Source organism: Streptomyces sp. NPDC085932, from assembly GCF_044540525.1.
Lineage (GTDB): Bacteria > Actinomycetota > Actinomycetes > Streptomycetales > Streptomycetaceae > Streptomyces > Streptomyces levis.
On sequence record NZ_JBITSJ010000001.1, the window covers coordinates 2003700 to 2115440 of the forward strand.

Below are 111741 nucleotides of genomic sequence, written 5' to 3' on the forward strand. Positions count from 1 at the left end.
GCGGAGTGGGTCACCGGCACCGTCCGAGAGTGTCGTCCACGAACACCGACTCGATCGGCGGCCGGTCCTCATAACCGATCAGCCCTGCCGGGACGCCCCTCTGCCGTAGATCGCTGCCGATCTCGCCGGATGCCTCTGCCGAGCAGCCGATGCGCACGATGGCTGCCTGCGCAGGCAGCCCACCGCCGGGATACTCGCTGAGCAGTGCGGAGCTCGCTCCGACAGAGTCCGCGCGCGTCGCCGGATCGTCCGACACTCAGGTGCCGACGTGACCGCCGAGGGCTTCGGCCAGGCCGCCCGATCCCTCCGCGCGCGCCCACAGGGTTCGGAAAAACCGACCCCCAGACTCGGGTGCCCGCCCCATCGCCTAGCTGACCAGCGGGTTCGTACGGTCGATGGCATGGAAGCCATCCTCGAACTCGACCGGGTCAGCCGAACCTACGGCCGCGGACCCGGGGCCGTGCACGCGCTGCGCGACCTCGACGCGCGGCTGTACGCGCGCTCCCTCACCGCCGTCATGGGCCCCTCCGGGTCCGGGAAGTCGACCTTCCTGCAGTGCGCGGCCGGGCTCGACAAGCCGACGTCGGGGAGCGTGCGCCTTGCGGGGCAGGAGATCTCTGCGATGGGTGAGCGGCAGCTGACCCGGCTGCGCCGTGCCCGCATCGGGTTCGTGTTCCAGTCCTTCAACCTGCTGCCGACACTGAGCGCGGAGGAGAACGTACTGCTGCCGCTGCGCCTCGACGGCAAGCGCAGGGACCCCGCAAGGGCGCGGCGGATGCTCGCCCGCGTCGGTCTCGACGGCCGCGCGGACGCGAAGCCCGGCGAGCTGTCCGGCGGCCAGCAGCAGCGCGTCGCCATCGCCCGCGCACTGGTCACCGAGCCGGACGTGGTCTTCGCCGACGAGCCGACCGGCTCCCTCGACACCCGCACCGCGGCCGAGGTGCTCGCGCTGCTGCGGGAGGCGGTGAACTCGTACGGGGCGACCGTCGTGGTCGTCACACACGACCCGGCGGTCGTCGAGCACGCCGACCGAGTGCTGCGGCTCGCCGAGGGACGCCTGGTGACGGACACCGTGGGAGCACCGGCATGAGTGTTCTCGTTACCAACGGCCTGGCCACCGCCTCCGTCAGGGCCCGGCCCTCCGCCTTCGCGGGGACCTTCGCCGCACTGGTTTTCTGCGCCACCGTCGTCACCGCGAGCGTGGCCGTCGCGATGTCCGCCTCCCGGGTGCCGTCCTCTCCCGAGCAGTACGCGGTCTACGAGATGGGCTTGGTCTTCAGCCAGGTCACCGTCTACATGTCGATCTTCGTCATCGGTCAGGTGATGGCCCTGGCCGTGAGCCAGCGGGGACGGGAGAGCGCGCTGCTGCGGGCCATCGGTGCCGGGCCCTGGCAGATCCGGCGGATGGTGGCGACCGAGGCGCTGTGCACGGCGCTGCTCGCGCTGCCGGCCGGATACGGGCTCGGGGCCGTCGTCGCGTGGGCGTGGTTCGGGGCGCTCGAGGGCAGCGGGATGCTCCCGGCCGGGATGACGCTGCACATCGGTCTCGGGCCGCTGTTCGCCGCGCTCGGCACGCTGGTGGTCTGCTCGCAGCTCGGCGGATTCATCGCGGCGCGGCGCAGCTCCCGTACCCGCCCGTCGGCGGCGCTCGCGGCGGCGCAGGTGCCCGGCGGAGAACGGTCGGGCGGGGTGCGGGGCCTGATCTCGCTGGTGTTCCTCGCGGGCGCCGTGACGCTCACCGTGGTGGCCGCGGTGGGGTCGGCCGAGAACGCGGGGGACGTGATCCCGCTGGTGCTGCTCGCCTACCTGGTGGCCACCGGCGTCGGCGGACCCTGGCTCGGCCGGCTCGCGACCCGGGCGGCGGCACCCGTGCTGCGCTCGGTGGGAGGCGTGGCAGGTGAACTCGCTGTAGCGGGGTGCCGGGCGAGGGCGGGCCGCCTGTCCGCGGCGATCACGCCGATCGCGATGGTGACTGCCTTCGCGCTCGCCCAGTTCGTCTCCCTGGCCGCGAGCGACGACATCGACGCGACGGCGCTCTTCGGCACCCTGCTCTACGCCGCCTTCGCGGGTCTGATCGCCGCCAACACGCTGGTGATGCTGACCCTGGAGCGGCTGCGGGAGTTCTCGCTGCTGCGCACGATCGGCGCCGAGAAGCGGCAGGTGCGCGCAGTGGTACTCGCCGAGTCGGCGATCACGGCGCTGGCCGGAGTCGGCGCGGGCGCGGTGATCGGCTGCGCGGTGATGGCCCCGCTCGGCGGCAGGACGGGCACGCCGATGTCCGCCCTTCCGGTGTGGGCGTGGGCGGCGACCCTCAGCACGGGGGCTCTCCTGGTGTGGGCGGCCTCCGCTGTCCCGCTGGGGCGGATGTTCCGGGTGCGTCCGATCGACGGGGTCACTCGCAGGAGCGCGTGACAGATGGAAGTCTCAAAGCCGTGGGCACCCGGCCCGTCCTCCCGACAGGCGGCGCCGGAGCCCCGGCACGAAGCGCCGACCCGCCCCGGAGCAAGACGATCACGCCCGTCATGCCCGGCACGGGGACGCGCGGTACGGGCACAGCCCGACCTCAGCCACGCCCGCCCGAGAGGCACCGAGGACCCGATGCCCCACCTCCGCAAGCTGCCCCGCTCACTCCGCCGGGCCGCGAAGCTCATGCCCGACTCGCCCCGTCAGACCGCGAACGTTCTGTTCGGCTCCCCTGGCGAGGCAGCCTACGTCCTGCTCGCCCCGGCCCTCGGGCTGCTCTGCGGCCTCGTGCTGCTGGCGCTGCTCGCCACGGCGATCGTCACCGCGATCGTCCAGATCGGTCTGGTCCTGCTCATCGGCACGCTCGCCGCTGCCCGCGCCACCGGCGCCCTGCACCGCGCCCTGCTGCGCGGCCTGCTCGGTGAGGACATCCCCGCGCCACCCGAGCGGCAGCGCCCGCGGGGCCTGCGCTCCGCCCTGACCGACGGTGACGGCTGGCGCGCCGCTGCCTTCACCCTCGCGTACACGCCCGTCGGCCTCGTCCTGTTCGCGGTGTGGGTCATGGGCAGGTACCTCGGCCTGGCCGCGCTCACCTACCCCTTGTGGTGGCGGGCCATCGAGGAGGACGGCCAGTACGGTATCGGCTTCGGCTTCGGCATCGAACCCCACACCTGGCCGCAGGCCCTGGTCACCGCCGTGGTCGGCGCCGGCGTTCTCGCCTTCACCACCTGGTCGACGCGCGGACTGCTCGACCGGGTCGTCCGCCCCATGGCCCACGCCCTGGTCGGGCCCGGACGGCTCGAAACCCGGGTGCAGGAACTCCAGGAGACCCGCGCGCTGGCCGTCGAGTACTCGGCCACCACGCTGCGCCGCATCGAACGCGACCTGCACGACGGCGCCCAGGCCAGGCTCGTCGCGGTCGCGATGGCCCTCGCAGGCGCGAAGGACCAGCTGGCCCGCGTTCCCGGCGACGCCCCCGAACTGGCACGCGGCCGCGAGCTGGTGCAGTCCGCCCTCGACGGCTCCCGCACCGCGATCAAGGAACTCCGTGAACTGGTCCGGGGCATTCACCCACCGGCCCTCGACGACGGTCTGGACGTCGCCCTTGAGACTCTGGTCTCGGGATACGACACACCACAGGTGACGCTGGACGTGAACCTGCCCGAACGACCTCCCGAGGCGATCGAGACCATCGCGTACTTCTGCGCGGCCGAGCTGATCGCCAACGCCGCGAAGCACGCGCGCGCGACCCGCGCCGACGTGGCGGCGCACACGAAGGGCGGGATGCTTCACCTGACGGTGGCCGACGACGGGCACGGCGGCGCACGGCCGCGCGCGGGCGGCGGCACCGGTCTGGCGGGTCTGGCGGAGCGGGTCAGTACGGTGGACGGCCGGCTGCTCATCGACAGCCCCGACGGCGGCCCGACCACCGTCACCGTCGAACTGCCGCTGACCTCCAGGACGTAGGACCTAGGATCCGCCGCATGCGCATCGTGATCGCTGAAGACGCCGCCGTCGTACGCGAGGGCCTGGTCCAGCTGCTGTGCGACCGGGGTCTGCAGGTCGTCGCCGCGGTGGGCGACGCCGAGGCGCTGCTCACGGCGGTCGAGGAGCACCGCCCCGACGTGGTCGTCGCGGACATCCGCATGCCGCCCACCTACCGCGACGAAGGGCTGCGCGCCGCGCTGACGCTGCGCGAACGCCATCCGGAGACCGGGGTGCTGCTCTTCTCCCAGTACGTCGAGACCCGCTACGCCAACCGACTCGCCGCCACCGGCATGTCCGGCTTCGGCTATCTGCTCAAAGAACGCGTCCTGGACGTCGGCGACTTCGTCGACGCACTGCACCGGGTGGCCGCGGGCGGCACCGCGCTCGACCCGGAAGTGGTCTCGAAGCTACTGGCCGCCCAGCACACGGCACACGGCCTCGCGGAGCTGACCGCGCGCGAGCACGAGGTCCTCGCGTCGATGGCACAGGGCCGCACGAACGCGTCCATCGCGGAGGAGCTCGGCATCTCCCAGCGCGCGGTGGAGAAGCACACCGCGAGCATCTTCACCAAGCTGGACCTGCCGCGCACAGAGACCGGCCACCGGAGAGTCCTTGCCGTGCTGCGGTATCTGCAAGGCGGGGGTTGAGGATCAGTGCGGTGACCGCGAAGGTTCACCGGGTTCGCCGGTCGCTGCGACCGCTGGACTGGTTGGATTACGGCCGACAATGAGGTGTTCGGTCCGGGACGTGCAAGGTCCCGGCGATCCTGCGCAGGGAGGGCACATGCGGTGCGGCGAGGTCTGGTTGGCGGACTTTGACGAGCGGCGGCCGGTAGTACTGCTGTCAGGAGACGAAGCGTCCAGGTTCCGAGCGATGCAGATCGTCGCTCCCGCGGGGATCGAGATCAGCGGGGTGGCCGTGGAGGTGGCAGTGGGGGCACTCGAGGGACTGCCTCTCGAGGGCGTCCTTCGAGTGGCGCTGCCACGTCCCGGTCTCGTCCCGTGCACTTGGCTGGTCACGGTGGCCAAGGAAGATCTGACCGAGCAGGTGGGAGTCTTGTCGTCGGCGAAGCTCGGCGAGATCGAGGATGCCCTCCGTGCCGGTGGACTCGAGCAGGTGGCGCACCCGGCTGCTTGATCAGGCAACGCTTGGGGTCGGCATCCCCACGGATGACGCGAGTTGGCCAGAGGTGAACTGCCGCAGGTGAAGCTCAGTTCGACGTTGCTCTTTGCCCGCCCACCTGCGGATGGGCGGGGTGGTGAGGCGGCGCGGTCGCATCTTTCGCAGAGAAGGCACAACCGTTCCACGGTCCCGCATGTCACACCATGCAGGAGTGACCAACTCCTATGACTACAAGGGGGAAACATGAGCTTCACCCGTTCCGTCCTGAGTGCCGCTGCATTAACCGCTGCGGCCTTGGGGACCACGACCGCGCTGGCGGCGCCCGCCTCCGCCGCGCCCAACACCACGCCCCAGAAGGTCTGCGGCAGTGCCTACAAGACCGTGAACTCGGCCGCCGTCGGCTCACTGGGTACCGTCTACCTGACGTACAACGCCTCGAACGGCAAGAACTGCGTCGTGACCATCCGCAACAGTCCGGGTACGGCCGTGGACATGGCCCTGTGGATCGAAGTCCCCGACACCTCGGAGCGGGGCGAGGACTACGGCCGGTACACGTCGTACGCGGGACCGGCCTACGTGTACGGCAAGGGCCACTGCGTCGACTGGGGCGGCGGGATCAGCAACGTGCACGTGCAGGTGTACAACTCCAACTGTGACGCGCGTAAGGAGCACCGGGTCACCGAAGTCCGCTGAGCCGACTTCCTTCTGACCCGGCGGTCTGTGCCGTCGTGCGGTCGTCGGGGGCAGTACGTACGCCTCGACGACCGCATCAGGGCCGCAGTGGTCCTGCTTGCCCCGGCAGACTCCAGGAGTGTCGTCACTGCCGGGCCGCGGCTGCGAATCCCTGACCCCGCACAGGCCTGGCGTCCAGACGGTTGCGTCGTGCCCAGGAGAGGCGGACACTCTCACCGCCCCTCTACCGGGCCACATGGGAGACAGACCCCGCTGGTCGAATCCGCTGAGCGGCTACGGGGCTGTGGTCGTCGGACACAGCAGCGCTCATGGTGCCAACAGCTGTCGAGCGATGAGAACGGACTCGGGGTGCAGCCCTGAGCCGCTGGTAGAGCTCGGTCGTGGTGTCGGTGCCGGATAGCTGGAGCAGGTCGAAGGGGACGACGTGGGCGGGCGCCTCGGAAGAGGCGGGACTGCGGCTGCGTCGTGCCGTCGGGCTCGAAGGTGAGCCGTCCGTCCACACTCTGCACGCCGTGGCGGAAGCGGATTCAACTGCGGGTCATGTCACGGAGCTTGCTGCTGATATCCAATTGAAACGAGGTCTGCATGTCTTCGTAGGGGGTGGTCGAAGACCAGTAACCCTTCACAAAAAGCGGCTCGCCGGATGCCGTGAGCCGGCAGGGGACGTCGCCCTTCTCCAGGTCGGCGAGGAAGACGTCCGCCTTCACGAGGGCCGACTCGTCCCCTGGCCCTGAGGGCTCGCGGTAGGTCGTAACCCGGAACAGGGCGGCGTAGCGCTTGTGCATTCCGACATCGAGGATTTTCCTGAGTCGCATGGCGGGGTCCTTTTCGGCGCCCTTGTAGGGTTCGTAGCCGTACCGGTCGGTCACCTCAAAGTGGTTGGTCCCAAGCGGGCCGTGCGGACCCGTGATCCACAAGCTGCGGATCAGCCATCCCGGCGCCACGGCGAACCTGCCCAGCTTCAAGCCGGGGTCGTCTGTGATCCGCTCAGGAGTATCGGCCTCGCTCGCCGCCACGATGTCGACGTTGCCTCCCTGGTCGGGATTGTTGTAGCTGTCCAGGACGAGGCTCTTGGGATTGAAGTGCTGGAACTTCGGCCTGGGGTTCAGCTCCCTGTCACAGGAGTCCTTGCCCGGGCTGTCCTGCGGCAGATGCGAAGCGGCGGTCACGAGAGCCTCACGCCGCTGCTCGAAGCGGACTTCGTACTCCTTGAGGATCCCCTTCAGGGCCCTGTCTGTGCGCTCTTCCTTGCTGTCCCCGCCCCCGTCTCCGGCGCAGCCGGACAGCAGAGTCGCGATCAGGACCGCAGCCAAGCCCAAGGCGGCAGCTCCACCTCTCCTCGGGTGCATCAGACCTCTTTCCATGCTTCGCCGCAGCCCCGCAAGCATGCCCGATACCGGCGGCTCCGACACCGAGAGGAGGAGGACCGACGCAGTTTCCGCTTTGACGACAGTGGGGAAGCACGGTTCCAAGGCGGTGGGTCGAACGCTTGGACGGCCCTGTTCTCCTGTGGCGACGACGGACGGAAGACAGACGCACCTGAAGTCCTGCGGCCGGTTCCGACTGATTCGGACAGCAGCCTTTCAGCCCGAACCCGACCGCCACGGTCATGCCCGGCCCCCCGCAGCACGATGGGAAGACCTCTCGGGGTGAGCTGGACTGGTCGCTGCGCGATCGATTCGGTCAGCATCCGTGCACTAAGGACTGGAATCAGAATGAGGTCCCTGAGCCTCGGGAATGACGGCGCATCAGTTCTCGTTGCTACGGCCCGGAGGGGGTGGTCGCGACCAAGACGCATGGTGGGCGTAAGCCATGGGAGGTTGACAATGCGCTGTGGGAGCGCATCGAGCCGCTGTTGCCGGTGATTGAGCGGCGTTTCCGGTACCCGGGGCGTCGTCGGCTCGATGACCGGCGAGTCCTGTGCGGCATCCTGTTCATGCTCTACACCGGCATCCCCTGGCGCTACCTCCCGCAGGAACTCGGCTTCGGCTCCGGGATGACCTGCTGGAGGCGACTGCGGGAGTGGAACGAGGCTGGGGTCTGGCAGCGCCTGCACGAGATGCTGCTGGCCGAACTACGGGCGGCCGGCGTACTGGATCTGTCCCGGGCGTCGGTCGACTCGAGCCATCTGCGGACGATGAAAGGTGGTGCGGCCACCGGCCCGTCCCCGGTGGACCGGGGTACGACTGGCAGCAAGCACCACATGATCGTCGAGGCCCACGGCATTCCGCTGGCCGTCACGCTGACTGGCGGCAACCTCAACGACGTGACCCAGCTGATCCCACTGCTCCGAGCTGTCCCGCCCATCCGAGGCAAACGCGGCCGACCGCTGCGCCGTGCGAAGCACCTCTACGCCGACCGCGGATACGACCACGAGAGCTACCGAGACCAGGTCCGACAGTTCGAAATCACCCCGCACATCGCCCGACGCGGCACCGAACACGGCTCCGGACTCGGCGTCCACCGCTGGGTCGTGGAAGGCGCCATCGCACTACTGCACTGGTTCCGCCGCCCACGCATCCGGTGGGAGATCCGCGACGACATCCACCGTGCGTTCATCACACTCGGTTGTGCCGTCATCTGCTGGCGACGGCTGAGGACCCTGCTCTGACTCCGGCCAACGTAAGGTGGCATCCCATGTCGCGGACTCGGCCAAGCACAAGGAGGCGGAATGCTGGCTAGCTCGTCGGTGCTGGCGGCCGGACGGCGTCATTCGGTCGGGCGGCGCCGGGATGGAACCGTTCTCGCCGTGGGCAATACCGCAGCCGCTGAATGTCGTGTCGAGCAATGGGAAGACGTCGTCGCGGTGGCAGCCGGCAACGTTCATACCGCGACGAACACGGGCAGGTCTCATACGGTGGGACTCCGGTCGGACGGCACGGTGCTGGCAACGGGGTGGAATGGCGATGGGCAATGTGATGTCGCCGGATGGCGAGGCGTCACGGCCGTGGCCGCGGGCTGGCGCCGCACGCTCGGGCTACTCGCGGATGGCCGCGTGCTGGCAGTTGGCCGGAGTTCAGAAGGACAGTGTGACGTGCAGTCCTGGCGCGAGATGGTTGTCCTGTCGTGTGGTGACTGGCACTCGGTCGGCGTTCGGGCGGACGGGTCTGCACTGGCCGCGGGGAACAACCGACGAGGGCAGTGTGCCGTTGAGGGTTGGTGTGACCTGGCCTCCATTTCGGCCGGGTATCTCCATACCGTCGGCCTCAGAGTCGACGGGCGGGCAGTAGCGACCGGAGAGCGGGCAACCGGGGCGTGCGCGGTCGGCGAGTGGGAAAACGTCGTGGCACTCGACGCCGGCAGCTACCACACCGTCGGAGTCACAGCGTCCGGGCGGGTTCTCGCAGTGGGAGACAACAGCTACGGACAGTGCGAAGTCGGCGACTGGCGCGACGTTGTCGCCGTGGCGGCCGGTTCAACGCACACCCTTGGCCTGCGTGCCAACGGCACAGTCGTGACCGCTGGGAACAATGCCGACGGGCAGTGCGAAGTCGATGCCTGGTCAGGAGTCCAGCTTCCATAGGCCCCGGGCCGCGCCAACGCGAACTGACATACCGTCGCCCCGGACTCCAGAGACCTCATTCTGATTCCAGTCCTGAAACCGACTGGAACGGACTGCCGCTGTCGCTGGGTATCTCCGGAGCCGACATGCACGACAGCCAGGCCCTAAACCGCTTGCGCGCGGCATCCCGCCCATTCGCTCCCGCCGCGGATTCCCGGCCGAACTGCATGCGGGCAAAGGCTACGACTACAAGCACCTGCGACGATGGCTCCACAGCCGCGGCATACCCCACGGCATCGCCCGCAAGGGCATCGAGCCCTCGCAGCGGCTCGGCCGTCATCGGTGAGTCGTCGAACGTGCGTGGCTTGGCCGATGCCGTCGCCTACACCGCCGCCATGAACGCAAGCCCGAGCACTTTCTTGCAGGTGGTGGGAGTGGACGATCAGTTGATCGACGAGCTGGTGTGCCGGGCTCGCGGGCCTTCACCTGACCGGCGAGGGCGGGCTGCTCCAGCAAACGACCAAACGGCTTCTGGAGTCGTCCTGGAGGGCAAGCTCGCCCACGGCACGGGCTTCGGCTCCGCGGCGCAACCCCGGGTGGGGCTTGTGCGCCGCCCCTCACAGACAGCCCTCGGTCGCATTCCCTCATGCGGCCGAGGGCTTCCTTGTGCGCAGGTCCGCTAGAAGGTGTAGCGGGTGTGGCTGAAGACCTGACCGTCGTGCCCGAAGCTGTACGCCGTGCCGGGTGCCACCGCGAACAGCAGGTCGTGGCCCTTGCGGATGCTGTCGCCGAAGCCGTAGAAGGTCCCCTCCGGCGAGGTGATGTGGTCCCCGTACTGCGCCTCGAACGCGGCGATGACCTCGCCCTGCCGCGCCGGGTCCGTCACGCGCTCGGCCGTGCCCTCGATCACGATGTCGAGGCCTTCGGAGAGTGAGTTGTGCCCTGTGGTGAGTGCGCAGTGGGCATTGCCCGCCAGGTTCTTTGCCTTCTGCTCGCCCGGCCCGGTGCTGAAGTGCAGCGCCCCGTCGTGCCAGGCGGCGATCAGCGGCGTGACGTGCAGCCGGCCGTCCGGCCGGATGGTGGTGATCCAGAAGATCTCGGCGGCCCGCAGTTGGCGCTGAGCCTCGGCCCAGTCGGTGGCGGTGACGTCCTTCGCGCCCGGGCGAGGGTTGAGCGCGGAGCTGTAGCGGGCGTCGAGCTCGGTCCTGGGCTGCTTCGGCGTCATGCGAAACTCCCTTCCCTCTGCGTAACGAAGGCTACGCAGCCTGGTCCGGCGGCGCAGGCCCGGCCTTTGGCGGAGATCGATGAGCAAAAGGAACATCACAAGCAGCACTTTCGCTCGCGGAATACCGCACCACCAGCAAGGAACCATGCCGTCCGGCCCCGCCGCCCTCGATCTCATCGAGTTCTTCCCGAGTGTCCACGGATGCCTCACCGCCGCACCATCCGCTCTGCCCGTCTGGACCAGCGACCAGAAAGCCGGCCCCGCGAACTACTGCTGGGTCACCGTCCCGAGCAAGGCCTTGTCTGCAGCTGGCCGACAGCCCAGCTCGCATCCCGCCAACCCGAAGAGCTCACAGCGGCCCTGCAGTGGGATCCTCGGATGCGCCGATGTCCGTTTCGCGTTTTCGGGAGGGACAAGCGGGCTGTCCGCAACTGACAGCCGCCCGCAGGGGACAGCACTCACGAAGCCTTCCGCAGAACTGGCGCTCGGGCCTGAAATCCACGCGCCGTTCGAATCTTTCGATGGGCTTTGCCGCCTCCCGAAGTGGTGAACATCTGCTGTCCGTTCTCATGAACAAGACCGCCCTGGTGGAGCAGGTCGAAGACGACGTAGTGCGCGGGCCACTGGCCCGTGGCCTTGCTCGCGCCCTTGCCGCGGCGGGCCAGGCGCTGCTGCAGCCGCTCGAACGCCAGCCGGCCGGACTCCCACACCACCAGCTCGCCATCGAGGCCGGTGTCGGCGGGCAGCTGCGCGAGGGCGGCGGCCCGGATCTCGGGGAACGAGCCGGTGAGGAAGGAGTCGGTCATGTCCGTGCCTTGCCGGGAGCGCAGCAGCACCCGCCCGCCCGTGTGCACGGCGAACTGCGCGCGGTAGCCGTTCCACTTCGGCTCCGCCGCCCACCCGGCGAGCAGCGCGGGGCTTCCACGGGCGCGGTCAGCATCGGCTCAGGCAAGGTCCACGTCATGCCGAGATGCCTTCCACGCGGGCCACTGGGAGACCGGCCACCAGAGGGGTGGTCACTCTGGTCGCAATCACCGTGATGACCTACTCCGGCCTCCGATCCGCCCAGCCATGCAGGAACAGCGGACTGAGGCGGCGGCCTGAGGCGTCAGAGCAGGCGGCCGGTGACGTCGCCGCCGGGGTCGTCGGCCAGCACCACTGCCGCCTTGATCCGCTTGCCCACCGGCTCGCGGTGCACCTCGATGCTGCGGCAGACGGCCATCACGATTTCCAGCCCGTGCTGGCCCACCCGGTCCGGGTCTGCGGCCTTGGCGATCGGCAGGACAGGTTCGCTGTCCCACACCGTCACCTCCACAGCACCACCGTTGACCTCCAGCGTCAGCAGGCAGGGGCCTGGCGCGTATTTGCGGGCGTTGGTGACCAGCTCGCTCACCACGAGCTGGACCATGCCCATCGCCCGGTCCGATACCGGAAGCCCATGGACCGCTTGTACATCGGTCAGGAACGAACGGGCCAGGTCTCGGGCCTCGGCGATCTCCGCACTGTCCTCGAACGCGGCCGACACCGATATCGGCCCACTGACCAGGGACTGCTGTCCCTCGCTTGCTTCTGCCTGCATCATGCGGCCCGCCTTGCATCCGGCCTTGACCCGACCCACACCATCTGCCCTCGGAACCCAGATTCAGGCAAGGCAAACATGTGATCCGCAAGGCATTACTCAGGGTCGCCCCTCATGGACGCGGTTCAGGATCCCGCGGCCAGCTGGAGATCACGCGCTCGCCGCCTTCTGCGCGCTCGGCGAGGACGATCCGGGCGTCGTCGATGCTGCCCCACGAGCCGATCCAGGAGCGGTACTGGTGCTTGGCCCGTGGACTGCTTGCCCCACCAGCCCTGCATCACCAGCTGGCCGGCCGAACTCAGGGTGAGGTGGAACCGCTCGCTGTCCACGTCACTCACTGTCCCACCCGCTCTCGTCGGTGTAGGTGCGCAGCGGTAGCTGCGCATCGGCCGCAGCCTGGCGCAGTTCTTCGAGGATCCGCCCCGGCGGCATCCGCAATGTCGGAGGTGTCGCGAGGAAGCACTCCCGGCAGCGATCGAACCAGCGGGCCCCATGGTCGGGGTCGTGGATCACGCCGCTGGTGCGCGACGGCCGACCGCAGGCAGAGCAAGGCGGCTCTCGCTGCATCCGCTCCCAGACCGCGGCAAAACGAGCCGCGGGCGGGGCAGGAGTGAGCGAGGCCGGACGCCCGCCGGCCCCGAGTGGCTGTTAGAGCGCGGCCTGGACCGCGACAACATCGTCGCTCTGCAGACCGGTCAGTGCTGGGACCCGGGCAAGCGGACGAAACCGGTGACCAGGGAACAGGCCATCGAGGCGCTACGGCAGCAGGTGCCGGCCTGTGCGAAGTGCAGGCCGGACACGGCGCTCGGCATCGCGGACTGATGCAAGGGGTCACACATCTGCGAACCCGCGCCCGAGGAGGAGCTCAGCCGTACCGCAGGGATGGAGCCACTAGAGGCCAGAACGGCGGGGCTGACGGCGATGTGCGGGGGAAAAGAGCCGGCTCAGGGGGGCGATGATCTACCAGTGCCACTCCGAGGCAGGCGGAGGGGCTTGCAGGGTGGGCCGGACATTCAGGCGGAGGCGAGGAGTTCTCCGAGTTCGGCCAGCTTGGCCTCCGCGGGTGAGCCTGTGGGGGCGCTGTGGACGTTCATCTTCTGGACCGCGTCGCCGGGCACGGGTCCACGAGGCGTCGGATCGTCGGCCGCACTCGTTCACCACGAGACGACGAAGTGCCGACGCGGGACGCGGCGGCGGAGGGGTGACGCGGGCGTCCGGGGCTGCGCCCCGGCCCGACTCCCACTCGCCTGGGTGGTTGCACGGGGCGAGGACATTGTGCCGCTGGTCGGCGCTCGCACCCGCGAGCGGCTGGCGGTCGTCTCCCCCTGACCGGTGACAGAGGGCGTCATGCCTGGGCGGTGGGGCGCACGTTGATCTCGCCGATCTCGACGTCGCCGGGCTGCTCGATGGCGAAGGCCACCGCGCGGGCGACCGCCGCCGGGGGGATGCCCACCGTGTCCATGCTCTTGCGTGTCAGCTCGCGGAGGTGCGGGTCTGTCATGGAGTCGGCGAGATCGGTGCGGATGTATCCCGGCGAGATGGCTGTCGTGCGCACCACCCCGTCGGTGGACTCCGTGCGCAGCCCCTCGTGGACGGTGCGCACCGCGTTCTTGGTCGCGGCGTAGACAGCCATCGTGGCGGACGCGCCGTTCAGGCCGGCCACCGAGACGATGCTCACCAGGTGGCCCGACCCTTGCTCGCGGAAGACGGGCAGCGCGGCGGCGATGCCGTTGAGCACGCCGCGCAGGTTGACATCGATCATGGCCGACCAGCCTTCGGTGTCGCAGTCGGCCAGCGGGCTGATCGGGGCGATGCCGGCGTTGTTCACCAGTACATCGATACGACCGTACTGGTCGGTGGCGGTGGCGACCAGGCGCTTCAGGTCCTCGGCCTTGGTGACGTCGACGACGCACGCGACGGCACGGCCCCCCTCCTCCCGGATGTCCTGGGCTATGGCCTCGACGCGCTCGCTGCGGCGCGCTGAGAGGACGACCGCGGCGCCGCGCTGGGCGAGCAGACGGGCCGTGGCTTCGCCGATGCCGCCACTCGCTCCGGTGATGGCGACGACCTTGCCGTGAAGTGAGAGCACTGTTGCCTCCGAGTAAAGTGGACACGTGTCCGCCGGATGCCCCACTCTAGCGGACACGTGTCCAGTTGTGGAGGCGACGAATCAGGAGAGGCCTATGAGCGCCCCAGCACGCCGTCCGGACGCGGCGCAGAACCGGACCCGCATCGTGGAGGCGGCCCGCGCGGCCCTCGCCGAGTCCCACCACGTCCACCTCAACGAGATCGCCAAGCGCGCCGGAGTGGGACAGGGAACGCTCTACCGGAACTTTCCCAACCGCGAGGCGCTCCTCGCCGAGGTCTACCGGCGCGACGTCGAAGAACTCGTGACCGCCGCCTCCGCTCTGCTGGCGGAACACGAGCCCGTGGAAGCCCTGCGTCACTGGCTCGACCGAGTGATCGACTACGCCGGGATCAAGCGCGGCGTCCTCGCAGCCCTCGAGCCGGCGGCGTGGCAGGACCTCGTCGCCCACAGCCACAACCCCATCGAAGGCGCGCTCGGTCACCTGCTGGACGCAGGGAAAGCGGCCGGTTCCCTCCGCGCGGACGTGGACGCCCACGGTGTCCTCCTGCTCATCGCCTACCTCGGCCGACTGGACCGGGATGAGTGGGAATCAACGGCACGGCCTCTGATGAGCGTCATCCTCGACGGCCTTCGCCGACAGGACACGGACCGGTGAGGGCAGCAGACCACCGAGAACATCCGGAACAGCAACTTCGGCACCACCGAACAGCAGAGGAGAGACACCGACTCCGCCACCGAGCGGTGTCTTCGTGGCGCATGATCGGGGTTGCCTCCAGCGCCGGCAATCCCGTAGCCGTCTTCTGATCACCGCGCCGGAAATCCCACGTCGCCTTCATCTGAAAGGGCCTTCGCTGCGTCCACTACGGCAGTTCTCGTCATCTATGTGCCGAACGGGTTCCTGCACCCGGAAGGGTCCCTCACCCGGGCCGGGATGGACCTGCCGGACGCCGAGCCCGCCATGTGCACGACCCAGGCCCTGCTCGCCTCAGCTCGAGCGTCCGGCTTACCCGTCCTCTACACCCGGCACGTCATCAGCGAGGGCGGACCGGAGACGTCCCCCAGGTGGCGCGAGGCTGCGGCACCGGCCTTCGCCGTCGAACCAGAGGCTGGCACTGGCCTTCGACATCCTGCCGGCGACGCAGTGACACCCCGCAGCAACTGGCTACGTCCATATGCCAGTTGGATGCCCTGCGCCTGCGCCGCCTGCCCCAGAACGCCTGCCGGGATCGTTGGCCAGCCTCTTCCAGCGAGCCCGCCGGTCCGCCCCGCCCATTCGGTAGGAGATGTGATGCGCAGAGCTGTACTCAGTGTGTTCGTGGCGTTGGCGGCTGTGCTTGTGGCAGCGCCGCTCGCCGGCGCCGATCAGTCCGAGACGGGCGCCTGCTGCGGCCCGCTCCCGCCCGGCTGACCGTGAAGGGCGATCGGCCACCGGCAGCAAAGACGCTTCACCTGGGGGCGCCCTGTGCGCTGGGTCGTTCTCTTCCGTCTTCTCGCCGACGACCGTCGTGTCGCCCGCGGGGGCGGTCACAGGTGGTCCGCGTCGACCACGGCCTGGGCGAAGGCGGTCGGTGCTTCCTGCGGCAGGTTGTGACCGATGTCCGCGATCGTCCGGTGCAGGTAGGGGCCGGTGAAGTGGCTGCGGTAGGAGACGCCGTCGCCCGGCGCGGTGAACGGGTCCAGGGCCGCGTCGAGGGTGACGGTGGGGACCCCGATGGGGGGCTGTGCTGCCAGCCTCCGCTCGTAGCGGTCGTAGCGACGGTCGCCCTCGATCAGGCTGATGCGCCAGCGGTAGTTGTACAGGACGACGGCCGCGTAGTCGGGGTTCTTGAAGGCCTCCGCCGTGCGCGCGAAGGTGGCGTCGGAGAAGTTCCAGTTCGGGGAGACGAGCGTCCACGTGTAGCGACAGAGCGCGATGCGCTCCTCGACGTGCTCCATGGCCTTCGCGCCACGGTCGGTGGCGAAGTACCACTGGTACCACCAGTTGTGCTCGACGGCCGCAGGACCGGGCTCCAGCTGCGCCTTGCGGTTGGTGATGAGGTAACCACCGGTCGACACCAGCGACTTGACGCGCTCGGGCCAGAGCGCGGCGATGATGTCGGCCGTCCGCGAACCCCAGTCGAAGCCGGCGAGGACGGCTTTGTCGATCTTCAGGGCGTCCATGAACGCGATGATGTCCAGCGCGATCGCGGACTGTTCGGCGGTGCGAGGGGTGCGGCGTGACAGGAAACCGGTGCTGCCGTGGCCGCGCAGGTAGGGCACGAGGACGCGGTAGCCGAGGTCCGCGAGGAGCGGGGCCACGTCGACGAAGCTGTGGATGTCGTACGGCCAGCCGTGCAGGAGGACGACGACCGGGCCGTGCGCGGGACCGGCCTCGGCGTAACCGATGTCCAGAACTCCCGCCCTGACCTGCTTGAGCGTGGCGAACTCGGTGTGGGCGCCGGAGGTGACGGTCGGCACCGTGGGCGCGGGGGCGCCGCTGCGCTGCTGTGCGGCGGACGCGTTGGCCTGCAGGCCGGACAGTGAGACCGCGGCCGCGCCGGCGCCCAGGCCGACTGCCTTGCTGAAGCTGCGCCTGTTCATCACTCGGAGCCTTTCGTCCGTGCGTATCGGTGACCGTCCCGTGCGGGGAGCCCGGGCACATCGACCCTTGCACAGGAGTAGTCACCAGTCAAACCGGTGACGCGAAGTCGGGCCCGGTCGAGTGGTCGAGGTTCCCAACGCTTTCCGCCCGATTTCACGTCACCTGCTTGACGGGTAGTGCATTGACTGCCACGATCACATCACCGCTTCAACCGGTGACGCGAGGAGCATCCGCCGGCGCGGCCGAGATAACGCTCACCCACGGCGACGACGGCGAGTTCTCGCTCTCCGCGGTCCTCAGCCCCGTGCTCGGCGGCGTCGACCAGAGAACCGCCGAGTCGCTCCGGACAACCAAGCAGCCGAAATGAGGACACAGACATGGACATGAGACTCGAAGTCGTCATCCTGCCCGTCGCCGACGTGGACGAGGCCAAGGGCTTCTACGTGGAGCAGCTCGGCTGGCGTCTCGACGCCGACTTCCCGATCAACGACGGATACCGGATCGTGCAGGTGACCCCGCCCGGCTCCGAGTGTTCGATCATCTTCGGGGAAGGCCTCACCCAGCAGGAGCCGGGCACGCTTCACGGCCTACAGCTGACCGTCACGGACATCCTCAAGGCCCAGGAGGAACTGACCTCCCGCGGCGTGCGGGTTTCCGGCCCGTTCCGCGACGAGACCGGTGCGTTCCACCACGCCGGTGACGCCCACCGGGTTCCCGGCGTCCACCCCGAGCGCGCGAGCTACGGCACCTTCGCGGCCTTCAAGGACCCCGACGGCAACGAGTGGTTCCTGCAAGAGGTCACCGAGCGCGCCCCCGGCCGCTGACTTCCGCACAGCACACGCGGTAGGGGAGGGAAGGGGGAGCCGGCCTCTCACCGCGGTGCCCGCCGGCCGCTGCCCCCTCCCCTCCTCCCACTCAGCCGCGCACCGTCACCGGGGACGTGTTGTACCCCTCGGCCCGCAGTCTCGGCCGTCCCGACGACAGGGCGGAGGCGGGCCACGACAGGCTCACCGTGCGCGTCTCACCGGGCAGCAGCCACAGGTAGTTGTCGTCGTAGAGCGTCGGAAGGACGCGGTCGCCGTCCTCGTCCAGCAGGGAGAGCCGGACCATCGCGGCGACCACGGAACCGCGGTTGCGGACGGTGGCGGTCGCCGTACGCCGGTCTCCGTCGCGTGCCACCCGTGTGAGGGAGGCGGACAGCCTGGCCTGCCGGACCTCGTTCAGTGTCCGCAACGCCTCGGGGGAGCGGTAGCGCCAGTAGGTGTTGCGGGACCGTACCCGCCCCCGTTCGTCCGTGAGCGTCAGGCGCAGCAGATGCAGGTCCGGCAGATCGGCCGGGAAAGCGGCCGTGAACGCCGCCGCCGAAGTCGCGGGGTCCACGTCCACCCGCGCCCGTCGGACCTGCCCGAACCGGCGTCCGGACAGGTCGTACGTCTCCGCTGCCACCGTCGCGTGCCTGAGCGGCTCGCGCGTGTGGTTGACCGCGATGACCTGCCACTTCACCGGGTCGGCCTGCACATGCAGGGGCTCGCAGGCGCTCCGGCACCCGAAGTAGGCGCCGTTGACGTCGAAGTCGTAGTCGTACGTCTGCCAGACCGTGCTGTGCCAGGCGGGATGGGACATCCACAGCATCAAACCGCTGGCGTTGTCCCACAGGTTGGCGTTCCAGGCCTCGAACATGGCCCGGAAGTTCTCGTAGTTGACGAACTGCGCCTTGCGCGAGAAGTCGTCCAGGTCGCGGGCCGTGCCGAGGCGGGACTCCACGGCGGCCTTGTAGTTCTGCGGAGCCTGGTTGCCGCGCTCGCTCCAGTCGTGGTGGTACCAGGCACCGCCGATCGGCCATTCCGGGCCGTCCTCGCCCACCATGGCGCGGGTACTGGCGGCGGTGGAGACGACGGGCATGCCGATCTCGGTGTGGAAACCGAAGTCCTTGCTGCCGTACGTCGACGGATCGAAGTAGCGCTCCGGTTCGACCCAGCCGTAGGGGCCTCCGCCGGTGACGATGCCACCTGCCGAGTTGTTCTGGTAGAGGACGCCGGGCACCTGACTCTCGACCGCTGAGCGCATGCCCGCGTCGACGGCCGCGGGCGGGTTGCCCTCGTTGGCGCCGCACCACACCGCCACGCACGGGTGGATACGGTAACGCCGCACGGTGTCGCGGGCCGTGGACAGGAACGCCTCGTGATCCGGCGGGTCCATGCCCCAGGCGTTGGGAAAGTCGTTCCACACCAGGATGCCGTGGGCGTCGCAGGCGGCGTAGAACTCCTCGCGATTGCTGCTGCCGACCCAGTTGCGGATCATCGTGAAGTTCATGGCCCGGTGCATCCGCACCGCCGCGTCCATCCGCTCGGCGGGCATCCGGCGCAACAACTCGTCCCAGCCCCAGTTGCCACCGCGCACCAGCACCCGCACGCCGTTGACACTGATCTTCAGCGGGTCGGGGGTGTTGGTGATGGTCGTGACGTCGGTCCAGGTGTCGCCGTCGTCGGACGTCTGAATCGTGTACGTCTTCGGGTACGCCTGCTCCCACAGCACCGCCACCCGGTCGAAACGCCGGGCGGAGCCGAGGTCGACCTGGATCCACTGGTGGTCCTCGTAGGCGGAGGACCAGCGGGTGCCGGCATCACCGTCGGTGGCATGGGCGGCGACATGGCCGTCCGCTTCGCTGGAGGCGGTCACGTGCCGGTGCAGGGCGAGGTCGGTGCCCGGTTCGGTGCTGTCGATGACGGCCAGGGACCACAGGGAGTTGCCCCAACTGGTGTTGCGTACACCGCAGGACAGCCGGACGTGACGGGCCGTCCGGGCCTCGAAGTCGGTCACCCGGAGGCTGGCGTCACCACTGTTGAAGGGCAGCGGCACGGCCGTGTTGTCCACGGACGCGGCGTCCGTCCACTGCTCTCCGTCCTCGGAGACCTGCACGACGAAGGTCCGCGCATAGGCCTGCTCCCAGACCAGGTCGACCCGGTCGAAGGACTGCACGGAGCCCAGGTCGACACGGATCCACTGGTCGTCCTCGTAGGCGGAGGACCAGCGGGTGTCGGGGTCGCCGTCGGTGACGTTGGCCGCCGCGTGGGCGTCCTCGTCGGTGGTGGAGGCGTTCGCCGGGGCGTGCAGGGCGAGGTCGGTGCCGGGCCGGGCGCTGTCGAAGACGGACAGGGCCCACAGTGAACTGCCCCAGCTGGTGGCCCGGGTGAGGCAGCGGACCCGGACGTGGCGGGCCCTGCGGTCACCCAGCGGGACGGTCTGGGTGCAGGCGTCGGAGGAGGGGGTGAACTTCAGCGGGGTGTCGTACTCGTAGCCGAACTGGCGTATGCCGAAGCGGGTGGTACGCCGGTCGCTCTCGGTGCCGCCGGCGCGGGCGACCAGGGTGAGGTCGTGCAGGGCGGGCTCACCCAGGCCGTTCGGCCACCACAGCTCGGGGTCCTTCACCCGCAGGGCGCCGAACGCGTCCGGGGCGAAGACGACATCGATGTCATCGCCCGGAGGAACGGTGACGGTGCGAGCGACACGGACATCACCGAACACGGCGGAGACGGTGGTCTCATGGGCGACCGTGTCGGCGTTGCGCACCGGGACGGTCAGGGTCAGCTCGGCGACCGACAGATCCGGAAGCCCGGGGAGCACGGTGTCCACACGCGGGTCGCCGAGCACGACATGGCCGGTCGACCTCAGCCGCACGTGGTTCCAGATGCCGGCCGCGCGGTCCCGGACCGCAGGCATCCAGTCCCAGCCCGAAGAGGCCAAGTACGTAGGCGAGTTGAGGTTCATCGTGTTGGCGCCTGCGTCCACCCAGGCCTCGCCCGCCGGCCCCTTGTCCCCGGGGCTGCCGGGCACCGGCATGGGGGAGATCCGCACGGCGAGCGCGTTCTTGCCCTCGACGGTCAGCCGGTCGGTGATGTCGTGGGCGGAGCGGGCGAAGGGGAACGTCACCTCGCCCACCGCGTGTCCGTTGAGCCAGACCTCGGCCTTGTGGTTGACCCCGTCGAACTCGAGCCAGATGTGGCGCCCCCGGCCCGTGCGCAGGCCTCGTGGCAGTTCGAAGTCCCGTCTGTACCACCACGAGTGCCGGGACAGGGCCTCCGGGATGCGCAGGTTGTTCAGCCCCGCCACGGGGTCGGGCAGCTTGCCCTGCTCCACGAGGGAGCCGAGGACGGTCCCCGGCACGGTCGCGGGCAGCCAGCGACTCGTGTCCACACCGGCCTTCGACAGGGCCGGGCCGTCACCGTCCGCCCAGTCGTCCAGGGTGAGCGTCCAGCCGGATTCCAACGGCACCGTGCCGTCCGCGGCGACCGCGAGCCGCGGGGCGACGCCCCGATGGGTCCCCCAGTCGGTCCAGCCGGTGCCCTTCGGGCGGTGTCCCGGGGCGGCGCCGTACACCTCGAAGCCGTTGAGACCGAGGGGGTTGGGGCTGGAGCGCCGGTGGGCAGTCATCCGTACCCAGCGTGCGGTGACGGGCTTGGCCAGCGCGATGTCCACCACCCCGCCGGTCCCCGCAGTGGTGCGGTACGCGCTGGCCCAGGACTCGCGATCGCGGGAGGTCTCGACGACGAACTCCCTGGCGTAGCTGGAGAGGATCTCCTTGCCGGTGGTGCCCTGACGCGGGTTGCCGTCGGCCGGCGGAGTGAACACCGGGTCCGCGGCGTCGGCTTCGAAGGTGAGCCGGATGCGGTCGACGCGGCAGTCCGCCTGGAGGTCGACCTCGATCCACTGCGGGTCGCCCGCCTCGGCACGCCATCCCGTGCCCCGGACTCCCTGCGCCGGCAGGGCGTCCACCGTGAACTCGGCGGGGGTGGGGGCGTAGGACTGGGAGGAGACCCGGACCGGCCGGTAGGCGGCGAGCTCGCCCGGCGTGGTGGTGGGAGCGGCGCCGGGAGCGGCCGCGGTGTGGTCGGCGGCCTCGGCGGCAGGGGCGAAGACGGTGCCGCCGAGGCCGAGCCCGGCCAGCAGCGTCGAGCCGGTCGCGACGAAGGTGCGCCGGGAGGGATGCCGCGAGGGACGCGACTGTTCGGCCATGTGCAGTGATCCAATCACAGCGGGAAGAGCGGGGTGGGGCGTGGACCGATGCCGGGCATCCCGCGATCTGACAACGTTGCCATAGGCTGTTGTGGAAGGCGCTCCGCTGTCAAGGCCCGTGACGATGTGCGTGGTTCTCGCCCCGCCTGCGAGGGAAAGGGGCACGTTCGAACGGCGAAGCCGGATTGCGACGACGGCGGGGCCGTCGGAATCAGCACGCAATCGCCGAAGCCCTTGGTTGCCAGGAACCCCGTGATCGCCAGGAGCCCCCTGATCACCCGGAGTTCCGTGATCGCTCGGAGCGCCGTACTTGCCGGAACCTCTGCGCTCGCTGGAGGAGAGGTGAGCGGGAGGGAGAGGTCAGCGGGAGGACGCTGCGGGCGCGGTCTTCTTGCGTGCGCGGTAGGCCGCCGCCTTGATCTTGTTGCCGCAGGATTCCATGCCGCACCACTGCCGCCGCGTGCCGCGGGACCGGTCGATGTAGACCCGCGTGCACTCGGGGTTGCCGCATTCCTTCATCAGGGGCACGTCGGGGCCGCTGAGCAGCTCGACCGCTTGGCGGGCGACGGTGGCCAGGGCCTGTGCGGGGGTGGCGTCGGTGTGCCGGCCCGCCAGGGTGAGCTGCGGTGTCACGGGAGTCTCGCGGGCGGCGGCGTTGAGGACGGCGAGTGCCTGCCGGTCGAACTCCTCGCCGAGGCGGCGGTCGGTGACGAGCCGGTAGACGGCCTCGCGCACGGTGATCGCCGTGCGGACGTCGTCCTCGGTGGCGGGTGTGATCGTGTCCACGAGTCCGGACTCCAGGTACCAGGCGTTGAGCCGGTCCGGCGTCACGAACATCTCGAACCGCGTCGAGCGCCGGGCCCGGAGCGTGGCCGCGAAGTCGAGCGCCGGGTTCCCGCAGACGAAGACATGGTCAAGATTCACATCACCATCCTGACAGGTGACTCCGGTTCTACGCAAGTGGCGTCGCCGTGCCGGGTGGTTCCGTCAGGGCTTTGTCTGGCCCGTGGTTGCTGGGATGGATGTGACGGTGATGGCCGGCAGGTCGACGGCGACTGCCCGGGCTCTCCCCGCGTTGTTGACAGCCCTCGGACCCCGATGGCAGCATCATCACCTGTTGAACCGGTGACGACGCCGCGTGAGTCCGGCAAGGTCACAAGTGCCGGAAGGAGCGCACACCATGGCGGAGAAGCCGAAACCCGGGGCGCCGGGCGCGCCGGTCGGGCGGCGGGCGATGCTGGGGATGCTCGGCGCGGGCGCGGCCGGACTGGTCGCCGCGCCGTACCTCCAGCGCGGCTGGGAGGGGTTCCTCGCGGCCGCCTCCGAAGTCGACGCCACCGGCCTGACCGGACTCCTGCCCGACCCGGGCGGGTTCCGGTACTACAGCGTCGTCGGCTCGGTGCCGCACAAAGACGAGACCACCTACCGACTGCGCGTCGACGGGCTGGTCGAACGGCCGAGGTCCTACACGCTCGGCGAGCTGCGCGCGATGCAGCAGACCCGGGTGGTCCACGACGTCCTGTGCACCGATGGATGGCGCGTGGACGACACGCCCTTCGAGGGGGTACGGCTGGCGGACCTCCTGGACGCGGCCGGCGTGCGCGCACCTGGTACGGCGATCCGGTTCAGCTGCTTCGACGGCGCCTACACCGAGAGTCTCACCCTGGAACAGGCCCGCCGATCGGACGTCCTGGTGGCGCTGAACATGCAGGACAAGCCCCTCACCCACGCGCACGGCGGCCCCGTCCGCCTCTACGTGGCGCCCATGTACTTCTACAAGTCGGCCAAGTGGCTGTCCGGGATCACGGTCACCGACAAGGTCGTTCCCGGCTATTGGGAGGAGCGCGGTTATGCGGTCGACGGCTGGCTCGACGGGGCCGACCGGCACAGGGCCTGAACTCGAAGGCCGGGTACGTCGTTTCAGCACCGCCGAGCGCATGGTTCACCGGGCCACCGGCTGTCTGATGCTGCTGTGCGTGCTCTCGGCCGCCTGCCTCTACCTCGGGCCGCTGGCCCAGTGGGTCGGCCGACGCCACCTGATGGTCACGGTCCACGAGTGGTCCGGCATCGCACTGCCGCTGCCCCTGTTGCTGGGCCTCGCCGCCCCCTCGTTCCGCGCGGACCTGCGCAGGCTGAACCGTTTCGCGGTGTACGACAGGCAGTGGCTGCGGGCCGTCCGCAGGCGTCGCGTCTCACCCGCGGAGCGTCCGGCCGGCAAGTTCAACGCGGGCCAGAAGCTCTTCGCGGGCTGGATCGCCGGTGCCGTGCTCGTGATGATGTGCACCGGTCTGCTGATGTGGTTCATGCGGCTGCTGCCGTGGATCTCCCGTACCAGCGCGATCTTCGTGCACGACCTCCTGGCCTGGGCGATCGGCTTCGTCCTGGTCGCACATGCGCGCAAGGCGTTCGCGGATCCCGAGGCGCGGCTCGGAATGCGCACCGGACATGTCAGCCTCGCGTGGGCCCAGCGGCACCATGCCCGGTGGCTGACCGAGGAACACGCCCGCGAGGGCGACGCGGGGGAGCGGCGCACCCTCGAATGACATGACCTGCCCCTGTCTCGTCACCGTTTCACCTGGCCTCGACGACCGGGCCGGACTTCGGCCGGCCCGCATGTGTCGTGCACCTGTGTCGCTCTGGCCCGGCACATACCTGCTTCTCGGATGGGAAACTCATGAGACGACCATTTCTGACTGTTCTCGCGGCCGGCGTGCCGCTGGCCGCAGCGGTGTATCTGCCGACCGCCCGGGCGGAACCCCCGGCCGCCTCCGGCCCCGCCCCGTTCACCTGCTCGGCGCCTTCCGTCAAGGCCCCGCAGGGCACCACCGTGGAGTCCGTGACCGCGGCTCGCCGAGACGGCGGCACCGTCAACGGCACGGGCGTCCTGGGCGGTTCGGTCTCCGGAGTCCCGGCCTTCTGCGAGGTGACGGTCACGCTGACCCACCCCGGCTCCGACGACCACGCCAAGGTGCGCACCTGGTTGCCCGCCGAGGGCTGGAGCGGCCGTTTCCAGGGCCTCGGCGGCGCCGCCTACCTCGCCGGTGACAACGGTGTCGGCCTGGGAACCGCGGTCAAGAAGGGCTACGCCGCCGTCTCCACCGACGCCGGTGTCGGCGACGCCCTGGACACCGGCTGGGCGCTGGACAGCCAAGGCCGCGTCAACACCGCTCTGCTGAAGAACTTCGCCTCCCGGTCGCAGCACGAGGCAGCGGTCGTCGGCAAGCGAGTCGTGGACGCCGTCTACGGCAAGCCCCCGGCCTACTCCTACTTCACCGGCTGCTCCACCGGTGGACGCCAGGGGTACATGGAGGCCCAGCGCCACCCCGACGACTACGACGGCATCCTCGCCGACGCCCCCGCTGTCCACTGGGACGAGTTCGAGATCGCCACCCTGTGGCCGCAGGTGGTGATGAACAACGAGAAGACGTACCCGTCCACTTGCGAGTTCGACGCCTTCACCAAGGCCGCAGTCAAAGCCTGTGACTCCCTGGACGGCCTCCAGGACGGCCTGGTGAACGACCCCACCCGGTGCGATTTCGACCCCCGCCGGCTGATCGGGACCAAGGTCGTGTGCGAGGGCAGGGAACTGACCATCACGGCGCCCGACGCCACCGTCGTTCGCAAGATCTGGGACGGCCCACGCACCCTCACGGGCAAGGAGCTGTGGTACGGCGTCCCGGTCGGAGCGGACATCTCGGCTCTGGCAGGGCACACCGATCCGGACCCCGACGGAAACGTCACCGGTACGCCCTTCCCGGTGCCCGCAGCCTGGGCCAGGCTCTGGGTGGCCGAGGACCCCTCACTCGACCTGTCGAAGATCACCTACGCCGGATTCACGCAGCTGTTCAAGCGGTCCCAGGCCGAGTACGACAAGGTCATCGGCACGGACGACCCCGACCTGTCGGCCTTCGCCGCGTCCGGCGGCAAGCTGCTGACCTGGCACGGCGAGGCCGACCAGTACATCCCCGCCCAGGGCACCGTGCGCTATCGCCAGCAGGTCGAGCGTGCGCTGGGCGGCGGCAAGAAGGTCGACGACTTCTACCGTCTCTTCCTCGCCCCCGGCACCGACCACTGTGGTCTGGACGGGGCTGACGGCTCGGCCGACGGCCTTGCGGCACTGACCGCCTGGGTCGAGCACGGCAAGGCACCCAAGACGCTGCCCGCCATCCTGACCGACGCCGACGGGCAGAACGTCACGCGCGACCTGTGCGGCTATCCGCGGATCTCCCGCTACAAGGGCCACGGCGACCCGTCCGCCGTCGCGAGCTTCACCTGCGTCTCCCCGCCCCGCCTCTGACCGGGTCGGAGGCGTCACAGGGGCGCCCTGGCGGCAGGTAGGCCGGCAGACGAGCCCCCCGCGCGCGAGCAGAGGTGAAGAAGGTCGCGCGAGGCACGCTCTTGCCCGGTGCCCGGTGCCCGGTGCCCGGTGCCCGGTGCCCGGTGCCCGGTGCCCGGTGCCCGGTCCGTCGTATCCTGCGGGTGTGGAGCTGCGTTTCGGGACACGCCGGTCGGACTCACCGTGGGTCGACAGCGTATGGACCTGCACCAGCGACCAGGTCACGACGATGACGTCCGTGGCGGGCGTGCGGTGGGGCCTGGTGTTCTGGGAGCAGGACGGCCGGTCCTACGCGGCCGTCAGCGGCCCGGAGACCCGGGCGAGCACGGCGCCCGTCCCGGAAGGAGCCGCCTTCACCGGCATCGAGTTCGCCGTGGGCACCTCGCTGCGCGTCCTGCCCGTACCGGAGCTGGTCGACGGCGGCGTGGAGCTCCCCGACACCACGCGCCGGACGTTCCGGCTGGACGGCGCCCGCTGGCAGACCCCGGGGGCCGATGACGCCGAAGCTCTGGTGGAGCGGCTGGTCAAGGCCGGGATCGTGGTGCGCGACCCGCTCGTCGCCGAGGTGCTGCGAGGTCATGAACCGGCGGTGTCGGGACGGACCGTGGAGCGCCGCTTCCGGGCCGCCACCGGTCTGACGCGGGGGGCGGTACGGCAGATCGAGCGGGCCCGTACGGCGGCGGAACTGCTGGCAGCCGGTGACACGGCCGCCGACGTCGTCGCCAAGCTCGACTACTTCGACGAGCCGCACCTCGCCCGGGCGCTGCGCACCTACGTGGGGCGCACCGCCGGAGAACTGCGCGACGGCAGGGGCGGTGCGATCGCGCTCGACCTGGGGCAGCGCTGGACGTCGTAGATCAGCCTCTGCCCGGGAAGTGCTGGACGTCGTAGATCAGCCTCTGCCCGGGTCAGTGCTTGACGTCGTAGATCAGCTTCAGGATCCCGTTGGAGTAGCTCTCCGACTCGCGCAGCGACAGCATCTGCTTGTCCTGGTCGGCCCGGTGGAACAGGCTCTTGCCGGCGCCGAGCAGGACGGGGAAGACGAGCAGGTTGTACTGGTCGATCAGGCCGGCCTCCGACAGCCGCCGCGCCAGTTCCGCGCTTCCGTGGATGTAGATGGAGCCGCCCTCGCTCTCCTTGAGCCGGGCGACGTCCTCCGTCGTGCGCAGGATCGTCGACGGCCCCCAGTCGCCGACGAGGGCGTCGTCCGGCAGCGTGCTCGACACGACGTACTTGGGCAGCTCCTTGTAGGCGGCGTGGTCCTCCGAGCCGGGCCAGACCGCCGCGAAGGCCTCGTAACTGCGGCGTCCGAACATCAGCGCCGTCGTGTCGGCGAGCTCCTCGGCCTTCAACGACCAGGCCTCCGGGACGAACTCCAGATCCTTCACCACCCAGCCACCGCTGCGGTGCCCCTCCTCGGGCCCACCGGGCGAGTCCAGAACGCCGTCGAGCGACATGAATCCGGTGTAGACCAACTTACGCATCTGTGTCTCCTCATCACGGGCCGAGCTCCTGGGATCAACCTAGGCCGTGGCCGGGACGGGTGTCTTGGACGGAAACGACATCGACTGGGTGCCGCTGCCGGAAAACAGGCGTGCGGGGGCGACAGCGCCGGGAAGAATGGCCGCCATGAGTTACGAAGGCTCCGCCATCGACCCGACCAGGCCCAGCATCGCCCGTGTCTACGACTACCTGCTCGGCGGCAAGGACAACTACGCCGTGGACCGGGAGATCGGCGACGTGTTCAAGCGGGATCTGCCCGGTTCGGTGGCCATCGCCTTCGCGAACCGCGCGGCCCTGACCCGGGCGGTCGCACAGATCGCCAAGACCACCGGCATCCGGCAGTTCATCGACTTGGGCAGTGGCCTGCCGACCGCGGACAACGTCCACCAGGTCGCGCAACGGCACGCTCCCGAGTCCCGGGTCGTCTACGTCGACATCGACGACCAGGTGCTGGTCCACGGCCGCGCACTGCTGGAGGAGAACGACCGGACCCGCGTGGTGGCGGTCGACGTGCGCGACCCGGAAGCCATCCGCTCCCACCCGGCCACGGTCGAGATCATCGACTTCGCTCGTCCCGTCGCCGTCATCTTCAGTGCCATCCTCCACCACGTCAACGACGACGAGGACCCGGCCGGCATCGTCCGCTACTGGCGTGACCAAGTCCCGTCCGGGAGCCACTTCTTCATCAGCCACTTCCGCTCCGGCGACAACCCGGAGACCAGGGAGGCCGAGAAGGTCCTCCAGCAGACGTTCGGCCGCGGCCGCTGGCGCACGGACGCGGAGATCGCCTCCCTGCTGGACGGCTTGGAGATCCTCGACCCTGGGATAGTCCCCGCACCCCTGTGGCGTCCCGACGAGTCCGACCACCGGTGGAACAGCGGCGAACAGCGCGAACTCACGGTCTGGGAACACCTCATCGCCGCCGGCCTGGCTCGGAAACCGTAGGCTGTGCCGGGCGGACGCAGACGCGCGGAGGCCGACTCCCCGCACCACAACCAGCCGTGCCACTTCGCCCTCGCCCGGGTGCGGGAGAAGCAGGCAGGGCAGGGAAGAGTGATGGTCATGCGATCCTCCACGGCCGAACCCGCACCCGACCACGGTGACCACGCAGCCGACCCGCCCTTCGCGCCGCTGCGGCTCGGCAGCTGGCCCACCCCACTGGAACCCGCTCCCCGGCTCGCCGAGGCCCTCGGGCTGCGCGGTGACGACCTGTGGATCAAGCGCGACGACCTCACCGGGCTCGCCGGGGGCGGCAACAAGATCCGCAAGCTGGAGTGGACCATGGCCGGAGCGCTGGCCGAGCACGCGGACACCCTGGTCACCACCGGCGCCGCCCAGAGCAACCACGCCCGCTTGACCGCTGCGGCGGGAGCCCGCCTCGGCCTGGACGTGGTCCTGGTCCTCGCGGGCGAAGCGCCGGCCGCGACCTCCGGCAACCTGCTGCTCGACCGTCTTCTGGGCGCCCGCCTGGTCTGGGCCGGGAACGCGGACGCCGAGAGTCTGGACGCGAGGGCACGCGAAACCGCTGCGGAACTGCGCCGGGCCGGGGCGAGCCCCGCCGTGATCCCCTTCGGCGGATCCAGCGTCCTGGGCGCGCGAGGCTACCTCGAAGCAGGCAGGGAGATCCTCCGGCAGTGTCCCGGCGTCCAGCACATCGTCGTGGCGCTCGGCTCGGGCGGCACGATGGGCGGACTGGTCGCCGCCGCCGGTGCCCGACGCGTCCTCGGGGTGGACACCGGCGCGCGGCCGGGAGTGCGCACGGTCGTCCGCACCTATGCGGCGGCACTGTCCCAGGACCCCCTCGTGGCCGAGGATCTGCGGGTGCGCGCCGACCAGGTCGGGGCGGGCTACGCCGCCCTGACCTCCGAGACGGCCGAGGCCCTGTCGCTGGCCGCGCGGTGCGAAGGCGTCGTCCTCGACCCCGTCTACACGGGCCGGGCCCTCGCGGGACTGCGCGCCGCCGTCCGCGACGGGGACATCCGCCCCGGAGAGACGACGGTACTGGTGCACACCGGCGGACTCCCAGGCCTCTTCGGCCACCCGGAGGTCCCGGCCGTCTTCGGCTGAGCCCCCTCGCACGTGGCGGGCACGGGCGCCCGTCGTCGGTCAGCCGAGGTCGGGCAGTGGGCGGCGGGCGACCTCGTGGGCCTCGTCCGGTGGGACTCCCAGCATGCGCAGGACCATCTCGGCCAGGTCCGTCGCGGCGTCGTCGCCGTTCACATCGGGGCGGGCGAACCTCAGTTCCACCAAGGACAGGAGGGTTCCGCCCAGCGCGGTGAGAGCGATCGTCGCGTCCGGCGTGGTGAAACGGCCGGAGGTCATTCCCGCCTGGAGGTCGCGCAGGGCCCGGACGGCCAGACCGTTGTCCGAGTACAGGTGCCCGAGGCCGCGGCGGCGCAGCACCTGCATCAGCTCCGGGTGCGACTCGGCCATGCGGGCGCTGAGCCGGAAGCCGGCCGCCACCAGCTCCGCGGGGTCGTCGATCCCGGTCAGGTGCGCGTCGAAGGTCTGGCCGAACTCCTCCAGCGCGTCCCGCACCGCGGCCTCGAACAGCTCGGTCTTCGACTCGAAGTGGTTGTAGAAGGAGCCGAAGCCGACGTCGGCACGCTCGGCGATCGCCTGGATGCTGGCGCTCGTGTCCCCGCTCTCGGCGAGTATCTGCCGCGCCCCTCGCACGAGAGCCCTGCGGGTCTCCGCACGGCGCCGTTCGAACCGGTTGCCGGCCGGGGCTGACGTAGACATGCGCAGAGTCTAACCGTCCGGGCGATGCCGATCGCAGTTCTGATGGTTTCATCATTATCCGCCCGCGGTGTCTTGACGATGGTTCCGTCAGACTTGATGATTTCCTCATCAAGGCAGTCTCGCCCGGAGGGCACCATGTCTGAAACCCGCGTCAACGGGGCCGGCGTCGGCACGGCTCACCAGGGCCTTCACAGCGAGCAGGGCGCCGTACGCGGTGAACACCCCGGCCGCTCCCGGAATCCGGTGATCAAGGTCGCCGACCTGGCCTGGCTGGAGTTCCAGAAGCCCGACCTGGACCGCGCCGAGGTCTTCGCCCGTGACTTCGGGTTCGGCATCGCCGCCCGTACCGAGCGCGAGCTGTGGCTGCGCGGCACCTTCGCCGGCTCACCCTGCATGGTGATCCGCAAGGGGCGCACGTCCCGCTTCATCGGCCCGGCCTTCCGGGCCGCCGAGCGGGCCGACCTGGACCGGCTGGCCCGCGGCACGGGCACGTCGGTACAGGACGCGGACGTGCCCGGCGGCGGCAGGGCAGTCGACCTCCTCGACCCCTCCGGCTTCCCGGTCCGGGTCGTGCACTGCGGGGAGGACCTGCCGGCGCTGCCCGAGCAGCAGCCGCTGCCGCTCAACTCCGGCACCGAACACCGCCGCACGAACGCCCCCCAGCGCCCCCCGCGTGAACCCTCCCGCATCCAGCGACTGGGTCATGTGGTGCTGGAGACAAGGGTGTTCGGGCGGGCCCTGGACTGGTACCTGGACACGCTCGGGATGATCGTCTCCGACTTCCTGTTCCTGGACGGCCAGCGCGACCGTGGCCCGACGATGGCGTTCATCCGCTGCGACCTGGGCAGCGTCCCGGCCGATCACCACACCCTGGCCATGCACCTGGGGCCGGGCACGGGCTATGTCCACTCCGCCTACCAGGTCACCGACCTCGACTCCCTCGCCGCCGGCGGCGAGTACCTCAAGGAGCGCGGCTACCGGCGCAGCTGGGGCATCGGCCGGCACATCCAGGGCAGCCAGCTCTTCGACTACTGGCGCGACCCCGACCGCTTCATGCTGGAGCACTTCGCCGACGGCGACCTGTTCTGCTGCGACGTCGAGCCGGGGTGGGCCCCCATGTCGACCAGCGGGCTGGCCCAGTGGGGCCCGCCGGCCACCCGCGACTTCCTCGGCGCGAGCCCCTCACCGCAGCGGGTCCGCGATGTCGTCGAGGCACTGCGAGGCGACAACGAGATGGACCCGGCACGCCTGCTGGGCCTGCTCAAGGCCGCCAGGTCCTGAACCCCCGACCCCCTCACGAAGGTACTGACATGAGCACCAACGTCCTGCGCACCGCCGACGGCTGGTGGGTTCTCCGCGGCGACCGTGCCGTCCCCGTCGCCACCGAGGCCGGCACGACCGCCGAGCTGATCGCCGACCGGGCCGCCGTCCGGCAGGCGACGCTGTCGTCCGACGCGGGCACCCCCGTCGCGGACCTGGTCCCCCTCCCGCCGGTCACCACTCCCTGCCGCGTGGTGGCCCAGATGGTCAACTACCGCAGCCACGCCCGGGATTCGGGCTTCACCGGAGACATCCCGCCCGCCTTCTTCCGTAAGGCGTCCGGCTCGGTGAGCGGACCGCACGACAGCATCGTCCGCCCCGCCCACGTGCAGTTCCTCGACTACGAGATCGAACTCGGGCTCGTCATGGGCGCGCCCCTGCCCATCGGCACCGTCGTCGACGAGCGGCACCTGCCGTCGTACGTCGCCGGTCTGGTGATCACCAACGACGTCAGCGCCCGCGATGTCCAGCTGACCAGGACGCAGTTCTACGAGAGCAAGTCGTACCCGACCTTCACCCCGACCGGGCCGTACCTGGCGCTGCTGGAGCCGGAGGACTTCGCTCATCTCCTCGACCTGCGCCTGAGGCTGTCCGTCAACGGCGAGCTGCGCCAGGACCGCACCCTCGTCGACATGATCGTCCGCCCGGCGCAGGCCCTCACCCTGCTGGCCCGCTTCCAGACCCTCGACCCTGGCGACCTGCTGCTCACCGGCACCCCCGGCGGCACGGCCCTCAAGGCTCCGCCGAAGCCGGTCGAGAAGATCGGTGCGCTGCTGCCGCCCGCCGTGAAGTGGAAGGCGTTCTTCACGTCCCAGGCGAAGAACCCGCGCTATCTGCACCGCGGTGACGTGATCACAGCGACGATCGCGACCCCGGACGGCCGGATCGACCTCGGCGAGCAGCGCACGCCGGTCGCGGACGCGAACCGGCACCCGAGGTGAGCCGCACATGACCGCCGACGCAGCCGCACATGTGCCCGTCGTGATCATCGGCGCCGGGCCGGTCGGTGTGACCGCGGCCCTCCTCCTGGCCCGGCGCGGAGTGCGCACCCTGATCCTGGAACGCCACCGGGACGTCTACCCTCTCCCGCGCGCCGTCGCGACAGACGACGAGGTCCGCAGGATCCTCCAGGCCGCGGGTGTCGGCGAGGAGTTCGCCGCGATCGCCCGCCCGGCCAACGGGCTGCGGCTGCTGGACGCCCGGCACCGGGTGATGGCCGAGTTCCGCCGCACCGAGCACGGCCACCACGGCTACCCGCAGACCAGCATGTTCGACCAACCCGCACTGGAGCGGCTGCTGCGCGCCGCCCTCGCCCGGCACCCGGAGTGCGAACTGCGCACAGGCGTCGAGGTCGTCGGCATCGAGCAGGACGGAGACGGCCCGGTCCGGGTGACCTACCGCGACGACGAAGGCGTTCATCCCCTGTGGGCCGACGCGGTCCTCGGCTGCGACGGCGCCGGCAGCCTCACCCGCGACACCATCGGTGCCGCATGGGAGGACCTGCACTTCGAGGAACGCTGGACGGTCATCGACGTCCGCACCACGGCCGGCGTCCGCTCCTGGGAGGGCGTCGACCAGGTCTGCGACCCGGACCGGCCGGCGACCTTCATGCGCATCGGCGAGGACCGCTACCGCTGGGAGTTCCGCCTCGGAGACGCCGAGACGCCGGTGCGCGACCTCATCGCCCCGTGGCTGCCGCCCTCCTGCGAGGGCGACGTCGAGATCGTCCGCGAAGCGCAGTACACCTTCCGGGCCCGGGTCGCCGACCGCTGGCGCAGCGGACGGATCTTCCTGCTCGGCGACGCCGCCCACCTCACCCCTCCTTTCGTCGGACAGGGGTTGTGCTCGGGCCTGCGGGACGCGTACAACCTCACCTGGAAGCTCACCCGCGTCCTCCGACAAGGCTGTGACGAGCGGCTCCTGGACACCTACGAGAGCGAACGCAAGCCGCACGCCCGGCACGTGATCCGGCTCGCGGTCGCCATGGGCTGGGCCATGACCGGTGGTCAGGACGACGCCGCCGCGCTGCGTCGCGGGCTCCTGGCCGCGGCCTGCCGCATACCCGGCCTGGCCGCGGTGGCCGGCCGCGACCTCAGTCCGCCCCTGGCCGCCGGCCCCCTCGTCCGGCGCCGCCTGCGCGCAGGCCTGGTGGGGACCCACTGCCCACAACCGTGGATCACCGCCGGGGCACGGCGTACCCGCCTCGACGAACTGCTCGGCGACTCCTTCATCCTCCTGACCGGCACCGAACCCCCACCCTCGCTCACCGCCCTCGCCCGCGGACTCGGTGCCCGGGTCATCCCCGTGACCGGCCTCGGCGACGACGGCACACTCGCCGCCTGGCTGCGCGCCGGCCGCGCCGACGCCGTCCTGCTGCGCCCCGACCGCGTCGTCGCGGACGTCGTCCCGGCCGGGGGACACGAGTTCACCGGCACCGCGGCCTGGGCACCCCTGCTGCACACCACACGCACCCCCTGCCCAGCCCTACCGGCCCCACGATCGAAGACGGCCCGGTGAGGAGCGCCTCAGGACGACCGAGCCCGAGCCCTTCACGACGTCCGACGCGCAGACCGTCGCGGACTCGGAGTCGCCGTGCGGGAATGCACACGGCGGCGGCGATCCCACCGATGCCCGCCCCGATGCCGGCGGCGAGCCGGAAGGACGGTGCGGTCGTGGTACTGCTGGGCCCTCAGCAGCCTCATGACGAGTGCGGCCGGTACGGAATGACCCGGAGGGTCAGGCTCCACACGGCCACCGTCCAGGCGCACAGCGCGGGCCGCCAGGCCTGCCCACCCGCCCGGCACGGGCGCTCGTGACGTACGAGTTGTAAGCGACGCGATGGGGTGGCAGTTGCGGGGCTCACACCAATGAGCCCGTTCAGCGAGTCGTGGTGGCGGGTCCGACTGTGTCACGGTGGAGGGACAACGAGACCGGCCGGCACCCGCAGGTGCCGGTCTTTCGGGAGAACCGGGCGTTGCCCCCATCCCGGGCACCCGGCCCCGCCATCGTCGTACACCCCAGAGGGGTGTCTCGCCTTTGGGCTCACCAACCCCCGGAAGGGGGACGCGCCCCCCATGAACATCGTCACGACCCTCGACGGGCCCACCGCACGCATCTCCCCGTGCGGAGAGGTCGACTTCGACACCCTGCCCCCGCTGCGCGCTGCCGCCGACGCGCTGCCGCCGCAGGTGACCGACCTGCAGTGGGACCTCTCCCGCACGGCCTTCATGGACATCGCCGGCCTCCACCTCCTCTTCGGCCCCGGCTCCGGCCCCCGGCGCCGGACGACCGTGACGGGCCTGCGCGATCAGCCGCTGTGGCTGCTGCTCACCGCGGCCGACGCGAATCCCGACGTCTTCGACCTGGCCCGCCTGCTGCCCGACATACCCCCGGCCCGTTTCCGGCCCGCGGCCGTCTGAAGCGGCACAGGCGTCCGAGCACCGACGGAGCCCTGCAGGCGGTCAGAGCAACCGGAGTAGCAGGCCTGCCAGTTGCGCGGGCGTGGTGATCATGCAGTCGTGGCCGGTCGCCAGCTCCCACACCTGCGCCGGGGCGCCGTTGGGCTGGAGCTCGGGTACGGGACGCCGGACGAACCCCTCCGGCAGGACGGTGCAGTGGATGTGCGTCCGGGGGATGCTCCGTGCGGCCGGTTCGTTCAGCCGCACCGGTTGCCGCAGGCAGTTCACCGGCTGGTCCGACAGCATCGTGCGCAACCAGGCGACATCGTCCGGGTCGCTCACGCCGAACAGGCCATCGGGCGGCGGCATCTCGGGCGGAGGCGGCACCCGCCAGCCGCTCTCCGACCGCAGGGCCACGTCGATCAGATGCTGGGTGACGGGTATGACGTCGACCGCTGTCTCGCCGTGCTCGGGAACCATCGCGTCGAGGTAGACCAGCTGCGCGATCCGGTCCGGGACGTCGTTGGCCACGGACGAGATGACCAGTCCGGCGTAGCTGTGCCCGACGAGGACCACCTCGGTGAGGTCCTCCTCGGTGATCAGCTTGACGATGTCGTCGACGTGCGTGTCGAGTCCCACGTCGGGACCGGCCAGGTGGCGCTTCTCGCCGAGTCCGGTGAGCGAGGGTGTGATCACCTGATGGCCCGCTGCCGTCAGCGGCGGGACCACCCGTTCCCAGCACCTGCCGCTGTGCCAGGCGCCGTGGACCAAGAGGAACGTCGACTTGGTTGTTGTGCTCCTTGCTGTGCAGGTCGGCCCGCTACGGGGCCGCCGGGGGGGGAGAGGCATCACCGGGAAGGTGCGGACCGGGTGAGCCGACGGCAACGGTGCCGTGGGGATGCCGGGGGAACCAGGGCCGTCGCGATCCTGGGGGTGACAGGGCCACCCGAGGGCCCGTCCGTGCTTCGACGTCCTGGCCGCCAACCCGTTGGCGACGGCTCTGTCACCGCGCTTCACGCCGGGGGCCAACCGGCTGCGCAGCCTCTTCCTCGATCCCGCCGAGCAGGCCCTCTACCCGGGGTGGGAGCAGGCCGCCGCGGGCATGGTCGCGGGCTTCCGCCAGTCCATCGGTGCCGACACGGACGACCCTCGGTGCATCGAGCTGGTCGGCGAACTCTCCCTGGCCAGCCCACTCTTCAGTCGGCTCTGGGCCCGGCATGACGTCGTGGCGTGCGCAGGAGCGCCCAAGTACGTCGACCACCCCCAGGTCGGCGGACTGTGGCTGAACCGGGAGCGGCTGAGCGTCGACGGCACGATCGGCCAGACGCTCGTCGTCTACCACCCCGCTCCCGGCAGGACCGACGCCGACAGCCTGACGCTGCTCGCCGCGACGACTTCGGGAGCTCATCAGCGGGCGCGTGCCCCTCAAGGGTGACGTCCATGCGGCCTGCCCTGGCGCATCGCGGACGCAGTGCCGCCACCCTTGACAGCCCCGTCCACATCGCGGGCGTGGTCGGCATGTGGTCCGTGCGGTGTATCGACCCCGGCGCCTCGGGTACTCCGCATGGCATTCAGCAATGTCGAGTCGCCGGCGAAGGAGAGTTGTGGTGCAGGGGATGGAAGGCGAGAGGGGCAACCGGTTCTGTAAGGCGTGCGGTGTGCCGGCCGAGGACGGGCGGTTGTGCAATCGCTGCGGGGCGGTGCTGGACTTTCCCGACGAGGGCGGGCTGGTCGAGGACCAGGGCGCTGCGGTGCGCCGGGACTTCGAAGGGCGTGCGCCTGGGCGGGAGGTCTGAGTCCGGCCCGCCCGCGCTGTCAGGAGTGCTCGGGCGGGTCGCCGAGAGCTTCGCCGTAGAGCCGGAAGAGGCGTAGGCCCTCCGGTCCGTCGGTGGGGGATCGGCGCAGACGTTGCCAGCAGTCGGCGGTGAGACGGCGCGCCCGGGTGCCCGGCCATGGCTGCGGCAGCAACTCGGGAGGAAGCAGCGGGTCGGGTTCCATGGCCCTGGTGAACTCGGCCGCGAGTCGGACGGCCAGGGCCAGCCGCCCGGAAGCCGCCTGCTCGGAGTTGTCGGCCTGTTTCAGCGCCCCCAGTTCGCCCAGGCAGTGTCGCGCGAAGGCGCTGAGCCGTTCGTAGCGAGCGGCGATGTATTTGAGGGGCCACAACTCGGCGGCGAGGTCCACCGGATCGGTGAGGGTCCCGATGCGCAGGTCGGTGCTGGTGAGGAAGGTCAGAGAGTCCAGGACGTCCAGGTGGCGGGCGTGGGCCTCGACGATGTCGGTGACCGGGTTGGCGGTGACGTAGAGGCCGCCCTGGAGGGGTGCCGCGCCGAGGTGGAGGAGGGCGTCGCGCAGGGCGTCGCGGGCGGTGCGACGGGACTCGGGGATCGCGAAGGCGAACAGGTGCCAGACGCTGTCCCAGGGGGCGTCCCCGGCGTCCTGCCGATAGGCGTGGCGTACGTACTCCGCGTCCGGCGCGAGGGCACCGGTCGGGTCGGCGACGGCCCGGAGCACCGCCTTGCGCCCACGGCCGTCCTGAGTGAACCGGCCATCGGCCACCAGGCGTTTGACGCACAGCCGCACCTGCTGGTCGGTCATGCCCAGCAGTCCCGCGACGCTGTACAGCTCACCGGCGTCGACGGTGCCGTCCTCCCGCACGAGCGCGTGTACGAGCAGCCGGGTGGGCACCTCCGGATCGGGCACGCGCTCCCTGCCGACAGTGGAAGCGGGAGGGTCGGAGGCCGTCACCGCGTGCCCCCGCCCGCCCGGTCCGCCTCCGTCACGGGGCGGTACATGGTGGTCACTGCGCCGAAGCCCATCAGCCGGCGCAGGTAAGGCGTCCGTTCGGTGTGGCGTGCGACGAAGCCGTGCCGTTCGTACAGGGCGCGGGCACGGGGGTTGGTGTCGATCACGTCCAGACGGACACGACGGCAGCCGTTCTCCGCGGCGATGGCGGCGACCTGCCCGAGCAGCAGGCCGCCGATCCCGCCACCTCGATGGCGCGTGTCCACGGCGATGCCGTCCATGACGAGCTCCCCCGCCCGCGGCGTGCGTTCGAACAGGGCGAGGACCGCGAGCCGGGGCAGCCCGCGGAGGAAGCCGTAGGTGGACAGGACGTCCTGCACGTCACCGCCGGTGAGCGCGCGCCCGTCCAGCTGGTAGCCCGCCACGCCGACCACCGTCCCGTCGACGAGCGCGGTCACGCCTCGGTCGTGGTTCACGTGCGCGGCGATGAAGGCCCGCCCGGTGTCAGGGGGGTTGAGAGCGGGGCCGAGCTTTCGACCGAAGGCCTCCCAGTAGAGCGCGGCCACCTCCTGCTCGCTTCCCTCGGGAACACCGCGCCGGCACTCCACGGCTCGGATCCCCCGCTCGTCCTCCGGTCGGTCCTGCTTCGGGCGGCCTCTTGGGTTCGTGGGTTCCATGGTGGCTGCTTCCTCTTGGTCGTCCCCATCCCCTTGCACTATCGATCATAGTACGTTCATTCTCGATACGAGCGTTTCGAAGTCGATAGATTGGAGTCGTCCGGTGTTGAGACGACGGAGGACGGCCCGCGCGGGACGCGGGCGGCGGCGCTTGCTGTGGGCGCTGGTGGGCGTCCTGATCGTGGCGGGCGGTCTCGGCGGGATCGCGGTGTGGCAGAACACGTACGACCTGCGGGAGGAACGCGTCGTCATGCGGCACGACGGTCATCGTCTGGAAGGGGTACTGGCCCGCCCGCCGGCGGGGGACGGACCGTTCGGGCTGGTGGTCTTCGTGCACGGGGACGGGCCCGTCGACGCGACCCACGACACCTTCTACCGGCCCCTGTGGGAGTCGTTCGCGCGGTCGGGATACGCCTCACTGTCCTTCAGCAAGCCGGGTGTCGCGGGGTCGGAGGGGAACTGGCTCGACCAGAGCATGGACGACCGCGCCGCAGAGACCCTCGCCGCAGTCGCCTGGGCCCGCGGCCGTCCCGACATCGACGGCCGGCGCATCGGACTGTGGGGAGCGAGCCAGGCGGGCTGGGTGCTGCCGAAGGCGGCCGCGAAGGACCGGCGACTCCAGTTCGTCATCGCCGTTTCTCCGGCCGTCAACTGGCTCCGGCAGGGCCGCTACAACCTCCTCGCCGAACTCCGCCGGGACGGCGCCGACCGGCAGCGCATCGACAAGGCGGTACGCCGCCGCGAAACGACTCTGCGCCTGCTGCGGCAAGGCGCGTCCTACGAGGAGTACCGCGCGACCGTCGGTGTCACCGATGACGCCGGTGACGCTGACGACGTCACGCCCGGCCGGTGGCGATTCATCGCGAAGAACCACACCGCAGACGCCGTCGCCGACCTGCGCGCCATGAGGAACACTCCCGTCCTGCTGGTACTGGCCGGACACGACGTGAACGTCGACGTGACGGAGACTGAGGCGATGTACCGCAGGATCCTTCCCGCGTCGACACTGACGGTCCAGCACCACCCCGACGCCACGCACTCCCTGCTGGACCACGACACCGAGCGCTCACCCCTGCGCCTGACCGCGACCGCCGTCTTCGCGCCCCGGAAGCTGTACGCGGCGGGATTCCTCGACAGTCAGGCCCGTTTCCTACGGCGGGCCGGCGCGGGGAAGCTGCTCTCACAACACCCAACTGCCTGACTGTTCACCGTCTTTGTCAGCCGATGAGGGCCTGGGTGATCTGCCGGGACGTCTGCGCGGCGACCCGGGGGTCGACGGCGGCATACGTGGTGTACGCCTTCAGACCGGTGGCCAGGGCCCAGCCGCGGCCTCGCAGCCAGGTCGCGTCGTCCACGCCGAGCGCATCGCGGAAGGCGGCTCGGCTGGTCGGCGACATCAAGGTGAAGGCGATCATCAGGTCGCGGGCCGGGTCGCCCGTACCGAGCTCTCCGAAGTCGATGACGGCGCTGAGGCGGCCGTCGGAGGTCAGCAGGTTGCCGGTGTGGAAGTCGCCGTGAAACCACACCGGAGAGCGGTCCCATCCGGGCGCGCTCAGCGCCTCGTCCCACAGGTCGGTCATGGCTGTCGCGTCGAACGCGCCGTTCACCTCGGCGATGGCGATCCGTGTCGCGCGGTCACGGTCGGACAGTGGCCGACCGGCGAGGCGGCCCCCGGTGTTCCCCGCGGGCGTGTTCTCACGGGTGAATCGCTGCAAGGCGACCAGGAACCCTGCGAGTTCGATCGCCGCCTCGTAGGAGTCGCCCAGTGCGTCGACGGTCGCCACCTCGCCCTTCAGCCAGCGGGACACCGCCCACGGCCACGGGTAGCCGAAATCGGGCTCACCCACTGCCATCGGTACCGGGACGGCGAGAGGAAGGTGCGGAGCGAGTCGGGGCAGCCACTCGTACTCCTTTCTGGCCTGCCCGATGGCTCCGGCATGGCACGGCAACCGGGCGGCCGGCTGCTCGCCCAGACGGTAGATCACATGATCGGAGCCGGTCGGTTCGACCGGCTCCAGAACCAGTTCTGCCCACTGCGGGAACTGAGTGTCGGCCAGGTGCCTGACCAGCACCTCGTCGATCCGAGGGCGGATGTCCGCCGTTCGCCCGGCGACCAGGAGCAGCTCCCGTCATCGGCCCGCTCCGTGCGTCGGGCAGCCGTCGCCATCACAGTGGGTTCGGGCTGCGCCTGTCGACCGACTATTGTGCTCGTCGGTCGCCGGGGTTCAGCGGAAACTAGCAGAACCGCGTGTCCGGCAGCACGTTGTCCGGGTAGTCGATGTAGTAACTGGCCATCCAGCCGTCGAAGTTGGGCGTGATGATGTAGACCCAGTACGGATTGCCGCCCACGGTCTGACTGCCGATCTTCTGGCACCAGACCTCGAACGAGTCACCCCGGTTGACCTGCCCCCGGATGTTGGGGCAGTTGGTCGTGGACGGCGACATGCCACAGGTGGTGAGGCTGGCATCGTTGTGGCGCACGTTCACGTTCGTCGCCCAGGTACCGAAGTTGCGCTTGATGGAGACATCACCTTCGTTCCCACGCGCGCTCCCGGCCTGGGGACCGGACGTCACGGTGGTGGCAGAAGCGGTCTCCAGCTGCCCGGCGCCGGCAGACGGTGCCATGGCGAACAGCGCCGCGGACGCCATCAAGCCCGCGAGAATGGTTCTACGCATCGCAACTCCTCTGTTCGAAGGACCTGAACCCCGGCCCTGCCGCTCGTCACGAGCGTCCTTACGGCGGCACGGTTCCATGGCGCGTCTTGCGCCGGACGACAGGGTGTCGTGCGGCGCAAGACTAGGAGAGCGTGTGCGGGAAAGGTCCCTGACAGCTGTCAGGGACCACTGGTCGGCAGCCGTTGGTCAGGGGCCGCTGGTCAGGGGTGGTGCACTTGGTCAGGCACGGATCACCGGTGCCTGGAGCTCCGTGACCCAGTCGTCGCGGTCCGCGGGACACTCCAGATTGATCTCGCGGGGGTATCCGGTCGACCGGTAGCCGTTGGCGTCGATCCAGCGGGCCAGGGTCTGGGCGGTCGGGAGCACGGTGTCCATCGAGCCGCGGTGCACGATGGTCGCCGCCTGGTCGAGGGACGGCAGGTCGAGGACCCGGAAGGTGCCGTCCCGGAGGGGAGCGGAGACCTGGACGGCGGCGTGGACGCGGATCCTGCCGCCGCCCTCCGGGGCGTCCTCGTAGGAGGCGATGCCGGGGCCCGTGGGGGTGATCCCCGCCGCCTCGAGGCGCCGGAACAGCTCGTCGTAGAGCGGGCTGATCACCGGGCCGATGTCCTCCGGTCCGAAACTCGCGGCCGTCGCGGTCAGTTCAGCCACCCGCACGGCAGGGACGCTCTTGATGACGACGTCGTTCGTGGGCATGTGCCCCTCACTCTCGATCGCTCGGAGCCTTGCCTCGACCTGGACCAGCCGCGCTCCCGCGACGGCCAGGGCGGTCTCCAGCTCGGCCCGCCGCAACCGCAGCATGCCGCGCAGTTCGTCGGCTCCGACTTTCTCCTCCACGATGTCCCCCACCTGCTGGAGGGTGAAGCCGAGGTCCTTGAGCGCGATGATCCGGTTGAGACGGGCGAGTTGGGCTGCGGTGTAGTAGCGGTAGCCGCTGGCCGGGTCGACGTGGGCCGGGCGCAGCAGACCGGTCGCGTCGTAGTGACGCAGCATCCGGACCGATACGCGGCCGTGCCGGGCGAAGTCTCCGATGGTGAACATGATGGCTCCGAGCTCACCGCCTGACACGGTGTGAGGGTCAAGTGGTCGCCTCAGCGCGGCCGCAGGCCCGACATCAGCGTCTCCACGCAGCCGGTGACGAGGTTGTCGAGCGGAAGGTCGCCGTTCATGCCCGTGGCGACGAGCACGGTCAGACCCTGGAGGAGCGCCAGGAGGGTCAGGTCGACCCTGCCGCTGGTGTCCGGGTCGATGTCGCCGCGGTCGCGGGCCTCTTGCAGCAGTCGCAACGGCGCGGCGAAGGCCCGGTCGTTGGCAGCCGAAAGAGCGTCGTCACGCGCCTCGCTCTTCGGGCGGTGCATCAGGGGCAGCAGCGCGCGGTGCTCCCTGCCGAACTCGACGTAGGTGCGGGCGAAGACGACGAGCCGAGCGGTGACGTCGCCCTCGGCCTTCTTCAGGGCCGCGTCGAGTCTGCGCCCGAGCCGCTCGTAGCCCTCTTCGGCGAGGGCGTCCAGCAGGGCCGTCTTGTCGGCGAAGTGGCGGCGGGGCGCGCTGTTGCTCACTCCCACCGCCCGTGCCAGTTCGCGCAGGGACAGACCCTCGATGCCGCGTTCGCCGAGGACGTTCTCCGCCTCTCGCAGCAGGGCGCTGCGCAGGTTGCCGTGGTGGTAGGGCCGTACTGCGGTCATGGGGCCACCCTAATCCAATGTGTTCATTGACTACAATGTATTCGTTGAATACATTGACGTCATGACCAGCTCACTCACCTCCACCCCCTGGACGGCCGGTCAACTGCCGCCTCAGGACGGGCGCACCGTGATCATCACCGGCGCGAACAGCGGTATCGGCCTCGAAACGACCCGCGCGTTCGCTCGGGCCGGAGCCCGCGTGATCATGGCCGTGCGCGACGTCGAACGCGCCCGTGCGACCGCCGCGCCGCTGCCCGACGCGGCCGAACTGCGGCCGCTCGACCTCGCCGACCTCGCATCCGTGCGCGCCTTCGCGGCCTCCGTCGACCACCCCTGCGACATCCTGATCAACAACGCCGGAGTGGCGAACGTGCCGCTCAGTCGGACGGCGGACGGGTTCGAGACCCATTTCGGCACCAACCACCTGGGCCACTTCGCGCTCACCAACCTGCTGCTGCCGAGGATCACCGACCGGGTGGTCACCCTTGCCTCCAACGCTCACAAGAGCGCCTCCCTGGACCTGGCCGACCCCAACTGGGAGCGCCGGAGCTACCGTTCCTCGGCCGCGTACGGCCAGTCCAAGCTCGCCAACCTTCTGTTCACCCTGGAACTGCAGAACAGACTGACAGCGGCGGGCTCCACGGTGCGGGCCCTGGCCGCCCACCCCGGGGCGGCGACGACCGGCCTGAACCGGCATCTCGGCCCGGCCATGAAGGCGGTCGCGGCGCTCGCCGGCCGCTTCGTCATGCAGAGCGGGACCGACGGCGCCCAACCGACGCTCTTCGCGGCCGTCCGCGACCTGCCCGGGGCGAGCTACGTCGGCCCCGACGGCCGGGGCGGGCAGCGCGGCCGACCCACCCTGGTCTCCCGCAGCACCACCGCCCAGAACACCGACCTGGCGGCCCGGCTGTGGGAGCTGTCCGAACACCTCACGGCCACGTCCTTCCCTCTCGGGTGACACCAGGCCCGCAGGCCGGGACGTCACGGGCGCCGGAGGGTCGTCCGTGCCGATCGACGCCGTCGCCGCCAGGACGATTCCGGTCCGGAGGCGGAGTGCAGCTGCACCAGGTCACCGGCCGTTCCCTGCCGCCGCCAGGGCGCGTACCGCTGCCAGGGCGCGTCGGCCCCCCGCGCAGGGGGCCTGCCCCGGAAGCCGGCCCGCTCCGCGTTCTGCGATCACAGCAAGGGAAGGCTGTCCCCGCCGAGGAGCTGCCAGCCGGAGCTCGGCAGTCCGAACTGCGAGGTGGTGAACATCTTGCTGCCGGTCGCGGTGGGCCGGGTGGCGCCGCCGGGCAGGATCCACGCGGCGCCCGCGTAGCCGTTCTCCCCGTGCGCGGTGACGGCGAGTTCGGGGCGCCCGTCACGGTTGACGTCGCCGGCGGAGACCGTGGTGCCGAAGTGGTCGCGGCTCTCGCTGCCACCGGGGACGCCGGTGGTGTCCTGGCTGTAGGAGTAGGCGCCGGAGCCCAGGGCACCGGTGCGCCTGCCCGGGATGACCGTGACCGTGCCGGCGTCGGCGACGGTGCCGAGCTTCTCACCGGGCGCACCCACCACGACGTCACCGGTGCCGTCGCGGTCGAAGTCCGCGACCACGACCGACGCGCCGAACTTGTCGCCCTTCTCGCCGGAGCCGGGAACGCCCGTGCTGTCCTGGGACATGACGACGGGCCTGGCGTCGGTCGGCACGCCGTCCGGGCTGCCGTACCAGATGAGGATGCGCCCGCCGGTCTCTCCGTCGACTCCGCGCTGCTCGGGCTCGTCCGGGTCACCGGCGACGATGTCGCCGTACCCATCGCCGTTGATGTCGCCGACCGTGGCCACCAGAGCGTCGCCGTGGGTCAGGGGGACGCTCCACTGCGGTGTCTTCTCGGCGTTGACGTGGATCCTGCCACCGGTGTAGCCGCCGGCACGGCCCGACACCGCCACCGTGTCGGTGCGGCCGTCGCGGTCGAGGTCACCCGTGGCGACGGAGCCGAACCACTCACCGAGCCCCATCTCCGCGGAGGCGGGCCCCGCCGACCGGGTGAAGGGGCCCCGGAAGGTCTGGGTGTAGTTCCAGCCGCCGACCGTCACCAGGCTGGTGGACGCGGAACCCTTGCCCGCCGCGGCCACGTCCCGGCCGATGCGGTCGAAGTCCTCGGGGCTGTCGGGCGTCGGCAGGGCTCGCCCGGACACCAGGCCCGACCGGCTGCCCCACAGGATCGTGACCATGCCCTTGTTCTCACCTTGGGCGAGATCCTCGTAGGGCGCTCCGACGACCAGGTCGGCGAATCCGTCCCGGTCGAGGTCGGCGGAGGCGGTGGAGGCACCGAAGTGGTCGCCCCGCTCGGCGGTTCCGGGTACGCCGGGGGAGTTCTGCGTGATCAGGACGCGGGACTTCGCCGACAGCCCCGAGGCGGAGCCGTACAGGACGATCACGGCACCGGCGTCCTCCCGTCCGGCGACGTCGGCGGCGGGCACCCGCAGCACCACGTCGCGGAAGCCGTCGCCGTTGAAGTCGGCGGGGACGGTGTCCCCGGCAGCGTGCGCGCCCGGGACCTGCACACTGCCGATCAGCCCGGCGAGCACGACGGTGGCAACGGCCACCCCGTATCTGCTGCCGCGGCCGTCCTTCTTGGTCATCTCGGTTTCTCCCACGTCAGGAACGCCGTCGAGGCACGGACGGCAAGGCGACCACGCCTGCATCGCCGGCCGGACTGGTACCGCAACGGAACCGGCGGCCGGTCGGCCACGCGACACGGCGCCCACGTCCACGTATGCGTCCCCCACCGAGCGATCCGCTCTCGCACAAGTGAGCGGATGCTATCAGCGAGTTGACGCGCGCCCCGTGGGGGCGGTGCTGCGGCTGCGCAGCTCCGGCAGCATCGCCACCACGCTCGCGTGCTGCGCGAACACGGACCTGCACCGCTCGCGCTCCGGGTGATCGCTGTCGCTGCCGAACCACAGCACCATGGCCTCGTCGCCGGGATCGATCGGTTCGGACCACTCCGCGACGGTGGCCAGACACTCCACGAGCCCGGACCGCTCAGGAACCTGCGGATCGCTTGCGAGACGAAGCAGAAACGGGAGGACTTCCGGCATCGCCGGGTTCATCTCGGCGATGCCGAACATGGTGTTGGTGAGGACACGCCGTGCCTCTGCCGCGCCGTGGGGGTCGAGCAGGCCGTAGAGCAGGACCGGAAGGGTGGCAGGGCACTCGGGGTATTCCGACCAGCGAATCTCTTCGCACCCGTCGAGGGCAGGATGCGCGCGGCCGGCATCGACTGCCTCCGGATACTCGAGGAGGAATCGGGCGATCAACGCGTCCTTGGCAGCCACGTCCAGCCTGCACACCTGTCTGGCCCCCGTCCCGTCGCCATGAGCCCTGAGCTCCTCCGGGCCCACCTCACTTTCACGCGGCCGGGGCGTCGCGCACAAGCCGCGAGAGCGAACCGAAAGCAGGGTGCCGAACTCCCGTACAACCCTCCCGCCCCTCCAGCGGTCTCCTGCTCGCACACCCTTACGGCAGTGGGGTCCGCCCAGTCGGCGCGGGCCCTCCTCCCTTCTGGAGACACATTGCGTACACGCCCGCTCTCGATGGCCGCCTGCCTGCTTGCCTCCGGACTGACTCCGCTCGCCCTGGCGGTGCCCGCCGCCCACGCGGCGTCCCCGGCGGCTCCGTACGACTTCAACGGCGACGGCCACCGCGACCTCGCGGTCGGCGCGCCGGGCGCCACGGTCGGCGGCAGGACGAAGGCGGGGGCGGTGTCCGTCGTCTACGGCTCGGCCACCGGCCTGCGGACGACGAAGTACCAGACCATCACCCAGAACTCGACCGGTGTCCCCGGCAGCGCGGAGGCCTCGGATGCCTTCGGCAAGGCGGTCACGTCGGCGGACCTGGACCGCGACGGCTACGCGGACCTGGTCGTCGGCGCTCCGGGCGAGGACATCGGCCACGAGGTCCATCCCGACCCCGACGACGGCACAGTCGTGATCGTCTGGGGCGGCTCGACGGGACTGTCCGGCGCCTCGACCGTCGAGAACATCAACCCCAGGGACCGCGACCACTACGGACAGGCCCTGACGGCCGGGGACTTCGACGGCGACGGGGACGACGACATCGCGGTGGGCGCCACAGGGAACTCCGACATCCAGATCATGAAGGGCCCGTTCGCCCGGTCCGGTGAGCACATGAGCGGTTCCACGGGCGGGGGAATGGGCCACGGAGCGCGGCCGTTCGACAACAGGTACGGCGTCGAGTACCTGTCCTCGGGCGACGTGCTGGGTGCCGGCTTCGACAGTCTCATCGTCCACGGCCGCGCCAAGGGCACCGACGACGCGATCACGGCCTGGGCCGACGGCCGGATCACCAACTTCACCGACTGGCTGGAGTACCTCCCCGGCGGCTACGTCTCCTCGGTCGGCGACGTCGACCAGGACGGTCACGCCGACATCGTGACCGGCAACCACCGGGAGAGCGGGGCCGATCCCTCGGGCGCCCTCGGCGGCAAGGTCACCCTCGTGTACGGCGCTCCGGAGGCCCGGTTCACCGAGACGCGCAGGACCACCTCGTACACCCAGTCCACGACGGGCGTCCCCGGCACGTCGGAGTCCGGCGACGGCTTCGGCGGAGGTGTCGCGCTCGGCGACATCAACGGCGACGGGTTCGCGGACCTCGCGGTCGGCGCGACGTACGAGTCCTTCGGCACGTCGGAAGACACCGGCACCGTGACGATCCTCCACGGCAGCAGGACCGGCTTCTCGGCGACCGGCGCGGTCAGCCTCTCCCAGTCCACGTCAGGCGTCCCCGGCACCTCGGAGGACGACGACCGCTTCGGCGGCCGCGTGCTGCTCTCCGACACGGCCAAGGACGGCAAGGCGGACCTCACGGTCGCGGGCCCGGGCGAGAACGGGGGCGACGGCACGGTGTGGTCCTTCAAGGGTCTGACGAACGGTTCGATGTTCGGCCCGTCCGCCACCGGCGTCTCCACCTCGGGCGCCCCGGCGTTCGGCACGACCCTCGGCGACTGAGCCTTCCTGACACAGGTGCCACGGTACGAGGGCACGCGGGAGCCGGAGCCGGCCTTCCGACCACCACGACAGCAGGGAACGTTTTCCTCCGATGACCGCACAGTCCGCACGTCCTGAGCGCAACGGTCCCGACACCGCCTCGGCCAGGGACACCTCGCCGTTCAAGCCGGCTCTCGTCAGAGCGGTGTTCAGGCACGTGACTCCGCTGCACGTCTCTCGGCCGGCCGTGTGGGCCGCCGCGTCGGTGACGCGGACCGTGCTGACGGAGATCATCAGCGGTGCCAGGAGAGCGGCGGCGGAGGACGCCCGGAAGAGGCTGATGCCCGGGGACCTTCTCTCGGCGATCGACCGGAACGTCGAGCTGGAGGTGGGGAGCAAGTGGTACGACCACAGTCCGACGTTCCGGGGTCTGACCGGTGTGGTGTATGACGCCGAGGGCGTCGTCGTGCCGCGCCGTAAGCGCAGCAGGTCACGCAAACCGAGTGCTGTGGTCGGCGCCCACAGGTTCGAGGCAGGGGTCAAGAAGCTCCTGCGGAGCCAGGGGGTCACGGCCGTCCCGGCGATGGTCCGCGACCTGGACGGCATCGCGAGCGCGTTCCTGACGGACCTCGCCCGGGACGCGGCCATGGTCGTCCGCGAGGGCGGAGTCAAACGCTTCGGGACGGTCGTGCTGCTGACGTCGGGCGAAGAAGCCACGCTCCGGCCCCTCGCGGATTCCCTCCGGTCCCTGTCCACCCGCAGAGGGGACCGGCGGACCATCGGCGGGGACGACGTCCTGGCCGCCACCACGATGCAGTTGTTCGGCGGCATGCTCAGACAGCGGGCTCTCATCGAAGCAAGCGAGGCGACACAGGACCCTTCAGCCGACTTGTAAGGGGAGGACGTTCCCGTTCACCGCTCGACCAGCCCGCTCGGCTGGGCCCGGTGTGCCGTGCTGAAGCGGCGCTGATAGGCGGCGGGGCTGAGGGACAATTTCCTCACAAAGACTCTGCGCATGCTCTCGTAGTTCGGGAATCCGGCCAGGTTCGCGGTCTGTGTGGCGGTATGACCTTGATCGAGCAGCGCTTTTGCCATATCGAAGCGGATCATCTCCACGTAACGGGCCGGCGTGATGGAAAGCTCTTCGCGGAAAAGTCGCGTGAGATGCCGAGGGCTCACACTCAGGTGTTTGGCGAGTTCCGCGAGTGAGTAATCCCCACCGGGATTCGCCGTGACCAAATCGGTGATTCTGCGGAGAGCCGGGGATCGGGGCGGCGGTCCTTGCAGGGGGGCGGAGAATTGTGACTGGCCGCCCGAACGCTGCAGATAGACCACCATGGCGCGGGCGACCTCGCGCGTCAGATCAGGGCCGTGGTCCTCCTCGACGAGGGCCAGGGCGAGATCGATGCCCGCGGTCACACCCGCCGAGGTGTAGGTGGTGCCGTCCCGGACGTAGATCGCGTCGGGGTCGACGTGACTGGCCCGGCAGCGGGAGGCAAGCTCCTGCGCGACCTTCCAGTGGGTCGTCGCGCGCTTGCCGTCCAGCAGGCCGGCGGCACCGAGGACGAATGCCCCGGTGCAGATCGACGCGATCCTGCCGGCCCGGCCCGCCAGGCTTCCCGTGGCCTCGGTCAGATCCCGTGGGACGGGCGTGCGCGGATAGATGTCGGCGCCGGCCACCAGGAACGTGTCGGGGGCGGGCTCCGTGGCGGCGGCGTCGACCGCGATGCGGATCCCGATGGACGAGGTGACATCGGCGCCGGTCGGCGACACCAGAACGATCTCGTAGTCGGCGCCGAGCCGGTTCGCTTCCCCGAACACCTCCGCGGGTCCGGCGACGTCCAGGAGCTTGACCCCGTCGTAGACGAGGATGACGACCCGATGGGTGCCGGAGCCCGGCACCGCGTTCGCCGCCGGTCCGGATTCGGGTGACTCATGGCCGGACCGAGGGAGCGCCGGACGGTGGGTGGGAGGCAGTGTGGAAGACGGACGCACCGTCCATTCGTAACACACCGAAATCGGCAGGAGCAGAGCTCATGAGCGAGATCATCGCGGGGGTGGAGATTCCTGAAACGGCGGCGGTCGCCGAGGCCACCCGCCTCACACAGGAGATGACCAGCCCTCTCCTCTACCATCACTCACGGCGCGTTTTCGTCTTCGGCACCATGCACGCTCACAAGCTCGGTCTCAAGCCCGACCCGGAGCTTCTCTACCTGTCCGCCATGTTTCACGACACCGGCCTCCTCACCCCGTTCTCCGCCGCCGAGCAGCGCTTCGAGGTCGACGGCGCCGACCACGCACGCGCCTTCATGCTCGACCGGAATTTCCCGGCCGCTTCCGCCGACGTGGTGTGGACGGCGATCGCGCTGCACACCACCCCGGGAATTCCCGGACGGATGGGTCCGGAGATCGCCGTCACGAATCTCGGGGTGCTGACCGACGTGCTCGGCGTGGGTCTGGACGAGCTCGATCGCGGCCAGGTGGAGGAGATCACCGCCGTCCACCCGCGAGGCGACTTCAAGAACGAGTTCCTGCAGGCCTTCGTGACGGGACTCGGGCACCGCCCGGAGACCACAAACGGAACCGTGAATTCCGACGTGCTGGAGCACTTCGTTCCCGGCTTCCGGCGCACCACCACCGTCGAGCGCATCATGAGCGCTCCCTGGCCGAGCTGACCGGCGATATCCGCTGCCAGGCCTTACCTTCGCATCAACCCCCCGAGTAAGGATCGACATGCAAGCCATCACCGTCCGAGACCGTGACGCCGGTCTGTCCGGTATGTCTTTGACAGAGATGCCCTACCCTCACGCGGCCGAGAACGACGTCATCGTGCGGGTTCACGCCGCCGGGTTCACCCGCGGCGAGCTGGACTGGCCCGCCACCTGGACCGACCGTGCCGGCCGTGACCGGACACCGAGCGTGCCCGGGCACGAACTGTCCGGTGTCGTCGTGGAGCTGGGATTCGGCACCACCGGCCTGAGCGTCGGGCAGCGGGTGTTCGGCCTGACCGACTGGGCCCGCAACGGCACGCTCGCCGAGTACACCGCGGTGGAGGCCCGCAACCTCGCCCCGCTGCCGGCGGACATCGACCATGCCGTGGCTGCCTCCCTGCCCATCTCCGGCCTGACCGCCTGGCAGGGCCTGTTCGACCACGGCCGTCTCACCACGGGCCAGACCGTCCTGATCCACGGTGCCGCGGGTGCCGTCGGGTCGATCGCGGTACAGCTCGCCCGCGAAGCCGGCGCTCGCGTCATCGGAACCGGCCGGGCCGGCGACCGGGAGAGGGCGCTCGCGCTCGGCGTCGACACCTTCCTCGACCTGCAGAGCGACAAGCTGGAGGACGCCGGCCAGGTCGACGTCGTGTTCGACGTGATCGGTGGCGACGTTCTCGACCGCTCGGCCGCCCTGGTCCGCCCCGGCGGCACGCTGGTGACCATCGTCATGCCGCCCCGGGTCCGGCCCGCGGACGGACGGGCGGTCTTCTTCGTCGTGGAACCCGACCGGGCCCGGCTCACCGACCTGGCCGCACGGCTGCGGGACGGCCGGCTCAAGCCGCTCCTCGGCGCTGTGCGCCCGCTCGCCGAAGCACCCTCCGCCTTCGCTCCCGGTGCGCGCACCCCCGGCAAGACGATCATCCGCGTCACGGACGACTGAACAGGAGAGGCCGGAGGGGGAGTGAGGAAGGGCGGGCGTCGTTGAGCGTGGCTCGCCGGGGCGCGGATGGCTCAGCCGGCTGAGCCGTCCGCGTTCGAGCGCACCGCCTGTTCGATGAGCCGTTGCAGATACAGGCCGCGCGTCGCGTCCAGTGCCGTGGGCCGCCCCGTGCGCACGGCGGTGGCGAAGGCGCGGCGCAGGATCGGCCAGCACTCCTCGTGGTCGATGCCCGCGGTGTCGTAGGACAGTGGCTGCTCGGGGCCGAAGAGGTCGATGCGGGTGAGGGTGTGCGGTACGGCGACGGCGCCGGACAAGGACGCCTGGCTGACCGCGCCGTTCTCGTGTTCGCAGCTGAGCTCGATCCAGCGGCGGGAGTCGCCGGTGCTGCGGACGGCCGTGATGGGGCCGACGGCGGTGTCGAGGAGGTCGAGGAGGTGCGGGCCGAGGTCGAGCAGGGCGCCGTGCTCCAGACGCCAGCCGGTGGCGAACTCCCCGCCCAGGAAGGCGCCGTGCAGATAGCAGGAGCGGGCGCCGGTGATCTCGGCGGCGCGGGCGGCTTCGAGGAAGGCGTCGGTGGCCGGGTGGTAACGCTTGGTCAGCACCAGCTGGGAGACGACGCCGGCGTCCTGGACGGCGTCGGCGACGCGTCGAGCGGCGGCGAGGTCGGGGCCGAGGGGTTTCTCCAGCAGCAGGGCCTTGCCCGCCCGGGCGGCGCGAGGGGCGAGTTCGGCCTGCACGGCGGGCGGCACGGCGAAGGCGACGGCCTCGCAGTGGTCGAGGAGTTCGTCGAAGGAGGCGGCGACACGGGCGCCGTAGGGTGCCGCGGTCTCCTGCGCGGCCTCGGGACGGCGGGCCCACACGGCGCTCAGAGCCGTCTCGGGTCCGGCGGCGAGCATGCGTCCGTGCATGGCGCGCGCCCAGGGCCCGGCGCCGACGAGACCGACCTCGACGGGCGGGTACGTCCAGGGGGCGGAGGGGGTGGTCACCAGGGGTGGTCCTGTCTGTGCTCGGGGAGGTGCCGCGGTGGGCGGGGCGTCGCACCGCGGCCCGGTGGTCACGGGGTGAGGGCGGCCAGGCGGGTGTCGGCGCGGGCGGGGGAGTAGAGGAAGTGCACGACCATGGAGGCCGCTCCTATGACACCGGCGTGGTCCCCCAGGCGTGAGGTGACGACCTGGAGGTTGGCCGTGGCGCGGGGGAAGGCGCGCTGGTAGAGCAGTTCGCGCACGCCGGTCATGAACGGAGCGCCGGACAGCTCACCGGCGATCATGAGAACGCCGGGGTTGAGGAGGCTGACGACCGTCACCAGGACTTCCCCGGCGCGGCGACCGGCTTCGCGGGCGAGCCGGATGGCGTCGGGGTTGCCCTCGGCGAGCAGGCGCTTGACGTCGGAGGCGGAGGCGGCGTCGATGCCCAGGGCGGACAGTTGGCCGGCGAGGGCTCGGCCGCTGGCGACGGCGGCCAGGCAGCCGTGGGAGCCGCACATGCACAGCGCGTCGGGCCGGTCGTGCAGGCGGATGTGGCCGATGTCGCCGGCGCCGCCGTCGATGCCGCGGTAGACCTGGTCGCCGACGACGACGCCGGCACCGATGCCGGTGGAGACCTTGACCAGCACGAAGGCGGTGCAGTCGCGGTGGTTGGCCTGGTGCTCGGCCAGCGCCATGAGATTGGCGTCGTTGTCGACGAAGACGGGGACGGGGCCGCTTTCCATGCTGGGGCCGACGTGTTCGGCGTAGGCCTGTTGCAGGCGTTCGCGGATGGGGAACTGGTCCCATCCGGGCATGATCGGGGGCTGGATGACGCGACCGGTGTTCCATTCGACGGGCCCGGGGACGGACAGGCCGATGCCGCAGACGTGTGCGGCGTCGACGCCGGCCGCGGTGATCAGTTCCGGGAACCAGCCCGCCAGTCCGTCCAGCACCTTGTCCGGGCCGTCGTTGATGCGCATCGGCCCCGTCTGTTCGGCGAGGATCGTGCCGGCGAGGTCGAGCACGGCGGCCCGGGCGTGGCGGGTCTCCAGGTCGACGGCGATCACCGCGGCGTGCGAGGGGTCGAAGACGATCTGCTGGGAGGGACGCCCGCCGGTGGAGGGCCCGGTGGTGTGCTTGAGCCATCCGGCGCGGTTGAGCAGGTCCAGGCGCTGGCCGACCGTCGACCGCGACAGTCCGGTGACCTGTTGCAGGTCGGTGCGGGTGTTGGCGCGTCCGCTGCGGATGAGCTGCAGCAGCTCCCCGGCGGTGACCTGATTCGTCGTCAGCATCTGGTCCCTCGTGTGGTCAGCTCTTGTCGGCACCGCTGGTCAGACCTTCGGTGAGCAGGCGTTCGGCGGCGAAGAACAGGAGTACCACGGGGATCGTCAGCACCACGGACCCGGCCATCAGGACGGTCTTGGGTACCTCCACGCCGTTGGACAGCTGGGCCAGGCCCAGGGAGACGGTCCACTCGCCGGGGTCGGCGGCCAGGAAGAGCAGGGCGAAGAGGAACTCGTTCCAGGCGATCATGAAGACGTACAGGCCGGTCGCCATGAGGGAGGGCAGGGCGAGGGGCAGGATCACCTTGCGGACGGTCTGCAGGCGGCTGCAGCCGTCCAGGGCCGCGGCCTCCTCGATGGAGTGGGGGATGGTGACGAGGTAGTTCTTCAGCATGTAGATCGACACCGGCACGGTCTGGGCGACGTAGACGATGGCGAGGCCGGTCAGGCTGGAGGACAGGTGCAGCTTGGCGAAGATGACGAACAGCGGCACGGCCAGCAGCGTGGCGGGGAAGAGGTACACGGCCAGGAAGAGCGCGCTGACCTGGCGGTGGCCGAAGAACTTCAGGCGGCTGACGGCGTAGGCCCCGGGCACGGCGGCCAGCAGGGTCAGGGCGACGGTGCCCAGGGAGACCAGCGCGGAGTTGAGCAGGAACTTCAGGAAGCCCTGCCCGCCGGCGTCGGTGGAGCGCAGCACGTCGCGGTAGGTGGTGAGGGTGAGGTCCTTGGCGGAAATCCACAGGGAGCCGGGGTCGAGCAGCAGTGCGTCGATGGGCTTCAGCGACAGCAGCAGCATGTAGTAGAAGGGCAGCAGGGTGATCACGGCGAGGAAGGCGATGACGAACCAGCGCAGGACGCCGAAGAACCTCTCCTCGAACCGGGCGCGGGTCATCACGATTCCTCCTGGACCTTGTTGCCGAAGAACTTGAAGTAGAAGCCGAGCAGGATCATGAGCGAGGCGGCCAGGACCAGGGCCTGGGCGGCGGCGGCTCCGACGTCGTAACGGGCGGTGAGGAAGTCGTAGACGCGCACGGCGGCCACGTCGGTGCCCGCGCCGCCGCCGGTGAGCAGGTAGACGTCGTCGAACTTGTTGAACGTCATGATGAAGCGCAGGACGCACAGCAGGGCGATGACGGGCATCAGTTGCGGCAGCAGGATGTGGCGGAAGCGCTGGGTGGGGGTGGCGCCGTCCACGAGGGCGGCTTCCTCCAGTGCGTCGGGGACGGCCTGGAGGCGGGCGAGGATGAAGAGGAAGGCGAAGGGGAAGTAGCGCCAGCACTCGAAGGCGATGACGGTCAGCAGGGCGAGCGGGATGTCGAAGTGCAGGCCCAGCAGGTCGACTTCGTAGGCGCGGGTGGAGAGGAAGGCGATCGGATCGTCCCAGCCGAACAGGCGCCGTCCCCAGTCGTTGACCACTCCGTACTGCGGGCTGAGTGCCACTTCCCAGACGAAGGCGACGGCGACGACGGGGGCCACGTAGGGCAGCAGCATGGCGGCGCGCAGCAGACCGCGGCCGCGGAAGGGCTTGCGCAGGGCGAGGGCGGCGACGAGGCCGAGGACGACGGAGCCGATGGTGGAGCCCGCCGTGTAGAGCAGGGTCGTGGTCAGACTGGACCAGAAGCCGGCGGAGGCGAAGACCTGGTCGAAGTTGTCGAGGGTCCAGTTGCCGAACAGGCCCATGCCCTGGATGTCGACGAGCTTGGCGTGCTGGAAGGCCAGCAGGATCGTCCAGGCGATGGGCAGGATCACCACGACGAGGACGACGACGAAGGTGGGGGAGACGAACGCGAGGCCCGCGCGGTTGGCGCGCCGGCCGGCGGTCATCGGCCGGCGGCGTGCGGCGGGGCGTTCGGCCGGCGCGGTGCCGGTGTCGCGGCGCTGCGGTGCGCCGGCGGGGGCTGTTGTCATGAGAGGACTTTCGTGACGTGCATGCGGGCGGCTACTGGAGGGACTTCTGCAGGGCGCTGACGTCGTCGTCGGCTTCGTGCGCCGCCTCGGACGGGGAGAGCTGCCCGCTGGTCATGGCGCCGATGGCCTTGGGGACGGGCAGTTCGCCGTTGGTGGCGCCGACGAGGGCTCCCTCGCCCTGGGTGATGCCCCAGCGGCGCATGTTGCTGACGCCCGCGGCGAGCTGGTTGAGCAGGCTCGCGGGGTAGACCTGGTCGAAGGGCTTCTTGGTGTCGACGCCGATCTCGCTGTGCCGCCAGGCGTCGAGGTAGCGACGCGGCTGGGTGGCGGTGCCGTTGCGGACGGGGATCTTGCCTTCGGGCGCCATGCCGAACCAGGACTCGTAGCCGGTGCCCATCATGTACTCGATGAACTCGCGGGAGGCCGCCGTCTCGGCGGTCTTGGTGGTGACCCAGGAGGTGATCTCGCCGAACTGGGCGGCCTCGGTGGCGTCGGGGCCCTTCATGGCGGTGACGATGCCGCTGTTCCGTGCGAGGTAGCTCGGGTCGCTCTTGCACTGCGGGCAGCTGGGCAGGGCGTCCTTGCGCAGGCCGGCGAGCTCGTCGAGCAGGAACGACGACCAGACGATCATCGACGACCGGCCGGCGAAGTAGGTGGCGCGGGTGGAGTCCACGGTCTGGGTGCCGGGGGCGCCGTAGTCGCGGGCGAGGCTGTCGTAGGTCTTGAACGCGGTCTCGCACTGCGGGGATTCGAGGGCGACCGCGTGCTGGTCGTCGACGAGTTGGCAGTCGTTCGCGAGGGCGAGGCTCTCGAAGCTCTGCGAGGTGAACACGTCGCTGGGGTCGGTGGCCGCGGAGATGCCGTAGTTGCCCTTGGCGGTGAGGGCCTTGGCGGCGGCCAGTGCCCTGGCGTAGGTGTCGGGGGCGGCCAGGTCCCTCTGCTCCAGCTGGTCCTTGCGGTAGACCAGCAGCTGCAGCCAGGCGTCGGAGGGGACGCCGAGGGTGGTGGCGCCGTCGGAGGTGAGCTGGAGCGCGTTGGCGTTGAACGTCCTGCGGCCCAGTTCGTCGACGATCTGCCGGGGGATGTCGGTGTTGAGCAGGCCGTTGCTGTACATCTGCCAGACCTGGCCCATGGGGGCGGCGCCGATGACGTCGGGCAGGGTGCCGGAGGCGGCGGCCGACATGATCAGCTGGGGCATCTGGCCCTCGTCGACGCCGACCAGGTTGACCTTGATGCCTGTCTTGTCCTCGAACCTCTTGATGATCTTCTGGGTGACCGCCACCCGGTCGGGCAGGTTCTCCTGCGACCAGACGGTGATCTCGCGGTCGGGTTGTCCGGGGCCGGTGCTGCTGGCGCAGCCCGTGAGCAGCCCGAAGGTCAGGGCTGCGGTGATGCCCACCGCGATCGCGCTGGATCGCCGGCTTCTGGTGCGCATTGCGTGTCCTCGTTCCGACTTACGTCTACTGCCCACGCATCTCAGCACCACTTCTGCGTGTTGACAAGACATAAGTTGCGGATATTGTCGACGCAACCGCACCCGCAACCCCTTCCGGAGTCCCCGTGGAACGCGTCGTCCAATTCACCGGCCCTCGTCAGGTGGAGGTCGCCGAGCAGGTCAGAGCCGCTCTGCCCCCCGGCCACCTGAGGGTCCGCACCCGCTACTCGGGCATCTCGGCCGGCACCGAGCTCACCGCATACCGCGGCACCAACCCGTACCTGACGCGCACCTGGGACCCCGAGGCACGCCTGTTCCGTGAGGGAGCCGCCGGCATCGAGTACCCGGTGGCCGGCTGGGGCTACTCCGAAGTGGGCGAAGTCGTGGAGAGCGCCCCCGACCTGGACGGCCTTCCGGGCCTGCCGCGCCCCGGTGACCTGGTGTGGGGCATCTGGGGACACCGCAGCGAGGGCATCGTCCCGGCCGAACGCATGATCGGCCACACCCTGCCCACCGGCCTCGAACCCCTCGCCGGCGCCTTCGCCCGCGTCGGCGCCATCGCCTACAACGCCGTCCTGGCCGCCGACATCCACCTCGGCGAGGACGCCGCCGTCTTCGGCCAGGGCGTCATCGGCCTGCTCACCACCCGCCTCGCCCAGCTCAACGGTGCCCGCGTCACCGCCGTCGACGCCCTGGACGGCCGCCTGGAGACCGCGAAGCGCCACGGCGCCCACACCACCCTCAACGCCCGCACCGACGCCGTCGCCGAGCGCATCCGCGAAGCCACCGGCGGTCTGGGCGCCGACCTCGCCATCGAGATCAGCGGCGCCTACCCCGCCCTGCACGAGGCCCTGCGCTCGGTCGCCGCCGGCGGACGCGTGGTCGCCTCCGGCTTCTACCAGGGCGACGGCATCGGACTGCGCCTGGGCGACGAGTTCCACCACAACCGCGTCCAGCTCGTCTGCTCCCAGATCGGCGGCGTCCCCCCGCAGCTGTCCCACCGCTGGAGCGTCGAGCGCCTCCAGCAGACCTTCCTGCGCCTGGTCGCCGAGGGACAGGTCGACGTCACCTCCCTCGTCAGCCACGTCGTGCCCGCCGCCGACGCCGCCGACGCCTACGTCCTGCTGGACGAGCGCCCCGCCGAGGCGCTGCAGGTCGTGCTGGAATTCTGAACGTCTCGAAAGGCCCTCTCATGCTCAAGACCGCGGCGCAGGAGCAACTCCTGCCCGGAGACACCCTGCAGGCCAAGTGGGACTTCGCCCAGCAGGCCGGCTACGACGCCATCGAACTGCGCGGCAAGGGCGAGCTGCACTTCGCCTCCCGCCTGGAGGAACTGCGCCAGGCCCGCAAGGACGGCGTGGTGATGCCCACCGTGTGCGTCGACATGCTGCACTTCTTCGGCGCCTTCGACGCCGACCGGCGGCGCGACGCCCTCGACCAGATGAAGTCCCAGCTCAGCGTGATCGCGGAGATCGGCGGCGTGGGCGCCCAGACGCCCGCCAGCTACGGCATGTTCTCCCGCCGGCTGCCGCCCTTCGAACCCCCGCGCAGCGAGGAGGAGGACCGCGACGTCCTCCTCGAAGGCCTGACCGAACTGGGCGAGCACGCCCGCGCCGAGGGCGTCACCCTCTTCCTGGAGCCGCTCAACCGGTACGAGGACCACATGGTCAACCGGCTGGAGCAGGCCGCCGACCTCATCCGCACCGTCGGCCTGGACTCCGTGCGCATCGGCATCGACAGCTACCACATGAACATCGAGGAATCCGACCCCGCCGCCGCGATCCTCGCCCACGCCGACCTCATCGGCCACGCGCAGGTCTCCGACTCCAACCGCTTCCAGCCCGGCGCCGGCCACCTCGACTGGCCCGCCTGGCTCGGCGCCCTCCACACCATCGGCTACGACGGCCACCTCGCCCTCGAATGCCGGCTGACCGGCGACCCCGTCGAGGCCGTCCGCTCCGTCCCGGCCTTCCTCCAGAGGTCCGGCGCGTGAAGTCCCTCCTGGAACGGCCCGCGCCCACCGCGACCGCGGCCCTGACACTGCGGCGCGGTGCGGCGCGGGTCCTCATCGACAACTGGACCGGCACCTCCACCGTCCCCTCCCGCACCCTCTACCCCCACCAGTGGAGCTGGGACTCCGCGTTCATCGCCATCGGGCTGCGGCACCTGTCCGTGCGCCGCGCGCAGCAGGAACTGGAATCCCTGCTGACCGCGCAATGGGCCGACGGCCGCATCCCGCACATCGTCTTCAACCCCGCCCTGCCCCACGACGCCTACTTCCCGAGCCCCGACTTCTGGCGCTCCTCCAGCGCCGGACGAGCCGCGGGCGCGCCCACCGCCCCCGAGACCTCCGGCATCGTCCAGCCCCCGGTGCACGCCCTGGCCGCCTGGCTGGTGCACCGCGCGGACCCGGCGGAATCGGCGCGCCGCGGCTTCCTCGCCCGCGTGGCACCGCACCTGGCGGCCTGGCACGACTACCTCCTCACGCGCCGCGACCTCGGTGGCGCGGGCCTGGCCGCCGTGGTCCACCCCTGGGAACCCGGCATGGACAACAGCCCCGGCTGGGACCGCGCCCTGACCCGGGTCGAACCCACCGCGCCCGGCACCTTCCGGCGCGCCGACCTCGCCCACGGTCACCCCGCCGACCGGCCCACCGACCTCGACTACGGCCGCTACGTCCGCCTGGCGAGCGACTACCGCGACGCCGGCTACGACGACCGGGCCACCCGCTTCGCCTTCGCGGTGGAGGACCCCTGCTTCAACGCCCTGCTGATCGCCGGCGAACACGCGCTGGCCGCCATCGTCCGAGAACTGGGTGAGGACGGCGCCCGGCACACCGCGCGCGCCGACACCCTCACCCGGCTCCTGGTGCGTCGCCTGTGGAACGAGGACGCGGGCATCTTCCGGGTACGCGACCTCACCGACGACACCCTGGTCGCCCAGGACGGCGTGAGCGGCCTGATCCCGCTCCTCGTCCCCGGCCTGCCCCCGGACATCACCGCCCGGCTCCTGGCCACCCTCACCGGACCGCGCTTCAGCGCCCCCGCCACGCGGCTGGTCCCCAGCTACGACCTCACCGGTCCCGCCTTCGACGCCCAGCGCTACTGGCGCGGCCCCGCCTGGTTCAACACCGCCTGGCTCATCCACCGCGGCCTGCGCACCCACGGCCTGCACCAGCAGGCACAACACCTGCGCCGAGGCATCCTCACCGAAGCGGGAGCCTCCGACTTCGCCGAGTACGTCGACCCCGCCACCGGCGACGCGCGTGGAGCCCGGCACTTCTCCTGGACCGCCGCGCTCACCCTCGACCTGCTGTGTGCCGACAGCGAGGAGCCCACCGCATGACCCAGGCCGACGACCGCATCCAGCTCGTACGCGACGCCACCTTCGCCCGTCTTGACGCCGCGGGCGCCATCACCGGCACCCGCGGCCGCGCCCCCGACGGCCTGTTCCTGCGCGATGCCCGCCACCTCAGCCGCTGGCAGCTCACCGTCGACGGCACCGCACCGCTCGCCCTGGCACCCGCCACCGCTGACAGCGACGACACCGCCACCTGCGTGCTGACCCCGGCCGGCACCCGCGACGACCCGCCCGCCTACACCGTCTTCCGTGCGCAGACCGTCGCCGCCGGGACGCTGAGCGAACACCTCCGCCTGGTCAGCAACCGGCCGGAACCGGTCACCGCGCACGTCGCCCTCACCGTCGACGCCGACTTCGCCGACCTCTTCGAACTGCGCGCCGACGACCGTCACTACGCCAAGCCCGGCGCCCGCCGTGCGGCGGCGGCCACCGCCGCAGGACTGGTCCTGGACTACCGGCGCGCCGACTGGCACTCCACGACCACCCTCACCGCCCGCCCCGCCCCGGCCGACGTCGCACCCGCCGACGGCACCCCGCACTCCACCGCCCGCACCCTCACCTGGCACCTCCCGATCGACGCCCACGGCGAAGCGCACCTCCACCTCACCGTGCACGCACGACCGCACGGCCTGCCCGAGCCCCCGACCCTGCCCCGCCCGGCCCGCCCGGCCCGCCCGGCGGCGACGGCCGGCGACGACCTGACCCGCGCGTGCGAACGCGGCCTCGCCGACCTGGACCTGCTCACCGTCGCCGCCACCGGCGTCGACGGCGAAGAGGTCCACGTCCCCGCCGCCGGCATCCCCTGGTTCCTCACTCTCTTCGGACGCGACTCCCTGCTCACCTCCTACTTCCTCCTGCCCCACCGGCCCGGCACGGCCGCCGCCACCCTCAGCGCCCTCGCCGCCACCCAGGGCACCCGCCACGACCCCACGAGCCGCGAGCAGCCCGGACGCATCGTCCACGAGACCCGCCACGGCGAACTCGCCCACTTCCGCCAGGTCCCCTACGGCCGCTACTACGGCGCCGTCGACGCCACCCCGCTCTTCCTGGTCCTCCTGCACGCCCACCACCAGCAGACCGGCGACCCGTCCGTGGCCCTGCGCCTGGAACAGCACGCACGCCGCGCCGTCGAGTGGATGTTCACCGACGGAGGCCTGACCCGGAACGGCTACCTCGTCTACGAACCCGACCCCGACGGCTTGATCAACCAGAACTGGAAGGACTCCGCCGGTGCCGTCTGCTTCACCGACGGCACTCAGGCCGACGGCCCCATCGCCGTCTCCGAAGCGCAGGGCTACGCCTACGACGCCCTGCTGCGCACCGCGGAACTGGCCACGGCCCTCTGGCAGGACGAGCCCTACGCACAGCGCCTGCGGGAGAGCGCCGCGGCCCTGCGCGGCCGCTTCACGAGGGACTTCTGGATGACGGACGCCGACTTTCCCGCGCTCGCCCTCGACGGTGACGGCCGCCAGGTCGACGCCCTCGCCTCCGACGCCGGACACCTCCTGTGGTCCGGCATCCTCGACCCCGAGGCAGCCCGGCGCGTGGGACGGCGCCTGCTGGAACCGGACTTCTTCTCCGGATGGGCCGTCCGCACCCTCGCCGCCGGGCAGAAGCCCTATCACCCGCTGTCCTACCACCGCGGCAGTGCCTGGCCCCACGACAACGCCGTGATCGCCCTCGGCCTGGCCCGCCACGGCCTCACGGACGAGCTCCACCGCCTCACCCGGGGCCTGCTGACGGCCGCGGCCCACCATGGCGACCGCCTCCCCGAGGTACTGGCCGGCTACGACCGCACCGCAACCACCCGCCCCGTCCCCTACCCCCACTCCTGCTCCCCCCAGGCCTGGGCAGCGGCAACCCCCCTGGCCCTGCGCACAGCACTGGAGTCCGTCTGACCGCGGCCCCACGTCCTCGTCGCGCCCGGGCCGCACCTCACGGCGTAGGATCTGCGCATGTCAGAGCTCAATCTGCGGCGTCTGCGGTACTTCCTGGCCGTCGCCGACACGCTGAGCTTCAGCCGGGCCGCGCAGGAACTGCACATCGCCCAGCCCGTGCTCAGCCGGCAGATCGCGCTGCTGGAACGAGAACTGGGTGTGGTCCTGTTCGAGCGGTCGACGCGAGGCACCGACCTGACCGAGGCGGGCCGGGCGATCGCGGAGGACGGACGCCAGCTGCTGCGGTCGGCCACCGCCCTGGAACGGCGTGCCCGGCAGGCCGCCCAGGGGGTCGAGCGGCTGGCCATCGGCTTCATGCCGGGCCTGCTGGTCACGCCGATCGTGCAGGGCCTGCGGCAGTGGCTCGCCGACATCCGTGTCGACCTCGTCCGCACGGGCTGGGACGACCAGGTGGAGACGATCCTCGACGGCCGCGTCGACCTCGGTCTGGTGCGCCTCCCCGTTCCCCGCCGGGGTCTTCAGGTCGAGCCCTTGTTCCGGGAGGAGCGGGTCGCCGTCCTCGCGGCCGCCCATCCCCTCGCCGTCGCCGAGGAGCTGAGCCTGCACGCCCTTGCCGAGTACGACCTCCTGCAGTCCCCGGACGCGGCACCCGAGTGGCGTGAGGCCCGTCTCGCGCGTGGTCTGCCCGTGCGGACCGGGGGCGATCACCCGCACGAGGTGGAGATCAAGCTGGAAAGGGTGGCCGCCTCGTCCGGGGTGGCGTTCCTGCCGGTGTCCACGGCCCGGTTCTACACCCGGACCGACATCGTGGTGCGTCCGGTGGCGGGGCTGGCGCCGAGCACGGTCGGCGTGGCCTGGGCCGCCGGGCGCGACTCGGCCGCGCTGAACCGGGCGATCGCGCTCGCTCATACCCTGCGGGCATCACTGACGACGGAAAGGGTCTTGGACGCGGCGGCGGTCCCGGACGGACGCTGAGTCCATGACCATCACCACTTCCTCCCGCATCGTCGTCCTCGGTGGAACCAGCGGCATCGGCCTCGCCGTCGCCCGGCGCGCCGCCGCCGCCGGGGCGGCGGTGACCATCGCCTCGAGCCGGGCCGCATCGGTCGAGCGCGCTCTCGGACAGCTTCCGGCCGGCGTCGTGGGCCGCGCCGTGAACGCCGGTTCCACCGACGCGGTCGCGGCCTTCTTCGACGAGATCGGCACGTTCGACCACCTCGCCTACACCGCCGGTGAGAACCTCACCGGCCTTCCGCTCAGCGACTACACCGTCGACCGGGCGAGCGAGTTCTTCGCCCTGCGCCTGTTCCACGCCCTCGACGCCGTCCGGCTCGCCGTGCCGCACCTCGCCCCGGGCGGGTCCGTCACCCTGGTCAGCGGTACGGCGGCCTTCAAGGGCGGCCCGGGATGGACCCTGGGGGCTGCGGTCTCCGGCGCGGTGCTGTCCGCCGCGCGCAGCCTCGCCGTGGAGCTGGCGCCGATCCGGGTGAACGTCGTGGCGCCCGGAGTCGTGCGCTCGCCGCTGTGGTCCGGGATGAGCGAGGCGGACAGGGAGGACATGTATGCCTCTCTCGCCGCATCCCTGCCGCTCGGCCGTGTGGCGGATCCGGACGACGCGGCCAAGGCGTTCCTCGCCCTCATGGACCAGGACTACGTCACGGGCACGGTCTCGGTCGTCGACGGCGGCACGCTCGCCGTCTGAGGGCGACGGACGTCATGAGACCTTCGCCCGCGGCTGCCGGCCATGCCCACGGGTGCCGGAGCGTCGCCGTCCAGCCCCGCCCGTCCTCGCGACGCAGTGGTCGCGTTCGGTCGTCGGGGGAGCGCCCGTACAGCGCGCGCTCAGGCCAAGGTGGCGTGGAAGGCCTTGCGCAAGGTCTCATGAACCGTCCACGTCGTCCGGTCCCCGGCACGCAGTACACCGGCGTCCCCCGGTCCCACGTGGAAGGTGGCGCCCCCCTCCACCGCGATCGTGGCCCTGCCGCTGACGACCACGAAGAGCTCGTCCGATTCCGTGTCGGTGACGACGCCGGGCGTGATCTGCCAGACGCCACGAATCTGCGTACCGTCCTCCGACTCCCACAGCACCTTGGCGGACACCTCGGGTGAACCCTCCAGGATCTGTGCGGGGTCGAGAGGTTCGGGAACCAGGTCGGCATCGGGGACGTGCACCGCAAAGCTGCTGTTCTTCGTCATGCGCCGACGCTACGGCCCCTTGAGCGCGCACTCCCATGACCACCGTGTCGTACCAGCCGCACTGAGGGGCGACGATGTGTCCAGTGCGGTCGCGGTCGCTGACTCGGGGCGGCTGCCGGCGGCCGTTCCGGTGCACGAACACATCGGTCGTCCAGTGGGCGGCGTCGAAGCGTCGGCCCTTGTGATGGGCCGTGTTCGTCAGCCGCGCCGTGAGGACCGCGGTTCGCATCCCGTAGGGGCCGCCGGCTGCCGGCACGGTCCGTCACGCCGACGTGTGTGCCGGTCCGGCCGAACGCCTCACCGTCCGCCCGGGTTCAGCGCCCGACGGCACGTCTGGGAGGATGGTCGGCGGTCGTCCGCAGCGGGTCCGTGAACCCGCGGGCGGCCGGAGGCGGGCGGGTACGGGCAGCGGCCCGACGGACGGAAGAGCGGAGCGGTGCGGCACATGCCGGAGTACCCGGAGTACCTCGCCGCGGTCGTGTTCGCGGCGGGTGGCGTCGTCCATGCCCTGCTGGCACCCCACCGGTTCACCACCGCCGTCCTGTTCTGCCTCGCGGTGACCTCTGCCGGACTCGGCGTGGCCGCCCGCAGTGCGACAGCCCACCCGGCCATCGCCACCGTCCTCGCTGTCGCCGCCCTGCTCCTGGCGCTCGCGGTGGGCTTGCTGCTGCTGGTCGACGGCGTCCTGCTGGTCCGGCGTTACGGACCGCAGCCGGCCCTGCTGGCGACCTCGGCCGCCGGATGCGCGGTGCTGGCGGTGCTCGGACTCGACGCGGTCTTCCACGCGGTCGGCGGCGAGACGTTCGGCGTCCTCCTGGTCGCGCTGAACGCGGCGGCGGGATACCTCACGCTGCTCTTCCTCGTCTTCGCCGGCTACGTGTGCGTGCGGGGCCGTAGCGCCCCCCTGCCCGAAACCACCCATGTCGTCGTCCTGGGCGCGGGGCTCGACGGCGAGCGGCCCGGCCCGCTGCTGACCCGCAGGCTGGAGCGCGCCCTGGCGATCGACGCCGCCGGCGGACCGGACGCGCCGCGTGTGGTGTTCGTCGTCTCCGGCGGTCAAGGCGACGACGAGGTCCGCTCCGAGGCGGACGCGATGGCCGAGTATCTGCGCTCACGTGGAGTGCCCGACGACCGGATCGTGCGGGAGGACCGCTCCGTCAACACGGGGCAGAACCTCCGCTTCAGCGCGGCGCTCATGGACGGCGCGACCCACGGCCAGCGGGCCGCGGTGGTCACCAGCGGCTTCCACGTCTACCGCACGAGCCTGCTGGCCCGCCGCGTCGGCGCGCCCGTGCACGTCGTGGGCGCGCCGACGTCCCCCGCCTACTGGCTGGCCGCGACCTTGCGTGAATTCGCGGCCGTCCTGTGGCTGGACCGCCTCCCGCTGGTCGGACTCAGCCTGCTGCTGGTCGTGCCGGTGGCGACGGCGGTCTTCGGGCACTGAAGCGCCGGCCGCAGCCCGCACGGGGCGAGCGGACCGCGACGTCCACGACTCCGTGCCTCAGCGCTGGAGGTGCGCAGGCAACGGCACCCAGCGGCGGGGGGCGCCGCGGTTGATGACGTCCTGTCCGGCGTGGATCCTGAGCCCGGCCGCGGCACAGGCGTAGGCGAGTGTGTCGGCATCGTGCGGGAAGGCTGACCCGCGCTGCCAGAAACGGAAGTGCCAGTACGTGGCCGGGTCGGACTCGTCCGGAGGGAGGCCTATCTCCTCGTGCTCGACGACCTCGCCGTCGCGGGCCAGGACGCCGAAGGTCCCGCCCTTGGGATTGAAATAGATTCCGTAGGCGGCGGTGCTCCCTGATATCGCCCGCAGGACGGCGTTGTCACTCGGCATGTAGCCGTCCTGCGTGATCACGCAGCCGCCAGGAGTCCCGGACACGCCCGTCACCCCCACATGGTGGAGGGACTCGTCGTAGTCCATCGGATCGACGGGCGCCTGTTCGGAGTCCGTCACCGGGCACTGCGCGGGGTCGGCGCCGAGCCGCCGGATCACCTCGTCCTCGCTCAGGCCCCGCACGAAACAGATGCCGAGTCCTTCCGTCCACACCTCTTCCTCACCGAAGGCCGCGATGAGCGCGTCCGCCGCTGTGAACGCCGCTGCTTCCTCCGCGGGCAGCTCGACCGCTCCCGGCAGATCCGCGACGAGCGGCGCGAGCGACGTGGTGAGCAGCAACCGGCCCGGGGACCAGGGTCCGGTCTGCGGTGTCCACACATCGGCCCCGGCGTCGACCAGTGCTCGCACACTGCCCTCGTCCACGGAGCAGGCGGCATACCACAGCGGTGTGTGTCCGTCCTCGTCGCGTGCGTCGGCGTCCGCGCCATGCGACAGCAGCGCGGCTACCGCCTCCGCCGCCCCTTGCTCCGCCGTGAGATGCAGCGGAGTGGTGCCCCGCCATCCGACACGGGCGTCGGGCGGCGCCCCTGCGCCCAGCCGAGCACGGATCAGGGCCGCGTCACTCCAGTCCTGGTATCCCAGTCGCTGCCAGTCGGCCCGCGGCACGTACCGCAGGCGGGCCTCCTCCTGACGGCGCAGCATCTCGCGCTGATGCCGGGACAGGGGCGGCGCCAGGAAGGCGGGCGGACCGCTCATCTCCATGTACCCGAAGGTCTCCGGCTGCTCCGACGGATCCGGCGGTTCGAGCGACGGCCAGACCTCGACCGCCCGAGCCGAGGCGGCATGGAGAGCTGCCGCATCGACCGGGGCGCGGGTCTCTGCGATCCCCTCGTCGGGCCACTCCACCACCAGTTGAGCCTCTCCGGCGGGCGGGAGCTCCGCCAGATACAGGTCGACGTCGGTCTTGAACAGGGACCGGCGGGTAGGTTGCAAGCCGGGATCCAGCGGAATCAGCCCCACCGCTTGCGGCGTCGACCCCACCCTCAGCTCTCCCTGCGCACCGGTGAACTCCACCCTCCGGTCCACCGTGCCGTCCAGCGAGGTCACCCGGCGACCGTCGGAGAACAGCAGTCCCACGCGCAACCCGGACTGTCGTCCCCCGGCCGCGTTGTCGTGACGGGCCCTACGGAAGACGGCCAGATGCAGGGTGGCTGCCTGCGGCCACACGGACCATCCCGTGAGCACCACCTTCGTGTGCGGACCGGTGCCGAGCACCTCAAGCTGCGACAGCAGCACAGGCGCGAACCAGTCGACGGGCGGCGCGTACCGCCCGGTGTCCTCTGCCGGCGGCGCTAACCGGACCAGTACCGCCCGCTCGGCGGCCGGTTCCTCCGGAACCACCAGATCGTCGAAGAATCCCATGCACCGATCGTGACAGAGGGGTCTGACAACGGCGGAGGACTCGACAGGGCGGCCGGGCCGCACCGTCGGGCGAAGCCTTCCCCTGCCCTGTCACGCGCGATCGCGGCATGGGGAACCGGATGTCCGTGAGCGGCGAAGTACCGGTGAGAGGCCAGGATTTCAGAGCGGTGAACCGATGAAAGGAGCCCCGATGACCGCTGAACCAGGCGTCAGGGTGGGGCAGGACAGTGACGCCTCGGTGATCGAACGGTCGTGGGACGAGCCCGAGGCCTTCGCCGTGCTCTTCGACCGCCATGCCGACGCGGTGCACCGGTACGTGGCACGCCGGCTCGGTGCGGAGGCGGCCGAGGACGTGATGGCGGAGACCTTCACCACCGCGTTCCGGTTGCGTTTCCGGTACGACACGGAGCTGGCCGGCGCCCGCCCGTGGCTGTTCGGAATCGCGACCAACCTCATAGGCCGCCACAGGCGCGCCGAGGCGCGGCGTCTGAAGGCACTCGGACGGCTGCCGTCGTCCACCCCCGGCGACCAGGCCGAAGAGATGCTCGCGGACCGGGTGGCGGCGCGGGTCACCGCGCAGGCCGTTGGCCGCGAACTCGCCCGCGCCCTGGCCCGGTTGCCCGCCCGCCACCGGGACGTGCTGCTGCTGGTCGCCTGGGCCGACCTCGGTTACGAGGAGGCCGCACGCGCCCTCGGGGTGCCGGTGGGGACGGTCCGGTCGCGGTTGCACCGGGCGCGCAGCAAGGTTCGTGAGGCACTGGGCGGATTCGATCCGACCACTCTGCGAGAGGAATCCGACGATGAATGAACTCGAGCTCCTGAGGGAGTGGGACGCCGACGCGCCTCCTCTCACGGACACCGCCCGCGCCCGCGCCCGCTTCCGCCTGGATCAGGCGATGCGGACTCCCGCCGCACCCACGCCGGTTCGCCGCCGTCCGCTGCTGCGGATCGCGGTGGCCACCGTCGCGGCGTCGGCGGTCGCCACGACCGTGGTGGTCGCCGAGAACACGGGGAACCCGTCCCGCACCCGGACGGTGAGCGCGGCGACCGTGCTGCGAGGGGCGGCCGCCGAGGAACGCAGGCTCGAAAAGCCGATCGCGCCGCGCGACGACCAGTTCATCTACACCAAGGAGATCATCAAGGAGACCCCGGTCGGAGGCGGCCCGAGCAAGACGTACGTCGACGAGAGCTGGAACTCCGTCGACGGCTCCAAGAGGTCCTACGTCAGCGAACTGGGTCACACGCAGTGGGTCCCGCCGGACCGGCCGGGACAGCGCAGCTGGCCGCCGCGCAGGTGGGCGCAGCTGAAGCAACTGCCCACCGATCCTGACAAGCTCCCGATCGCCCTGCGCGACGTCGGCAGGACGCCGGACTACGAACGGCCCATGAAGGCCGACAACTGGCCGATGGTCCAGATCTTCCTCTCCAGCCTGCTGCGTGCCCCCGTCCTGCCGAAGGGGTTGCGCCCCGCGACGTTCGAAGCACTCGCCGCCGTCCCCGGCGTCAAGGTGATACCGGGCCAGACGGACGGAGACGGCCGCGCGGGCGTCGGCATCCGGTACGTGGGCACGCCCGGCGCGCCCCGGGCGCACGACGAACAGGTGCTGGTCTTCGACGCGAAGACGTACCGGTACCTCGGCATGCGCGACCGGCGCAACGCGGGAGGAAAGACCTACGAGCAGTGGTCGTACGTGGCCGTTGACGCAGTGGTGGACCGAGTGAGGCAACGCCCCTGAGCGACCGCCCACGGTCGCTGCCGCACCGCTCGCGCCGGATCACCAGGGCGCCGAGCGGCTGCGGCGTGCCCGCCCGGCGGGCCGCGGCATCCGTCCCCTACGGGTGCGTGTCCGTGATCGCGATGACCTCGTCGAGATGGTCCAGGGTGGCCTGCAGTTCGTCGATCCTGGCCTGGATGCGCTCGCGCTCGGCTCGCAGCATGGCGCGTTGCTCGGCGTCGGTGTGCCCGGAGTCCCAACACGGCAGGAGCTCGGCGATCCTTCGGCTGGTGAGGCCGGCGGCGTACATCTGCTGGAAGAAGCGGACCCGGACGACGGCGTCCCGCCGGTACAGGCGCTGGCCGGACGGGCTGCGCTCCGCCGTGAGCAGCCCTTGCTGCTCGTAGTAGCGCACGGCGCGCACGGAGACGCCCGCACCTCGTGCCACCTCGCCGATCCGGATCAACCGCTCGGCTCCGGCCGCTGCGACGGTCATGGTGGTTCCTTTCACCCCTGGACGTGAGACCAGCACTTGCCTCTGACGCCAGCGTCAGGTTTTAGCGTACCGGGCATGGACATCAACAACTCCGTCGCCCTTGTCACCGGTGCCAATCGCGGCCTGGGCCGCGCCTTCGCCCAGCGCCTGCTCGAACGGGGCGCCCGCAAGGTCTATGCGACGGCCCGCCGACCGGAGACCGTGGACCTGCCCGGGGTCGAGGTGCTGCCCCTCGACATCACCGACCTCTCCTCCGTCAGGGCCGCCGCCGAGGCCGCGCAGGACGTCTCGCTCCTCGTCAACAACGCGGGAATCAGTACGGGAACCGACCTGGTGACGGGCTCGCTGGAGGCGGTGCGGCACGAGCTGGAGACCAACATGTTCGGCCATCTGCACATGATCCGGGAGTTCGCGCCGACCCTCGCCGGGAACGGCGGGGGCGCCGTCGTCAACGTCCTCTCCGCCATGTCGTGGTTCGGGGGCAAGGGCGCCAATGCCTACCACCTGACCAAGGCCGCCGCCTGGGCCATGACCAACGGCGTCCGTCTGGAACTCGCCGAGCAGGGCACGCTCGTCACGGCGGTGCACCTCGGCCTGGCCGACACCGACATGGCTGCGGGCTGGCCCGTGCACAAGATCGCTCCGTCGGATCTGGCCGACGCGGCGCTCGACGGTGCCGAGGCGGGCTCCGCCGAGGTCCTCGCCGATCAGTGGAGCCGGGACGTCAAGTCCCGTCTGCCGCTGACGCCGGAGGAGTTCAACGCCGCAATGAACCAGGCCATGGCAGCGCTGCTGGCGGTCTGAGGGCTCCGAGCTGCGGGTGGACGGCGACCAGCGGGGGCCGGTGGTCGCGCGGGAGAAGCAACTGCACAGTGGTGTCCGCCGACGTCGCTGCGTCGCCGGCAGTGCCGCCGGGCCGTGTCTCATGAAGCGGTTGACTCGTGGGCGGCGAGTTCTTCGGCCAGTTCCATGCAGCGCAGGCGGGCCGGGGAGAAGTCGTAGGGCATCTTCCCGACAGCTTCGAATGCGCTCATGGTCTTCTGTTGCCTGCCCGAGCCTCGGCCGGCCTCGTCCTCGCCCTCATCGACGGTCGCGGGGTGCAACGTGTCCCAGGAGTCGAAGAGTGCGTCGTCGCCCTCCGCCAGGCCCGAGTCCTCGATGGCGGCCTGCAGCGCCTTCTCGAAGGCGTGCCGTTCGGCGGCCACCTGGGCCACGCGGGGGTCATCGACAGCGATCGTGTCGTCGAGTGCCTCCTCGGCGGCATCCACGCGGTCAGACTCTTTCCGCAGCTCCGGGTGGGTGGCCAGGGCGAAGAAGCGGCCGGCCTGGACGGCCGCTCCGAGCGGGCCGAAGATCCGCTCGGTGACCAGCAGGCCGTCCAGGTCCGCCTGGCGTACGGAGCCCTCGGGCAGGCCCTCGAGGCGGCCGGTGACGAAGTCGGAGAGCAGACCCATTCTGCTGCCCTCGGTACGCATGCGCTGCACGGCGGTCCGTTGCCGCCGCAGTTCTGCCTCCTGGGCGCGAAGGGTCAACTCCAGCCGCTCCAGGGTGCCCGCCATGCCGTAGTCGTCGCCGCCGGAGTCGCCGTCGCCATCGGTGTCGGCCGAGACGGTGTCGGCGAAGGCGTCGCGAATGTCGTCCAGGGCGATCCCGGCGTCGGCCATCCTGCGGATCCACAGCAGCCGAATCATGTCCTGGTAGCCGTAGCGGCGGCGGCCGTCGCCGCCCCGCACGGGCTCGGGGAGCAGGCCGATCTCGTGGTAATGACGGATCGCCCGCGGTGTGGTGCCGGCGAAGGCCGCCGCGTCACCGATCTTGACCTGGCGCGGCGGGGTGAAGGACGAGAACATGAGCGGAGGCCTTCCTCGACGGGGCGGGACGTGAGTACACCGGATCACATGCCGCTACGGAAGGTGCAACCCGAGACGTCCCCTCCGGTCCGCCCGGACGATCCGCCCGCCAGTCAGGACAGCAGACCTCCTGCCTCACTGCTGTTCCAGGGCCTGGCGCATCCAGTGCAGGCGGTGAAGGGAGCGGCGCCGCATCCACAGGACCCAGGAGCACAGCGCGGCCACTCCGACGGCGAAGAAGACCGGGAAGACGAGGGACCCGGACCCGCTGACGGCCCCCAGGACGAGCATGCCGGCCGCGACGAGGCTCATGGCACCGAGCCAGTACGGCAGCCACCTGCCGCCCCGCTCCACCTGGCCGAGCTGCTCGGTGACCAGCCGTCGCATGGCCGCCTGCTCCGCGGGGTCGTGCGGCACCTGCTGGTGGCGGATCTTGCGGTTGAGATCGGCGAGTCGGCCCGTGTCGGTGCCCGCGGCGCGGGCGGCCCGGCGGCGCTGGACGGCCAGTATCGCGACGGCGATTCCGGTGTAGAGCGCGCTGTGGAACAGCCAGACGGCCGGGTGCTCGTCCCTGCGGATCAGGCCCGTGATACCCAGGACCAGCAGAAAGGTCAGAATCGCCTGCGCGGTCAGGCTGCGGTCGAGTAAGCGCTTGAGCGAGAGCACAGCGCCAACCTCCTTCAAGGAGAGCCGGGACAGCGTCGTCGCCTCTCGGATACCCCGCGTCGTTCCGTTCATCGGACAGGGAGAGCGCACACCACCTGCTCAAGGGTGCAGCGCCGATGGCCGATGGTTGGGGCATGCGCTCACCTTCTGTGATCAGCGAACATCGTCCGCGCGCCCGGCGCCTGTGGAAGACGGGTGCCGTACTGTCGGCCGTCCTGCTGTGGGCCGCCCTCGCGCAGGGTTCGGCGGCTGGGCCGGCTGGGCCGGCTGGGGCCGGCACGGCGGCGGTGGCCGTGGAGGGCAGAGGGCTGGAGGCGTTGTTCGGATCGGAGAATCGGGTGATCCGCACGAGCGAGCGGGTGATCGCCGTGACGTTCAACGCGGCCTGGAACGACGCAGGCCTGGACAGCATCCTCGATGACCTCGCCCGCCGTCGCGCACCTGCCACGTTCTTCCTGACGGGCGACTTCGCCGGACGCCACCCCGCCGTGGTGCAGAGAATCGCTGCGGCCGGCCACGGGCTGGGCAACCACTCGTTCAGCCACCCTCACTTCGAGGACCTGACCGCGGCCGGACGACAGCACGAGGTGACGGCGGCTGACCGGGCTCTGCGCGCGGCCGGGGCGGGACCCGCGCTGACGCCGTTCTTCCGGTTTCCGTACAGCGAGACCAGTCCCACTCACATCAGGGAGGTCAACGCCCTCGGTTTCGCGAACATCGAGTACACCGCCGACACCAACGGCTGGAAGGGGACCGAAGGCGGCATGACCGTGGACCGCGCAGTGGAGCGGGCCCTGGACGCCGTGCGCCCGGGAGCGATTCTGCAGATGCACGTCGGTGCGTCACAGGGACGCACGGAGGTGATCGACGCCCAGGCCCTGCCCCGCATCCTCGACGCCTGCGCCGCCCGCGGTTACCGAGTCATCGACCTGCGCACTCTCCTGACCCCCTGAACCCGCTCGACGCCGCGTGAGTGACACATGGCATCCCCACGGCCCGGTCAGTCGTCTTCGAGCCGCTGAAGGATCTGCGTGAAGTCACCACAGTCGAGCAGGCCGATGAGCACCTGTGTGATGTTGTCGATGCCCGGGTCTCGAACGATGAGGCCGTCGGAGCACCAGAAGTAGCGGCCGTTCAGGGACTCGCCGGTCCGGGAGTCCTTCTCCATGAGGCGTTCGACCTCAGCCGGAGTGAACACGGTCGCGCTCCAGCGTGAATCGTCCGCGGTCAGCCGGACCTCGACGTCGACGTTGCAGACGGCGTCCAGGGGTTCGCCCGCATCGGGCAGGAACGATGCCTGGAATCGATCGGTTCGGACGCGATACCAGGGACCGTCCCACCCCTGCTCAGTGGCTTCGGTCCCGGTGCCGGTCATGCGGGGAGTATGTCGCGCCGGTCCCGAGGGCTCAACTGGTTTCTCTCGCGGCTCCAACCCCATCATGGCTGTGTGGCCCGACATCTGACGATCAGTAGCTTGACCTTCCGGCACAGGATTCCCGACGACTGGGCGGCGGATCCCTGGGCTCGCGCCCAGCTGCCGATACTGGAGGGGCCCGGCCGAGAGCCGGCCGCTGGCGGTTGCGGAGAAGCCCCGCAGGATCATGATCACCGAGCCGACCTGCACGGCCGGCTGTTGCGGCGCCCTGTACGTCATCATCCGTCGTGAAGGCGACCACGTGGTCTGGGAGTCCTGGGAAAACACCAGCAACTCCACCGCCGTGCCGCCGGACTTCCGGTTCGACGGTGCCCGGTACGAGGCCGAGCTCGCGCGGGCAGCCGCGGACCACAGCTGGGAAGAACCGGTGGACACCGTGGCCCGGCTTCTCGAGCAGGCGCTTGCGGACAGCGGCTGGTTCGAGCGCTGGGGCTGCGTGCTGACGAGTGTCTCGCCGCGACGCGAGGAGCCCGGTCTTCCCGAGGAGATCACCAGCCCTCCGGGTGTGGATGTCCACTTCCGTCAGGTTCGGGAGCACGGCGAGCCTTCGGAGTCGTACCGGTGCGAGTTGTTCGTCGTTCCCGAGCAGTCGGTGGAGGAGCAGGCCCGGCAGCTGACCGTCCGCATGGTGGCCGACGATCCGCGGAAGTCCGCTGAGATGTACCGCTGAGGCCGGATGATCGCGTGACCGGCCGTGCCGGCGGCAGGCATTCCCCCGACCGGGTCGTTCGAGGGAGGCCCGATCGGGCACATGGAGTCCATGACCGACGACACAAGCCGTATCCGGCTGGTGCAGACCGTGCTCGACAGCACCGACGCCCGCACACTCGCCGAGTTCTATCGGTCCCTGCTGGGCCTCGAGTACGCGAAAGGAGACGAGCCGCCTCCGCCCGGCGCGCCGGACGAGCACGGCAGGGACTGGCTCGTCCTGCGCGACCCCCGCGGCGGACGGCAGCTCGCCTTCCAGCAGGTGGAGCGCCTGCGGGAGCCGGACTGGCCCGACGGCCCGGTGCCTCAGCAGATGCACCTCGACCTGAGCGTCGCCTCGCTGGAGGAGTTGCTGAACCAGCACGAGCGCGTGCTCGCCCTCGGCGGCCGTCTCCTCAGCAACCGCGACCGGCCGGATCCCGACGACGAGGAGCGCTTCCGCGTCTACCGGGACCCCCAGGGCCACCCCTTCTGCATCTTCGTCTCCGAGCGACAGGCGTAACCCGGCAAGGATCAGGATCGGCGAGACGCCGGCGGGCGGGCCTTGCGGAGGTCGGCAGGAGGGGCCGCCGCCGGGGGACTCGCCCGGCGGCGCACGGGTATCCGGTGCCCATGACGATGGGACACCTGCTCGTGATCACGCCTGGCATCCGCGCCTACCGCGAGTACCTGCTGCAGTCGATCAGCCGCGCCTTCCGCGTCCACCTGGTGCTGACCGAGACCCCCACATGGGAACTGGCGTACACGACCGGCCACACCGTCGTGCCCGACCTGGCCGACGTGGACGGCCTCGTGCGGGTCGCCCGGAGCGTCGACGCGGCTCGGCCGCTGGACGGCGTCATCTGCTGGGACGAGACCTGGATCGAGCAGACCGCGCAGGTGGCCGCCGCGCTCGGGCTGCCGGGAGGGGACCGGCGGTGCGTCGAGCGCTGCCGGGACAAGTACCGCACCCGCACGGCCCTGGACGCAGCCGGCGTGCCCCAGCCGCGCTCGGTGCTCGTCTCGCATCGCGAGGAGGCCCTCGCGGTGGCCGCGGACATCGGCTACCCGGTCGTCGTCAAGCCGCGGGCCCTGGCCGGCAGCTTCGGTGTGGTGCGGGCCGACTCACCCGCAGACCTGGTGAGGGCCGTCGAGTTCACGGACGCGAGCGGCGAGTGGGCGCCCGACCTTCCGACGCACGAACGGAACATCCTGGTCGAGGAGTTCGCCCGGGGACCGGAGATCAGCGTCGACAGCGTGGTCCACCGCGGCACGGTGACCCCGGTCTGCCTCGCCCGCAAGGAGGTCGGCTTCGCTCCCTACTTCGAGGAGACCGGGCACGTCGTCGACCCGGATGACCCGCTGTGGTCCGACGAGACCCTCGCCGCTGTCGTCACGCGTACGCACACCGCTCTGGATTTCACCGACGGTGTGACCCACACGGAGATCAGGCTGACGCCGGCCGGGCCCAAGGTCATCGAGGTCAACGCCCGGATCGGAGGAGGCATGATCCCCCTGCTGAACCTCATGGGCGGTGGCCCGGACCTCGCGCTGGCCGCCGCCGACGTCGCGTGCGGCAGGCCGCCGAGGCTGCGCACGACCACCGCACTCCGACGGGTCGCCGCCATCCGCTTCTACTACCCGCCCGGGGACGACTCCCTCATCGAGGAGGTCCGCTTCGAGATGTCGGGGCTGCCGGAAGAGGTGGTGCGCTGCGGTCCGCTCGCGACGGCGGGACAGGTCAAGTCGCCCCCGCCGCGCGGACTGATGGACGGCCGGGTCGCCTACGCGATCGCCTTGGCCCCGGACGCGGACACCTGCCGTGCCGCGCTGGACAAGGCGGGGGACGCGCTGCGGGTGGCGGTGGGCTGAGGCGGGCCGGCCCGGGCCTCGGCCCACCGGACCGCAGGGCGTTCAGGGCGTGCTCGTCGGCGTGGCGGCCCGGGCCTCCTCCGGCGGCTCGGGCCGGAGGCTGTTCAGGGTGCGGACCGTGCGCAGCGGGGACAGGATCAGGAAGAGACTGGTGCTGAGCAGTCCCACGGTCCCCACCACCAGCGCCCCGCGCAGCCCCAGGTGGGTGCCCAGCCAGCCGCCGAGCAGCGAACCGACCGGTTTCATGCCCAGCGCGACGAAGAGGTAGGCGGCGTTGGTCCGCCCCAGCAGCCGCTCCGGGGTCACTGTCTGGCGGATCGTCATGGTGTGCACGTTGCAGGCGGTGATGCCGAAACCCTGTACGAAGAAGGCGACGGCCAGCAGGGGAGCCGCCCAGGTGCCGCGGTGCGCGGCCGGCAGCAGCAGGGGAGCCAGATCGCCGATCACGGCGGCGATCACCAGGGTGCGGCCCAGGCCCACCCGGTGGGCGAGACGGTCGGTGAACGCCGCGCCGAGCAACGCCCCCACGGCGCCGACGGACAGCACGAGGCCCAGCGTTCCGGGGCTCATGTCGAGTTCCTTCACCGCGAACAGGGTGAGGATCGTCAGGACGATCTGCCAGCACAGGTTGTAACTGGCCGCCTCGCCGAGCGTGGCGCGCAGGTAGCCGTTGGAGAAGGTGAAGCGGAAACCCTGGGCCACCTGGGACCGTAACGGCGCGGGATCGGCACGAACGGCCTTCTCACGCTTGCGGACCGCCGAGAAGCCCAGCGCGGAGGCGAGGTAGGAGACCGCGTCGACGAGCAGGGCGAACGGCGCCCCCACGAGCTGCACCAGCGCCCCGCCCAGTCCCGGGCCGCCGATCTCCGCCACGGACTCACTCGCCGTGAGGCGGGAGTTGGCGCCGGTGAGGTGTTCCGGCGGCACGATGGCCGGCAGATACGAGCGGTAGGCGATGGTGAAGAACACCCGCGCCGTCCCGGCCAGGCACGCCAGGGTCATCAGCCGGTTGAACGTCAGCAGATCCAGCGCCGCCAGCAGCGGAATGGCGCCGATCGCCAGTGCTTGGCCCAGACTGGACAGGATCAGCACACCGCGCCGCTGCCGCCGGTCGACGAGGACACCGACCGGCAGGCCGAGGACCACGTACGGGGCGAAGGTCAACGCGCCCAGGAGCCCCAGCTGCCCGGGGGTGGCGTCCAGGGTGAGGACCGCGGTCAGTGGCATGGCCAGCTGGTACACCTGAGTGCCGACCAGCGAGGCGGTCTCGCCCGCCCAGACGAAGTTGAAGTCCCTGCGCCAGCCTTCGGCCACGATGCTCCCTAGGTGTCGGTCCTGCCGCCGGTACCGGTCGGTGCCGGCGCCGCCGTTCCCGGACGGCCGGGTCCGGGAACGGCGGTGAGACTTCTCAGTGCCCCGGTTCCACGTCGTAAAAGCCGAAGCCGTCCAGATAGCAGGCAGTGGCGAAATCCTGCAGCAGGACGGCGCGGTCCGGATGGATCAGACCCACCGTGACCGGTTCGCTCTCGTCGTCGATCGTGCGCACCAGGCGTTCGCCGGGTGTGAAACGCCGGGTGACGCCCCGGCAGCTCTCCAGCTGCTCGATCAGGCCGATGTGCGGGTAACCGCGCAGGACACCTTCGTACGGGGAGGCGAAGAAGGCCATGGCGCCGTGGTTCTCCACCGCGTACGGGGCGTCCACCTCCTTGAGGAACCGCTCCGGCTCGGCGTACGCCTGCACGGTGCGGTCGATCTGCGACTCGCCGGTCAGCAGGACGGCGTACCGGGCGACGTCCGCGCCGCACAGCCGCGCGCCGGCCTCGACCAGGCGCGGCCCGGCGGCGGTGAGCATGACCTCCAGGTGCACCGGGCCCCAGAGGATGCCGAGGGCGTCCAGGACGCGGTAGGAGTACTCGGTGACGGCGTGCCAGTCCGCGTCGTCACTCGGGACCGAGGTCATGCCGTTGATCCGGTCGCGCATGCCGTTGACCGTGATCTTCTGGTAGCGCCAGACGTCCGTGACCCGGTGCCGGCCCCGGCAGCTGACGGTGTTCACCACGAACTCCACGCCCCGCAGGTACTCCTGGGCGACGACGCCCTCGTTGGGGACGTCGAAGACGCTGTCCCGCGACATGATCCGGTGGTAGGCGGCCACCGACTGCTCGGGGGTGTCGCAGAACGACACCCCGTCGTTGCGGGCGCTGCGCACCGGCTTCACGACGATCCGTCCGCCCATGGACCGGTGCCACGCCTCCAGCTCCCGCGGGGAGCCGACGCGCTCCTGCCGGGTGGTCGGCACCCCGGCCGTCCTGAGCGCCTCGATCTGGACGTACTTGTCGCGGCGGGCCTCGCTGAGGGCGGTCCCGTTGCCGGGCAGGCCCAGGGCCTCGTTGAGCCGGTCGGTGAACTCCACCCCCAGTTCGCTGCCCACCACGACGGCCTCCGCGCCGGTCCTCGCCAGCCGCTCGACCATGTGCTCGAAGGTCCCGTCGTGGACCAGGTTGTCGCGGTAGCCGGTCAGGTCCGCGGGTCCGTAGGAGGGCGGGACCTGCGGGGTGGACTGGACGCGGACGCAGTCGAGGCCCGCCTCGTCGAACGCCTGGCCCACCTTGTTGACGGCGCCGTAGGGATCGACCAGGGCGATCGTGCGCGGGTCAGCCATGGTGTCCTTGCTCCACTTCGTAGAAGCCGTACCCGTCGAGGTAGCAGACGGTCTGCAGGTCCTTCTCGACGGTCGCGGCCTCGGTGTGCGCAAGTCCGACCGTGAGGGGCTCGCTGCCGTCGTCGACCGTGCGGCGCAGCCGCTGTCCGGGGGTGACCCGCAGCGCCATGCCCTGGTAACTGTCCAGGCGCTCCACCTCGCCGAGGAGCGGGTACGACCTCAGCCGGCCCTCCAGCGGGGAGGCGAGGAACGCCATCGCGGCGTGCCCGTCCCTGCGGTAGGGGCTGTCGACGTCGGCGAGGAACGCCTGCGGGTCCGTGTACGCCTGCACCGTGCGGTCGATCTGCGACTCACCGGTGACGAGGACGGCGTACCGGGCGACGTCCGCGCCGCACAGGCGGGCGCCGAGCTCCACCAGCCGAGGACCGTCGGAGGTCATGATGACTTCGAGATGCGCGGGGCCGTGGGCGATGCCGAGGGCGTCGAGCACCGCGAAGGCGTACTCCCGCAGCCGGCTCCATCGCGGGTCCGACGGCGGCAGCGACAGGATGCCGTTGATACGGTCCCGGACGCCGTTGACGTCGATCTTCTGGTAGCGCCAGGTGTCGGTGACGCGGTGGTGCCCGTCCCGGCTGACGGTGTTGACGACGAACTCGGTGCCGACCAGGTACTCCTGCGCCACCACCCCTTCGTTGCGCAGACCGAAGTCGTTGACGGCGTGGCGGATCCGCTCGTAGGCGGCGACGGACTCGGCCGGGCTGTCGCAGACGCTCACCCCGTCGTTGCGGGCGCTGCGCACCGGTTTGACCACGACCCGCCCGCCCAGCCGCGTGTGCCACGCCCGCAGTTGCTCCGCGTCCTCGACCGTCAGCTGGCGCGCCGTGGGCAGTCCGGCCGCCGCCACGGTCCGCGTCTGCACGTCCTTGGTGCGCCGGGCGTGGCTGAGCGCGGTGCCGTTGCCCGGCAGGCCGGTGGCCTCGCACAGGGCGTCGGCGAGTTCGACGCCCTGCTCGGCTCCGGCGATCACCGCGACCGTCCGGTGCTCGGCCAGCCGCGCGGCGGTCGCGTCGACGTCGCCGCAGTGCACGAGGTTGCCGGCGTACAGGCCGAGGTCGAGTTCCTCGCGGTAGTGGGCGGGTATGTCGACGGTGCTCTGCACCCGCACGCAGTCGTGTCCCGCGGCGTCGAACGCCTTCGCCAGCCGGGCGGCCGACCCGAAGCCGTCGACGACCGCGACGGCGCGGCGCCCCGTCACGAGGCGAGCCCGGCGACGGTGCGCAGGGCGGTCGTCAGCCGCTCCACCAGTTCGTCGGCCTCCTCCTCACCCAGCACGAGCGGAGGCATCAGCACGAGCGTGTTGTTGGTGCTGGTCAGCAGCAGACCGGCGGCCTTGCAGGCGTCACGCGCCTCGGCCATCTCGCTCTCGCCCGGGCGGCCGGACTCGCGGCGCAGCTCGACGCCGATCATCAGGCCCTCGCCGCGCACGTCGTGGATCAGCGGGATCTCCTCGGCCGCCGCGCGCAGCCGGCGGCGGATCTCCGCCCCGGTCGTGCGCACCCGCTCCAGCAGGGTGCCGTCGGCCAGTTCCTCCAGCACGGCCAGTCCGGCGGCCATGGCGGCGGGATGGCCGTCGGCCGTGCAGCCGTGCGGGAAGACGTACTCGGCGCGGGAGACGGCCTCGTCGAAGACCGCGTCCGAGCAGACCAGGGCGGCCAGCGGGAAGTAGCCGGAGGTGATGCCCTTGCCCAGCACCAGCATGTCGGGCAGGACGCCCTGCGCGGCCATCACCGACATCGCGCCCGTGCGGCCGAATCCCGTGGTGACCTCGTCGGCGATGAGATGGATGCCGTGCCGGTCGCACAGCTCCCGGATCCGGGCGAGGGCTCCCTCGGGGGCGGGCACGACGTCGGTGCCCATGATCGGCTCGACGATCACGGCGGTGACGTTGTCCGGCCCGTGCCGCTCGACGGCCCGTTCCAGGGCGTCCAGGTCCCAGGGCCGGACATGGTGCACCTCGGGGGCGAGCGGAGCCTGCAGGGCGTGCATCTGCCGTTCGCCGGTGAGCGCGCCGGCCAGAGCGCCGGTGCCGTGGTAGCCGTTGGTGAACGCGAGGACCTTGACGCGCTGCGTCTCGCCGCGGACCTTGCGCACGAAGCGCGACATGAGCACCGCGGCGCTGGTCATCTGGGAGCCGGTGCTGCCGAAGCGCACGTGGTTGAGGGGGTCCGGCAGTTCGGCGACCAGCCGGCGCGCATAGCGCAGGGAGACCTCGGCGGGCTCCTGGTAGCGGATCATCTGGGCCACCGGCAGCCGGCGCAGCTGCTCGGTGACGGCGTCCACGATCCGTTCGCAGCTGTAGCCGAGGGTGGTGTTCCACAGCGCCGCCCGCGCGTCCAGGTACCAGGTGCCGGTGGCGTCCTGCAGGCGGCAGCCCTTGCCGTGCACGACGGCGGTGGCGTCGAAGCCGCCGTCCCGGACGGTCCGCGGCGTCAGGGAGTTGTGCCAGAGTGCGTCGTGGTCGTTCCTCAGCATGCCAGTGTCTCCAGCTTCTTGCGGTCGAGCTTGCCGTTGTCGTTGAGCGGGAAGCGGTCCACCCGCAGGAACCGGCCGGGGACCATGTAGGCCGGCAGCCGGGCGGCCACCCATCCGGCCAGTTCCGTCACCGGCACGGTGTCGCCCACGTAGAGGGCCCTGAGGTCCGTGCCGTCGAAGAGGACCGCGGCGTCCTCGACGCCGGGGTGGTTGCCGAGGGCCGCCTCGACCTCCCCGAGCTCCACGCGGTAGCCGTGCACCTGGACCTGGGCGTCCAGCCGCCCGAGGTGGGTCAGCACCCCGTCCTCCTCCACGACCCGGTCGCCGGTGCGGTACCACAGCCGGGGTGCCGGGGCGTCGTGCGTGTCGTGGACGCGGGCTTCGGCGCCGGGCTCCCAGTCGAGGAAGCGGCCGGCGTTTTTCTCCGGGTCCAGGTAGCCCGCGAAGCGCTGTACGCCACGGACGCACAGTTCGCCCTCGGCCGCGGGGCTGCCCGTCTCGTCCAGGACGACGTGCTCCAGGTGCGGCAGACGGTGGCCGATGGGGACGGAGGCGTTGCGGGTCGTGGGCCAGTCGGCCGGGTCGGCGGGCAGCCGGTAGGCGGTGCAGGTGACCGTCAGTTCGGTGGGGCCGTACAGGTTCTCGATGACCGCCCGCGGTGCCGCCCGGTGCCAGGCGGCGGCCTGCCTGAGGGTCAGTTGTTCCCCCGCGAACAGGCCCCACCTCAGGTCGGGCAGGCAACCGGCGGGCAGCCTGCGCATGCGCGCGGCGAGCGAGACCACCGACGGCACGGAGAACCAGTGCGTGAGCCGGTTCGCCCGGGCGAAGGCGGCCGGGTCGGCGAGGTCGTCGCGCTGCGGCACGACCAGGGTGGCGCCGCCGGCCCACGTGACGAACATGTCGAACACCGACGGGTCGAAGGTCAGGTCGAAGGTCTGGCTGAGCCGGTCGCCCGGGGCGACCTCGTAGCGTTCCACCTGGTGGGCGATGTAGGGCAGCACGTTGCCGTGCGCGATGGGCAGGCCCTTGGGGACGCCTGTCGAGCCCGACGTGAACAGGATGTAGGCGGGCGCACCGTCGGCGCATGGTGATGCGGCCGGGCCGTGCGTCCCGGCCGTGCTCCCGGCGGTCGTCGCCGCCGGCGCCCGGTGGCCCGCGGGTGTGCCGTCCGCCGTCGCCAGGGCGAGCGGGACCGCGCTCTCGCGCATCAGGTCCCGCAGCGCGGTGTCGGTGAGGACGCTCCGCAGGCCGGCCCGGGCCGCGATCGCGGCGTTGCGCTGCGCGGGGAAGATCGGGTTCAGCGGGACCACCGTCGCCCCCGCGCGCAGGATCGCCAGGTACCCGGCGTACGCCAAGGGGGAGCGGGAGGCCAGCAGCCCGATGCGCGCCCCCGCCGGGACCGGGCCGAGGTGGGCCGCGAGACGGTCGGCGTCCCGGGCCAGCTCCCGGTAGGTGAGAGTCGCTCCGGCCACGTGCAGGGCGGGCCGGTCCGGGTGGCGCCGCGCGCTGGCGGAGAACAGGTCGGACAGCGAGTCAGACATGGCGGACCTCCCGGTCCATGAGGGCCAGCACGCCGTCCGCCGCGTGCAGGCGGTCGTTGCTGTAGTTCAGCGGGGCGGAGCGCAGGTCGCGCAAGGTCCGCTCCAGGCCGGTCGGCGAGTCCTTCAGGTAGCCGTGGCGCATGCCCATCAGGTCGGTCAACTCGTCGGCCGCCGCAGGGCACAGCTCCGACGCGGTCAGCTTCACCGCGTTGACCAGGAGTTGCACCGGCGGGCTCGTGGTGTCCTCGGCCGAGGCGAGGACGGACGCGGTGTGCGTGATGAGCGCGTGGACGGTGTCCAGGCGCTGGCGGACCCGGGAGAGGCGGGCGAGGAGCAGAGGGGAGTCCAGGTCGTGGCGGCGCCGCTCGGCCCGCAGCAGGGTCACCACGCGCTGGAGCGCGCCGTCGGCGGCGCCCTGCCAGCACGCCGCCCAGCCGAGGTGCGCCAGCGGGGCGAAGGTGCGTACCGCGATGTCCCGGAACGCGCCGTGTTCTCCGACGACCTGGTCGCGGGGGATCTCACCGGCCAGGTGCAGGGGCGCGCTGTGGGTCGCGCGCATGCCCATCGGGTTCCAGCCGCCCCGCACGGTGACGGTGAGCTGGTCGCGATCGGCGTACACCAGTGACAGCCGGGACGGGGACGTGGCGTCGGGGGCCAGGGCCGTGATGAGGAACCCGTCGGCGTGACTGCCTCCGGTCACCACGGGAGCGAAGCGGTCCACGCGCACGGTGGAGTCGTCGCCGGCCGTCAGTTGCGACCCGGAGGACAGCAGGTGCCCGCCGCCGGCGGCCTCGGTGGTCACCGAGGCCAGGTACAGCTCACCGCGGACGATACGGGGCAGCAGCCGCTCCCGGAGGGGGCCGCCGTCCCGGACGACGGCCGCCACCTGCTGGCAGTGCATGGTGAAGATCATGCCGACGGACATGCAGGTGCGGGAGAGGCGGCTGCTCACGGCCAGCAGGTCGGCCGTGCCACCGCCGGGGCCGCCGTCCTCGGCGGGCACCAGGAGGCCGAGGAGACCGGTGCGGCGCATGGCCTCCAGCGCCTCGGCGGGGAAGCGCGCCTCGCGGTCGCAGACCTCGGCGTACCGGGCGGCCTCCGCCTCCACCTCGGACACGGCACGTTCCAGGTCGGCGGGCCGCCACGCCGTGCGGGGGAGGTCGGTGACGGTCATCCGGGCACCCCGCTGGTGCGCAGGGTCCGCTCGAAGAGGGCGACGAGGGTGTCCAGGCGGCTGAGGTTGTTCGGGGTGAGCTCGCCCGCCTCGACCTCGGTGTCCAGTTCCTCCTCGACCCGCTCGACGATCTCCACGATGCGGAAGGAGCTGAACGTGGGCAGGTCGGTCAACGCGTTGGTGCTGTGCAGAGCGGCCTCGTCGACGCCGAGGACCTCGGCGGTGATGCCGGTGACGACCGCGCGGACGTCGGGTGTCTCCATGATGTCTCCGGGTGTGGTCAGGCGCCGAGTTTGGCGAGGCCTTCCGCGACGCGGGTGAGGGCGTCGGCGACGTGGGGGAGGGCGAGCGGGTCGGGGGCCGCGAGGGCGGCCTCCTGCTCCTCGTCGGTGTCGCCGTAGAGCATGCTGGTGGCGGCTTTGAAGCGCAGGGCGCCGGGATCGTCGCCGAGGTGGTGTCCGGCGAGGACGGCCAGGCCGTGTTCGTCCAGCAGATGACGGGCCAGCGACGGCGATCCGGTCACTCCGCGCTGTGCCAGCGCCTCGCGCCGCGGCTCGAAGTCGGGGTAGACGTAGAACGCCCCGGTGGGCGGCCGGCACGTGGCTCCGGCGGCGATCGCCGCGGCGTGCACCGCGCGGGCCACGGCACCGTGCAGCCGTGCGCTGTCCGCCAGCCGCTGCCGGATCTCGGGCGGGTCGCCGAAGGCGTACGCGGCGACCTGCTGCATCGGGCCCGACAGCGTGGACCACACGTCACTGGCCACGGCGATCAGCCGGTCGCGCAGGTCGCGTCCCCGGGCGCCGGGGGGTACGCGCAGGCCGCCGACGCGCCAGCCGCCGAGCGCCAGGGACTTGGAAAGCCCCGTGGTCACCACGGTGCGGCCGGGGCTCACTTCGGCCGGGCTGAGGAAGGCGGCGTCCGGCCGGTGCATGACGTCGCGGTAGATCTCGTCCGAGACGACGACCAGGTCCTCCGCCTCGGCGATCCGGCACAGCCGCTCGATCAGCCCGGCGCCGGCGAGCGTGCCGGTCGGGTTGTCGGGGAGCGTGAGCACGACGATGCGCGGGTCGCCCCCCGTCCGGCGGGCGCGCTCGATGGTCTCGGGCAGGACGTCCGGGTCGGGAATGCCGCCGCACGCGGCGGGGATCGGAACGCCGTACACCCGCTTCCCGGCCATGCGGGCCTGCGGCTCGTAGGAGTTCCAGCTGGGACGCGGCAGCAGCACGTCCCCGGGCAGGACCAGGTTCAGCGCCATGAGCAGGGGCTTGCTGCCGGGACCGAGCAGGACGTCCTCCGGCCCGGTGGGCAGGCCGCGGCGCTCGAAGTAGCCGGCGAGCGAGGCGAGGGCGTCGGGCGCCCCGGCCACGGGCCCGTAGGCGTTGCGGTGGGCGCCGGCGCGCAGTTGCTCCACCAGGGGGGCGAAGGCGGGCAGCCGGGACTCGCCGAAGCCGAGGTGGACGACGGACCGGCCCTGGGCCCGCATCCGCGCGACGTCCTCGTTCAGGGCGAGATTGGGTGACATCGAGGTGCTCACGGCCGCAGCGCCTCCCGGATGTCCTGCGGCGCGTCCGCCGCGATCCGAAGGTCGCTGAGCCAGGTGGCGCTGGGGTCGAAGTGCGCCCGGAACGGGCGGCCGACCAGGGCCGGGTTGCGGGCCTGTGCCAGCCGCAACTGGAAGAACCGGTCCTTGCCGAGGGTCTCCACCCCGTCGACCACGACCTTGCCGGGCGTCGTGGACATCACCGGGCCGCGCACGGTGCGGGCGAGTCCCGGCAGGGTGCGGTAGGCGGTGTGGAAGATCTCCATCGCGCGGGCCAGCGGCACCTTGAAGTAGTCGTAGGGACCGGTGTCGCGCTCGACGAACATGTAGTACGGGACCGCGCCGAGGGCCAGTTCGGACCTCCACATGGCGGCCCAGGTGTCGGCGTCGTCGTTGATGTGCGCGACCATCGGGGCCTGGCAGTAGACCACGGCTCCCGTGGCCCGGATCCGCCGTACGGCCTCGGTCACGCGGGCGGTGTGCAGCTCCCGGGGATGGGTGAAGTGGGCCATGACGGCCACCTGTTTGCCCGCCGCCGCGATCCGCTCGAAGAGCCGCAGCAGCGAGTCGGCGTCCGCGTCGCTCACGAAGCGCTGCGGCCAGTAGGCCAGGGACTTGGTGCCGATGCGGAGGGTGTGGACGCTCTCCACGCCGAGCAGCGGCTCCAGGTGGCCGGCGAGGCGCTCGGTGCTCATCACCATGGGGTCGCCGCCGGTCACCAGGACGTCGCTGACCTCGGGGTGGTCGTGCAGGTAGCGCACGAGGCGGTCCGGGCCGGGGGCGGCGAAGCGCAGGGACGGGTCGCCCACGAACTGCGCCCACCGGAAGCAGTACGTGCAGAAGGAGTGGCAGGACTGCCCCTGCGTGGGGAAGTACAGCACCGTCTCGCGGTACTTGTGCTGCAGGCCGGCCAGCCGTTCGCCCTCGTGCACCGGCACGTTGTACTCGCGCTGTCCGGAGGGGTGGGGGTTGAGTCCGGCGCGGATCCGCGCGACCTCGGCGGCCATCTCGCGCTTGCCCGCCCCGGAGCGCACGAGCGACTCCAGGGAGCGCTCGTCGTCCTCGGGGAGCATGCCGCGCTGGGGGAAGACCAGGCGGAAGAGCGGATCCTGCGCCGGGTCCGTCCAGTCGATCAGCTGGTCGAGCACGTACTCGTTGACGCGGAACGGCAGGACGTGCGCCAGCAGGGCGATGCCGTCCCGGATCTGCGGGGAGAGCCCGTAGCGCCGGGCGATGTCGTCGATCTGCCGCGGACCGAAGGCACGGAAGCGGGTGGCGCCGACCGGTTGGTCGAGCATCAGTGTCATGCGGGGTCCCTCTGAATTCGGCGGAATAGCTGGGCGACGGCAGGCCGGCCTTTGTCGGCGGTCGTGGCGTCGGTCGCCGATTACCCCGCTGGGATTCGTTGATTCGAGTTCGTTTCCCCGGCCATAAATGCTTCGCATGGCATCGATAAGAAGACCGAATTACGCTGCCTGACCTGCTTTCATAATGCCTGCGGCCAAGGCTGATAAGGGTCCTCTATGGGGTGCGGACGGAATTCGTTTGAAAGGTGGGTGGTGCGGAAGTCGCTTCTCGTCAATGCCGTTGAGTGCGGAAGGAAAGATCATCGATGATCGGTTGCCCGCGTCGCGGACGCACACCATGAGCCGCGCGGATGTCGATGTCGCCCAGCCGGTGCTCATGCCGATGGGCAGGCCCCGGCCGGGGAGGTGCAGCGTCCTCGTCCACGCCGCCGGCGGTGGTGTCGGGGCCTACACGGGCGTCGGATTCGCCCTGCGCCGGTCCGGCCCGGTCTTCGCCCTGCGCGGGTACGGACTGGCGCCGGGGGAGGAGCCGGACCGCAGTGTCGCCGCCATGACGGACCGGTACTGGTCGCTGCTGGCGGAACTCCCCGAGCCGCCGGGGCTGTTGTTCGGCTGGTCGCTCGGCGGAGTCGTCGCATGGGAGCTGGCCGCCCGGCTCGCCGAGGAGGGCCGGCGGCCCCGGGTCGTGATGGTCGACAGCCCGGCCGCCCGCATCGACCGTGATCCGGCGTCGGCACGACGGTGGCGCGAGCGGGTCCATGCCTCCCTCGCCGCCGACGACAGCGGCGTCCCCGCCGACCGGGTCGCCGCGACCGCCGACGCGCACCTGGACGCCGTCGTCTCCTACCGGGCCGAGACCCGCCACGACTGTCCCGCCCTGCTGATGCCGTGCGCCGACGAGGACAACGACGACCACCTCGCGGTCTGGCGCCGGGTCGCCCCGCGGCTGACCGTACGGCCGCTGCCCGGCGGCCACTTCACCGCCTTCGACGGCGAACGGCTGCCCCTGCTCCTGGACCACCTCCGCGCCTTCCTCACCACGACGGAGGAGCAGCATGCCTGACGGTCTCCTGAGCCGGGCCCGCGCGGCGTTCGACACGGCCCCGCCCGTGGGCGACCCCGCCTACGACCGGTACTGCCGTGCCCTCGGCGAGGAACTCCTCGCCCACTGGCCGCGGATCGCCAGGGCCAACGCGGCCGACGTCGCCACGGCCCGCCGGCTGGGCATGCCGCCCACCCTGGTGGAGCGGCTGCGCCTGACCGACGCCCACCGGGACCGGATGGTCGAGCTGACCGCGATGACCCGGGACGAACTGCGACAGGTGCGCGAGACCGAGGTGCCCGTCCGCGGCGCGGCCCGGCACGTCCACCGCGTCCCGCGGCCCCTCGGCGTCGTCCTGATGGTCTACGAGGCGCGGCCCACCGTCACCGTGGACGGCGCCCTGCTCCCGGTCGCCGTCGGCAACGCCGTGCTGCTGCGCGGCGGCAAGGAGACGGCCGCCACCAACGCCGCCCTGGAACAGGCCGTGCACGCCGCGCTCACCCGGGCAGGGCTGCCCACCGGTCTCGTCACGGTGCTCGACGACCCGCAACGCCGGCTGCTGCGGGCCTTGTTGAAGCGGCCCGACGAGGTGGACGTGCTCATCCCGCGGGGCAGCCCCGCGCTCGTCGAGTACTGCCGCACCAGCGCCATCCCGCTGATCGCCAGTGGCGGCGGCGTCAACCACCTCTACGTCCACCGCAGCGCCGACCTGGACCTGGCCGTGCGGGCCACCCTGGACAGCAAGCTGCCCGAGCCGGCCGGCTGCACCTCCGTGGAGACCCTGCTGCTCGACCGCGCCGTCGCCCGGGACTACCTGGAGGCCCTGGCGCACGGGCTGGCGGGCCGTGAGACGGAGCTGACCCTGCACACGGCACCCGAACTCAACGCGCTCGTCCCCACCGCGCTCAAGACCGAACCCCTCGCCGCGCACGACCTGGGCCGGGAGTTCCTCGACCCGGTCGTCGCCGTCGTGCCGGTCGACGACGAGAACGCCGCACTGGACCACGTCCGCCGCCACGGCTCCGGGCACACCGAGGGCGTCATCGCCCGGGACCGGCACGTCATCGACGCCTTCCGCCGCCGCGCCGACGCCGCGATGGTCGTGGTCAACGGCTCACTGCGGCTGCACGACGGCCCGACCCTCGGCCTGGGCACCGAGATCGCCATCGCCACCGGCCGGCTGCACGTGCGCGGTCCCGTGACGCTCGCCGCCCTGGTCACCCACAGCTACGTCACCGACGGCGCCGGCGCGCTGCGCGGCTGACGCCCGGCCTCCCACTTCCCCGAAAGGCCCGCCATGCCCCAGGAACTGTCCCTCGACCGGGACGCCGTCGCCACCGTCGTCAAGAAGGTGGTCATCGCCGAATCACGGCTGTCCCTGCCGCCCGGCAGCGTCAGCGACGACGAACCCCTCGTCGGGGACCTGCTGAACGTGAACTCGCTCGGCTTCGTCGGCATGCTCGTGCGGATCGAGGACGAACTGGACGTCACCCTGCCCGACGACCTCTTCGTGGGGCGCACCTTCCGCACCGTCCGGGACCTGATCGACGTCGTGACGGCCGCGGAGGTGCGGCCGTGACGCCCACGATCCCCACCCGCTGGCGCAGCATCCTGCCCCATCTGTCCGAACCCCTGCCGCCCGACCGCACGCCGCCCCGCTCCGGTGACGGCACCGGGGAGTTGAAGATCAACCTCCCGACCGAGCTGATCCGGCACAGCGTCTCCGCCCGTGAGTACTGGGACATACCCGCCCCGGTCGTCGAACGCTACCGGCAGTACCGCCCGACCCCGTTGTGGCGTGCCCGCGGTTTCGAGGAGGCCGTCGGCGCCCGCGTGCCCGTGTACGTCAAGAACGAGGGCGTCAACATCTCGGGCAGCCACAAGCTCAACACGGCGCTGGCCCAGGCCCACTACTACCGCGAGGCCGGGGTGAAGGAACTGGTGACGGGCACCGGCGCGGGTCAGTGGGGCACCGCCATGGCCGCGGCCTGCGCCCTGTTCGGACTGCGCTGCCGGGTCTTCATGGTCGAGTCCAGCCTCCGGCGCAAGCCCTACCGCGGGGTCCTGATGCGGATGCTGGGCGCCGAGGTGCACGCCAGCCCCAGCGACCTGACCAAGGTCGCCGCCAAGGAGGACCCGGCCACCGGCAACAGCCTCTCGCTCGCCATCGGGGAGGCCGTCGAGTACGCCGCCGGACACGACCGGGTGGCGTTCTGCATCGGCAGCGGCGAGACGTACAGCATCCTGCACCAGTCGGTGATCGGCCTGGAGGCGGAGCAGCAACTCGCGGAACTGGACGCCGACATCGGCACGGTCGTCGGCTGCGTCGGCGCCGGATCCAACTTCGGCGGCATCGCCCTGCCCTTCCACGCCTCCGCCCGGGCGGCGGGCCGCGAGGGGCCCCGCCTGGTCGCCGCGGAGTCCAGCAGCACACCGAAGCTGACCCGCGGTGTCTACGCCTACGACAAGACCGACGCCACCGGCAGCGGCCCGATGGAGGCCATGTACACCATCGGCAGCGACTACCGGATCCCGGACGCGCACACCGCGGGCCTGCGCTTCCACGGCGCGGCGAAGCTCATCTCCGCGCTGCGGCACAGCGGCGACGTCGACGCCGTGGCGGTCAGCCAGGCGGACGCCCTGGACGCGGGCCGGCTGCTCGCCCGCCACGAGAGCGTCCTGCCGGCGCCCGAGTCCGGACACGCCCTGGCGGCCGCCGCCCGGATCGCCGCCTCGCCCGGCACCACCGGCGGCGTCCTGGTGTGCGTCAGCGGCCACGGCTACCTGGACCTCGGCGCCTACGAGCACTTCCTCGACGGCGGGGTCGAGGACCAGTCCCCGCCCGACGAGGCGCTCGCCCGTGCGGTGGCCGGGCTGAGCCGGGTGGAGACCGGCTCATGACGGCCACCGCGGCGGCCCCGTCCGTGCGGACCGGGATCCTCGACTGCGTACAGGTCAACCTGGCGCTCCTCGCGGACCGCCGCAACGGCCCGGGACGGCACCTCGCCCTCGGGGCGCGGCTGCGCTTCCGGCCGCGGCCCGGCCCCGACGGCCTGCCCACGGTGGACCCCCCGCCGCAGGAGCATCTGCGCGAGGGAGCCGCCCTCGTGGGGCTGCGGCCGGACTCCGTCGCCCACCGGGCCGCCGCGCGCGAACTGCGCGCCATGGCCGAACGCGCGCCGGTGGTGTACGCCGTCGCCGACTCCTACGACATGCCGTGGCTGCCCTACGCCGGCCGGGCACACATGGAACACAGCTTCCTCGTCGGTGCGCACCGCGACGGAGCCGAGGTCGAGGACGCGTACGACAACGAGACGGCGTGGGGGCCGGCCCGGCCCGGCCGGTGGACGTTCCCGTGGGAGCGCCTGCCGACCGCCTCCTTCGCGTGCGCCCTGTCACCCGTGCCCGGGTACCAGGCGCCCGCGCCGGAGCTGTCCCTGGACGATCCGGCGTCCTACGTCGAGGCCTACGCCACCCACCCCGACCGGCTCGCCGCCCTGCGCCGGCTGACCGCGGAGACCTGGCTGCTGACGCGGGCCCGGCACCTGCACGCCGCCTACCGCGAGCACCTCGGCGAGCAGCTGGACGCGCGGGAGCACCTGCGCGGCTGGGACCGGCTCACCGCGACCGCGTTCATCGCCCAGCGGCGCGCCGAACGGGGCAGGCCCGTCCCCGAGGCGCTGCTGCCCGAACTGGCGTCGCTGCTCACCGCCGACCGCGAGGTGTTCGCCGTGCGGCACCACCGAACCTGACCCTGCCGATCCCCCTCACACCCAAGCGACGGAGAAGCCGTGAACCAGCCCTTCATCGACCTGCTGACGCCCTTCCTGCCCAACCTCGGGGACCGCCCCCTCACCGAGGACAGCCGCCTGCACGACCTCGGGATGAACTCCATGAAGGCCATCGACCTGCTCTTCGCCATCGAGGACGGGCTGGGGGTCTCCCTCCCGGACGAGGACCTCAACGACACCACCTTCGCCACCGCCGGCAGTCTGTGGGCCGCGGTGCAGCGGGCCCAGGGCGCCGCCGAAGGAGACCGCAGGGCAGCGGCATGAGCGTCTTTGCAGCACGGGAGGCCACCTCCGCCGACGGTTCCCGGCTCGCCGCACTGCCCGCCGACGCGAGCGGCGCCGACCTCTGGCGCGCGCTCGGCGCGCAGAACCGGCTGGCCGGTGTCTACCGCGGCAACGATCCGCGCCGGGGCGTCGACGCGGCCGCGCTGGGCGCGCTGCTCACGGACGTCGACCTCCGCTTCGGCGTCGGCTCGACGCTGGCGGTGACCGTGCCGCTGGCGACCTGTCTGCCGCTGCTCGCCCAGGGGACCGGCCCGGCCGCCCGGACGCTCGCCGACAGCCTCGACGGCGGCACCGTCGTGGCCCTCGCCGCCACCGACGAGGACTCCGGCTGCGACCTGGCGGCACTGGACACACGCGTCTGCCTCGACGGGGACCACCTCCGGCTCGACGGAACCAAACGGTGGATCACCAACGCGACGACGTGCGGTGCGGCCCTCGTCCTCGCCCGCCACCGGCCGGGACCCCACTTCACGAACTTCACGTGGGTGCTCGTACCGGCCGACGCACCCGGCGTACGCGTCGAACCGGCCGGGACCGAGCTGTTCGACGGCTCCGGGACCGGTCACCTCACCTTCGAGGACGTCCGGCTCACCCGCGACCACGTCGTGGGCGGTACCGGCCGGGGACTGAGCGGCTTCGCGGCGCACATCGCCACCGAGCGGCTGGCCGGGGCCCTCTGGGCGGTCGCCCTGTGCGAGCGCGTGCTGCGCGACACCGCCCGCTACCTGGGACGGCGCCGGCACGGCGGCGGTGTCCTGTGGGACCGGGAGGCCGTACGCCAGCGCTGGGCGGGCGCGCTGCTGCGCTCCCGTCAGCACCGTGCCCTGACCGAGAGCCTCACCGAGGCGGTCGCCGCCCGCCGCGACACCTCGGCCGCCGCACTGCTCAAGGCCAGCGCCGCCGAGACCGTCGAGCACGTCCTCGACGTGTGCGCCCACCTCCAGGGCGCGCACGGCTTCCGCACCGGCGGACCACAGCACCTGCGGGCGCAGGCGGCCCTGTTCGGGATCGGCGGCGGCACGACCGAGGTCGTCCTGGACATCGTGGCCGAGACCGCCCCCCAAGCCGGTGCCGGGGAGCTGCCGTGAAGGTCCTGGAGACCGGCCCGGGCGTATGGGTGGCCACCGGCGAGGCGGCCGGCGGCCGCCTCACCCCCGCCGACCTCGCCACGGCCCGTGGCAGGCCCCCCTGGCGTGCGCGCCAGATCCTGGCCGGGCGTGCGCTGCTGCGCGACCTGCTCGCCGAGGTGGCGCCCGGCGACGCCGGCGAGCCCGTCGTGGCCGGCCACAACGGCAAACCGGTCCTGGCGGGCCGCTGCCGGACCGGCGTCAGCATCTCCCACGACGGGGACCACACCGTCGTGGCCGTCGCACCCGGGCGTCGCGTCGGGGTCGACGTGCAGGTGCCGCCGCCGCACGTCGGCGACTCCATGGTCCGGCGGTGCGCCGCCCGCTACACGACCCACCTGCACCGCCTGCCGGAAACCCTGCGGCACACCGTCTTCACGGAGATCTGGACGGTCCAGGAGGCCTGCGTGAAAGCCGAGGGGACCGGCATCGGGGGGCTCCCCTGGACCATCGACGTGCCCCCGTATCTCGACCACGGCGACTGGCGCGCACTGCGCTGGCGCAAGGTGCGAGAACTCATCGACGTACCTGTGGCGTGCGCTTGGGAGGCGACACCATGACACCTGCCCTGTCCTGCTACTCCACCACGCTCGTGGAGCACCTGGGAGGCGCGGCGGCCGGCCGGCTGGCGGCGGCGGTGCACCTGTGGGTGCGCACCGACGCAGCGGACGGCGCGCTCGCCTTCTCCCACCACGACCGCATCGACGGCGGAACCCTGGTGCACGACCACCGGCCGGACTGGCCGTCGGCCCGTGCGGCGCTGGCCGCCCTGCTCGCCGCACAGGGGCAGGTGATCGTGTCCGGCAACGCCTTCCACCTGCCCTGGTCTCCGCACCACGGGGTGCGGACCGTTCCCCACTGGTTCCTGCTGCGGGCCCACGACGCCCGAGGGTGGCTCGTGACGGACCCGTTCCACGCCCTGATGCCCGGCGGCGAGCAACTGCCCTACGCCGGAGTGCTCGACGACGACTCGCTGCGGAGGGCGCTGACACCGGTGGGCCGGCTCGATCCGGCCGTCCGCAACCGGGAGGTGCACGCTCTGGGGGAGCCGGTGGACACCGGCCCCGTGGACGCGTACCGCTGGCTGCGCCGGACCGCCACCGTCCCGGCCGGAGCCCCGGCGCGGTGGCCGGGCACCTGGCTGCGGGAGCCGCGGGAGGTGTTCGCCTTCCTGCGGGACCGCCTCGCCCGTGACGGGGATCTGCTGGAGCGGCACATCGACGACCTGTGGGCGGCCTCCCGGCACCAGCTGCACCGCCTGGGGCCGGACCCCGACCCGGACCTGGCCGACGCCTGGACGCAGCTGCCCAAGGCCCTGCGGTTCGCCGCCGACTCCGCGCGGCGCGGACGCCCCCGCACCGGGGTGGTCGAGCGGGCCCTGGACACCCTCGCCGCGCTCGCGACCGGCAGGGAGGTGAGCCGTGCTGGGAGTTGAGACGACCACAGCCCAGGCGGACCCGTCGGCCGAGCCGGGGGTGGACGAGGCGCTCTTCCGCGCGACGATGACCGGTCTGGCCAAGTGCGTCGCGGTCACGACCGCCCTCGGGCCGGACGGGCCGGTGGGCTGCACCACGACCTCGCTGATGTCGCTGTCCGTGGCGCCGCCGAGCGTGCTGCTGGCCTTCGGCAGGGGCGGACGCACTCTGGACGACCTGCTGGCCGCCGGCCGCTTCGCCGTCAACGTGCTGTCCCACACGCAGGGTGCGCTGGTCCGGCGCTTCGCCACCGGCACCCCCGCACAGCGCTTCCGTGCCACGCCGCACGCCGTGCTCCGGGGCGTCCCGGTGCTGCACGACGCCGCCGTCGTGATGACCTGCGACGTCGCGGAGACCCTCACGGCCGTCGACCACGTCCTGGTCGTCGGCACCGTACGTCATCTGAGCACCACCCCCGGTTCCCCGCTGGTGCTCGTCACCGGCGAACCGCACATCGCCACACCCGTGCCGCCCGCCCCGGCCGGGGCCGACAACCTGCGTTGACCTGGAGAGAGAGCATGCCCACGACTCCCGCACCCGAGGTGACCCACCGGCCCGACGAACGCTTCGACGAGTTCCTCCTGGCTGCCGCCGCCACCCACCCCGACCATCCCGCCGTGGTGGAGTACGCGGACGGCGCGGAACGGGTGACGACCTTCCGCGGCCTGCGGGAGACCGCCGAACGCTACGCCGCCCAACTGGACCGTTTCGGCCTGGAGATCGGCGACCGCGTCATGATCGTCTCGGACACGTCCGCCGAGGCCGTCGCCCTCGTCCTGGCGTGTGCGTCGCGCGGCCTGCCCTTCGTCCCCGTCAGCCCGGAGACGCCGGCCGAACGGCGGGCGACGATCGAGCGGCTGGCCGAGCCCGCGCTGTGCCTGACCGCCGACGGGCGGCCGGAGGGGGCCGTGGGGCACGGCCGGTTCGGCGGGGGCACCATCGAGGTGCCGCAGCCACCTGTGCGCCGTGGTGGGTCGCGCCGTGCCGTGACACCCACCGACACCGCCTACATCATCTTCACGTCGGGCACCACGGGCCGGCCCAAGGGCGTGGTGATGAGCCACCGGGCCGTCGTCGCCTTCTACCGGGGCATGATCGCCGAGGGCTTCGTGTCGGTGGGCGACCGGGTGGCCTCGACGTCCCCGCTCCAGTTCGACTTCTCGCTGCTGGACATCGGCATGGCGCTGGGCAGCGGAGCGGCGGTGGCCCCCGTCCCGCGGGCCCTGCTGCGCTGGCCGACGAGATTCCTCAAGGTGCTGCGCGTCACCCGGGCCACGCACGTCAACGGTGTGCCGTCCATCTGGCGCCAGTCGCTGCGCCACATCCCCGACCAGCTGGCCGACCTGCCGGATCTGCGCGGAGTGCTGTTCTGCGGGGAGGAGTTCCCCCTGGCCGAACTGCGCCACCTCCAGCGTCTGCGGCCCGGCATCCGTCTGATCAACTGCTACGGCGCGACGGAATCCATGGCGGCCAGTTTCGCCGAGGTTCCCGACCCGCTGCCCGACGACGTGACGCACCTGTCGATCGGCAACGGGCACGAGGGCACCGACATCCTCCTGCTGGACGCCGAGGGGGCACCCGTGCGGGAGGAGGGGGTCGTCGGCGAGATGTACCTGCGCAGCCCGGCCCTGATGACCGGCTACTGGGGGGACGCCGACGCCACGGACGCCGTCCTCGTCGCCGACCCGCTGGAGCCCCGTTCCGGCCAGCGTCTGCTGCGGACCGGTGACCTGGCCTTCCGGGGCGCCGACGGCGCGCTGCGCTTCTGCGGGCGGCGGGACTCCCAGGTGCAGATCCGCGGCAACCGGGTGGAGCCGGCCGAGGTGCAGCGACGGCTGCTCGCCCACTCCGACGTCTGCGAGGCGGCCGTCGTGGTTGCCGAAGGGCCGGGCCGGGAGGCCGAGTTGTGCGCGTTCGTCGTGCTGGCCGACGGCGCGGCCGGTACGGCCGAGAGCGATCTGCGGGCGTTCTGCCTGCGCGCGATGCCCGCGTACATGGCGCCGGGCGTGGTGCGCATCGTGGGCAGCCTTCCCGTCAACCAGCACGGCAAGACCGACCACCGGCGGCTGCTCGCCCAGCTCCTGGCCGACGCCGCCTGAGCGGCCCTCGGGCTCCGCGGCTCCCGCAGCGGGGCCCGGGGCCCGTTCAGCCTGTGCTGACCACGTCGGAGGCGGCCTTCAGCACGGCGTGCAGAGCCGGGTGCCCGGTGTCGCCGCGCCGCCACAGGGCCTGTGTGTAGGTGGGGGTGGCCGGGCGCCAGTCCACGACCCTGCGGAGCCGGCCGTCGGCGAGATCGTCGGCCACGGTGACCTCGGGCAGCAGTCCCACGCCTATGCCGCTCTCGGCCAGGCGCTTCACGGCGGTGATGGAATCGAGTCTGAGCATCCGCCCGGCCCGCAGCGTCGACTCGACCTCGTGCAGAAGCTCGCCGCAGTGGCGGACGTCGAGGTCGGCGCTGACGAGGATCGACGACGGCGGCTCCCCGGAGCCCGGGCGCCGAGAGCCGGGCCGTTCTCCGGCCACCAGGGCGAACGGCTCGGGGCGGAGATCGCAGTGCTCCAGATCCTCGTCCGAGGCGCCGCTTCCTATCATGAAGACGCAGTCCATCTGACCGTTACGCAGCATGACGAGCGCTTCCTGCGGGGTGGACAGGCGGAGCGACACGTCCATGTCCGGATAGCGCAGCAGCAAGTATTCGATGAGCGGGAGCAGCCGGTGGTTGATGAGACTTTCCGACGCGCCGACGCAGATTCTTCCCTGCGGAGTGAGTGACGCGTCCGCGAGGCGCCGGACGCGACCGCTGAGCCGCACGATCTCGCGGGCGTGTTCGAGGATGGAGTGCCCGGCCCGCGTCGGCCGGACACCGCCCGGTAAGCGCTCCAGTAAAGGCAGCCCGAGCGACCGTTCCAGTGCCTTTATGCGGTTGGTGACCGTGGGTTGGGTCACGTGGAGCATGCCCGCCGCCCGCGTCACACTTCCCGCGTCCACAGCGCCTAAAAATGCCTCGAGATGCCGCGTATCCAATTCTTCCCCCGTATGCGTCGACCCGTCGAAAATGCAAGCCGACGCCATGCCGGCTTTCTCCCGCAACTGCGAAGTCCTGTCATTCCGGTCACGAATGACATACGAGCGTTCATGGTGCCTGCGAGCGTAGCGTCACCCTTCCCCCTCATCAACATGTTTGGTAGGGACATTTATGGGGAGGCACCTTTTACTGGACGGACGATTTCACGTCAGTTAATGAACGCACGAGGGCCTGTCCCCCGGGCGCAGCCGATCGCGGAACCTCGGTGGCGCCTCGCGCGGGGCCGCCACGCGGCGCCGGATACGTCGGCGCGCAGGAAGTGGCCAATTCCCGCCGGTGCTGCCCGCGTACGCCCTCTCGGCTCCAGGGCGCATCGGGTGACGGGGGATCGGCGGCGCGAACGGTCAGCTTCCACAGCGCGGTTCGACGAACGACATGCCTTGATGCGGTTGTCCTGTGGCCGGCTGTACAGCGCGGGGGCCGGGCGGCCGGACCGGTGCCGCCGCACGGGAGGTGACCGGTCGGCACGGATTGCTTGGCTAGCCACATAAACGGTGGTACTTTTATGTGGTCGGCCACAGAACGCGGTCGGCGTGACTTCCCACGTCAAGGAGAGCAGCCATGAAGGCCATCGTTTTCGACGCGTTCGGCGGCACCGAGGTCCTGCACGAGGCGCAGATCGACATCCCCCGGCCCGGCCCCGGCCAGATCCGGGTGCGGGTCCGCGCGGTCGGTGTCAACCCGGTCGACGGCAAGATCCGCTCCGGCGGCATGGAGGCCATCTTCCCCACCACGCTGCCCGCTGTGCCCGGCGGCGAGATCGCCGGTGTCGTCGACGCCGTCGGTGAGGGCGTGGAACATCTGAAGGTGGGGGACGAGGTCCTGGGCTGGTCCGACACCGGCTCCTACGCGCAGTACGCCCTGGCCCCCGCGGCCGTCCTCGCGCCCAAGCCGGCCGGCCTGGACTGGGCGCACGCCGCCGCTCTGCCCGTGGCGACCGACGGCGCCGAACGGGTCCTCGACCTGCTCGGCATCACGTCCGGTGAGACGCTGCTGATCCACGGCGCGTCCGGCGCGCTGGGCACCATCGCCGTCCAGCTGGCCGTCGCCCGCGGCGCCCGCGTCATCGGCACCGCCGGACCGGCCAATCAGGAGTACGTCACCTCCCTCGGCGCGACCGCGCTGGTCTACGGCGAGAATCTGGTCGAGCGGGTCCGTGCCGTCGCCCCCGACGGGGTGGACGCCGTCTTCGACGCCGCGGGAAAGGGCGCGCTGGAGGACTCCATCGCCCTGCGTGGCGGCACCGACCGGATCGTCACCACCGCCGACTTCCGCGCGGCCGAACTCGGCATCGTCTTCGCCGAGGGCCCCCAGCGCCGCTCCGCCACCCGCCTCGCCGAACTCGCCCGGCAAGCAGCCGACGGCGCCTTGCGGACCACGATCAGCGCCACCTACCCGCTGTCCGAAGCGGCCAAGGCCCAGCAGGCCAGCGACGCGGGCCACAACCGAGGCAAGATCGTCCTCGCGGTCGACTGATCCGTCACCGCAGTCGAGCGACCCGAGGGAGCAGCAGTGTCAGACACCACCTCACCGGAACTGCCGGATGCGGCGGGCGAGGGGCCGTTGAGCTACGCCATCTTCCAGCTCGCACGCACCCACCGCGGCCACGCCGCCGCCATGCTGCGGGCGATGAATCTCCACCCGGGGCAGGAGCTGCTGCTCATGCAGCTTTTCGACCACGACGGCCTGACTCAGGCGGAGCTGCTGGAGCGAGTCGGCCTCGACCACTCCACGGTCTCCAAGTCCCTGCGGCGGATGCAGGACGCCGGGCTGCTCACCCGGGAGCCCGCCGCCCATGACCGGCGGGTCATGGTCGTCCACCTCACCGATGCCGGCCGTGCCCTCAAGGAGCCCATCGCCGACATGTGGCGCTCCCTCGAAGAGATCTCCGTACGAGACCTGACGGCTGATCAAGTCGAGGTGTTCATCAGGTGCGCCCGCGTCATCGAGAAGGCGGTCAGGGACCGAAGCCGCCGGACTCCGGCCGAGTAGACGGGGCGAGCGCGGGAAGCCCCGCCGGGGCAGGGTGGCCACATGGGTTCCCCTGCCCCGACGGGGCTCGGTCGGCACGGCCGGGCGGCGGATCACCGGCGCCCGGCAGGAACGGGTGCCGTGCGCAACGTGTCTCGGCTCAGCCGAAGTTCACGTCGCTGCACCACATGTAGGCCTGGTCCAGGTGCGAGGCCTGCCAGATCACGAACAGGATGTGGTGTCCGGTGTAGCCGGAGGTGTTGACGTTGAACCGGATGTCCTGCGCCGGGGCGTAGCGGCCGGTCTGCGTGATGAAGTCGAGGTTGCCCCAGCCCAGCGTCTGGGTCTTGGGGTTGAAGCCCTGCTTGCTCACGTAGACCCGGAAGTAGTCGGCACCGTGGGACGCCTGGTCGTGCAGCTGGACCGTGAAGTTGTTGCTGACGTTGGTCGTCTTCCACGGCCCGGGCCGGTTCAGGCTGTCGTTCCGGGAGAGGTTGTTGCTGCAGAGCGTCCCGTCAGGCGTCCGAGCCTGGAACTGGCCACCGAGACCGTCGCGGAGGGCGCTCATCCAGTTCCACATGGTGTCGGGGTTGGCCTGGAACGCCTGGTAGCACATGGGGTCTTCGGTCTGCATGGCCGGGCTCGTGTGGTTGCTGCCCCACGTCTTCCAGCACTGGTATGCGCGGGTGGCGGGGTTGACGATGGTGCCGTGTGCCTGGGCGGGGGTCGACCAGGCCAGTGCGCCGATGACGACGGCGAACACCATGACGAGCGCCTGAAGGGGCCGGCGGAGGGACCGCGCACGCCCGGTTAACGGACTCTGATTGCGCATGTGGGGGGAACTCCTTCCAGTTACGAGGCTGTCATGGGAGCGCTCCCAACAGTACGACTGCTGAGTGAAATGTCAATGAAACAAACGGAGTTGAACGCAGGGATGGCGGATACCTGGTGGGGTTCACGCCACGACGGCTTGCCGCGCCGGCACGTGTTGTCTCCGTGACCGGGGGTGAACGCGGCGGGTGACGCAGGCCGTCGGCGCCCCGGGGGGTGCGCGGCATGACAAGCTGGGGTCTCCAACGCCCGAGCCCAGGAGGTCACCATGGCCGCAGAGTCCTCATCGCCGGAAGGCGCGGATCCGGCTGACACCGAGTCGACCGCCGCCGAGAGCCCCGCTCTCTCGCCCGACGCTGACGGCCAGTACGACTTGAAGCGCAAGTTCCGCGAGGCTCTGGCGCGCAAGCGCGGTATGCAGACGGCGGCCGAGTCGGCCGCGAACTCGCACACGTCGAAGGTCCGCGGCACTCACGGCCCGGCCGCGAACCAGCGGTCGTTCCGGCGCAAGAGCGGCGGCTGAGCAAAGGACTGCCGCGGGACGGGACCTGGCAGGACCGCCGAGGCGGCCTGCCGGGTTCGGCCGGTGAGGCTGCGGCCCCGGGTGGGGCACCCGGCCCGCTGCCCATGTGGCGGGTCCGTCGCCCCGCCCACCATGTCGCAGCTCTCCTTCCGCATACGTAATACTCGATGTATGAAACCGAGTGTTACCCCCAGGCCCGGTGCGATCGCCATCCGACGGGCCGTGGCTCGGGACGCCCAGCGGCTCACGCGCCTCGTGCGTGGCTCGCGCGCCTACGAGGGCCCGTACGCGGCGATGGTCGAGGGCTACCGCGTGGGCCTCGACTACATCGAGACCCACCGCGTCTTCGTGGCCGTCGACACCGAGGATCCCGCGAACCGGGTGCTCGGCTTCTACTCCCTCATCCTCGTGCCGCCGGAACTGGACCTGCTCTTCGTCGCCGACGGGTCGCAGCACCGCGGCATCGGACAGCTGCTGGTACAGCACATGAAGGGCGAGGCGCGCGCGGCAGGGCTGGACCGTGTCCGCGTCGTGGCGCATCCGCCGGCCGAGGGCTTCTACCGCCGCATGGGCGGTCTGCCCACCGGGACGGTCCCCGCGAATCCACCCGCGGTGGCGTGGGACCGTCCCGAGCTGCACATTCCGATTCCCTGACCCCCGCCGGCGCCGACGGGACCGCCGACGGTGCCCCGTGATCGCAACGGCCGCACCACCACCGGCGATGCCGGCGGTGGTGCGGCCGAGAGAGCGGGACCCGTACCGGGAATCAGGCCGCGACGAGCTCCTGCTCCCGGTCCGGCGTCCGGACCTCGGCAGCGGGCTTCTTGCTGTTCGGCAGCGACAGCCGGAAGACCTTGCGCCACGCCGAGAACACCTGCTTGGGCAGCGGCCCGGTGACGTACTCCAGCTCGTATTTCTCGAACAGCGCGCGCACCTTCACCGCGACCTCGGCGTACCGGTTGCTCGGCAGGTCCGGGAACAGGTGGTGCTCGATCTGGTGCGAGAGGTTGCCGGTCATGAAGTGCATGGCCTTGCTGCCGCTGATGTTCGCCGAGCCCATCATCTGGCGCAGGTACCACTGGCCGCGCGTCTCGCCCTTGATCGACCGGCGCTCGAAGACCTGCACGCCCTCGGGGAAGTGCCCGCACATGATCACCGAGTGGGACCAGAGGTTGCGCACCAGGTTCGCGGTGAACGTGGCGGCGAGCGTGGGGAGGAACGACGGGCCCGACAGCAGCGGGTGGATCACATAGTCCTTGAGCACCTGCTTGCGGATCTTGCGTCCGACGGCCTTGGCCCGCGCGCGGAACTCCGGGTTCTTGCGGCGGTGCTTGCTCAGGTTGCGGCCGAGCTCCAGGTCGTACGCGGCGATGCCGTACTCGAAGAAGCAGGCGTTGAGGAAGTTCCACAGTGGCTGGCCGAGGTGGAACGGGTGCCACTTCTGGTCCTCGTCGACGCGCATGATGCCGTAGCCGAGGTCGTTGTCCTTGCCGATCACGTTCGTGTACTTGTGGTGCAGCTCGTTGTGCGAGTGCTTCCACTGGTCGGACGGCGAGACGTGATCCCATTCCCAGGTGGTGGAGTGGATCTTCGGATCCCGCATCCAGTCCCACTGGCCGTGCAGGATGTTGTGGCCGATCTCCATGTTGTCCATGATCTTCGCCACGGACAGCCCGGCGGTGCCGAGCAGCCACGCGGGCGGGAAGAACGAGAACAGCAGCACGCCCCGGCTGACCAGTTCGAGCTTGCGCTGCGCCGCGATGACCTTGCGGATGTACGCGGCGTCCTTCTCTCCGCGACTGGCGATCACCTCGTCGCGGATCGCGTCCAGCTCGCGGCCGAGCTCCTCGATCTGCTCCGCGGTCAGGTGGGCGGTGGGGTCGATGGCGGTCAAACTGTTCCTACCGTTCGATGTCGCAGGGGCCCGCCGCGGCGGACACACAGGTCTGGATGAGGACGCCCGGCTCGGCCTCGGTGATCTCGCCGGTGCGCAGGTCCCGGACGGCGCCCGCCTTGAGCGGCGTGGTGCAGCCGAAGCAGATGCCCATGCGGCACCCGGAGGGCATGAACACGCCGGCCTCTTCGCCGACGTCGAGCAACGGCGTGGCGCCGTCCGCGTCGACCCTCTTGCCGGTGGCGCTGAACGTGACCTCGCCGCCATCACCGGTGACGACGATGCTGGGGCGGAACCGCTCGGTGTGCAGCCGGTCCTGGATGCCGTGTGCGCTCCAGTGCTCCTCGGCGGCGTCGAGCAGGCCGGTGGGCCCGCAGGCCCAGGTCTCGCGCTCGGCCCAGTCGGGCACGAGTTCGTCGAGACGGGTGATGTCGAGCATGCCGTCCGTGGCGGTGTGCACCTCGGTGAGCCGCAGCTTCTTGTCCGCGACCAGGTCGTGCAGTTCCCTGCGGAAGATCACGTCCTGCGGCTGGGGCGCGCAGTGGACCATGACGACGTCGTCGAGCTCGGTGTCGCGCAGCATGCCCATCACGGGAGTGATGCCGCTGCCGGCCGTCAGGTAGAGCACCTTGGCGGGCTTGGTCCGCGGCAGAACGAAGTCGCCGGTCGCCTGGTCGAGCTGGATCACGGTGCCCGGTTCGACCCTGCGGACCAGGTGGTTGCTGACCTTGCCGTCCGGGATCGCCTTCACGGTGATCGTGAGACGGCCGTCCTGACGGCTCGCCGGCGAGGTCAGCGAGTAGGCACGCCACAGGCGCACCCCGTCGACGTCGACCCCGATCCGCACGTACTGACCGGCTGTGTGGCCGCGCCAGCCGCGTCCCGGTCTGATCACGATGGTCGCGGCGTCGCTCGTCTCGGGGTGCACGGCCTCGATGCGCCCCCGCAGGTCAGCGCCCGCCCGCAGCGGGCTGACCAGGTCGAGGTAGTCCGACGGCAGGAGCGGCGTCGTGACCATCTCCAGCAGTTTCCACGCCCTGCTGCGGAGGGCTGTACTCGTCATGACTCCAGCTTGCTGCGCCTTGAGGCGTAAAGTCCTGACCGCAGGACGTGAATCTGGTCGATCGATTTGTTCGCAGGGAATGAAAACGTGAGTCATGCACTCCGGAGGGTCAGTGAACTGGCCCTGGACGAGACGACGGTCACCGCGCTGCGCGCCACCCTGAAGACCACCGCCGACGAGGTCGTCCAGGCGATCATCGACGAGGTCCCTCCCTACGCCAACGCCCTGTCGGGCCACATGGGCGCCACCATCCGCCGTGCCGTCCGCACCGCCCTGGGGCACTACCTGGACCTCGCGAGCGGGAACGCCACGGGCGGCGACGCCGGTGACGCGGCCTACGAGCTGGGCCGCGGCGAGGTGCGCGACGGCCGTTCGATGGACGCCCTGCTCAGCGCCTATCGCGTCGGCGCCCGCGTGGCCTGGCGATGCCTGGCGGCCGGGGCCGTACCCGCGGGCCTGCCCGCCGCCGAGGTCGCCAAGTTCGCCGAGCTGACCTTCGCCTACATCGACGAGCTCTCCGCCGCGAGCGCCGCGGGCCACGCCGACGAACTGGCCGCCCAGGGCAGGGCCCACGAGCGCCACCTGGAACACCTGGCCCGGGACCTCCTCGCCGGCGCGAGCCCGGACGTCCTGCTGGCCTCTGCCCAACGGGCCGGCTGGCAGCCTCCGGTCTCGCTGACCGCGGTCCTGCTGCCCGCCGCCCAGGCCCGGCCCGCCTACCGCGCGCTCGACCCGAGCACCCTCGTCCTCGACGATCTGCCGGACACCACCGGCGTGCTGCTCGTCCCCGATGCCGACCGACCGCATCTCCTGCGGCAGCTGACCGACCGCACCGCCGTGGTCGGCCCGGCCCGGCCGTGGACTCGTGCGTCCGCCTCGTACGCACGAGCCGTGCGCGCGCGCTCCCTCTCCGCGGACATTCGCGACACCGAGGACCACCTGCCCGAGCTGGTGCTGAGCGCCGACGCGGACGCGTACGCGGACCTGCGCGCCCGAGCCCTCGCACCGCTGCTGGCCTTGCCTGACGCCACCGCCCACCGGCTGGAGGAGACGCTGCGGGCGTGGCTGCTGCACCAGGGCAGGCGCGAGGAGGTGGCGGCGGCGTTGTTCGTCCACCCCCAGACGGTCCGGTACCGGATGTCGCAGCTGCGGGAGCTGTTTCCGGACCTCGCCTCCCCCCACCGGGTCCTCGAACTGACACTGGCGGTCGGCCTCCGGGGCGGCTGACCAGCACTGCCTCGTCCTCGGTCCCATCGGCCGGCTCGGACGACCCGGGGAAGAACGATCTCAAGCAGCCGAGACGGCGTCGTGCGGCCGTCTCCTGCCGCCCCGTAGGCGGCTGAGCATGGGGGAAGGGCAGGGCCCAGCCGGTGGCGAACCCGGGACGTGGCGACCTGCTGAAGACGCGGCCGGTCGTGCGACGTGCCGGGGATCGGGGTGCTCCCATCGCGGCACCGTGCAGCGTCTTCGAGCAGGTCGGCCTCGCCACCGCGCTGTGCGGCGGCGCGAGCCCTCGGCAGCCTCGGTACTGCGATGAGGAGCTAGGCCACCAGGGCCTCCGTGGCCGTGCCGGCGCCTCGGAAGCACCGGTACGGCGTCATCCCTGGAGGGTGGGGCGTACGACGATCTCGTTGACGTCCACGGCAGCCGGCCGGCTGAGGGCGAAGTCGATCGCCTCGGCGACGGCGGAGGCGGGGATGGCGAGTTGTCGTGCGGCGGCCCGCGCTGCCCCCTGTGCCTCCAGGGCGCCGCCCCGGTCCAGCAGTTCACTCTCGGTGAAGCCGGGACTGATGACCGTCACGCGGATGTCGCGGCTTTCCTGGCGCAGTCCTTCCGAGAGGGCCCGTACGGCGTACTTGGTGGCGCAGTACACCGCGGCGGTCGGGTCGACGCGGTGGCCTGCCACCGAGGCGACGTTGACGATGTGCCCGCTGTTCTGCTCACGCATCCTCGGCAGTACCGCGGCGATGCCGTACAGCGTGCCGCGCACATTGACATCGATCATCCGGTCCCACTCCTCGACCCGGAGATCCGCCATGGGGGACAGTGGCATCACGCCGGCGTTGTTCACCAGCACGTCGATCCGGCCGTACCGGTCGAGCGCCGCACCGACGAACGACTCGACACTGTCGCGGGAGGTGACGTCGAGCGCATGGTGGTCCAGGGCACCATCGGCCGCGCGAACCTCTCGGGCCAGTTCCGCCAGCCGGTCGGTTCGGCGTGCTCCGGCCATGACCTGGTGGCCCGAAGCCGCCAGAAGACGAGCCGTGGCCTCGCCGATACCGCTGCTGGCTCCGGTGATCAGAACGACCTTCTGTGCCAAGGGAGTGGATGTGGACATGGTGGGGATCTCCTTCGCGTGAACAAGGTGGCAACGGCCACCGGCATCAGTTCACCCGTGGAGGACTTGTCCGTGAAGGCAGTGCCAGCCTGGGTGCGCGGCACCCAGGCTGGCACTGCCTTCACGCCACAGCGGCGATCACCGCACCGGGCCGGTCCGGCGGTGGCTCCCGGCGGGGCCGATGAGTCCCCCTCGTTCCTGTCCGGCCGCTCACGGCCGACGTCGGCTGCACGCAGTACTGTCGGTTCTCATGCACCATGCGTCTGCCCATTCCCTTGGAGAATTCCTGCGAGCGAGCCGCTCCCGCTTGGAGCCGTCCGATGTCGGGCTCCCCGCCGGCAGTGGCACTCGCAGGGTCAAAGGACTGCGCCGGGAAGAGGTCGCCGTGCTGGCCGGAGTGAGTGCCGACTACTACGTGCGACTGGAACAGGGCCGGGAGACCAACCCCTCGCAGCAGGTCGTCGGCGCGCTCGGCAGGGCGCTGCGCCTGAACGCCGATGCGCGCACTCATCTGTTCCGCCTCGCGGGACTCAGCCCTGTTGCGTCGGTCGGCAGCCTCCGCGACCGGGTGCACCCGGACCTGCTGCGCCTCCTCGACGCCTTCCCCAACGCCGCGGCTTACGTGCTGGGGCCCGCGTTCGACATCCTGGCCACCAACCCCATCGCCGACGCCCTGCTGGCACCCTTCGACGGGCAGACGAACATGCCGCGGATCCTCTTCACCCACCCGCGGGCCGGTGAGGTCTTTCCGGACCGGCAGTTGATCACCAGCATGACGGTGTACGCACTCCGCCTGAACGCGGCCCGCTTCAGCGACGTCCCGGAGATCGACGAACTGGTTCAGGAACTGCTGGAGGCATCGACGGAATTCCGTGCCTTGTGGAACGACCAGAACGTCGGCGCACTCACCCGAGCCTTCAAGGTGTTCGTCCACCCCGACGTCGGCCGCATCGACCTGACCTACGAGAGTTTCGAGGTACGGGCCGCGCCCGGCCAGGAGTTGTTGGTGGGATCGGCGGAGCCGGGCAGCCGTAGCGCGCAGGCACTCGCCTACCTGGCGTCCATGGCTGCTCCCCGCCACTGACGGGCCTGGCTTCGATGCGCCAGGGCCCGTGGTCAGGCGGACCAGGGCGGCAGCGTCGACGCCGGCCGCGGGACGCCTGGTCCGCTCGGCCGCAGCGCGAAACGGTGCTGACGAGCGGACCGGAAGGGAGGACCGAACCAGACGGTCACGCGTCGACGTCGACGATGACCTTGCCGTTCGCGGTGCCGCTCTCCACGGCCTGGTGAGCGTCCGCTACCTCGGCAAGGCTGTAGCGCCTCTCATCCAGCACGGGACGCAGCCTGCCCTCGTCCGCCAGCGCCGCGGCTTCACGGAGGATCTCACCGTGGTGTTCGCGGCCCTGGCCCGTCAGCATCGGCAACAGCGTGAAGACGCCCGAGTAGGTGGCTCCCCGGAACGACAGGGGCGCCAGTGCATGGGTGCCCCAGCCCAGAGCGCTGACCACATGACCCGTATAGGTCCGCACCGCCTCGAAGGAGGCGTCCAGGACCGCGCCGCCCACGGTGTCGTAGACGATGTCGAATCCGACACCGCCGGTGTGCTCGGCGACGTACCTTTCCACGGGCACCGTGGTGTAGTCGATCGGTACCGCCCCGAGGCGACGTACGAGCGGCGCCTTGGACCCCGACGAGGTCGCGAACACCTCTGCACCGTTGGCGGCGGCGATCTGGATCGCGACGCTGCCCACGCCGCCGGCGCCGCCCTGCACCAGAACTTTCTGGCCGGGCCGTACGCGGGCCCGGTCCACCAGGCCCTCCCATGCCGTGATCGCGGCCAGCGGCAGCGCCGCTGCCTCGCGCATCGACAGTGCGGCCGGTTTACGGGCCAGCAGACGGGCGTCGACCGCCGCGAACTCCGCGAGTGAACCCTGCAGGTCACCGACGCCACCGGTCAGGCCGTACACCTCGTCCCCAGGAGCGAAGCCGTTCACTCCGGGTCCCGTCTCCACCACCTGGCCGGCCAGATCCATGCCCAGCACGACCGGCGGCTGCACGCGGGCGTGCGCCGCACGGCCCGCCCTGATCTTCGTGTCCAGCGGGTTCACCCCGCTGGCATGGATCCGTACCAGCACCTGCCCGTCCCCGGGCGTGGGCCGGTCGATCTCTCGCACCTCAAGCGGACCGGCGAACTCCTCCAGTACCACTGCACGCATCACAGCACCATCTCTCGCACGTTGTCGCAACGACGGGTAGCTTGCATTAATCAGACAGACTAGTCCGTTCGATTAAGAGGTGCAACGGGGGTGGAGGAGGGGGCGCAGGACGGACTAGTCTGTCTCCCATGGCGACGCGCGTACGCAAGACGAACACCGAGCAGAGGATTCTCGACACGGCGGCAGGTCTCTTCCACCGGCACGGGCTGCGGGGAGTGGGGGTGGACCAGGTCATCGCGGATTCGGGGGTGGCGAAGTCCACGCTCTACGCACACTTCCGCACCAAGGACGACCTCATCGCCGCCTACCTGCGGCGCACGGACGAATCGTGGATGGGGCGGTTGCAGGAGGCAGCCGAAGCCGCAGGGGACGAACCGGCTCAGCAACTGGTGGGACTGTTCGACGCGCTCCTGGCCTCCTTCGATCGTCACGGCTTCTTCGGCTGCCCCTTCATCAGCGCCGCGGTCGAGGCCGAGCTCGATTCCAAGGCCCACGCGGCCACCGTTGCGCACACCCGCCGCCGCCAGGAGTGGCTGACGGGGCTCGCCGGAGCTGCGGGAGCCGCAGAGCCGGCTGCTCTCGCCGCACATCTCGGGCTGCTCATCGACGGCGCGCTGGCCTCCGGGCGCCTGCTGCAGGACCGCGCCGTCGTCGACGCCGCCAAAGCGGCCGCCCGGGCCGCCATCCACGCCCAGACCACACGGAACACCACGACCGCCACGTGAGGTCCCCGCGCTGTGGACGCCCCGACGCGCGGCAGGTCAGTGTCGTTCCGGATGCGTAGCGCCGCCTGGCAGGCGCCGGGGCCGCCGTCGTGCCCGCCGCCGACCTGGCACAAACGGCCACGAAGTCCTCGACGCCGAGGCCACCACCGGCAGCCTGGACGCCGTGACCACGGCAGGGCCGCGGGCGGACGGCAAGGGCGTCATCCTCGGCGGCACCGGTGAGTTCGAGGGAGTGTGCGGAGTTCGAGGCAGTGCGCGGAACCGGCATCGAGGTTGCCGGCCTGCGCCGCTTCGACCCGGCGACCGGCTTGCTGGAGGGCACCTTCGAACTCCGCTTCCGCTACCACCGCCCCGGCCGCTGACACCGCCCGGACAGGGTGTGGGGGAGCGGCGTTCCCGCACGGTTCCCCTTTCAGATCGCGGACGTGCACCTGCTCCCCCACGAGTCGGCAGCGCCCGATGACCGACGCGGACCCCACGGCGCCTCCCTCCGCACCGAGGCGCCCATTCGATCCCACGGCGGCAAGCGCCCCGCTTCCGAATCCCGGACCGAAAGCCCTGGCATCACGGCCTTCCGCAAGGCGGCCGGTCAGTCCTTGCGACCGGTCACGGCGACCGTGAGGCCCAGTCCGATCATCGTGAACCCGCCCACGCCTCCGATGGCCGCAAGTCGCTGGGGTGACCGGGTGAACCAGTCACGGGCCGTCGCGGCGGCCAGCCCCCACACGCTGTCGAACACCACCGCCATGAGGTTGAAGACCAGGCCGAGCAGAAGCATCTGCCCCACGACGTTCCCGCGGTCGCGGTCGACGAACTGGGGGAGCACGGCGGCGAAGAAGACGATGGTCTTGGGGTTCGTCACCCCGACGACGAAGCCCTCCCACATCACGCGCCCGATGGTGTCCCCGGACGAGTGACCGGTGAACGCGTCACGCATCCGCCGCCGCTCACGAAGAGCCTTGATCCCCAGATGGACCAGATAGGCGGCACCGGCGAGCTTCAGTGACATGAAGAGCACGGCCGACCGCTCCACGACCGACCCGATACCGCAGGCGACCGCAATGACCAGGACGTACGCGCCCACGGTGTTGCCCACCACAGTGGTCAGCGCGGCACGGCGTCCCTGCGCCAGGGCGCGTCCGATCACGAGGCGCGAGCAGACGGTCGAAGGAAACCATGCGCTCACGGAAGCACGCCCGACCGGCGCCGCTCCACCACTTATCGCGGGTCGAGCAACTCCTACTCTGCGTGCCCCCACAGGGAGCGCTCACGGCCCGGGCTGGTGTCAGTACGGCACATCAGGCCCGTTGGGTCGGCCCAGAGTGCCTTGCGCCCGGCGAGCCGTTCGGATTCACGGCCGCGGACGCCACCGGTTTCCCTGGACACAGGGTCCATACCAATTTTTGCGGTTCCGTGATCGTTTCTGTGTGGCGGTTGTGGAGGAGCACGACATAGGTTCCCCATGTCATGTGCATGTAAATACTCAAGGGGGGATCTGGTGCGGACATCGCAAGTGCTTACCGGCCTCATCACTGCCGCAGCGCTGGCCGCCGGTGTGGCCGTGAGCGTGAGTGCGGGCAGTGAGACACCAAAAGAGGCTTCACCGAGGTCGGCGGCGGCAAACGCGGCCGACCCGAGCAAGTGGCCGAGTCGCGTGCCCGGACGCGGGCTGGCCAAGGGGTTGTCCCTGCCCGTGGAGAAGTACCTGGTCGGCTACACGGACGTCGTGGAGTGGCAGCGCGCTCAACGCGATCTCTGGGTCAGCTGCATGGCCCGTTTCGGCTTCGACTCCTTCGCGCCGCCGATCCCGGGCGCCCACCCGCCGATCGAGTTCAACGACGCCAACATGCCCCGACGCTACGGTGCTTCAGACGCCGCGCAGGCGGCCGACTACGGCTATCACCTCCCGCCGCAGCAGCTGGATGAGCCGCCGGCATGGGAGCCGGCCGCCGGTGCGGAGTCGGCGGTGTTCCTCGGCCGCGGGCCCGAGGTGTCAAGCGGAACCCACAACGGCATCACGGTCCCCGAGGGGGGATGCCGCGCGGAGGCCGAACGCGAACTCGGGCATCTCAGCCAGGGCGAGGAAGCCACCAAGGTCAACGCCGCCAGCATGAGGG

General features: G+C 71.1%; 108 protein-coding genes and 4 pseudogenes (1 of these 112 cut by a window edge). 63 read left to right on the top strand and 49 right to left on the bottom strand.

The features are described from left to right. Positions 1-400 precede the first annotated feature (400 nt). The 6 genes from ACIGAQ_RS08600 (at position 401) to ACIGAQ_RS08625 (ending at position 5766) form a co-directional block, all read left to right on the top strand. Positions 401-1090, top strand: coding sequence for an ABC transporter ATP-binding protein (locus ACIGAQ_RS08600; protein WP_399780322.1), 690 nt, complete (start codon positions 401-403; stop codon positions 1088-1090). Beyond that, the gene (locus ACIGAQ_RS08605) at positions 1087-2412 is read left to right on the top strand and encodes an ABC transporter permease (protein WP_399780325.1); all 1326 of its coding nucleotides are present in this window, start codon (positions 1087-1089) and stop codon (positions 2410-2412) included. The genes ACIGAQ_RS08600 and ACIGAQ_RS08605 overlap by 4 nt, the downstream gene beginning before the upstream one ends. Positions 2413-2598: 186 nt before the next feature. Next, positions 2599-3930, top strand: coding sequence for a sensor histidine kinase (locus tag ACIGAQ_RS08610; RefSeq protein ID WP_399780329.1), 1332 nt, complete (start codon positions 2599-2601; stop codon positions 3928-3930). Between the two features lie 17 nt (positions 3931-3947). Beyond that, complete coding sequence (locus tag ACIGAQ_RS08615; RefSeq protein WP_399780332.1) at positions 3948-4598, top strand: response regulator; 651 nt, start codon at positions 3948-3950, stop codon at positions 4596-4598. Positions 4599-4734: 136 nt separating this feature from the next. Continuing rightward, positions 4735-5088, top strand: coding sequence for a type II toxin-antitoxin system PemK/MazF family toxin (locus tag ACIGAQ_RS08620; protein ID WP_399780335.1), 354 nt, complete (start codon positions 4735-4737; stop codon positions 5086-5088). A 228-nt stretch (positions 5089-5316) separates the two neighbouring features. After that, positions 5317-5766 (top strand): spore-associated protein, encoded by a 450-nt coding sequence (locus ACIGAQ_RS08625; protein WP_399780338.1) that lies wholly within the window; start codon positions 5317-5319, stop codon positions 5764-5766. 527 nt (positions 5767-6293) lie between these two features. Here the strand turns inward: ACIGAQ_RS08625 and ACIGAQ_RS08630 are convergent. Next, positions 6294-7079: a hypothetical protein gene (locus tag ACIGAQ_RS08630; RefSeq protein WP_399780341.1), complete on the bottom strand. Its 786-nt coding sequence runs from the start codon at positions 7077-7079 to the stop codon at positions 6294-6296. A 464-nt stretch (positions 7080-7543) separates the two neighbouring features. On the opposite strand from ACIGAQ_RS08630, the gene ACIGAQ_RS08635 reads away from it, so the two are divergent. The 3 genes and pseudogenes from ACIGAQ_RS08635 to ACIGAQ_RS08645 form a co-directional block, all read left to right on the top strand. After that, positions 7544-8377: an IS5 family transposase gene (locus ACIGAQ_RS08635; RefSeq protein ID WP_399780344.1), complete on the top strand. Its 834-nt coding sequence runs from the start codon at positions 7544-7546 to the stop codon at positions 8375-8377. A 60-nt stretch (positions 8378-8437) separates the two neighbouring features. After that, positions 8438-9289 carry an RCC1 domain-containing protein gene (locus ACIGAQ_RS08640; RefSeq protein WP_399780346.1) on the top strand — a complete coding sequence of 284 codons (852 nt, stop codon included), beginning with the start codon at positions 8438-8440 and terminating at the stop codon, positions 9287-9289. A gap of 80 nt (positions 9290-9369) precedes the next feature. After that, positions 9370-9758 (top strand): annotated as a pseudogene (locus ACIGAQ_RS08645) (hypothetical protein); the annotation flags it as partial. A 189-nt stretch (positions 9759-9947) separates the two neighbouring features. On the opposite strand, the gene ACIGAQ_RS08650 reads toward ACIGAQ_RS08645, so the two are convergent. The 4 genes from ACIGAQ_RS08650 to ACIGAQ_RS08665 form a co-directional block, all read right to left on the bottom strand. After that, a complete protein-coding gene (locus tag ACIGAQ_RS08650; protein WP_399780349.1) occupies positions 9948-10493 on the bottom strand; it encodes a pyridoxamine 5'-phosphate oxidase family protein in 546 nt (181 codons plus the stop codon). Between the two features lie 458 nt (positions 10494-10951). Further along, complete coding sequence (locus ACIGAQ_RS08655) at positions 10952-11347, bottom strand: hypothetical protein (RefSeq protein ID WP_399780352.1); 396 nt, start codon at positions 11345-11347, stop codon at positions 10952-10954. A gap of 254 nt (positions 11348-11601) precedes the next feature. Continuing rightward, positions 11602-12075 carry an ATP-binding protein gene (locus tag ACIGAQ_RS08660; RefSeq protein ID WP_399780354.1) on the bottom strand — a complete coding sequence of 158 codons (474 nt, stop codon included), beginning with the start codon at positions 12073-12075 and terminating at the stop codon, positions 11602-11604. Between the two features lie 327 nt (positions 12076-12402). Continuing rightward, a complete protein-coding gene (locus ACIGAQ_RS08665; protein WP_399780748.1) occupies positions 12403-12585 on the bottom strand; it encodes a hypothetical protein in 183 nt (60 codons plus the stop codon). Here ACIGAQ_RS08665 and ACIGAQ_RS08670 point away from each other — a divergent pair. Beyond that, positions 12565-12894, top strand: coding sequence for a DUF6233 domain-containing protein (locus ACIGAQ_RS08670; protein WP_399780357.1), 330 nt, complete (start codon positions 12565-12567; stop codon positions 12892-12894). The genes ACIGAQ_RS08665 and ACIGAQ_RS08670 overlap by 21 nt on opposite strands. A 523-nt stretch (positions 12895-13417) precedes the next feature. Here ACIGAQ_RS08670 and ACIGAQ_RS08675 read toward each other — a convergent pair. Beyond that, positions 13418-14161, bottom strand: a complete 744-nt coding sequence (locus tag ACIGAQ_RS08675; protein ID WP_399780360.1) for an SDR family oxidoreductase — start codon at positions 14159-14161, stop codon at positions 13418-13420. 94 nt (positions 14162-14255) lie between these two features. Here ACIGAQ_RS08675 and ACIGAQ_RS08680 point away from each other — a divergent pair, with 94 nt between their 5' ends. After that, the gene (locus tag ACIGAQ_RS08680) at positions 14256-14816 is read left to right on the top strand and encodes a TetR/AcrR family transcriptional regulator (protein WP_399780363.1); all 561 of its coding nucleotides are present in this window, start codon (positions 14256-14258) and stop codon (positions 14814-14816) included. Between the two features lie 869 nt (positions 14817-15685). On the opposite strand, the gene ACIGAQ_RS08685 is transcribed toward ACIGAQ_RS08680, so the two are convergent. Beyond that, entirely contained in the window at positions 15686-16744 is a 1059-nt protein-coding gene (locus ACIGAQ_RS08685; RefSeq protein ID WP_399780366.1) for an alpha/beta fold hydrolase, read from the bottom strand. 212 nt (positions 16745-16956) lie between these two features. Between ACIGAQ_RS08685 and ACIGAQ_RS08690 the strand changes: the two genes are divergently transcribed. Further along, positions 16957-17109 carry a hypothetical protein gene (locus ACIGAQ_RS08690; protein WP_399780368.1) on the top strand — a complete coding sequence of 51 codons (153 nt, stop codon included), beginning with the start codon at positions 16957-16959 and terminating at the stop codon, positions 17107-17109. 10 nt (positions 17110-17119) lie between these two features. After that, entirely contained in the window at positions 17120-17566 is a 447-nt protein-coding gene (locus ACIGAQ_RS08695; protein WP_399780371.1) for a VOC family protein, read from the top strand. A 91-nt stretch (positions 17567-17657) separates the two neighbouring features. Here the strand turns inward: ACIGAQ_RS08695 and ACIGAQ_RS08700 are convergent, their stop codons facing one another. Together ACIGAQ_RS08700 and ACIGAQ_RS08705 are read right to left on the bottom strand one after the other, a co-directional pair. Beyond that, positions 17658-21755, bottom strand: coding sequence for a discoidin domain-containing protein (locus ACIGAQ_RS08700; protein ID WP_399780374.1), 4098 nt, complete (start codon positions 21753-21755; stop codon positions 17658-17660). Between the two features lie 360 nt (positions 21756-22115). Next, positions 22116-22679, bottom strand: a complete 564-nt coding sequence (locus tag ACIGAQ_RS08705) for a CGNR zinc finger domain-containing protein (RefSeq protein ID WP_399780377.1) — start codon at positions 22677-22679, stop codon at positions 22116-22118. A gap of 256 nt (positions 22680-22935) precedes the next feature. Between ACIGAQ_RS08705 and ACIGAQ_RS08710 the strand changes: the two genes are divergently transcribed. The 4 genes from ACIGAQ_RS08710 to ACIGAQ_RS08725 all read left to right on the top strand — a co-directional run bounded on the left by ACIGAQ_RS08710 (position 22936) and on the right by ACIGAQ_RS08725 (position 26947). After that, the gene (locus ACIGAQ_RS08710; protein WP_399780380.1) at positions 22936-23652 is read left to right on the top strand and encodes a molybdopterin-dependent oxidoreductase; all 717 of its coding nucleotides are present in this window, start codon (positions 22936-22938) and stop codon (positions 23650-23652) included. Continuing rightward, positions 23606-24298 carry a cytochrome b/b6 domain-containing protein gene (locus tag ACIGAQ_RS08715; RefSeq protein WP_399780384.1) on the top strand — a complete coding sequence of 231 codons (693 nt, stop codon included), beginning with the start codon at positions 23606-23608 and terminating at the stop codon, positions 24296-24298. Before ACIGAQ_RS08710 ends, ACIGAQ_RS08715 begins: the two co-directional genes overlap by 47 nt. Positions 24299-24429: 131 nt before the next feature. Further along, complete coding sequence (locus ACIGAQ_RS08720; protein ID WP_399780387.1) at positions 24430-26052, top strand: tannase/feruloyl esterase family alpha/beta hydrolase; 1623 nt, start codon at positions 24430-24432, stop codon at positions 26050-26052. Positions 26053-26236: 184 nt separating this feature from the next. Continuing rightward, entirely contained in the window at positions 26237-26947 is a 711-nt protein-coding gene (locus ACIGAQ_RS08725) for a helix-turn-helix domain-containing protein (RefSeq protein ID WP_399780390.1), read from the top strand. 52 nt (positions 26948-26999) lie between these two features. On the opposite strand, the gene ACIGAQ_RS08730 is transcribed toward ACIGAQ_RS08725, so the two are convergent. Further along, positions 27000-27575 (bottom strand): dihydrofolate reductase family protein, encoded by a 576-nt coding sequence (locus ACIGAQ_RS08730; RefSeq protein ID WP_311685872.1) that lies wholly within the window; start codon positions 27573-27575, stop codon positions 27000-27002. 136 nt (positions 27576-27711) lie between these two features. On the opposite strand from ACIGAQ_RS08730, the gene ACIGAQ_RS08735 reads away from it, so the two are divergent. Together ACIGAQ_RS08735 and ACIGAQ_RS08740 are read left to right on the top strand one after the other, a co-directional pair. After that, positions 27712-28539, top strand: a complete 828-nt coding sequence (locus ACIGAQ_RS08735; protein ID WP_362283206.1) for an SAM-dependent methyltransferase — start codon at positions 27712-27714, stop codon at positions 28537-28539. 117 nt (positions 28540-28656) lie between these two features. Next, positions 28657-29661, top strand: a complete 1005-nt coding sequence (locus tag ACIGAQ_RS08740) for a D-cysteine desulfhydrase family protein (protein WP_399780394.1) — start codon at positions 28657-28659, stop codon at positions 29659-29661. 39 nt (positions 29662-29700) lie between these two features. Here ACIGAQ_RS08740 and ACIGAQ_RS08745 read toward each other — a convergent pair whose 3' ends face one another. Next, complete coding sequence (locus ACIGAQ_RS08745; RefSeq protein WP_399780397.1) at positions 29701-30336, bottom strand: TetR family transcriptional regulator; 636 nt, start codon at positions 30334-30336, stop codon at positions 29701-29703. A gap of 135 nt (positions 30337-30471) precedes the next feature. On the opposite strand from ACIGAQ_RS08745, the gene ACIGAQ_RS08750 reads away from it, so the two are divergent. From ACIGAQ_RS08750 to ACIGAQ_RS08765, 4 genes are all read left to right on the top strand, one after another. Continuing rightward, positions 30472-31617, top strand: coding sequence for a VOC family protein (locus ACIGAQ_RS08750; RefSeq protein WP_399780400.1), 1146 nt, complete (start codon positions 30472-30474; stop codon positions 31615-31617). Positions 31618-31646: 29 nt separating this feature from the next. Continuing rightward, entirely contained in the window at positions 31647-32597 is a 951-nt protein-coding gene (locus ACIGAQ_RS08755) for a fumarylacetoacetate hydrolase family protein (protein ID WP_399780403.1), read from the top strand. A 7-nt stretch (positions 32598-32604) separates the two neighbouring features. Next, positions 32605-34173, top strand: a complete 1569-nt coding sequence (locus ACIGAQ_RS08760) for a bifunctional 3-(3-hydroxy-phenyl)propionate/3-hydroxycinnamic acid hydroxylase (protein WP_399780406.1) — start codon at positions 32605-32607, stop codon at positions 34171-34173. Between the two features lie 557 nt (positions 34174-34730). Next, the gene (locus ACIGAQ_RS08765; RefSeq protein WP_399780409.1) at positions 34731-35075 is read left to right on the top strand and encodes a lipid asymmetry maintenance protein MlaB; all 345 of its coding nucleotides are present in this window, start codon (positions 34731-34733) and stop codon (positions 35073-35075) included. 42 nt (positions 35076-35117) lie between these two features. Here the strand turns inward: ACIGAQ_RS08765 and ACIGAQ_RS08770 are convergent. Beyond that, positions 35118-35837: pseudogene (locus ACIGAQ_RS08770) on the bottom strand (alpha/beta fold hydrolase); the annotation flags it as partial. A 205-nt stretch (positions 35838-36042) separates the two neighbouring features. Between ACIGAQ_RS08770 and ACIGAQ_RS08775 the strand changes: the two are divergent. Continuing rightward, a complete protein-coding gene (locus ACIGAQ_RS08775) occupies positions 36043-36489 on the top strand; it encodes a hypothetical protein (protein WP_399780412.1) in 447 nt (148 codons plus the stop codon). Between the two features lie 380 nt (positions 36490-36869). Here ACIGAQ_RS08775 and ACIGAQ_RS08780 read toward each other — a convergent pair whose 3' ends face one another. After that, positions 36870-37754: a PaaX family transcriptional regulator C-terminal domain-containing protein gene (locus tag ACIGAQ_RS08780; RefSeq protein ID WP_399780415.1), complete on the bottom strand. Its 885-nt coding sequence runs from the start codon at positions 37752-37754 to the stop codon at positions 36870-36872. A 41-nt stretch (positions 37755-37795) separates the two neighbouring features. Further along, a complete protein-coding gene (locus tag ACIGAQ_RS08785) occupies positions 37796-38404 on the bottom strand; it encodes a GNAT family N-acetyltransferase (protein WP_399780418.1) in 609 nt (202 codons plus the stop codon). A gap of 172 nt (positions 38405-38576) precedes the next feature. On the opposite strand from ACIGAQ_RS08785, the gene ACIGAQ_RS08790 reads away from it, so the two are divergent. Beyond that, positions 38577-39674, top strand: coding sequence for an alpha/beta hydrolase family protein (locus ACIGAQ_RS08790; protein WP_399780421.1), 1098 nt, complete (start codon positions 38577-38579; stop codon positions 39672-39674). Positions 39675-39690: 16 nt separating this feature from the next. Here the strand turns inward: ACIGAQ_RS08790 and ACIGAQ_RS08795 are convergent, their stop codons facing one another. From ACIGAQ_RS08795 to ACIGAQ_RS08810, 4 genes are all read right to left on the bottom strand, one after another. Next, positions 39691-40590, bottom strand: a complete 900-nt coding sequence (locus ACIGAQ_RS08795; RefSeq protein ID WP_399780733.1) for an aminoglycoside phosphotransferase family protein — start codon at positions 40588-40590, stop codon at positions 39691-39693. 118 nt (positions 40591-40708) lie between these two features. Next, positions 40709-41149, bottom strand: a complete 441-nt coding sequence (locus tag ACIGAQ_RS08800; RefSeq protein WP_399780424.1) for a hypothetical protein — start codon at positions 41147-41149, stop codon at positions 40709-40711. A gap of 219 nt (positions 41150-41368) precedes the next feature. Continuing rightward, positions 41369-42190 (bottom strand): MerR family transcriptional regulator, encoded by an 822-nt coding sequence (locus ACIGAQ_RS08805; protein ID WP_311685845.1) that lies wholly within the window; start codon positions 42188-42190, stop codon positions 41369-41371. A gap of 50 nt (positions 42191-42240) precedes the next feature. Further along, positions 42241-42834, bottom strand: a complete 594-nt coding sequence (locus ACIGAQ_RS08810) for a TetR/AcrR family transcriptional regulator (RefSeq protein ID WP_399780427.1) — start codon at positions 42832-42834, stop codon at positions 42241-42243. A gap of 61 nt (positions 42835-42895) precedes the next feature. Here ACIGAQ_RS08810 and ACIGAQ_RS08815 point away from each other — a divergent pair, with 61 nt between their 5' ends. Beyond that, a complete protein-coding gene (locus tag ACIGAQ_RS08815; protein WP_399780430.1) occupies positions 42896-43792 on the top strand; it encodes an oxidoreductase in 897 nt (298 codons plus the stop codon). A gap of 218 nt (positions 43793-44010) precedes the next feature. On the opposite strand, the gene ACIGAQ_RS08820 is transcribed toward ACIGAQ_RS08815, so the two are convergent. Both ACIGAQ_RS08820 and ACIGAQ_RS08825 read right to left on the bottom strand, forming a co-directional pair. Then, positions 44011-45456, bottom strand: a complete 1446-nt coding sequence (locus ACIGAQ_RS08820) for an FG-GAP repeat protein (RefSeq protein WP_399780433.1) — start codon at positions 45454-45456, stop codon at positions 44011-44013. Positions 45457-45639: 183 nt separating this feature from the next. Further along, complete coding sequence (locus ACIGAQ_RS08825; RefSeq protein ID WP_399780436.1) at positions 45640-46152, bottom strand: hypothetical protein; 513 nt, start codon at positions 46150-46152, stop codon at positions 45640-45642. Positions 46153-46389: 237 nt separating this feature from the next. Between ACIGAQ_RS08825 and ACIGAQ_RS08830 the strand changes: the two genes are divergently transcribed. Both ACIGAQ_RS08830 and ACIGAQ_RS08835 read left to right on the top strand, forming a co-directional pair. Further along, entirely contained in the window at positions 46390-47844 is a 1455-nt protein-coding gene (locus tag ACIGAQ_RS08830; RefSeq protein WP_362283160.1) for a hypothetical protein, read from the top strand. Positions 47845-47935: 91 nt separating this feature from the next. After that, complete coding sequence (locus ACIGAQ_RS08835; protein ID WP_362283157.1) at positions 47936-48718, top strand: hypothetical protein; 783 nt, start codon at positions 47936-47938, stop codon at positions 48716-48718. 17 nt (positions 48719-48735) lie between these two features. Here the strand turns inward: ACIGAQ_RS08835 and ACIGAQ_RS08840 are convergent, their stop codons facing one another. Then, complete coding sequence (locus ACIGAQ_RS08840) at positions 48736-49725, bottom strand: GlxA family transcriptional regulator (protein WP_399780440.1); 990 nt, start codon at positions 49723-49725, stop codon at positions 48736-48738. Positions 49726-49859: 134 nt separating this feature from the next. Between ACIGAQ_RS08840 and ACIGAQ_RS08845 the strand changes: the two genes are divergently transcribed. Next, the gene (locus ACIGAQ_RS08845) at positions 49860-50498 is read left to right on the top strand and encodes an HD domain-containing protein (RefSeq protein ID WP_399780442.1); all 639 of its coding nucleotides are present in this window, start codon (positions 49860-49862) and stop codon (positions 50496-50498) included. A 58-nt stretch (positions 50499-50556) separates the two neighbouring features. After that, the gene (locus ACIGAQ_RS08850; protein WP_311685826.1) at positions 50557-51477 is read left to right on the top strand and encodes an NADP-dependent oxidoreductase; all 921 of its coding nucleotides are present in this window, start codon (positions 50557-50559) and stop codon (positions 51475-51477) included. 71 nt (positions 51478-51548) lie between these two features. Here the strand turns inward: ACIGAQ_RS08850 and ACIGAQ_RS08855 are convergent, their stop codons facing one another. The 5 genes from ACIGAQ_RS08855 to ACIGAQ_RS08875 form a co-directional block, all read right to left on the bottom strand. Beyond that, positions 51549-52463: a Gfo/Idh/MocA family oxidoreductase gene (locus ACIGAQ_RS08855; protein ID WP_311685824.1), complete on the bottom strand. Its 915-nt coding sequence runs from the start codon at positions 52461-52463 to the stop codon at positions 51549-51551. Between the two features lie 68 nt (positions 52464-52531). Next, a complete protein-coding gene (locus ACIGAQ_RS08860) occupies positions 52532-53734 on the bottom strand; it encodes an ROK family protein (RefSeq protein WP_311685822.1) in 1203 nt (400 codons plus the stop codon). Between the two features lie 16 nt (positions 53735-53750). After that, the gene (locus ACIGAQ_RS08865; RefSeq protein ID WP_311685820.1) at positions 53751-54617 is read right to left on the bottom strand and encodes a carbohydrate ABC transporter permease; all 867 of its coding nucleotides are present in this window, start codon (positions 54615-54617) and stop codon (positions 53751-53753) included. After that, positions 54617-55633: a sugar ABC transporter permease gene (locus ACIGAQ_RS08870; RefSeq protein WP_362283141.1), complete on the bottom strand. Its 1017-nt coding sequence runs from the start codon at positions 55631-55633 to the stop codon at positions 54617-54619. Before ACIGAQ_RS08870 ends, ACIGAQ_RS08865 begins: the two co-directional genes overlap by 1 nt. Positions 55634-55664: 31 nt before the next feature. Then, on the bottom strand, positions 55665-57068 hold the full coding sequence (locus ACIGAQ_RS08875; RefSeq protein ID WP_399780448.1) for an ABC transporter substrate-binding protein: 1404 nt from the start codon (positions 57066-57068) through the stop codon (positions 55665-55667). Between the two features lie 125 nt (positions 57069-57193). Between ACIGAQ_RS08875 and ACIGAQ_RS08880 the strand changes: the two genes are divergently transcribed. Genes ACIGAQ_RS08880 through ACIGAQ_RS08905 form a run of 6 tightly spaced genes read left to right on the top strand, consistent with a single transcriptional unit; the run spans position 57194 to position 64028 of the window. Continuing rightward, the gene (locus ACIGAQ_RS08880; protein WP_399780451.1) at positions 57194-58240 is read left to right on the top strand and encodes a zinc-binding alcohol dehydrogenase; all 1047 of its coding nucleotides are present in this window, start codon (positions 57194-57196) and stop codon (positions 58238-58240) included. 20 nt (positions 58241-58260) lie between these two features. Next, entirely contained in the window at positions 58261-59061 is an 801-nt protein-coding gene (locus ACIGAQ_RS08885; protein WP_399780454.1) for a sugar phosphate isomerase/epimerase family protein, read from the top strand. After that, complete coding sequence (locus tag ACIGAQ_RS08890; protein ID WP_399780457.1) at positions 58989-60413, top strand: MGH1-like glycoside hydrolase domain-containing protein; 1425 nt, start codon at positions 58989-58991, stop codon at positions 60411-60413. Before ACIGAQ_RS08885 ends, ACIGAQ_RS08890 begins: the two co-directional genes overlap by 73 nt. Further along, complete coding sequence (locus ACIGAQ_RS08895) at positions 60410-62326, top strand: glycogen debranching N-terminal domain-containing protein (protein WP_399780460.1); 1917 nt, start codon at positions 60410-60412, stop codon at positions 62324-62326. Before ACIGAQ_RS08890 ends, ACIGAQ_RS08895 begins: the two co-directional genes overlap by 4 nt. Positions 62327-62383: 57 nt before the next feature. Then, positions 62384-63301: a LysR substrate-binding domain-containing protein gene (locus ACIGAQ_RS08900; protein WP_362283124.1), complete on the top strand. Its 918-nt coding sequence runs from the start codon at positions 62384-62386 to the stop codon at positions 63299-63301. A 4-nt stretch (positions 63302-63305) separates the two neighbouring features. Beyond that, positions 63306-64028 carry an SDR family oxidoreductase gene (locus ACIGAQ_RS08905; RefSeq protein ID WP_399780464.1) on the top strand — a complete coding sequence of 241 codons (723 nt, stop codon included), beginning with the start codon at positions 63306-63308 and terminating at the stop codon, positions 64026-64028. A 140-nt stretch (positions 64029-64168) separates the two neighbouring features. Here ACIGAQ_RS08905 and ACIGAQ_RS08910 read toward each other — a convergent pair whose 3' ends face one another. Then, on the bottom strand, positions 64169-64522 hold the full coding sequence (locus ACIGAQ_RS08910; protein WP_362283119.1) for a cupin domain-containing protein: 354 nt from the start codon (positions 64520-64522) through the stop codon (positions 64169-64171). A gap of 121 nt (positions 64523-64643) precedes the next feature. Continuing rightward, positions 64644-64745, bottom strand: a pseudogene (locus ACIGAQ_RS08915) (DUF4440 domain-containing protein); the annotation flags it as partial. 222 nt (positions 64746-64967) lie between these two features. Between ACIGAQ_RS08915 and ACIGAQ_RS08920 the strand changes: the two are divergent. Beyond that, positions 64968-65966 carry a YdcF family protein gene (locus tag ACIGAQ_RS08920; RefSeq protein WP_399780468.1) on the top strand — a complete coding sequence of 333 codons (999 nt, stop codon included), beginning with the start codon at positions 64968-64970 and terminating at the stop codon, positions 65964-65966. A 57-nt stretch (positions 65967-66023) separates the two neighbouring features. Here ACIGAQ_RS08920 and ACIGAQ_RS08925 read toward each other — a convergent pair whose 3' ends face one another. Continuing rightward, positions 66024-67778, bottom strand: a complete 1755-nt coding sequence (locus tag ACIGAQ_RS08925) for an ankyrin repeat domain-containing protein (protein WP_399780471.1) — start codon at positions 67776-67778, stop codon at positions 66024-66026. 190 nt (positions 67779-67968) lie between these two features. Between ACIGAQ_RS08925 and ACIGAQ_RS08930 the strand changes: the two genes are divergently transcribed. Further along, complete coding sequence (locus tag ACIGAQ_RS08930) at positions 67969-68586, top strand: RNA polymerase sigma factor (RefSeq protein ID WP_399780474.1); 618 nt, start codon at positions 67969-67971, stop codon at positions 68584-68586. After that, positions 68579-69514 carry a CU044_5270 family protein gene (locus tag ACIGAQ_RS08935; protein WP_362283109.1) on the top strand — a complete coding sequence of 312 codons (936 nt, stop codon included), beginning with the start codon at positions 68579-68581 and terminating at the stop codon, positions 69512-69514. The genes ACIGAQ_RS08930 and ACIGAQ_RS08935 overlap by 8 nt, the downstream gene beginning before the upstream one ends. A gap of 97 nt (positions 69515-69611) precedes the next feature. Here ACIGAQ_RS08935 and ACIGAQ_RS08940 read toward each other — a convergent pair whose 3' ends face one another. Next, positions 69612-69989, bottom strand: a complete 378-nt coding sequence (locus ACIGAQ_RS08940) for a MerR family transcriptional regulator (protein ID WP_362283106.1) — start codon at positions 69987-69989, stop codon at positions 69612-69614. 75 nt (positions 69990-70064) lie between these two features. On the opposite strand from ACIGAQ_RS08940, the gene ACIGAQ_RS08945 reads away from it, so the two are divergent. Next, the gene (locus ACIGAQ_RS08945) at positions 70065-70793 is read left to right on the top strand and encodes an SDR family oxidoreductase (RefSeq protein WP_362283104.1); all 729 of its coding nucleotides are present in this window, start codon (positions 70065-70067) and stop codon (positions 70791-70793) included. A 119-nt stretch (positions 70794-70912) separates the two neighbouring features. On the opposite strand, the gene ACIGAQ_RS08950 is transcribed toward ACIGAQ_RS08945, so the two are convergent. Both ACIGAQ_RS08950 and ACIGAQ_RS08955 read right to left on the bottom strand, forming a co-directional pair. Continuing rightward, positions 70913-71839, bottom strand: a complete 927-nt coding sequence (locus tag ACIGAQ_RS08950) for a MerR family transcriptional regulator (RefSeq protein WP_399780479.1) — start codon at positions 71837-71839, stop codon at positions 70913-70915. A gap of 135 nt (positions 71840-71974) precedes the next feature. Then, the gene (locus ACIGAQ_RS08955) at positions 71975-72505 is read right to left on the bottom strand and encodes a hypothetical protein (RefSeq protein ID WP_362283099.1); all 531 of its coding nucleotides are present in this window, start codon (positions 72503-72505) and stop codon (positions 71975-71977) included. Between the two features lie 134 nt (positions 72506-72639). Between ACIGAQ_RS08955 and ACIGAQ_RS08960 the strand changes: the two genes are divergently transcribed. After that, positions 72640-73458: a polysaccharide deacetylase family protein gene (locus tag ACIGAQ_RS08960; RefSeq protein ID WP_399780483.1), complete on the top strand. Its 819-nt coding sequence runs from the start codon at positions 72640-72642 to the stop codon at positions 73456-73458. 47 nt (positions 73459-73505) lie between these two features. Here the strand turns inward: ACIGAQ_RS08960 and ACIGAQ_RS08965 are convergent, their stop codons facing one another. Continuing rightward, positions 73506-73880: a hypothetical protein gene (locus ACIGAQ_RS08965; RefSeq protein ID WP_399780486.1), complete on the bottom strand. Its 375-nt coding sequence runs from the start codon at positions 73878-73880 to the stop codon at positions 73506-73508. A gap of 72 nt (positions 73881-73952) precedes the next feature. On the opposite strand from ACIGAQ_RS08965, the pseudogene ACIGAQ_RS08970 reads away from it, so the two are divergent. From ACIGAQ_RS08970 to ACIGAQ_RS08980, 3 genes and pseudogenes are all read left to right on the top strand, one after another. Next, positions 73953-74610 (top strand): annotated as a pseudogene (locus ACIGAQ_RS08970) (hypothetical protein). A 90-nt stretch (positions 74611-74700) separates the two neighbouring features. Then, positions 74701-75150 (top strand): VOC family protein, encoded by a 450-nt coding sequence (locus ACIGAQ_RS08975; RefSeq protein ID WP_399780488.1) that lies wholly within the window; start codon positions 74701-74703, stop codon positions 75148-75150. A gap of 110 nt (positions 75151-75260) precedes the next feature. Then, positions 75261-76499 (top strand): acetyl-CoA carboxylase biotin carboxylase subunit family protein, encoded by a 1239-nt coding sequence (locus tag ACIGAQ_RS08980; RefSeq protein WP_399780491.1) that lies wholly within the window; start codon positions 75261-75263, stop codon positions 76497-76499. Positions 76500-76541: 42 nt separating this feature from the next. On the opposite strand, the gene ACIGAQ_RS08985 is transcribed toward ACIGAQ_RS08980, so the two are convergent. The 9 genes from ACIGAQ_RS08985 to ACIGAQ_RS09025 form a co-directional block, all read right to left on the bottom strand. After that, positions 76542-77813 carry an MFS transporter gene (locus tag ACIGAQ_RS08985; protein ID WP_362283089.1) on the bottom strand — a complete coding sequence of 424 codons (1272 nt, stop codon included), beginning with the start codon at positions 77811-77813 and terminating at the stop codon, positions 76542-76544. A 94-nt stretch (positions 77814-77907) separates the two neighbouring features. Further along, positions 77908-79161, bottom strand: coding sequence for an ATP-grasp domain-containing protein (locus tag ACIGAQ_RS08990; protein ID WP_399780495.1), 1254 nt, complete (start codon positions 79159-79161; stop codon positions 77908-77910). Next, positions 79154-80416 (bottom strand): ATP-grasp domain-containing protein, encoded by a 1263-nt coding sequence (locus tag ACIGAQ_RS08995; RefSeq protein ID WP_399780498.1) that lies wholly within the window; start codon positions 80414-80416, stop codon positions 79154-79156. The genes ACIGAQ_RS08990 and ACIGAQ_RS08995 overlap by 8 nt, the downstream gene beginning before the upstream one ends. Next, positions 80413-81693, bottom strand: coding sequence for an aspartate aminotransferase family protein (locus ACIGAQ_RS09000; RefSeq protein WP_399780501.1), 1281 nt, complete (start codon positions 81691-81693; stop codon positions 80413-80415). The genes ACIGAQ_RS08995 and ACIGAQ_RS09000 overlap by 4 nt, the downstream gene beginning before the upstream one ends. Beyond that, positions 81687-83234, bottom strand: coding sequence for an amino acid adenylation domain-containing protein (locus ACIGAQ_RS09005; protein WP_399780504.1), 1548 nt, complete (start codon positions 83232-83234; stop codon positions 81687-81689). The genes ACIGAQ_RS09000 and ACIGAQ_RS09005 overlap by 7 nt, the downstream gene beginning before the upstream one ends. Next, a complete protein-coding gene (locus ACIGAQ_RS09010) occupies positions 83227-84408 on the bottom strand; it encodes an acyl-CoA dehydrogenase family protein (protein ID WP_311685769.1) in 1182 nt (393 codons plus the stop codon). Before ACIGAQ_RS09010 ends, ACIGAQ_RS09005 begins: the two co-directional genes overlap by 8 nt. After that, positions 84405-84671 (bottom strand): phosphopantetheine-binding protein, encoded by a 267-nt coding sequence (locus ACIGAQ_RS09015; protein ID WP_399780508.1) that lies wholly within the window; start codon positions 84669-84671, stop codon positions 84405-84407. The genes ACIGAQ_RS09010 and ACIGAQ_RS09015 overlap by 4 nt, the downstream gene beginning before the upstream one ends. Before the next feature lie 17 nt (positions 84672-84688). Next, positions 84689-85930, bottom strand: coding sequence for a pyridoxal phosphate-dependent aminotransferase (locus ACIGAQ_RS09020; protein ID WP_399780736.1), 1242 nt, complete (start codon positions 85928-85930; stop codon positions 84689-84691). An 8-nt stretch (positions 85931-85938) separates the two neighbouring features. After that, positions 85939-87255: a KamA family radical SAM protein gene (locus tag ACIGAQ_RS09025; RefSeq protein ID WP_399780511.1), complete on the bottom strand. Its 1317-nt coding sequence runs from the start codon at positions 87253-87255 to the stop codon at positions 85939-85941. A 337-nt stretch (positions 87256-87592) separates the two neighbouring features. Here ACIGAQ_RS09025 and ACIGAQ_RS09030 point away from each other — a divergent pair, with 337 nt between their 5' ends. From ACIGAQ_RS09030 to ACIGAQ_RS09080, 11 genes are read left to right on the top strand one after another with little or no spacing between them, the layout of a single operon-like run. Further along, positions 87593-88318 carry a thioesterase domain-containing protein gene (locus tag ACIGAQ_RS09030; protein WP_311685761.1) on the top strand — a complete coding sequence of 242 codons (726 nt, stop codon included), beginning with the start codon at positions 87593-87595 and terminating at the stop codon, positions 88316-88318. Next, complete coding sequence (locus tag ACIGAQ_RS09035; RefSeq protein ID WP_362283070.1) at positions 88311-89561, top strand: glutamate-5-semialdehyde dehydrogenase; 1251 nt, start codon at positions 88311-88313, stop codon at positions 89559-89561. The genes ACIGAQ_RS09030 and ACIGAQ_RS09035 overlap by 8 nt, the downstream gene beginning before the upstream one ends. 33 nt (positions 89562-89594) lie before the next feature. Next, the gene (locus tag ACIGAQ_RS09040) at positions 89595-89876 is read left to right on the top strand and encodes an acyl carrier protein (RefSeq protein WP_362283067.1); all 282 of its coding nucleotides are present in this window, start codon (positions 89595-89597) and stop codon (positions 89874-89876) included. Beyond that, positions 89873-91198: a TrpB-like pyridoxal phosphate-dependent enzyme gene (locus ACIGAQ_RS09045; protein WP_399780515.1), complete on the top strand. Its 1326-nt coding sequence runs from the start codon at positions 89873-89875 to the stop codon at positions 91196-91198. The genes ACIGAQ_RS09040 and ACIGAQ_RS09045 overlap by 4 nt, the downstream gene beginning before the upstream one ends. Further along, on the top strand, positions 91195-92049 hold the full coding sequence (locus ACIGAQ_RS09050; protein WP_399780518.1) for a hypothetical protein: 855 nt from the start codon (positions 91195-91197) through the stop codon (positions 92047-92049). The genes ACIGAQ_RS09045 and ACIGAQ_RS09050 overlap by 4 nt, the downstream gene beginning before the upstream one ends. Before the next feature lie 39 nt (positions 92050-92088). Further along, a complete protein-coding gene (locus tag ACIGAQ_RS09055) occupies positions 92089-92352 on the top strand; it encodes a phosphopantetheine-binding protein (protein ID WP_311685751.1) in 264 nt (87 codons plus the stop codon). Continuing rightward, a complete protein-coding gene (locus ACIGAQ_RS09060; protein WP_311685749.1) occupies positions 92349-93461 on the top strand; it encodes an acyl-CoA dehydrogenase in 1113 nt (370 codons plus the stop codon). The genes ACIGAQ_RS09055 and ACIGAQ_RS09060 overlap by 4 nt, the downstream gene beginning before the upstream one ends. Next, positions 93458-94060 (top strand): 4'-phosphopantetheinyl transferase family protein, encoded by a 603-nt coding sequence (locus tag ACIGAQ_RS09065; protein WP_399780522.1) that lies wholly within the window; start codon positions 93458-93460, stop codon positions 94058-94060. The genes ACIGAQ_RS09060 and ACIGAQ_RS09065 overlap by 4 nt, the downstream gene beginning before the upstream one ends. Continuing rightward, positions 94057-94935, top strand: coding sequence for a hypothetical protein (locus tag ACIGAQ_RS09070; RefSeq protein ID WP_399780525.1), 879 nt, complete (start codon positions 94057-94059; stop codon positions 94933-94935). The genes ACIGAQ_RS09065 and ACIGAQ_RS09070 overlap by 4 nt, the downstream gene beginning before the upstream one ends. Next, positions 94922-95479 (top strand): flavin reductase family protein, encoded by a 558-nt coding sequence (locus ACIGAQ_RS09075; RefSeq protein ID WP_399780527.1) that lies wholly within the window; start codon positions 94922-94924, stop codon positions 95477-95479. Before ACIGAQ_RS09070 ends, ACIGAQ_RS09075 begins: the two co-directional genes overlap by 14 nt. Before the next feature lie 14 nt (positions 95480-95493). Beyond that, positions 95494-97074: an AMP-binding protein gene (locus ACIGAQ_RS09080; protein ID WP_399780530.1), complete on the top strand. Its 1581-nt coding sequence runs from the start codon at positions 95494-95496 to the stop codon at positions 97072-97074. Positions 97075-97120: 46 nt separating this feature from the next. Here the strand turns inward: ACIGAQ_RS09080 and ACIGAQ_RS09085 are convergent, their stop codons facing one another. Next, positions 97121-98047, bottom strand: a complete 927-nt coding sequence (locus ACIGAQ_RS09085; protein ID WP_399780739.1) for a LysR family transcriptional regulator — start codon at positions 98045-98047, stop codon at positions 97121-97123. A gap of 574 nt (positions 98048-98621) precedes the next feature. On the opposite strand from ACIGAQ_RS09085, the gene ACIGAQ_RS09090 reads away from it, so the two are divergent. Together ACIGAQ_RS09090 and ACIGAQ_RS09095 are read left to right on the top strand one after the other, a co-directional pair. Further along, complete coding sequence (locus ACIGAQ_RS09090) at positions 98622-99536, top strand: NADP-dependent oxidoreductase (RefSeq protein WP_399780533.1); 915 nt, start codon at positions 98622-98624, stop codon at positions 99534-99536. 36 nt (positions 99537-99572) lie between these two features. Continuing rightward, positions 99573-100052 carry a MarR family transcriptional regulator gene (locus ACIGAQ_RS09095; protein ID WP_362283044.1) on the top strand — a complete coding sequence of 160 codons (480 nt, stop codon included), beginning with the start codon at positions 99573-99575 and terminating at the stop codon, positions 100050-100052. Between the two features lie 139 nt (positions 100053-100191). Here the strand turns inward: ACIGAQ_RS09095 and ACIGAQ_RS09100 are convergent, their stop codons facing one another. Continuing rightward, a complete protein-coding gene (locus ACIGAQ_RS09100; RefSeq protein WP_362283268.1) occupies positions 100192-100797 on the bottom strand; it encodes a lytic polysaccharide monooxygenase in 606 nt (201 codons plus the stop codon). A gap of 333 nt (positions 100798-101130) precedes the next feature. On the opposite strand from ACIGAQ_RS09100, the gene ACIGAQ_RS09105 reads away from it, so the two are divergent. Both ACIGAQ_RS09105 and ACIGAQ_RS09110 read left to right on the top strand, forming a co-directional pair. After that, a complete protein-coding gene (locus tag ACIGAQ_RS09105; protein WP_362283042.1) occupies positions 101131-101385 on the top strand; it encodes a DUF5302 domain-containing protein in 255 nt (84 codons plus the stop codon). Positions 101386-101556: 171 nt separating this feature from the next. Continuing rightward, complete coding sequence (locus ACIGAQ_RS09110) at positions 101557-102039, top strand: GNAT family N-acetyltransferase (RefSeq protein ID WP_362283039.1); 483 nt, start codon at positions 101557-101559, stop codon at positions 102037-102039. A gap of 112 nt (positions 102040-102151) precedes the next feature. Here the strand turns inward: ACIGAQ_RS09110 and ACIGAQ_RS09115 are convergent, their stop codons facing one another. Both ACIGAQ_RS09115 and ACIGAQ_RS09120 read right to left on the bottom strand, forming a co-directional pair. Then, complete coding sequence (locus tag ACIGAQ_RS09115; protein ID WP_311685733.1) at positions 102152-103279, bottom strand: acyl-CoA desaturase; 1128 nt, start codon at positions 103277-103279, stop codon at positions 102152-102154. Between the two features lie 7 nt (positions 103280-103286). Then, complete coding sequence (locus tag ACIGAQ_RS09120) at positions 103287-104342, bottom strand: ferredoxin reductase (RefSeq protein WP_399780538.1); 1056 nt, start codon at positions 104340-104342, stop codon at positions 103287-103289. Positions 104343-104429: 87 nt separating this feature from the next. Here ACIGAQ_RS09120 and ACIGAQ_RS09125 point away from each other — a divergent pair, with 87 nt between their 5' ends. Then, positions 104430-105569, top strand: a complete 1140-nt coding sequence (locus ACIGAQ_RS09125) for a helix-turn-helix domain-containing protein (RefSeq protein WP_311685730.1) — start codon at positions 104430-104432, stop codon at positions 105567-105569. A gap of 370 nt (positions 105570-105939) precedes the next feature. Here the strand turns inward: ACIGAQ_RS09125 and ACIGAQ_RS09130 are convergent, their stop codons facing one another. Next, complete coding sequence (locus ACIGAQ_RS09130; RefSeq protein WP_399780541.1) at positions 105940-106683, bottom strand: SDR family oxidoreductase; 744 nt, start codon at positions 106681-106683, stop codon at positions 105940-105942. A 250-nt stretch (positions 106684-106933) separates the two neighbouring features. Here ACIGAQ_RS09130 and ACIGAQ_RS09135 point away from each other — a divergent pair, with 250 nt between their 5' ends. Beyond that, positions 106934-107767, top strand: a complete 834-nt coding sequence (locus tag ACIGAQ_RS09135; RefSeq protein ID WP_362283025.1) for a helix-turn-helix transcriptional regulator — start codon at positions 106934-106936, stop codon at positions 107765-107767. Positions 107768-107912: 145 nt separating this feature from the next. Here the strand turns inward: ACIGAQ_RS09135 and ACIGAQ_RS09140 are convergent, their stop codons facing one another. Then, positions 107913-108899 (bottom strand): zinc-dependent alcohol dehydrogenase family protein, encoded by a 987-nt coding sequence (locus ACIGAQ_RS09140; protein ID WP_399780544.1) that lies wholly within the window; start codon positions 108897-108899, stop codon positions 107913-107915. 128 nt (positions 108900-109027) lie between these two features. Between ACIGAQ_RS09140 and ACIGAQ_RS09145 the strand changes: the two genes are divergently transcribed. After that, complete coding sequence (locus ACIGAQ_RS09145) at positions 109028-109624, top strand: TetR/AcrR family transcriptional regulator (protein ID WP_399780547.1); 597 nt, start codon at positions 109028-109030, stop codon at positions 109622-109624. A gap of 589 nt (positions 109625-110213) precedes the next feature. On the opposite strand, the gene ACIGAQ_RS09150 is transcribed toward ACIGAQ_RS09145, so the two are convergent. Further along, positions 110214-110771 (bottom strand): LysE family translocator, encoded by a 558-nt coding sequence (locus tag ACIGAQ_RS09150; RefSeq protein ID WP_399780550.1) that lies wholly within the window; start codon positions 110769-110771, stop codon positions 110214-110216. A 507-nt stretch (positions 110772-111278) separates the two neighbouring features. On the opposite strand from ACIGAQ_RS09150, the gene ACIGAQ_RS09155 reads away from it, so the two are divergent. Continuing rightward, positions 111279-111741, top strand: the 5' portion of a protein-coding gene (locus ACIGAQ_RS09155; protein ID WP_399780553.1) for a hypothetical protein. Its footprint extends 332 nt past the window's final position; 463 of the gene's 795 nt are visible here — the first part of the coding sequence; its start codon is at positions 111279-111281; its stop codon lies beyond the right edge, outside the window.

Coding starts and splice junctions, on each gene's coding strand:
- ACIGAQ_RS08600 (WP_399780322.1), top strand. CDS start 401: ATGGAAGCCATCCTCGAACTCGACCGGGTCAGCCGAACCTACGGCCGC.
- ACIGAQ_RS08605 (WP_399780325.1), top strand. CDS start 1,087: ATGAGTGTTCTCGTTACCAACGGCCTGGCCACCGCCTCCGTCAGGGCC.
- ACIGAQ_RS08610 (WP_399780329.1), top strand. CDS start 2,599: ATGCCCCACCTCCGCAAGCTGCCCCGCTCACTCCGCCGGGCCGCGAAG.
- ACIGAQ_RS08615 (WP_399780332.1), top strand. CDS start 3,948: ATGCGCATCGTGATCGCTGAAGACGCCGCCGTCGTACGCGAGGGCCTG.
- ACIGAQ_RS08620 (WP_399780335.1), top strand. CDS start 4,735: ATGCGGTGCGGCGAGGTCTGGTTGGCGGACTTTGACGAGCGGCGGCCG.
- ACIGAQ_RS08625 (WP_399780338.1), top strand. CDS start 5,317: ATGAGCTTCACCCGTTCCGTCCTGAGTGCCGCTGCATTAACCGCTGCG.
- ACIGAQ_RS08640 (WP_399780346.1), top strand. CDS start 8,438: ATGCTGGCTAGCTCGTCGGTGCTGGCGGCCGGACGGCGTCATTCGGTC.
- ACIGAQ_RS08650 (WP_399780349.1), bottom strand. CDS start 10,493: ATGACGCCGAAGCAGCCCAGGACCGAGCTCGACGCCCGCTACAGCTCC.
- ACIGAQ_RS08660 (WP_399780354.1), bottom strand. CDS start 12,075: ATGATGCAGGCAGAAGCAAGCGAGGGACAGCAGTCCCTGGTCAGTGGG.
- ACIGAQ_RS08670 (WP_399780357.1), top strand. CDS start 12,565: ATGGTCGGGGTCGTGGATCACGCCGCTGGTGCGCGACGGCCGACCGCA.
- ACIGAQ_RS08680 (WP_399780363.1), top strand. CDS start 14,256: ATGAGCGCCCCAGCACGCCGTCCGGACGCGGCGCAGAACCGGACCCGC.
- ACIGAQ_RS08695 (WP_399780371.1), top strand. CDS start 17,120: ATGGACATGAGACTCGAAGTCGTCATCCTGCCCGTCGCCGACGTGGAC.
- ACIGAQ_RS08700 (WP_399780374.1), bottom strand. CDS start 21,755: ATGGCCGAACAGTCGCGTCCCTCGCGGCATCCCTCCCGGCGCACCTTC.
- ACIGAQ_RS08710 (WP_399780380.1), top strand. CDS start 22,936: ATGGCGGAGAAGCCGAAACCCGGGGCGCCGGGCGCGCCGGTCGGGCGG.
- ACIGAQ_RS08715 (WP_399780384.1), top strand. CDS start 23,606: ATGCGGTCGACGGCTGGCTCGACGGGGCCGACCGGCACAGGGCCTGAA.
- ACIGAQ_RS08720 (WP_399780387.1), top strand. CDS start 24,430: ATGAGACGACCATTTCTGACTGTTCTCGCGGCCGGCGTGCCGCTGGCC.
- ACIGAQ_RS08730 (WP_311685872.1), bottom strand. CDS start 27,575: ATGCGTAAGTTGGTCTACACCGGATTCATGTCGCTCGACGGCGTTCTG.
- ACIGAQ_RS08735 (WP_362283206.1), top strand. CDS start 27,712: ATGGCCGCCATGAGTTACGAAGGCTCCGCCATCGACCCGACCAGGCCC.
- ACIGAQ_RS08740 (WP_399780394.1), top strand. CDS start 28,657: ATGCGATCCTCCACGGCCGAACCCGCACCCGACCACGGTGACCACGCA.
- ACIGAQ_RS08745 (WP_399780397.1), bottom strand. CDS start 30,336: ATGTCTACGTCAGCCCCGGCCGGCAACCGGTTCGAACGGCGCCGTGCG.
- ACIGAQ_RS08750 (WP_399780400.1), top strand. CDS start 30,472: ATGTCTGAAACCCGCGTCAACGGGGCCGGCGTCGGCACGGCTCACCAG.
- ACIGAQ_RS08755 (WP_399780403.1), top strand. CDS start 31,647: ATGAGCACCAACGTCCTGCGCACCGCCGACGGCTGGTGGGTTCTCCGC.
- ACIGAQ_RS08760 (WP_399780406.1), top strand. CDS start 32,605: ATGACCGCCGACGCAGCCGCACATGTGCCCGTCGTGATCATCGGCGCC.
- ACIGAQ_RS08765 (WP_399780409.1), top strand. CDS start 34,731: ATGAACATCGTCACGACCCTCGACGGGCCCACCGCACGCATCTCCCCG.
- ACIGAQ_RS08800 (WP_399780424.1), bottom strand. CDS start 41,149: ATGCGTAGAACCATTCTCGCGGGCTTGATGGCGTCCGCGGCGCTGTTC.
- ACIGAQ_RS08805 (WP_311685845.1), bottom strand. CDS start 42,190: ATGTTCACCATCGGAGACTTCGCCCGGCACGGCCGCGTATCGGTCCGG.
- ACIGAQ_RS08810 (WP_399780427.1), bottom strand. CDS start 42,834: ATGACCGCAGTACGGCCCTACCACCACGGCAACCTGCGCAGCGCCCTG.
- ACIGAQ_RS08815 (WP_399780430.1), top strand. CDS start 42,896: ATGACCAGCTCACTCACCTCCACCCCCTGGACGGCCGGTCAACTGCCG.
- ACIGAQ_RS08820 (WP_399780433.1), bottom strand. CDS start 45,456: ATGACCAAGAAGGACGGCCGCGGCAGCAGATACGGGGTGGCCGTTGCC.
- ACIGAQ_RS08835 (WP_362283157.1), top strand. CDS start 47,936: ATGACCGCACAGTCCGCACGTCCTGAGCGCAACGGTCCCGACACCGCC.
- ACIGAQ_RS08845 (WP_399780442.1), top strand. CDS start 49,860: ATGAGCGAGATCATCGCGGGGGTGGAGATTCCTGAAACGGCGGCGGTC.
- ACIGAQ_RS08850 (WP_311685826.1), top strand. CDS start 50,557: ATGCAAGCCATCACCGTCCGAGACCGTGACGCCGGTCTGTCCGGTATG.
- ACIGAQ_RS08860 (WP_311685822.1), bottom strand. CDS start 53,734: ATGCTGACGACGAATCAGGTCACCGCCGGGGAGCTGCTGCAGCTCATC.
- ACIGAQ_RS08865 (WP_311685820.1), bottom strand. CDS start 54,617: ATGACCCGCGCCCGGTTCGAGGAGAGGTTCTTCGGCGTCCTGCGCTGG.
- ACIGAQ_RS08870 (WP_362283141.1), bottom strand. CDS start 55,633: ATGACAACAGCCCCCGCCGGCGCACCGCAGCGCCGCGACACCGGCACC.
- ACIGAQ_RS08875 (WP_399780448.1), bottom strand. CDS start 57,068: ATGCGCACCAGAAGCCGGCGATCCAGCGCGATCGCGGTGGGCATCACC.
- ACIGAQ_RS08885 (WP_399780454.1), top strand. CDS start 58,261: ATGCTCAAGACCGCGGCGCAGGAGCAACTCCTGCCCGGAGACACCCTG.
- ACIGAQ_RS08890 (WP_399780457.1), top strand. CDS start 58,989: ATGCCGGCTGACCGGCGACCCCGTCGAGGCCGTCCGCTCCGTCCCGGC.
- ACIGAQ_RS08895 (WP_399780460.1), top strand. CDS start 60,410: ATGACCCAGGCCGACGACCGCATCCAGCTCGTACGCGACGCCACCTTC.
- ACIGAQ_RS08900 (WP_362283124.1), top strand. CDS start 62,384: ATGTCAGAGCTCAATCTGCGGCGTCTGCGGTACTTCCTGGCCGTCGCC.
- ACIGAQ_RS08905 (WP_399780464.1), top strand. CDS start 63,306: ATGACCATCACCACTTCCTCCCGCATCGTCGTCCTCGGTGGAACCAGC.
- ACIGAQ_RS08910 (WP_362283119.1), bottom strand. CDS start 64,522: ATGACGAAGAACAGCAGCTTTGCGGTGCACGTCCCCGATGCCGACCTG.
- ACIGAQ_RS08920 (WP_399780468.1), top strand. CDS start 64,968: ATGCCGGAGTACCCGGAGTACCTCGCCGCGGTCGTGTTCGCGGCGGGT.
- ACIGAQ_RS08925 (WP_399780471.1), bottom strand. CDS start 67,778: ATGGGATTCTTCGACGATCTGGTGGTTCCGGAGGAACCGGCCGCCGAG.
- ACIGAQ_RS08930 (WP_399780474.1), top strand. CDS start 67,969: ATGACCGCTGAACCAGGCGTCAGGGTGGGGCAGGACAGTGACGCCTCG.
- ACIGAQ_RS08935 (WP_362283109.1), top strand. CDS start 68,579: ATGAATGAACTCGAGCTCCTGAGGGAGTGGGACGCCGACGCGCCTCCT.
- ACIGAQ_RS08940 (WP_362283106.1), bottom strand. CDS start 69,989: ATGACCGTCGCAGCGGCCGGAGCCGAGCGGTTGATCCGGATCGGCGAG.
- ACIGAQ_RS08945 (WP_362283104.1), top strand. CDS start 70,065: ATGGACATCAACAACTCCGTCGCCCTTGTCACCGGTGCCAATCGCGGC.
- ACIGAQ_RS08950 (WP_399780479.1), bottom strand. CDS start 71,839: ATGTTCTCGTCCTTCACCCCGCCGCGCCAGGTCAAGATCGGTGACGCG.
- ACIGAQ_RS08960 (WP_399780483.1), top strand. CDS start 72,640: ATGCGCTCACCTTCTGTGATCAGCGAACATCGTCCGCGCGCCCGGCGC.
- ACIGAQ_RS08965 (WP_399780486.1), bottom strand. CDS start 73,880: ATGACCGGCACCGGGACCGAAGCCACTGAGCAGGGGTGGGACGGTCCC.
- ACIGAQ_RS08975 (WP_399780488.1), top strand. CDS start 74,701: ATGACCGACGACACAAGCCGTATCCGGCTGGTGCAGACCGTGCTCGAC.
- ACIGAQ_RS08980 (WP_399780491.1), top strand. CDS start 75,261: ATGACGATGGGACACCTGCTCGTGATCACGCCTGGCATCCGCGCCTAC.
- ACIGAQ_RS08990 (WP_399780495.1), bottom strand. CDS start 79,161: ATGGCTGACCCGCGCACGATCGCCCTGGTCGATCCCTACGGCGCCGTC.
- ACIGAQ_RS09000 (WP_399780501.1), bottom strand. CDS start 81,693: ATGCTGAGGAACGACCACGACGCACTCTGGCACAACTCCCTGACGCCG.
- ACIGAQ_RS09005 (WP_399780504.1), bottom strand. CDS start 83,234: ATGTCTGACTCGCTGTCCGACCTGTTCTCCGCCAGCGCGCGGCGCCAC.
- ACIGAQ_RS09010 (WP_311685769.1), bottom strand. CDS start 84,408: ATGACCGTCACCGACCTCCCCCGCACGGCGTGGCGGCCCGCCGACCTG.
- ACIGAQ_RS09015 (WP_399780508.1), bottom strand. CDS start 84,671: ATGGAGACACCCGACGTCCGCGCGGTCGTCACCGGCATCACCGCCGAG.
- ACIGAQ_RS09020 (WP_399780736.1), bottom strand. CDS start 85,930: ATGTCACCCAATCTCGCCCTGAACGAGGACGTCGCGCGGATGCGGGCC.
- ACIGAQ_RS09025 (WP_399780511.1), bottom strand. CDS start 87,255: ATGACACTGATGCTCGACCAACCGGTCGGCGCCACCCGCTTCCGTGCC.
- ACIGAQ_RS09030 (WP_311685761.1), top strand. CDS start 87,593: ATGAGCCGCGCGGATGTCGATGTCGCCCAGCCGGTGCTCATGCCGATG.
- ACIGAQ_RS09035 (WP_362283070.1), top strand. CDS start 88,311: ATGCCTGACGGTCTCCTGAGCCGGGCCCGCGCGGCGTTCGACACGGCC.
- ACIGAQ_RS09040 (WP_362283067.1), top strand. CDS start 89,595: ATGCCCCAGGAACTGTCCCTCGACCGGGACGCCGTCGCCACCGTCGTC.
- ACIGAQ_RS09050 (WP_399780518.1), top strand. CDS start 91,195: ATGACGGCCACCGCGGCGGCCCCGTCCGTGCGGACCGGGATCCTCGAC.
- ACIGAQ_RS09060 (WP_311685749.1), top strand. CDS start 92,349: ATGAGCGTCTTTGCAGCACGGGAGGCCACCTCCGCCGACGGTTCCCGG.
- ACIGAQ_RS09070 (WP_399780525.1), top strand. CDS start 94,057: ATGACACCTGCCCTGTCCTGCTACTCCACCACGCTCGTGGAGCACCTG.
- ACIGAQ_RS09080 (WP_399780530.1), top strand. CDS start 95,494: ATGCCCACGACTCCCGCACCCGAGGTGACCCACCGGCCCGACGAACGC.
- ACIGAQ_RS09085 (WP_399780739.1), bottom strand. CDS start 98,047: ATGGCGTCGGCTTGCATTTTCGACGGGTCGACGCATACGGGGGAAGAA.
- ACIGAQ_RS09090 (WP_399780533.1), top strand. CDS start 98,622: ATGAAGGCCATCGTTTTCGACGCGTTCGGCGGCACCGAGGTCCTGCAC.
- ACIGAQ_RS09100 (WP_362283268.1), bottom strand. CDS start 100,797: ATGGTGTTCGCCGTCGTCATCGGCGCACTGGCCTGGTCGACCCCCGCC.
- ACIGAQ_RS09105 (WP_362283042.1), top strand. CDS start 101,131: ATGGCCGCAGAGTCCTCATCGCCGGAAGGCGCGGATCCGGCTGACACC.
- ACIGAQ_RS09110 (WP_362283039.1), top strand. CDS start 101,557: ATGAAACCGAGTGTTACCCCCAGGCCCGGTGCGATCGCCATCCGACGG.
- ACIGAQ_RS09120 (WP_399780538.1), bottom strand. CDS start 104,342: ATGACGAGTACAGCCCTCCGCAGCAGGGCGTGGAAACTGCTGGAGATG.
- ACIGAQ_RS09130 (WP_399780541.1), bottom strand. CDS start 106,683: ATGTCCACATCCACTCCCTTGGCACAGAAGGTCGTTCTGATCACCGGA.
- ACIGAQ_RS09135 (WP_362283025.1), top strand. CDS start 106,934: ATGCACCATGCGTCTGCCCATTCCCTTGGAGAATTCCTGCGAGCGAGC.
- ACIGAQ_RS09140 (WP_399780544.1), bottom strand. CDS start 108,899: ATGCGTGCAGTGGTACTGGAGGAGTTCGCCGGTCCGCTTGAGGTGCGA.
- ACIGAQ_RS09145 (WP_399780547.1), top strand. CDS start 109,028: ATGGCGACGCGCGTACGCAAGACGAACACCGAGCAGAGGATTCTCGAC.